This is a genomic window from Candidatus Paracaedibacter symbiosus (assembly GCF_000757605.1).
Classification (GTDB): Bacteria; Pseudomonadota; Alphaproteobacteria; order Paracaedibacterales; family Paracaedibacteraceae; genus Paracaedibacter_A; species Paracaedibacter_A symbiosus.
Genome location: NZ_JQAK01000001.1, coordinates 1,139,317 through 1,236,702, shown reverse-complemented (window position 1 = coordinate 1,236,702; position 97,386 = coordinate 1,139,317). Strand labels below are relative to the sequence as shown.

Below are 97,386 nucleotides of genomic sequence, written 5' to 3'. Positions count from 1 at the left end.
TAAAGACTTTTAAATCTTTGACATAACTATCAAAATTATCAATGTATAACAGCGTACGTTGATCTGTAAATCGCCCAGAATCGCCTTGACCACGCCAATCAAGAGTTAACACATCATACCCACGATCAGATAAATGATGCATCGTAATAACTTCGTATAGCATACATTATACGAAGTTATACGAGATCATGTAAGGCTCAAAAAACTTCTTCAAACGTTTCCGGCTTGTGTAAAAAACCTAGACTTAAGTTTCGTTGACCTTGATAGGTTAAGAGAGAATTTCTACCTTTCTCATTTGCCCCCTTCCCTGACAGAGCTTCATCTGGGTAATACGTATGGGTGTGAGGAGGACGTAAGTGATTCTGATATAGTACACGTCGTTGCCAGCTGCCCCTACCTTCAAGTCCTTCATCTTGCCTCTTTAAACAAAGTAACGAAAGAAGGCTTATGTGCTCTACGTTCCCTCACAAGTCTGGAAAAGTTAGAGCTTTATTTTATGCCTCATATTAAGTCAGAAGACGTGGCGGCGTGCCTTCCGAGTTTACAAGAGTGGAATATTAATGGAATAACATTTCTGCGTTCTGAACAAGGAACCCATAAGAAGTGACAGAATAACTAGGTTCTTGTACTTATCTAAGCCATAGGATGGTAGAAGCAAAAGCGAGGAATCCCATAAAAGAAGAAGCCTTTTTGTCAAAGCGAGAGAAGACTCTTCTGAAGTGTTTGATCTTATTAAAGAAACACTCGACAAGTTGTCTTTCTTTATAAAGATGCTCATCATACTCTCTTGGCTCTTTTCTGGAAGAACGTGGAGGAATAACAGGTGTACAACTCTGTCGTTCAATCTGTTCAATAAAGGCATCTGAATCATATGCTTTGTCGGCGATAATGTTGGAATTCTTCATCCCCTCAACAAGATAGGGGGCTTGGGTGATATCATGTCTGTGTCCACCTGTCAGGGAAAATCTCAGAGCTTGCCCTAAAGCATCGACAATAACATGAATTTTTGTTGTAAAACCACCCTTACTGCGACCTAAAGCTTGTTCTTCTTGAGAACCCTTTTTATATCCTGCAGCACAAGGATGAGCTCTGACAATACTGGCATCAAGCATATGACTTTCTCCATTTTTATCTGGGGTAAGGTATTGTAAGATAAAATTCAAAAAATCTTTACGACACCAAGCTTCATAACGCTTGTGAACACTGCGCCATTTTCCATAGTAGGTAGGAAGCTCCCGCCATTGGGCTCCGGTCCTCATTATATAGTAAATACCTTCGAAAAAACGTCTCGTTTTAGCTTCATTCTTGACGCGAATCTGCCTCATCTCCTTGAGAATTTCATAAATCTTTGACCAAGCTTCTGGCTTGATGTAATACTTATCCATGGTAATGCTCCTTTAAATTGCAATGGAACATTACCACTTTTTTGACTTAATTATTAGATAAGTGCACAGAACCTAGAAAGTTGAAAATTTTTTAAAATATAGATTTTTACTCTCTCAAGGAGCATTCTGGCGATAGACATATTGTTGTTGTGGTTCACCAAAATTTTTGCCCTTTTCGAAGTTAACGAAGAACGTATCAACGTCTTTGATCAATCTTGAGATAACATTCCTTGAGTCCTTTAAAATATTGTGATGCGAGTCCTGATACGTTAATAGCTCGCAGTTTGGTAACACTTTACATAATTTAGTTTGAGCATCAACATTCACAAGGTAATCGTTTTCAGAGGACACCATTAAAAAAGGCACTTTAATTTCTTTTAAATAATCATCATTGTTAAAGTCTGCACTTGCCTTAAAAGCCTCATCCAACCACTGGAAGCTCGGACCGCCAACAGCCAAATGCGGCTCCTCTTTTAACAATCTACAATCTTGCAGATAGATCTTTTTATCGCCATTTTTTACCGGATTATAGTTTTTCACACACATTTCATAGGAAAAAGGCTCATAACCAAAAACAAAACGTTCGCCCAGACCAATAGAAACAATAAATTTCACCAATCCTTCAGCAAAGGAATAAGGGTAAGGACTTGTATTGATCTTAATCATCGGTGCAAGGGCGATGATGGCATCCATATCTTCTGGATGGTCATGGGCATAATGCAAAGCAATGTTCCCCCCCATCGAACTTGCCATAAAAATTACTGGCCGAGTCATATGGGGATTAAGCGACATAAAGACTTTTAAATCTTTGACATAACTATCAAAATTATCAATGTATAACAGCGTACGTTGATCTGTAAATCGCCCAGAATCGCCTTGACCACGCCAATCAAGAGTTAACACATCATACCCACGATCAGATAAATGATGCATAATATCTAAATAATATTCAACAAATCCCCCCATCCCTTGTAATAATAAAATTGTTCCTTTGGTTGGCTTTACTTTTGAGGGAACTTTGGCACTGCGAATAAGCAGATGATCATAGGTGGTAAAAAAACCGTATTGTACTTTTGCTGCTGCTGGCGCTTCTCCCATCGCAACAATGAAAGCACTCATCAGTATCAAGTGAAAAAACTTTTTAAAGTTAACCATTTCTACAAAAATTCACTAATACAATATTTAGTATAATGATACTTAAAATTTTAGACAAAGTATACTCCTGATCACAACAAAGAGTAGACGAATTAGAGGTTCTGTGCAGCTCATTCCTTCCTCCAGGGTTTTGTGAGAGTTTTAACTGAAAATTAAACTAAATTTCGGTGGAATTACCTGTTCGTGAAATTTGAGGAAATGAGAGAGCACAAAGATTAAAGGATGGTTCGGATGAAAACAAAACGATACTGGCGAAATTCTGTGGACCAATGGGGATTGATCTCACGTCTTTTGCATTGGCTAATGGCAATTATCATTATTCGTATGTTAGCTGTTGGCCTTTATATGTCTGGCTTAACGAATTCACCACTCAAACTGTCATTAATTAATTTACACAAAGCAACCGGTGTTGTCGCCTTAGGGCTCCTTGTCTTTCGTCTACTTTGGCGATTATTTCAAACAGTCCCCTCCGTGCTGAGATTACCACAACCGCATCAGTTTTTAGCAAAAATGAGCGTTCCTATCTTGTATATCGTCCTGTTTATCATGCTGCTTAGCGGCATTGCGATGTCACAAACCTCCGGGTATCCCGTTTCTATTTACGGATGGTTTACGCTGCCCCAATTCTTTCCCAAAAATCCTGAAATTGCCAAGCTGGCTTTTCTAACCCATAAAACCACTGGATGGATATTAATTGGGCTTATTTGTTTGCATATTTTAGCGGCCCTTTATCATGAATTTTGTCGCAAAGATTATCTTTTAACGCGCATGTGGAAAGTTAAACGATGAATCTGTTTTTCTGGCACAAGAAACCCAAAATGAAAGCGTCCACCTTGCAAGAACCATGGATCTTAGAAGGGTTTCAAGAATGTGTCGATGGTTTTTGGGTCTGGGAAAGCAATCAGTTTTATATTTCCTCTCGCATTAAAACAAGACTTGGCTACGATCAATTCGCTGATAAGAAATTTACCGATCCCAATTGGTGGCGTGAATTCGTCCATCCAGATGACATTAATAAGCTCAAGAAATTTTTAAAGGATATTGTCAACAATGAAGTTAAAATACGTCAAATCGAATTTAGAATCCGTCATTATCATGGCTATTGGGTATGGTTTCTCGTTCATTGTCATGTCAATCCTTACCACCATGACCAACCACAGGTTCTAGGAACATTTTCAGATGTTTCATCCTATAGACTCTTACATGATCAACTGGAAAAAACCATTGGCGATTTAGAGGTTGTGTCACACGAAAAATCGCATTTTATTTCGCATCTCAACCACGAAATTCGCACGCCCCTTAATGGCATAATCGGGGGCTTAACTCTACTTCAAGATACCAATCTAACAGATAAACAAAAAGATTATATCCGTAACATTCACGCCAGTGCTGATTTACTTTTAAGTTTAGTCAATGAGGTCCTTGATGTATCAAAAATCGCCGCAGGGAAACTTGAAATTGACACTATGGACTTTGATCTTAAAAAAGTCATCCAACAAACTATCAGCATGCTGACCCCAGCAGCTCAGCAAAAAAACTTTCCCTTATCCTCGACATGGATAAAAATCTGCCTGAAACTATGAAAGGGGATAGCCTAAGACTCCAGCAAATCATCCTTAATCTCCTCAATAATGCCATCAAATTTACTGATAACGGTAAAGTGACTCTAGAGGTACGACGGCACCATTCCATGGCAAGCGGTGACCATCTCCTCTTTCGCGTTATCGACACCGGGCATGGCCTTGCTAAAGACGTTTTACCGCGGCTCTTTCAAGATTTTACGCAGGCAACAAAGTCAGTTGCCAGGACCTATGGTGGGACCGGACTTGGGTTGTCCATTTGCCGAAAATTGATAGCTCTCATGGGAGGTGAAATCGGGGCTCAAAGCGCTATTGGTAAAGGCAGTACCTTTTGGTTTATTATTCCTATCGAAAGGAGCGGCAGCGATAAACTCAAATCGCCCCCCATCAACCAAGAAAATGAGCTTAAAAGTTTTAATGTGTTAATCACTGAAGACAATCCTATTAATCAACAAGTCCTCACTGAATTGTTAAGCTCACTTCATCAAAAATTTACCATTGCGAATGATGGTGTTGAAGCCATTAATGTGATCAAAGAGAATGAGTTTGATCTCGTATTTATGGACATGAATATGCCAATATTGGATGGGTTTTCAGCCACACAAGAAATCCGTAAATTAGAAAAAGGCAAAGAGATCCCCATTATTATTCTAACCGCTGATACCTATTCCATTGACAAGAAAGAATTTTTAGCAAATGGGGTCACTCAGATCATTCACAAACCATTAACTCGGGACAAACTCTCTGACATTATAAAATTCTATCAAGAAGATAAATCTGCAAAAGAAAATTATATAGATCTCCCGCAAATCACCCTACTGTGCGATGATATTGGTGTTGAAATAGTCCTCCGGTTGCTAGATGCTTACGTCACGGATGGTAGACGCATTATAAATCAACTCAAAACTGAAAAATCGGGTGATTTCTATAATCTTGCCCATACACTTGCGGGAATGTCAGAGAACTTAGGCATGAAAGTTGTCGCCGAACTTGCCCAAAATCTTATGATAATTCTCCAAAGCAAAAAGGGAAACCCCTCCCCTATTATCAATCAACTCATTAAAAATTTTAATAAAACCGTCAGTGAGATTGATAACGTTAAAAAGAAAATTATGCTTTAAGTTCTGGTCTTCTCAAAATCATCACTTTAAATCATTCTATTGTTTTATATGTAAAATTATGTTAGATTGTAGATCAAAAATAATTATAAGTAAAATTTCAGAAAAGGCCTGCTCATGACATACACCATTACAGAAGCATGTATTAAATGCAAATATATGGATTGTGTAGAAGTGTGTCCGGTCGATTGTTTCTATGAAGGAGAAAACATGCTGGCAATCAATCCCGATGAGTGTATTGATTGCGGCGTTTGTGAGCCTGAATGTCCAGCAGAGGCTATTATTCCAGATACGAAAGATGGGTCTGAACGCTGGGTTGAAGTCAATCGCCAATACGCTGTCATTTGGCCTAATATTTCTAGAAAAGGAGTTGCCCCAGCCGATTCCGATAAATGGCTCGAGGTTAAGGACAAATTTAACCTTCATTTTAGCGAAAAGCCTGGGCCGGGAAACTCTTGAAATTCAAGGCCTTGAAAGTATTGTTTGAATCCCCACCTAATAGATAACAAAGATTAAAAGAGAGTCAAAAATGTCCCCAAAACCATTTGTCGTTGGCGAGTATGTCGTCTATCCAAGTCACGGTGTTGGACAGATTGCTGGTTATGAATTACAAGAAATTGCTGATCAAAAAATTGAATTAATGGTTATTTCTTTTGACAAAGATCGGATGATTTTGCGCATTCCTATTGGCAAAGCAAAAGCTTCTGGCCTGCGTGCATTAAGCGCCCCAAAAGATATGCAAAAGGCCCTTGAATCGCTTAAAATAAAAACAAAATCACGTCGCACTATGTGGAGCCGTCGCGCCCAGGAATATGAAAACAAGATCAATTCTGGGGATCCTGCCTCTATAGCCGAGGTCATTCGTGATTTGTATCGCAGTGCCACGCAACCAGATCAGTCTTATAGCGAACGCCAAATTTATCAGGCTGCTATTGATCGTTTTGCCCGTGAGTTGGCCGCCATTGAACAAACTGACGAACCTGCCGCTATCAGCAAAGTTGAGGAGTTTTTAAAAGTCGCTTAGCTTCTCTTTTTTCTAACTACGAGCCACCTTTTCATAGGTGGCTTTTTCATACCTAAATAACTTGAAAATCCCGAATTATGGCGCCTTCATATGTGGTCATTTTTTGCCTAAAATTGAGTCTGCGGTTGTTTTGATCTTATTGGCGAGAAATATTTTGGAACATCTTTGCCTCGACTCTGAGCAAGAGAACCTAGTCGCCCATGGCCTTACGGCTTCATATTTTTATTCATTTTTGCACCTCCTGAGGACTTATTTGACGCTATCTCCCTCCACTTTAACCTCTTCTTTACCCCTTTGCTGATACTCTTAAACGATGGGAAACGCCAGCTTTCAAGCCCCCGAGAGAAGAAACCAATGACAGCATTTACTAATGACGAGACTCACAAGGCAGATCTAACTTATGTGCGTGAAGTCATGCGCGAACCTATTTTAAGCCGTGAAGATGAATTGACGCTTGCTTCTGCCTGGCATGATCAGCACGATGAAAAAGCTTTACACCTCATGATTCGGGCTTATTCACGGCTTGTTGTCTCTGCTGCAGTCCGATTTCGTCATTATGGATTACCTATGGGGGATTTGATTCAAGAGGGAAACTTGGGATTGATGCAGGCTGCAACCCGCTTCGAACCAGAACGGGGTGTTCGTTTTTCTACCTATGCGAAATGGTGGATTCGCTCTAGCATTCAAGATTATGTCTTGCGCAACTGGTCGATCGTTCGGACAGGCTCCACTGCCGCCCAAAAGCAATTGTTTTTCAACTTACGGCGATTACGCGCGCAATTAGCAAATGTCACGGCAGAAACCATGCAGCCAGAAGATCGGGAGAAAATCGCTGAAAATCTTAATGTTTCGATCCGCGAAGTAGAAGATATGGAAAACCGCCTTGCGGCTCACGATTTATCCTTAAGTAGTCCCATGAGCGAAGGTGGCGCTGAAGAGTGGCTTGACTCCATCCCTGATATCCGACCAAACCCAGAAAATGTAGCTTCTGATCTCTTCGATGCTACCGTTCGCAACCACTGGATTAAATCAGCTTTGCGCAACTTAACGCCCCGCGAACGTCAGATTATTCTGTCGCGTCACCTCTCTGAAAATCCGATGACTCTGGAGGCTATTGGCACGATCATGCGCATTAGCAAAGAGCGAGTCCGCCAATTAGAAGCGCGATCCTTGCGTAAAATGCGCTTTTATCTGCTCAAAAATATCCATGATGTGAAAGAAATTTTGTAGGTAGAGCAATTTATCGGCTCATATTATTAGAGCTCGCCTCTAAATCAAGCAGTTGTTGTTTAACCTTTGCGCCCCAATAGTATTGACCTATCCCGCCTGATTTAGGCACCACACGGTGACAAGGGATAAGGATTGACAGTGGATTAGCGCCAATTGATGTCCCCACAGCACGTATAGCTTTAGGATGACCGATTCGGGCTGCTATATCTGAATAGGTTTGAAGTGCCCCAAGAGGAATCTCAAGCAATGCCTGCCACACGGTCGCCTGAAATGGGGTGCCAAGAGTTACAATCTTTTGAAATGACATAACCTCATCCCATAACAATTGACGTTTCATCCAATTGATTTTTTCAGAGTCAAGATACCGCTGGATACGTTTCATCTGTTGCTTAAGGCCAATACCGACGAGCGCATCTCCTATACCAACCACATGAAGAAGCCCAATTGGATGCGAGATTTCACTTTCCCACCACTGGGAAGAATCAGATATTATAATTTTTTTTCAAAAATAGATAGAGAAATCATTAATAAAAATTTACCTAAATTTTATTTCGTGTTACGTTCCAAACTAAAGAAGGTTTACAAACGAAAGCTTTGGCAAGGCAAGATCAGAGTAATTGCGGAAAATTGACCGCTTTAATGGGATAAATATATGTCAGATAACAAAGAAAAACAAGGCCCCACAAAAAATTATCACCTTGCTTATCGTGTTGGCATTGAATTTGTCTCCGGCATTTTTGTGGGTGTGCTGCTTGGGTATGTTATTGATCATTATTTCAGCACAAAACCGTGGGGTCTCATTATTTTTATTCTTTTAGGCGCAGGCGCTGGATTTCGTAATATTTTTAGACTTGCCCGCCACGACCAGTCTAAGGTAAACTCAGATAGCGTTAAGAAAGATAGGTCGTCAGATGATTGATCCACTACACCAATTTATGATTCACCCTTTAGTCCACTTTGAAGTGGGAGGGTATGATCTCTCCTTTACCAACTCTGCCTTGTTTATGCTGTTGGCAACGGTGCTGCCCATTCTATTTCTTGGTGCCGCTAGCAGAAATTCACAGCTCGTCCCAGGCCGTCTACAATATATTGGTGAGAGTATTTTCAGCTTTGTTCAAAATCTGATTCGTGAAAATGTCGGTGAGAAAGGCTTGAGCTATACCCCTTATATATTAAGCATCTTCATGTTTGTCTTGATGGGCAATTGCTTGGGAATGATTCCTTATGGCTTTACCTTTACCAGTCACATTGTCGTCACCTTCGCTATGGCGATGATTGTTTTTATTGGCGTAACAATTATTGGCCTTGTTAAACATGGGGTTCATTTCTTTAGACTATTTTTTCCTGAAGGCACACCACTTTACATCGCGCCTTTATTGATTCCCGTTGAAATTATGTCCTATTTTACCAGACCTGTAAGCCTTTCCGTGCGCCTTTTTGCCAACATGGTCGCCGGCCATGTGATGTTAAAGATCTTTGCCGGATTTGTGATCTTACTTGCAGGAACAAGCTTGTTTCCTCTCGCCATTTTGCCATTTGTGATTAACTTTGCTGTAATCGCATTTGAATTTTTGGTCGCTCTTTTACAAGCTTATGTATTTACAGTATTGACGTGCATATATTTAAATGATGCTATAAATTTACATTAATTTTTAAAAAGGATACGAAAATGGATTTAGCAGCTGCAAAAATGATTGGCGCTGGAATGGCGGTTATCGCTCTATTCGGTGTTGGTATTGGTCTTGGAAACATTTTTTCAAACTTAATTACTTCCATTGCCCGCAACCCATCTGCTAAAGGTGAGCTAATGCCGGTTGGTTTGTTAGGCTTTGCGTTGACAGAATCCATCGCTTTAATGGCATTTGTCACTGCAATGCTTATTTTGTTTAGCTAGTTTAAGGAGAAGCCAGAATGCCACAATTAGACATTTCCACCTATGCCTCGCAAATTTTTTGGTTAGTCGTCTGTTTTGGTATTCTGTGCGTCTTTATGGCGACCTTTATAGCACCTCGCATTGGTCTTAGTTTACACCACCGGACGAAGGTTCTTGAAGAGCACACAATGGCCGCAAAAAAGCTTTTGGCCGAAGCAGAAGAGCTCCATCAAAATAGTATTCAGCATTTAAGCCAAGCGCGTCATGATGCCTCGCAGCACCTCCACCAGGCTATTTATGATCTAACATGTCATCGCCACGAGAAGCTCCGCGAATTTGATCATAAATTGCAGTTAGAATTACAAGAACTTTCAAAGAAGTTGTTTCAACAGAAACAAGAAATATTAAACAGCTCGCAAGAGCTTATCAGCCATTTAGTTGAAACTATATTTTTTAAAGTTACTAATACATCTGTCCCTACCACCGCTGTTAACAAAGCCTTTAAAACCATAAAAACAGGTGATACCCATGTTTGATGCCAGCTTTATTCTCTTTATTTGCTTTATTGGTTTTACGGGAATTGCATTTAAATTTGGCTATAAAAAATCCTTGAAAATGCTGGATGACCAAATAATTACTGTTTCTAAAACAGTTGAAAATGCGCTTAACTCTCTCAAGGCAGCGCAAGAAAAACATGCTTATGAGAAGAAATACGGGGCATTGATTGAACAGGAAGTTCAGGAAATATTTAAACGGACTCAGCACCAAATTGAAGAAATACAACATCAAGCTGAAATTGAATTTAATAAAATGATGCAAAATCGAGCCATTAATGCAGATTCACAAATTGATCGGGTACGTACCGAAGTCATGCATGAATTAACTCAACACGTCACAGACCAAGTTGCTAAAACCCTTGAATCGCTATTTAGTACTCACTTATCTCAACAAACTCAGATAACGATTAATGATCATTTCTTAAGTAAGTTAGATCAGTTATTTCATAGCAAAACAGCACTGAATGATGACGAAATGGCTCAAAAAAAAATTTCTAATTTAGGGTGAATCGCTTAAATTCACCCTTTTATAGCCGTTTTTAAAATGCATAAAATTTTTTTTCATTTTAGCAATTTAACTAAAAATAAACGGCATCATCAACTTAACTAATTAATGTCCAAACAAAGGTGTAAACAAACCCTTTCTTTCAAATTTTAGGCACAATGGTTCTGTTGGGTCACAGAATGCCAATTTGCTCATAGCATTCTTAAAAGCTTGTCTGTAGTTATTGACAGATTGCTTATAACGCCCAACTTTAAATAGATTGTTGATTGCCCCATGGCACGATAAGAATCGTTGGGTTAAGGGTGGCGATTTGAAACGGTACATCTTACGTTTCTGCTGTCGTATGGATGGGGTGCAGTTCCGTATAAACCGTCAACTAATAAGCCCCCTCAGGTTTAAAAACTGAAGGTTACTCTTCTTGATAACGAAATTTCTCCCAGGAAACAATAGCATTGGTGGAGTTTTTAAATGGCATTAAAAACCAGTAGCAGCCCGGGACTCCCTCTAGACCATGCACTTCGTGAGCATTGGCAAGCAAAATCTCTGGGTCTGTAAAAATCATTTGTTCTTCAAAGCAATTTTCCACGACCATTTTCTTGCGATTTTTTAGATCCTTTAATAATCTATCAAACTGTGCATTCTCGCCTTGGAATCGTTGTGCTTGTGTAATCAATTCGTGGTTAATAATATCAACAACCTCAGCTTGATAGACAAACAATGCTCCCATTTCACCCTTTTCATTGAGGAAAATAAATTGACCGGTGTGATCTTTCAGATAATATTCCGTAACCTTATTTTCGCGGACCAATCGCTCAAATAATTTGACAAATTCAGGCTGGAGTAAAAATGTATTCTCGCGATCCATGGTGACGGCCGTCATATATGTTTTTGTGAGCGATTGGAAGAATTGTTGTTGACCTTTTTTGATAAATTCCTCCAACAATTGAATAACATTTGGATCGTGCTTACGAATAAAGCCGTGGATCAACCCTTTATTAAAGGCATGAATCGCCAAATTATCATCAGCTGCCCCTGTTAACAAGATTTTCTGAATATGAGGTGAAGTAATCTTTTCACATAGCTCCAGCCCGTTCATTAATGGCATGTCGTAGTCCACGACCACCGTAGAAACTTGAGAAAACCTTTGCAAGCTATAAATCTGTTTATACAGATCATAAACTTGGGCCACAATAGACCCCATCTCCCCTTCTTTGAGCCATTGATTGATGTAGGTTCCTTCTCCCTGTTGAGCACCTATATGCTCTAATACGACTTGTGGATCTGGGAAAATATTGTACGTGGCAACAGAAGGATCAAGCGTCCATTTCATTTCTTTTAAGAATTCGTATTCATCATCAACCAAATGAACTGTTGTGGGAAAATAAAACGCTGGAATAAATTTCATTACAATCACCTACAAAGTTTTGGGGAAAGAGAGGATAAAATGGGTGTACTCACCCTTAATGGAGTTACACCTAATTGACCCATTCAAATCTTCCATGACTTGACGACAAAATGCAAGTCCGATTCCAACCCCATACTTACGTCTTGTAAAAAATTGGTCAAAAATATGGGGGAGCATTTCGGCAGAAATTCCTTTACCCGTATCCTTGAAATGGAGAGTATTATATTTTTCTCCTGTCTCAAGCCAAACTGTAATTGTTCCCTTCCCTGCTGCCTTGACATAATATAAGGCGTTTTTCAATAAGTTAAAAAGCACATGCTTAATCATTAAAGAGTGACCTTTAAACTTAAAATCATTGCCTCGCTGCCATTTAACGAGATTTTTTTCATTCCCTTGAAATGGGTATTCTTTTAATGCCTCTTCTATACAAAGACTAAGAGAACTTTCATATGCAATCTCTGTACTTTGAGTTCCTTTAAGATTCATTAGCAACATATCAATGATAACAAAGGTGCGCCGTGTCGTATTCTGGATGCTATCAGGGGCATCTTGAACTAACATAATATTGCGCTTGGTACGCTCTGAGGCAATTTTAGTTTCAATTGCTTTTTGACAACCTTCTATAATAGGAGGAAGATGTTTCCTCAAACGATGGGCAACTGTGCTTAAAATCAATAAAGGAGTGCGCATTTCATGGGCAATGGCCGCGCTTAAGGCACGTACAGTTTTTAGTTGTTGATCGTGAAGTTTATCATTCTGGCGTCTGAAAATAATAAAATAAATTATTGGAGCTGAATAGCTTCCAAATGCAGATATAATATTTTCGGGAAGAGCAGGAGCTGGTGTTAATATGACATAAAAAATACCGGCGCAAGTAATTGTTGAAATAACAATTATCCCATAGGTTATCCAGTCTGTAAAAAAGGTTAATACCACTAAAGCTACCAGTTCATTGACTTGCCAGAGTGACCCACCATTATTTTTAAAATACATGAAACTAAAGAAAAAGGGAAAAGCAAAACCTATAATTATGTTTAGAATAACTGGAGAATAACATCTCAAAGACAACGGTAATTTTTTCCATATAATAAGCAATAATCCCATAAAGGCAATGGTTAGACGCAAGATAAAGCTTTCATAAGGGGAAGGATTTACAAAATAGACATTAAAAAAATAAAAAAAGGAAAGCTAATTAATAATATAAACCCTAAGGCAACTGAATGTTCTGTTATTTTTTCCGCATTTTGAATAAATTTTTTACTTAAAGTCTCCATCTGAAATCTCTATCTTTTTATCATAAAGTACTTTTGTAATAATTTTATCTCATAAGTATTAGTATTTTCTTTATAAAAAGATTCCAAGTATTTTTTTAAATTTTGGGCATTTGCAACAACATTAGCATCATCTAAGAAAATGCTAACGGCAGATGTCAAATTCTCTATATTTGCCATTCTAAGAAACTCTGTAGAATGATATGTTTGGATATTATTTGTAAAATCGCAACACTCAAGAATTAGGGATTCCAACCCCCAATCATGACCTCCAAAATCCTCAATAATTTGTTTTTTCTCAAGTCCTTCTGAAATTACTATCAAAAGACAACCGCCTTTGTTAAGCCTCTCGTATAATTGCTGCAACAAAGGAGCGAATTTATTTTCAGGTATATAATATAAAACATGGGATAAAAGAATAAAATCAAATGAAAGAGGACTTAAATCAACATCAAGAATAGATTTATTTATCTTTATCAGATTTTTTAATGGCAATGAAATTTTTTTCAGAGATTCAGCCACCGGATCCACCAGAGTTACACTAGAGAAATGATTCGCAATACTATGGGTAATTTGGCCATTTCCTACCCCGACATCTAGAAAAGAAAATTTATTTTTAATAGCTGGGAAAATAGCTTTTATAATAAATTCTTTAATGTGGCGGGTCTCTGTGCTGCATTTATTTAAGAGATCTAAAGAAGCTAAATAATCCACTCTTGAATCAAAAACATTAGATGGTTTTATATTTTTTGGATGTTGAGGATCAGTACAATTTTTTTCAGCTAATATTTTAAAATCCGGAGGGGGCAAAAAGTTTTCTTCAAGGATGCACGGGGTGTATTTATCAAATAAAAAAAGTCTTTAATGAGTTTGTTCATTTTATTAAGCTCTCTCTATTAAAAGTTGAGCAGGATAAATATAGCCTTCTCAATCTTTTAATTTACAAATAATTTATTATTATTTTTTGTTTATTGTGAGGCCGAATATAAAGGGCATCCAAAGCAACAATCAGGTTATTATATCCACAAACTGAAATATCTATATATCATAACTGCCCTTTTCAGTTATGATATAATCTAAATGAATATCAGTTACAAGGGTTGGTATTAAATTAATTTCCTGCGTTGCATAACCAGCACCCACTGTGTGGATTGGTTGTTTCTGGCGTAAACCGGTAATGGTGACATCATAAAAACCACCACCCTGCCCTAAACGTGCTCCCGTTTTATCAAAGGCCAATAATGGCACCAAAAGAATAGTTGGAAGAAGAATTGGCTGTCCCGCATCTGGGCAAGGAATCCCCAAAAGATCTTGTTTTAAGGGAAGATCTGGGTCCCATTTTCTAAATTCTAAAGGGGATTGAAATGCGGCGACTGCCGGCAGCACAACGGGATAACCCCGTGCCTGTAATTCCCGCATGAGCGGCAACACTGAGATCTCCGACCCATAGGCCCAATAGCCGGCAATCACACTCTCTTCCCGCAGTAAATCAAGAGAGAGAAAATGCGTTACAAGTTGCTGCTCAACTACACTATGGTTAACGGTCTGGTGCCATTGATCACGAAGTTTACGCATCTTTTGGCGTAAGAGCTCCTTTTGCTCGAAAATTGTCATTGGAAGGCCCCCCTCAGACTAGTTAAACAGAGACCTTTCCTGAGGTATATGTGGAGTTGCAGTTATAGTAGGTCTTGACCTATTTGAAGTTGCTGCTTCACTCTGACTTTCGCCCTGCGTTAAGGAGAGTTCATTACTTGTATTACTTGGAACACCTTGATTCGCGTGCGGATCTGGCGCCCTAGGTGAAGTTGGCGCTCCATTCTGATTTTCGCCCGGTAAGTAAAAGGGCCCTCGCGGCACTTCTGGATATGCAGTGGTTGTTGCTGATACCCTTGGGTTTCCCCTATAATCTGGTGTCTGCGCAGAATTACCCGGTTTCGCCTGACACGGAGTTTGAGCATAAATTGCCATTAAATTATTGCGTGTGACCCAATAGACTTGATGGGTAAAATCGGAAGTTTTATCACTGCCGATAGAGGCCTTGAACTCCAGATTAGCATCAGCGTTTTTTTTCTCTGCCTCGTGTTCCACAGGGAGGCGTTCATCCTTGGTCCGATGGAAAGCGCCGGTGCCTTTGGGACCATGACTAATCAGAATAACAGCAATATAATCATTTTCTGTTGGCTGAAAAATCGGGGTATTTTTGAGGGAATCAAGTTTAATGTTTCCCTTAACTGGGATTTGGCAAAAATAGTTCCATCCTCCATTCGGGCCTTGTAACGAGCTCTGTTTAACTCCAAAAATTTCAGGCAATTTATTAATTCCATCCATTTGAGATGTCAACACCGATTCGACCACATAAGTAAACCAATTCCCATGGCCATCTCGGGCCACCGATTCAGGCAATCCCAGCTCTTGATAAGGAATAATCCCAACACAAGCGGAAGTTGTCCGTCCATGGCATTTTAGTCCCTTTTCACCTTCTAATTCTGGCCTGGAGGGGAGAGGCAGTTGATTATATTTCAGCACATAACCGGCCAATGCCTGAAACAATTGCATCTGATTGGTCTCAGTTATTTTATGGCGTTCAAGCTGTCGAGAAGTAGAGAGAAGGGGCAGAGTTAAGCTGGCAACAATACCAGCAATCAGCAAAACGAAGGCCGCCTCAATTAAGGAAAACCCTGGAATTTTTCTTTGGATTTTTTTGCCCATTATTGCCTGCTCCCTTACCGCGCCCCAAACAAGGCTGTTCCCACTCTAATCCAGGAAGTGCCATAGGCGATGGCGGTCTGATAATCATGACTCATTCCCATACTTAAGTAGCTTAAACTATGCGCTTTTGCGAGAGTTTGAAGCATGGCAAAATGAGGCGATGGATCGGCATCTATTGGCGGAACACACATCAGCCCAACTACAGGTAAGTTTAACCCACGGGCGAGAGCCAACAATGATTCAAACTCTTTTGGCAGAACACCTGCTTTTTGCGGTTCACTACCTGTATTCACCTGAATCAATAGGGTGCGGCGAATGTTAAACTTGGCAAAGGTTTTGGCCAAGGCGTGCGCTAAAGTCGGACGATCAAGCGTCTCAATTACATCAAACAATTGAACCGCTTGCTTAACCTTATTGGTTTGCAAAGGGCCAATTAAATGAAGCTGGCAATCTGGATAACGTTGCTTTAAAAGGGGCCATTTAGCAGCTGCTTCCTGCACTCGGTTTTCCCCAAACAAGCGGTGGCCATAGGCTAGCAATGTTTCTAAATTTTCAGAAGACTGAGCTTTAGAAGCAGCCAAAACCTCAGGAATTGATTGACGCGCCGTCTGTGCATTGTGGGAAACGGTGGCCACCAGGCTGGTATAATTATCGAGTAAGGGAATCACTTTTTACGGAAAGCATCAAGCGCGACAACATTATCTGTTGGCGCAGTCTGTCCTTGTCCATCTGATTTGGAAACTTTACGAGATGTTTTTTTCTCATCGACCAACAATGATTTAATAGGTTCTGGATCAACCTCAACAGGCGTAAACTGTAAGCCAAACTTAACGGAAGGATCAACAAAACTAACAATCGCATCGAAGGGAATGGTTAACCGTTCATGGATATCATTAAAACATAAAGTCACACAAAAATTGTTATCGGCTACTTCTAGATCCCAAAATTCATACTGCAAGACAATAGTGATTTCATCGGGATATTCTTCACGCAAGAAGTCAGGTAAATCAACACCTGGATAATTTGTCTTAAAGGACAAGTAAAAATGATGCGAAGCTGGTAAGCCATTTTTGGCTACAAGTTTTAAAGTATCTTTAATAACGTTACGAAGCGACTCTTGAACCATCAGTTCATAATCGATTTTTGTTATTTTACTCAAGGGAGCAATCCTTTCACCAAATATCAGTGGGGGCTTTCTGTTGCCCGGTGCCCCCGAACCGCAGGCTATAGCCGCTTTATTTCCGCATTAGCTAAGAAATTAAGCAGCAGCAGCAACTGCACCGAAGTGACGGTTACTGTTAATCGCCTTGCCTTTATTACTATTGGCATTTATCAAATTTAGCCCGATAACGGCGGAACAATGCCGAACGAAAGTCTTACCTTTATTACGCGTGTCGATCCTATTTCGTCCCCATAACCATGGTGGAGACGCCGGGTACCGCCCCCGGGTCCACAACGCTTATTCCATAAGCAGTTTATCGTCATAGTCAGTTACCTGACAAAATATAAGATAGTGCTTTTTAGCAAAAAATGAAAGAGCTTACTTTAGATTTGCTTGGAGATTTTTTTTGTTCTAGGCTAGGATTGGAAACAAAAAGAGCAATAGAGACTAAGAGCTATGACCGTTAGTACCTTAAAAAACCAGGAAATTAGAGACCTTCAGGCAACTACTTGTCAAACCCGCCGTGCCACTGCGCCCAAGCTCGAAGAAATACTTTATGAGCCAATTCCGGTCCTCGACCATGGATTTATCCGTGTTGTTGACTATATGGGGGACGATAATGCTGTCGTCCAGGCAGCTCGGGTTTCTTATGGCAAAGGCACGAAGAAGGTCAGTGAAGACCAAGGATTAATTAACTATCTGTTACGTCATCGTCACTCTACACCTTTTGAAATGTGCGAAATTAAATTGCATATTAAGCTGCCAATTTTTATTGCCCGTCAGTGGATCCGTCATCGCACCGCTAATGTTAATGAATACTCTGCCCGTTATTCGATTATGGACAAGGAATTCTACATTCCCACTCCAGAAAACCTGGCATTGCAGTCGACTGTTAATCATCAAGGGCGTGGCGAAACTATTGATTCTCAAAAGGCCCAACGGATTTTAGATTTACTCAAAACCGATGCTCTTCGCGCCTATGACCATTATCAGGAGTTGCTAAACCATGACGAGGAAGGGAATGTTCTCGATCCCACACACGAGGGAATTGCACGTGAATTAGCCCGGATGAATTTACCTGTGAACTACTATACCCAGTGGTATTGGAAGATTGATTTGCATAATTTAATGCATTTTTTAAGTTTAAGAGCTGATTCCCATGCTCAATATGAAATCCGGGTTTATGCTGAGGCGATGTTAGATATTTTGCAAAAATGGGTCCCCATGACCTATGATGCGTTTATCAATTATCGCCGCGGTGCAGTCACTCTGTCGGCAAAAGCCATGGAAGTAGTAAAAGCCCTCATCGCCGGTCAAAAAATCAGTCGTGAAGAAGTCGGTATGGGCATCCGCGAATGGAAAGAACTCGAACAAACCTTACAACAAACGTTATCTTAAATTGACTATGCTCAATCTTTATCGCTGGCTAATACAAACATTAGCCCCTCTGTTGAAATATCACTTAAAACGTCGCCTAAAACGCGGCAAAGAAGATCCTGTACGTCTTTGCGAGCGTTTTGGCGGGGCCTCTTTTTCACGTCCACAAGGTCAATTAGTTTGGTTTCATGGTGCCAGCGTTGGTGAGTCAATCTCCATGTTAAAATTGATTGATCAATTGCTTGAGATACAACCAGAGCTTCATGTACTGGTGACAACGGGCACAGTGACTTCCGCCAAACTATTGGCAAAACATCTTCCCAAGCGCTGTATACATCAGTTCATTCCCCTTGATGTCCCCCGGTGGACAAGTCGTTTTTTGAACCACTGGAAACCAGATTTGGCAGTTTTTATTGAATCTGAATTTTGGCCAAACTTGTTGCGCGGCATCAAAAAAAGGCAAATCCCATTGATTTTGCTTAATGCTCGCATGTCAAAGCGTAGTTTTGACTGGTGGCGGCGATTCCCAAACATTAGTCGCCAACTTTTACAATTATTCGATGCCTGCTTTACGCCGAGTGAGCAAGCATTTTCATATTTAAAAGAGCTGGGCGCTAAAAATGTGTCATTGAGTTGCAACCTGAAATTTGCAGCAGATACTCTTGGGTATGCTCCTGAAGAGCTTGATCGCTTGCGTAATATCTGCGAAAAACGGCTCGTTTGGGCGGCAACCAGTACTCATAAAGGTGAAGAAGAAATTGTGATTGCTCGCCACCTCGCTCTGAAACAACGCTTTCCAAATCTCTTGACAATCCTTGCCCCCCGTCACCCTGAAAGAGCGGCAGAGATCCTCCAAATGGTTGAAAAGGCAGACCTGAGAGTAGTGCGTCGCAGTGAAGGTAATTTTCCACGACAAAAAACCGATATTTGGCTAGTGGATACGATCGGTGACTTAGGCCTTGTCTATAGCATAGCTAAGGTTTGTTTTATTGGTGGCTCGTTTGTAACAATTGGAGGTCATAATCCGATAGAAGCATTCAAACTTGGCTCAGCTGTTATTGTCGGCCCCCATACAGAAAACTTCCTGGATGTGAATGAAAATTTAAAGGAAGCGTTGATTCAAGTGCAAACGACAGCAGAACTAGAAGCCGTCTTACAAGATCTTCTCACCAACGAGGAAGAAACGAGGAGACGAAGCTTGACGGGGCAAACCATTATCATTGAGCAACAACAAGGATTACCCATACTTGCCGAAGAAGTTTTGCAGCATTTAAGTTCTGCTCATAAAGCATGAAATATTGTTTTAACCCCCCTCCTTTTTGGTTTAAAAAACAGTCGTTAATGGCAACACTGTTGGCGCCGCTTAGCTTAGTGGTAATCGCTATGGGACGTCGGCGTCGCCACCGCACAAAAGCACACCATGTTTGTGTACCAGTCATTTGTGTTGGCAATGTGACAGTGGGTGGATCTGGTAAAACCCCCCTCGTGCTTACACTTGCCCAAGGGTTGCAGCAACAAGGATTCACACCTCATATTTTGAGCCGAGGGTATGGCGTCAAACTTGAAAAACCCACTCAAGTACTTGCCAATCATCTTGCAACCGAGGTCGGTGATGAGCCGTTGTTACTGGCAAAAACAGCCCCTACTTGGGTCTACCCAGATCGTTGCCAGACGGCAAATCTAGCCGTTGAGGCTGGAGCCACCATTTTGTTGCTAGACGATGGTTTTCAAAACCCGACGCTTTATCAAGATATAAAGCTTTTGGTGGTTGATGGAGCTACTCACTTTGGTAATGGTCATGTCCTCCCTGCAGGTCCTTTGCGTGAGCCGTTAGAAGATGCCGTTAACCGCGCCGATGCTATTTTACTTTATGGTGAGATGGCTGATCTTTCATGGACGCAGGATAAGCCCATATTTCGAGTTAAGTTTGTTTCTAATCAAAAACCAAGAGCGCCAGCTTATCTTGCTTTTGCAGGAATAGGAAGGCCACAAAAATTTTTTGAATCATTGACAAAAAATGGTTTTTACTTGCAAGAGACCCATTCATTTCCCGATCATCATGTTTATTGTGAAAAAGAGATAAACCAACTTCTTAATCAGGCACATCAACAACAGCTGACGTTAATTACTACCACAAAAGATGCCGTTAAAATTCCCCTTTCATTACAGCCCCTCATCGAGGTTTTTAATGTGAGTTGTGTGTTTGAGGACCCACAGTCTTTTCAGAATTGGTTGTTGAAAAAACTAGAAAAAATTAAGTAGGCAAGCTCCTCAAATTGAATCCAAGAGGCCAATGCAAGACTGTTTAGAATTCACGGCCACCTCATGAAAGTTTGAATAAAAGGTATCAGCACGCCTTCGTCCCCGGGGACCCTTGGGCAAGAGGGAGTTGGTGCGAAATACGCGGCTTTAGAAAAGCTTGGTCCGAGGGCCAGGCTGTTTTTATGACGAAAAATAAAAAAACACCTGGATTCTTGCATCAAGATGTCGTAGGGCTTTTTTGAAAGCCAACTCCATTCTACATAAGTGCGATAGGGGTTGGAAGTTGGAAGGCTAACTTTTATAGGGAGCAGTCCTGTTTTAGAGCTGACTGGCACACTATTTTATTAAAATTAACTTGTTATTAAGATTTATAGAAAAAAACTGAGGAGTAACGTATCTGTTTTACTCTTAAAATAAGATCCGTAAAATTATAAAGATAACCATGATCGTTTGAGGTATTGTAATGAATCTATTAGAAAGAGATATGCTCCAACTGCTCCGCCGTGGCCGTGACCTTTATGGCTACACTCATATTCGGGCAGAATTCGAGGCAGAAGGGTCTCGTTTAGAGGAATTGCCGCGTTTGGTGGAAATTGGATATAAAGCTGGTCTTGATCTCATCATCAAAATTGGTGGCTGTGAGGGGTTAACAGGACTCTATCATGCTCGCTCGCTTGGCGCATCAACAATCATTGCCCCTATGATTGAATCCACCTATGCCTTAAAAAAATATGCTGAAGCTTGTGCAAAAACTTTTCCTGCTGCCGAAAAGCATGATACTCAATTTTATTTCAACATTGAAACTGCACAAGCCTATGCCATCCATGAAGATTTAATTGCAGAATCCAGCAAGCTTGGCCTCACCGGGGCTGTTTTTGGTCGAGTAGATTTTTCAGCATCGATGAACCTCCCGAGGCATGCTATCGAAACACCGATCATCACCTCAAAAATTCTAAATGTTGCGAGAGCATGTCAAATTCATAACCAAGAATTGATTGTTGGAGGTGGCATCTCTTTTGATTCTATTCCTGTTTTACAAAAGATTGAAAATATTCACTTAAATCGATTTGAAACACGAAAAATTGCCTTTAATAAATCGCAACTCCTGCAACCAACATTGATTCATGGCCTGACCGAGGCGGCGCGCTTTGAACTGCTCTGGTTAAAAAACAAACAAAATTACTACGCCCATATTAAAAATGAGGATGTGGCCCGGATTAATCTCTTAGAACGACGCATTTTGAGCTTGGTAGCCTAGGCTTTCCTTCAAGAAACTTGGGGAGATTTGCAAGCAAAATTGAGCACAATGGATATGAGGAAATGCAAGGGAGAGAGAGAATTGTTGTTTTTGTAGACTTTTTCTTGAAATTTCGCTTAGATACAAGAAATTAGACAAGAGCTCTTAGGACCTAAAAATAATGACATTCAAAAAATTTATGAATACAAGCTTGCTGTGCATGGCATTGGTAATAACCTCAGCCAATGCTGATGATGTAACAATCGGGGATCTGAGTGCCCGTCTCGACGATCTTGAAAAGCGCACCAAAGGTGAAAACCCTGCCGGCGATGAATTAGCCACCAAAAACGATGTGGAGAGCCTTGCAAACCTCGTCAAAAGCTTAACTGGTCGCATTGAAATACTAGAACACCAATTAGGTAAAACATCTCAAGTTAAACACGGTGTGGATGCAGATGATAGCACCGCTGCTGACCCTCTGGCAAAACCAGCCGCTCAGATGGAGGATTCAGAATTAATGGAGCCAAGTAGTGCCCTGGAGGCTGAGGACGCCGATGTGGATGCCATCTTAGAAAGCCTTGGTTCCAAAGCCAAACCCCAGGCACCATCTCCTAAAGAAAAAGTGACAGAAAATCGCGAGAAAGCAACCCAAACAGCGGAGAAAAATGCCACCTCAACGCTCGATGCCGGCAGTTCAGCGGCTGGATTTGACCAAGCAAAAGGATTGATGAACAAAGCACAATATGCCGAAGCTGAAGCTTCCTTTAAGCATTATTTGACAGAACATCCTTCCGGTAAAGAAGCTGCTGCTGCGCGCGTTCAGCTTGGCGAAGCCCAATTAAAGCAAGGCAAAAAATCAGAAGCAAAAGCTAGCTTTGCCAAGGCTTACAAGGCAAACTCTAAAGGAACAGAAGGGGCAAAGGCACTTCTTGGTTTAGGTGAGACGTTAGGTGCAACAGATAAAGACAAAAAAAGTGCCTGCACAGTGTTGAAAAAACTCAAAAGTGATTTTCCTAACAATAAAGAAACAAATGCTAAAGCGGATGGTTTGATAACAAAATATAAGTGTTCTTAATTAACCAGAAGAAAAAGGTATTTGCCTGATGCTTGATCTACCCGATTTTTTGCCTGTAGTGACGCCTGGGCTGTATATTGTTGCAACTCCAATTGGCAACCGCGGTGATATTACACTGCGGGCGCTTTCTGTCCTCTCTAAGGCTGATATTATTGCCTGTGAAGATACCCGAACGAGCCTTAAGCTTCTGCAAACTTTTGCTATTAACAAACCGTTATGGGCTTATCACGATCATAATGGCGATAAAATGCGCCCTAAAATCATCGAGGCGTTGCAAGACGGTAAAATCATTGCCCTGATTTCCGACGCTGGCATGCCGCTCATTTCTGACCCTGGCTATAAACTCGTGAGAGCTTGCTATAAGTCCCATCTGCCAGTGACAACCGTTCCTGGAGCCTCTGCGGTGCTAGCCGGCCTGGTTCTTTCAGCCATGCCAAGCGACCGATTTATGTTTTGTGGTTTTGCCCATCCGAAAGACTTTAGTGAGCTTAAATCAATTCCCGCAACATTAGTCTTTTTTGAGGCACCCCAGCGGGTAATTGACTGTTTGAGAGCTATGCAAACAAGCTTTCCTGATCGTGAAATCGCGGTAGTGCGCGAAATCACCAAACGCTTTGAACAAGTAGTATTTGGCTCTTATGCTGATGTGATCACTCATTATACATCTCTAGACAGCATTAAAGGTGAATTTGTTATTGTCCTCTCTCCACCTCAAAAACGGGGGATTGAGGTAGCTGAAATTGATGCCGCCTTAACTAAACTTCTCCCCGAATATTCTGTCAAAGAGGCAAGTCATATGATTGCTGAAACACTGGGTCTTCCTAGAAAGCAAGTGTATCAACGCGCGCTCGCCCTTAAAGATGATTAACTCTCCCGTGCATAAGCAAAATGATGTTTAAAACAGGTTATCAACGTGGCCTTCTAGCTGAAGCCGTGGCTCGGTTATACCTACGCTTAAAAGGCTATTCAATTATAGAACAACGGTATCGGAATTCTTACGGTGAGATTGATCTCATTATCCGTAAAGGACGCCGATTAGTCGCTGTTGAAATTAAGTTTCGTCAATCACAAAGAACAGCCGCTGAATCCATTACCAGACGCCAATGCCAACGAATTGAGCGAACTTTAAGAGCCTATCTCGGGCAGCTTGCCTGGCAACCAGAGGAAATTCGTTTTGATGTGATCCTCCTCTCGCCTAAAAGTTTACCACAACATTTGAAAAATGCTTGGCAAAGCAATCATTAAGCGGTATCCCTAGGGTCTGAGAAGGAAATTTAAGGAGGAGGATTTTGAGATGTTTTTAACCGAAAATGAAGCCAAATTTCGAGAGAGTTGTATGTCTACTTCCAGAAGATTTGAAGAATTTTGCAAACAAAAACAGCCAAAATGGGCTTCTTTCAGTTTTCTTTCCCAGAGCCTAAATACCATAAAACCTGAATATTGGGGTCATCAATGAAAAAAACTCAACTTATTGCCAGCCTTGCTGGTCTCTCTTTAATACTATCTGGTTGTGCCCCAGCAATTATTGGTGGTGCTGCTGCTGTTGGGGGTTCAATTGTCCAGGAAAAAGGGGTTTCTGGCAATATCACCGACTCCCAAATCGCAACAAAAATCAAAGTTGCCCTTTATCAAAATGATCCAGATCTTTACCACCATGTCAATGTTACTGTCCAAAATGGTGAAGTATTACTGACGGGGAATGTGGCGACAAATGAAATGCATATCCAAGCAGTAAAGATTTCGTGGGATACTAAAGGCGTTAAACGGGTTATCGACAATATGACTGTCGCAAAACAGGTCAGTGCCAGCCTTTATGCCAAAGATACATGGATCACTACTCAAATCAAAACTCAACTTTTGTTTGAACAAAACATTCAATCGATGAATTATAGTATTAAAACGGTAAGCGGGAATGTTTACTTGATGGGGATTGCGCAAAACCAAGCCGAACTAGAGGAGGCCCTAGATATCATACGTCATGTGGATGGGGTAAAAAAAGTCATTAGTTATGTGCGACTGAAAGACTCCCGAGAGTAAAAAATGGCCCTTTTGGGCCTTTCCTTTGGTCCTTACTATTTGAACGTCAATTCCACAAAACCTACTAAACTTAATGGCGAATGCCTTGGCGGTTCAACACGAGTAAAATCGTCATAACAATAATCTTAAGATCCAGAATGATTGATTTTTTGGATCGATATTCTGCATCGAAATGTACTTTTTGTTCAATGGATAAGCTATCGCGCCCATTAATCTGAGCCCATCCCGTAATCCCAGGAAGTAATTCATGCACTTTGTGTTCATAGCGTAGCTGATTTAAAAGGTCTTCATTAGGCAAAGAGGGCCGTGGACCTACCAAGCTCATATCTCCCTTGAGAACAGAAAATAATTGGGGAAGTTCATCCAGGCTTGTGCGCCGCAAAAATGAACCAATAGGCGTAATATACTGGGTTGCATTTTTAAATTCATGAGTCCCCTTAATAGGAGTACCAACATACATTGTACGAAACTTAGGCATTGAAAATGGCTTATGGTTAAGACCAAGGCGTTGCGTTGTAAAAAAAACAGAGCCTTTAGATGTAAGCTTAACAGCTAAAGCAATTAATAAAATGGGGACAAGGGAGAGTAATAAGGCAATTGAAGCTAGTATAATATCAATTATTCTTTTTAACATCATGATTGTGGCAAGTTTTTTGAGATCAATTTATTTCACCTGGTATAGTAGATAGTAAAGAAAAATATTTTTATCAAGTGTTTATTTTTTTGATGGTGGGATGAATTTTTCAAGAATTCACCTTTTTATACAGCTTTTTTTGAAGGGAACCCGATTTATACAATAAAATCCAAGCGACAAAAGATAAGCTGAACCACAAAATAGGATAATCGTTGGACCTGAGGGCCAATTTAGCTGGTAAGAGGTGACCAATCCTAAATAACCTGAGATAGAAGCAATCAAAACGGCCGCTAAAACCGCTGTCCAAACCTGTTTAGTTAAAAGGCGTGCTGCAATCGCCGGCAACATAATAATGCCAAGCGCCATTAAAGTTCCCAAAGCCTGACATGCGCCAACAAGATTAATCACCACCAACCCCAAAAAAATCAGTTGATAGCGTCCTGCATTAATCCCCATAAGTTGAACATACTGTGGGTCAAAGCATTCATAAATCAATGGCCGATAAATCAAAGCCAAAATGACAAGCGTCATTGTAGTGATAATAGCAATCAACAACAAAATTTCTTGGTCAACGGCAAGTACACTTCCAAATAAGAAATGTGTTAGATTCATATTCCCGCCCTTAACCGACAAAATTAATACTCCAAGAGCTAGGGAGATAATATAAAACCCAGTAAAGCTAGCGTCTTCCGCTAAAACTGTTTTTCTGGCTGTTTTACCGCTCGCAAAGGCGACAATAAGACCTGCTGCAAGCCCACCTAAAGACAAGCCAGGCAACCACAGTCCCGTGACAAGGTAACCAATAGCAATTCCAGGCAAAATTGCATGGGAGAGGGCGTCTCCCATTAAGCTCATGCGGCGCAACACCAATAAAACACCAAGTGGGCCACAGCTGAGGGCGATCGCGATGCAGGCCACAAGAGCGCGACGCATAAAGATAAACTCAACGAAAGGGGCAATAAATACGTCATACATTGAAGGCCGCCTTCGCGAGGTTTTCTATTGTTAAGACATCATCACTCGCGCCTGCGGCCACTAATTTACGAGATATCAGTAAGCATGTAGGAAAAAATTGTTGAATGATCGTCATGTCATGCAGGACAGCAATAATTGTCTTGCCTTGTTGATGCCATCGTTGAATTAGTCCTAACAAGTCTTTAGTTGTGTTGGCATCAATCCCTGTAAACGGCTCATCAAGTAAGATAAAATTGGCTTGCTGGGCAATTAGCCGTGCAAAAAATAAACGCTGCAGTTGGCCGCCACTAAGTTCTGTTAGGCAACGCTTGTTAAAACCGACGAGCCCTACTTGGGCTAAAGCATCGTCAACCAGGGGCAGATCATCTCGGCCCAAGCCGCGAAATACACCAATTTTTGGCCACAATCCCATCGCCACAACATCTTCTACATGAATAGGGAAAGTACGGTCAATGTCTTTGCCTTGAGCTAAATAAGCCAAATCTGATATGTATTTGATATGGGATCGGATAGTTCCAGAGGTGGGTTTCAAAATACCTGCAATGATTTTGAGAAGAGTGCTTTTACCGCCGCCATTAGGACCAAACACCGCTGTAAGTGATCCTGTGGCAAATTGGTAAGAAATTTGATCTAGGGAGAGAATCCCCCCATAGCAATGCGAAATATTTTCCAGAGTAATAGTGAGTTTTGCTGCTGACACGATACATTAATTTGTTAAAAGCACACAGGCCCACACAATGCCCAGTGGCAATGTCATAATCAACAAACGTGTAAAGCTGCTGAGCAACAATGGATTGAAATTCATAATCTTACCCTCTTTAGTCTAGGATTATTCCTATGTAGCACAAAAGTCAAGTAAACCTAGAAGATATATGGAAATTGCCTCTACTTTTTACAAGGGAAGAATAAAGGAACATTCCAGAAAGTGAATGTCCCCATAAGTAATCGACTATTTTTTAAACTGAGTGCATAAATCTATTTTAATTTCCGATAACTGCAGACAACCCCTCCCCCTTTCTTAGAATTAAGGAAAATAAGATAATCGTCGTCTACATCTAAATTACTGCATCTATCTGATAAAGCATAAAGCGTCACTTTTCCGATGACCGAAAACTTTTTAGTATAAGATAATTCTGGTTTGGTTATTTCGTAGGTTTTTTCTTGTCCAGGCTTAATAACATCCTTTAGCTCTGGGCTATCTAGGGGGGTTTCGCGAGCAACTAATGCGTCTTCACTATCATGCTGAATAATCATTTCTACTGGAGCATCGAGATTATTTTTCACAACAAGTTTGGATGCTTGTGCCTCACACAGAAAATTACTACTACCGTAGGCTAAGCAAAGCCAGACAGCACTCTTAAAGCTTATTACCTTTAACATGTTACATTTCCTCCCTCTAAAAATTGGCTAGAAAGATATGAATGGAATCATAGTTAATATAAATGATATAATGCCTACTCAATAGATGAATTATAGGTGAGGATTAACGATTCCTCATTTTCTTAGGTTCTCTCGCCCTTCATCCACGCAAGGATGATTTTGAGACATTTTAGCTGCTCACCTTAATATTATCTGAGGCCATTAATCCTTATACCATAACTTGACCGGCCTTCTCAGTATGCAAGCAGACTCATCTACATCTCCCCCTACACTAGGAGCGCCCAATTTAATTCCGTCGGTAAAGTTATTAAAACTTCAGTTTTGGAGCAATATACGTGGGTTCAATTTGAAAATATTCGAGGGAATAATCGCGAATAGCCTCATATGGTTCGTTTTGGAATTTATTATGGATGCCACTTAGAACTAAAAGCGTGTCAATTTGTAACTGATATGCGCCTTTAATATCAGTGCGAAGTGAATCACCAATCGCCAAAATCCGATTACGCTTAATCGGCAATAGTTTATCTAATACAACCCTGTAGATTCCGGGATGAGGTTTGCCGTGATAACGAACGTCGCCGCCAATCCCTTCATAATATTGAGCAATGGCACCCGCACAGATCACAGTCTCTTCGCCATAAATAACCGTTAAATCTGGGTTAGCGCAGACCATTGGTAGATGACGTAAACGGGCTTTTTCTAAGATCGACACATAATTGGTCACATCAACTTCCCAGCCATTTGTCCCTGTTACGAGCATAAAATCAGCCTCTTCCACTGTCGAAACTTTTGTCCTGGATAAGCCAGCACTCAGGCTATGATTTTTATCCGGCCCAATATGATAAAATTTTTGCCCCAATTTTTGATACCAAGGATCTTGTGAATGTTGCAATGCTTGGAAACAATCTTCCCCAGAAGTATAAACTTCATCATAAAAATTACGCGGCACTCCGAGTTCTGCTAGACGCGCTTGGCTTGCATAAACAAGTCGGGGAGAATTGGAAAGTAAAAAAATCTTTTTTTGCAGGGTTTTCAACTCAGCTAGCGCCAAAACAGCTTGGGGAAAGGCCTGTTGACCATTATGCAGTACCCCCCATAAATCGATGATATAGGCATCATAGTCGGATGCGATCTGTGCCAAATGGCTTATTTTCATCTACCCTCTCCCCGGAAATTGATGCTAGCAAGAAACCAATTAACACACCTTACTTTATTTGAGATACACCTTCAAGTTTAGGTTAAAAACCTCCTAAAATTGATCACTTCATTCAAATATTGACCATGGACCAAAAGGTTCCTCTCGCCTCTTTCACTCAAAAATGATTCTAAAGCATTTTAGCTGAAAAAGAGGTTGAATTTCGATGGTATAGTTTATCTCTTTTAAGAAATGAGGTGCTCAAAATCTAAAACGAGCGAGCTGGTTTGCTTGAAACAGCATTGCGCGCCAACACAATCCAATTGCCAATCAATACCATCGTCACGCCTAAAAGTGAATAGATATCCCAGTGAAACACTTCAAACATGCTGGAAACAATCAACGCCATTAAGGGGATCACAACAAAAGCATAGCTTGCCCGCCCCGAACCAATATTACCAACCAACTTTAAATAACTTCCAAAAGCCAATACCGTGCCAAAAAAAGATAAATAAAGGAGAGAACCAACGTAAGTAGTAGAAAAATCGAAACTTGGGTAGATCCCTGCAGTGAGTGCTGCAATGGCGGTAAACGCTGCGCCGTAAGCCATTCCTAAGGCATTGGTCTGCATCACCGGCAAAGAGCGACGCATATTTGCTGTTGCAACCGTTTGTCCTAAAGAGGCACATAATGTACCCCCAAGGCAAAAAGCGAGCCCTTCAGCGATATAGGTTAGATTTTCTTGCGATAGACGAATAACTTCTGCACTAAAAATGAAAATGAGTCCGAGTCCACCCAGAATAGCGCCTGCTAAAGTAGAAACAGTGATTGGTGTCCCAAGAAATAGACGGCTATTGACAATGTTCATGAGTGTCACAGAGGCAAATAATACCGCAACAACACCACTTATAAAATAGTCAGTGCCAAAATAGTACATCAAATAGTTTGTAGAAAAAAGTAGCAGAGCCTGAAGCGCAATCCAGCCATGATCTTTCCTTGAAAACCTTAAAGATTGGCGACTTACTATACAAGCACCGACCAAAATTAAAGAAGCAAGTCCAAAGCGGTAAGTAACGGACCAGAGGGGATGAACGTCACCTAGCTGATACTTAATAGCCAGCCAAGTTGTTCCCCAGATAAATGTGGTGATGAAGAAGAGAATGATATTCATAACTAAAATAACGCTTCTTGCTTTATTGTTCTTACTAAATCGAGATGATCATAGGCTAAATCCGTCAATTGACGACCGCGAGGAGTACGTTGAATTAAACCTTGTTGAATAAGATAAGGTTCAATCACTTCTTCCAGTGTATCCTTTTGCTCAGATAAAGCAGCAGCGAGTGTTTCAACCCCAACCGGGCCCCCCCGGTAAAACTCCGCCATATAAGTTAAATAACGGCGATCTTGAGTATCTAACCCTAAAGGGTCAACGCCAAGACGATCAAGAGCCAGTTTAGCGATTTCAATCGTTATTTCTCGAGTCTGCGCTACAATGGTGAAGTCCCGTACCCGACGAATCAAGCGTCCAGCAATTCGAGGAGTCCCGCGGGATCGGCGGGCAATTTCAAAAGCAGCCTCTTCAGAAATATCATGTGTTAACAAGCGGGCACTCCGCTTAATAATATGAGTAAGCTCCTCTAAAGTATAAAACTGCAATCGTAAGGGAATACCAAATCGTTCACGCAACGGCTGAGTCAATAACCCCGATCGAGTCGTTGCCCCAATAAGCGTAAACTTGGGCAAATCAATCTGTATACTGCGAGCTGCTGGCCCCTCCCCGATCATCAAATCAAGCTTAAAATCCTCCATAGCGGGATAAAGGATTTCTTCCACCGCCGGATTTAAGCGATGAATTTCATCGATAAATAAGACGTCATGAGCCTGCAAATTTGTGAGTATGGCCGCCAAATCGCCAGCTCTGGCAATGACAGGGCCCGATGTTGCTTTAAAATTAACACCAAGCTCCCGAGCGACAATTTGTGCTAAAGTCGTTTTCCCCAAACCTGGAGGGCCATAGAAAAGCGTGTGGTCAAGGACTTCACCCCGCGCTTTAGCTGACTCAATAAAGACCTTCAAATTTTGCCGTACTTCTTTTTGCCCAGTAAAATCATCTAAGACTTCGGGGCGCAGGGAATGATTGAGCTGATCCTCAGTGTTTTCAGTCTTAACAAAGAATTCTGAATCTGCCATAGTTTTAACCTGTTCTACTCGTCATGTTTGGAAATGCGAATTGTGAGCTCTCTTTAAAAAATTTGTGCCTAAAATTGAGCTCGTAAAGCCATAGGGAGAAATTCATAGTTTCAATCATGATGAGTATATACGATTGCTAAAGGTTGATAACGCAATCCGGATGATGTCGGCTGTACTTGCATCACTCCCCAGTTTCTGCATGGCTTGTTGAATCGCTGCGGCTGCCTCATGACGGCGATATCCCAGGGATTCAAGGGCCGCAAAAGCATCACTCACCTGGGATGAACCACCGCCTTGAGTCGCTGGTAACTCTTGGGTAATCCCGCCTCCTAGAGAAACACTTGAGACCTTGTCCTTCAATTCACTGATAATTCGAAGCGCCAATTTCGGCCCCACGCCGTCGGCTCTCGTAATTTGGGCTTTATCTTGATTATAGATTGCTAATGTCAATTCATCCGGCGTTAAAACCGATAAAATCGCCAATGCGACTCGAGCGCCTACACCTTGAACCGTCGTCAACAGCCGAAAACAATCCTGCTCAACGGTATTATAAAAGCCAATCAGTTGCGGCAACTCATTGCGCAGCAGCATCTCTGTATAAAGGACGACACGGTCCCCTACAGCACCTATATGAGCCAATGTTTTAGTCGAGGTTGATACCTGATAGCAAATCCCATTGACATCAATAAGCAGGTGGTCAAGAGCAATCGTATCGACGATCCCTTTTAGTTTTGCAATCATGAAACACCTTTCTGGTCCAAATGGTGTGGAAAAAGGAGATTTCCTCAAAAACACCGTCATTACAAAGGGCATTAAGTGAGATGGCACTCTCAGTATTAATTCCCGAGAAAATTGCCACCCGCCTTATTGAAAGCTCTCAAGGACGAGAAAAAACAGTCCTTGCCTTATAGCTTTGGTTGATGCTCTACATCTTGCTTAATAGCTCGCACGATTTCCAAAGCCACATCCTTTGCCAAATCAATCATTAATCTCGTCCTAGCAGCAGTATCAGCGTTTTTAGAGATAAATTCGTCCGTGGGAATCACAGGATACGACGTTGTTGATGTTGTATTCTGCTCCACAGAGTGACCATCCGGCGTTGAGATTTTATAATTTGCAATATAATTCAAGCTCACCCGACTAATGGTTGCATCTTGCGCAACAGTGGCGGCTGCTTCAGCCCCTACCAAACTAATATCAACACGGTATGCATTTTCTTTCAATCGCGGCACAAGTGATAATTGCTTTTCCATTTCCCGTCTAAAGATATAGACGGGGTATCCCTCTCCTTTAACACTTAGAACAAATAACTGCTTACCTGCAGCATCACCTTTCAGCATAGGTTGAAAACCGCAGCCACTCAAAATCGCTGAGCATGCCAGAATAATTATAAATTTTTTAAACAACAAGATTCACAATCCTATTAGGAATAACAATACTGCGGCGAATAGGACGACCGTTCATATCTTTTTGAACGGTTGGCAGTTTCAGCGCTTCTTCTAAAACACTTGCCTCATCACTATCGCTGGAAATAATAAAAGCCCCCCGCATCTTACCATTCACCTGGACAGCAATCGTGACTTCATCTGTTGTGGCAAGCTTGACATCAATTTCAGGCCACGTAGCCTCAATCACCAATGCCGTTTCTCCCATTTGCTGCCATAATTCAGAAGTAATATGGGGCACAAGTGGGAAGAGCACCTGAATTAATACTTTGCCAGAATGGGTCAGTTGTTGATGAGAGACCGCTTGATCCGTGACAGCATTTTCCAAATCACGGGTCAATTCCCGCGCAAAAGCAATAATCTTGTTAAACCCATTTCGTTCATAATTTTGCGTGATTTTTTTCAGCATCTGATGGGTTTTCTTAGCCACCATCAAAGACGCTTCTGCCTCACCAACACGCCCAGCAGTTGCTTTAATATTTTCAATCAAGCGCCACAAACGGTTCAAATAACGCCACGCCCCTTCAACCCCTTCATCGCTCCAGTCAAAATCCCGATCAGGTGGCGTATCTGATAGCGTAAACAAACGCGCTGCATCAGCCCCATATGTATCAATAATTGACTGTGGATCAACCAAGTTTTTTTTCGATTTGCTCATTTTTTCTGAGCGACCAACTGTAACTGGCTTTTCCCCGTCAACGGTCACATATTGCCCCCCCGTCAGGCGCATGACTTCTTCAGGATATAACCATTTGCCATTTTCGTCTTTATAAGTTTGGTGACACACCATTCCTTGAGTCAGCAAATTTTTAAAGGGCTCTGAAATGGTGATATACCCGCAATCACGTAATGCCTTGGTAAAGAAACGAGCATACAACAAGTGTAAAACCGCATGCTCAATACCACCAATATACCAATCAACAGGCATCCATTTATCGACAGCTTCTTTATTGAGGGGGGCAATGGCCTTGGTATCGCAAAACCGTAAAAAATACCAAGAAGATTCAAAAAAGGTGTCAAAAGTGTCTGTTTCGCGAATCGCATCGTTCTCACATTTTGGGCACTTCACTTGCTTCCAGGTAGGATGGTGATCTAACGGATTACCGGTTTTATTAAACTCAACATCCTCAGGAAGACGCACGGGTAAATCTGCATCAGGCACAGGTACCGTTCCACAATGGTCACAATGAATCACCGGAATAGGACAGCCCCAATAGCGTTGACGGGAGACACACCAATCGCGCAAACGATAGGTAATTTGTTTTTTGCCTTGGTCTTGAGCCTCAAGTTTTTGAATTGCCACAGAACGTGCTTCTTCAATAGACAACCCATCCAAAAAACCTGAATTAATCATCTTCCCCGGGCCAGTATAAGCTTTTTGAGTAATGTCGACACTTACATCTGTTGATTCTGGTGCCACAACTTGAATGATCGGCAAATTATACTTTTTAGCAAAATCATGATCACGCTCATCATGAGCAGGACAGGCAAAAAGCGCCCCAGTACCATAATCCATCAACACAAAATTAGCGACAAATAAAGGTAAGGTTTTACCCGGCACAAAGGGATGCACCACTTTCAAATGAGTATCAAACCCTTTTTTATCCCCCGTGCTTAAAGCTTCTTCAGTTGTGGGAGCATGCTGACACTCTTCGATAAATGCCGCTAACTTTGCGTTTGTGTTTGCCAATTTTTCCGCAATCGGATGGGTGGGCGCAATAGCGCAAAATGAGGCGCCAAACAAGGTTTCTGGCCTTGTCGTAAAGACATTTAATTTTTCATCAAAATCATTAATTTCAAACTGAATAAAAGCGCCTTCAGAACGGCCAATCCAGTTTTCCTGCATTTTGACAACTTTTTCTGGCCAGCCGGTAAGCGCTGACAGCTCCTCAAGCAATTCTTCAGAATAGTTAGTGATCTTAAGCGACCATTGCATTAATTTGCGCTTTTCAACCAAGGCCCCTGAGCGCCAGCCACGTCCATTGATCACCTGTTCATTAGCCAAGACACAATGATCTACCGGGTCCCAGTTAACCCAAGATTCCGTCCGATAGGCTAACCCTTTTTTATAAAAGTCTAGAAAGATCTTTTGTTCTAAGCCGTAATATTCTGGCATACAAGAAGCCAATTCACGTTCCCAATCAAAACCGAACCCAAGGGATTTGAATTCGGCCTTCATCGCTGCAATATTTTGCACCGTCCAGGCAGCAGGGCTAGTACTGTTTTGCACGGCCGCATTTTCCGCGGGCAACCCAAAAGCATCCCATCCCATGGGGTGCAATACTTCGCAACCTTGGGCACGTTTAAAGCGAGCAATAGTATCCCCGATCGAATAATTGCGGACATGTCCCATATGAAGTTTCCCAGACGGGTAGGGGAACATCTCCAAAATATAAGCTTTTGGCTTATTGGTTTTCGTATTCTCAGTCCGGTAAGAATTTTCTTCTTGCCAAATTTGTTGCCATTTTTCTTCTATATCGCGAAACGGGTATGCCATTTTATTCCTTAATCCTTGGCTTATTTTTGCTCGCCTAGATGGTTATAGGCCTCAGCATCAGAGCGCTTATTACTTTTGTCCGGCTCGAACCTTTAACTGGCGCGCCTTGGTCAAAATAATATCTTCCATATCTGTTACTACGCTTGGCTCAACAGCAGCATTGACCCATTCACCATTCTTACTACGAATTTGCTTATGAATGATAATAGTGATGGCATCCGCCCGTAACTGCCTATCATTCACACGGGCAATTACTTTGACACGTTCGGCTAACTTTTGAGGGGCACTATACCATTCAGTAATAATGATTCCACCGTTAGCATCCGCTGAGGCTAACGGAATAAACGAAAGAACATCGAGAGAAGCTTGCCATAAATAGGGATTGACCCGCATTCCTGTCGTTGCATTGCTATCAAACTTTTTAGATTCACCAAAAAACAAAAAGTCATCGCCAAAAAGCTTACCAAAGTTTGTTTTGCGCGTTTCTTCACGGCCTAAAGGTGCTTGTTGTCCTTCTTGCGGGGTAAGATCAGTCCCACAACCAACAAGTAATAATGGCATCCCCCCAATAAGGGTTGCAGCCAAAAATATATTTCCCTTACGCATGCACGCTCTCCATCTTTTTTTATTCATTTGTAAAATTCTTTACTCTTAAAAAAATCAGCTTGTCTAATAAATTTATTTTTTATTCATCAAAAACGGGACTTTAGTTATCCATATTCCAACGTCGATCCAAACGGCTGGTAGGGGCATCACTATGCGGCAAGCCATGACAGCATTCAACATTAATGCCACTGCACCCTGTTAGCAAAACACTACCGTGAAGCACCAATACAATGCTTATGAAAGTTTTCATTGCCGTCGCCTTCAATTTTCTAAAAAAACAACAAAATCTTAAAACGAATGAGTTTTTTTAAGACATCTCTCAATCTTAACGTTATTTACTTTTACCGTAGTCAAGCAATAGCATCAAGCGTTCGTTAATGAATAATCAAAGAAACCTAAAAATGTGAGTTCTAACTCTATCCCCCAATAATATGAAGTCGCGGAATTCTGCCAAACAGATAGCCCCCAGCTTTTATTTGGGCGCCCTCTCATAGGGGGGGTTTTCGAAATACCAACATAAAACTGAGCGTCAGGATGTCTTGATCTTATTGGAGGAAAGGATAGGCTGAAGCATTTTTAGTCGAAAATAATCCCAAGTCAGGTTGATTGGGTACAAAAAAAGCAGGAAATCTTTTAGATCCCTGCTTTTTTTAGGCTCTGGGGCCCTAGAGATTTGCGCGTTACTGCGGCCCTTCTTTGACTCGTGATCCGATCAAGTAAAGATAATAACAAAACGCTGCAAACGCCAGAGTTCCCAAAACTGTTGCCGTCTGCTCAAAGCTCGACCCAACGATTGCCAGAACATTGGTATCTTGATAGGCGGCAAACGGAATTGCCAGCAGAATACCGATCAAAGCATCCCCAGCAATCATCCCCGCTGCAAATAACAGACCATGGCGCTCAGTTTTTTCTTTAAGGGCAGTGTAGCTAGCTTCGGAAAGAACCGGTTTCTGCTTTTCAACAACGCACTTAGCAAAATGACTTAATAACCCGCCAAGAACCAATGGCAAGACCACATCCATTGGCAGATAGATACCCAATGACACCGCCAAAACCGAGAGGCGGTAAGAAGGCTGATATTTAGCTAAAATAAACTGATCAACAATCAGAATCACAATACTGATACCAATCCCAATTAAAACGAGATTCCAGTCGAGTGTTTGTTCGAATATCCCTTGAGCAACAGAGGCCATCAGTGTTGCCTGGGGCGCAGCTAATGCGTGCGCCGGGTCCATTCCAGGCCGGGGGAAAACCCCTCCCATACCATAAGCATCATAAAGTAGTTCCATAATGGGCGCCACAACCATACCGCCCGCAATCGCCCCAACAATCAACGTTGCTTGCTGCTTCCACGGCGTTGCTCCAAGTATTTGACCCGATTTCAAGTCTTGCAAATTATCGCACCCAAAGGAGGCACAAACAGCAACAACAGCACCAACCAGGATAACCATGGCAGATAAACTAAGGGTTTCTTTGGTAGCAACGCCAAATTCAACATCTGTTCCAAGAACCACCACAAGCAAAAAGCTCATGATTAAAATCGCGCCAATGGTAATACCAGATATGGGATTAGCAGAAGACCCAACAATTCCAGCCATATAACCACCAATGGAAGCGCAAACAAAACCGATAATTAAAACAACTATTGATAGAAATCCAAGCACAATCCAATATTTTGTGGTAGTTAAGGATAAATCCGCCGTACCTAAAATTTTATTAAAAACCATCGTCATAGGCACAGCCAAAACAATAATTCCTACCAATACTAGAGTCATTGGAATATCGTGATCCGTACGTAATGGCTTTACTGCAATCCCTTGGCGAGAATGGCTTAGAGCTTCAAAAGAAGAGGTCACAGCTAGTTTAATCGGCTTAATAAGTGAAAATAAAGCCCACAGACCTCCCATAACCAAACCCCCAACACCAATAAAACGAATCTTCTCAGCCCGGATTGCCATGGCATATTCAAAGGCACCAGCATTTGCGTCAAGCCCCATTTCCTGAGGCGTTGCGCCAAACAGAGAATACAACGGCACTGCAATAAACCAAGCAATGACCATCCCAACAAACAAGTTGAACGCCACATTCAAGCCAACGATATAACCTGCTCCCATCATGGAGAGAGATAGTCCATTGCTAACACCAAAAACAGCGCCACCAGTGCGGAACCAGACGGATAAAGTTTCACCAAAAATATGAAGGCCGCTTTGGCCGAATTTCACTAAACTAGCCCCAACTGCACCAAACACCAAGAATTTTACACCTTGGCCTTTAGTTTTGCTTTCTCCTGCTTTAAGGACTTCTGCTGTGGCCAATCCTTCGGGATATTTTAATTCGCTCTCCACAATCAATGCGCGTCGTAATGGAATGGAGTACAAAATACCAAGAATACTACCAATTAAACCCACAATTGTAATTTGCCAGTAATTAAAGCGATCCCAATACCCCATAACAACTAAGGCTGGAATCGTAAAGATAATCCCAGCGGCCACAACTTCCCCAGCTGAAGCAATGGTTTGAACGATATTGTTTTCTAAAATATTTGAATTGCGAAACATCCGCAAAATTGACATAGAAATCACCGCGGCAGGAATAGAGGCTGAAATTGTTTGCCCCATTTTTAATCCCAAATACGCATTTGAACCTGCAAGGGCAATAGCCAGAAATATTCCTAGTATTAAGGATTTGATAGTTATCTCAGGTATATTTTTTGCCGCAGGAATAAATGGTTTAATTTTCTGGTCTGCCTCGCTTATACTAGCTTGCTTTTCCACTTCAAGGTTACTCCTTAAAATTTTTCTCTAGTCTCTAGATTATTCGACTATTTTACTTATTTCTATATTTTTTATCTTCTTTTTTAGATTTTTTGAAGGCTTTATGTGGATTTAGGCTATAAAAAGGGTAATTGGAGTCCTCAATATCTTGTGAGAGGGTGGCGGTATGATCAAAAAGCTGTTAAGCCATTTTTTTCATCTTTTCAAACGCATTTGTCATTTGATGTTAATTAAATATACTGGATACTGTCATTGTCTTACTCAGCAACACCTTTATTTGTCAGGCGCAAAAAAACTATTTTGAGTTCTTTGGTCCCTTCCCTTAAATCATGAGGAGTAGGCTTTTTCAAGGGGCCCTATACTTGATTTACCGTGCCTTCCACGTACTGGGGGGTTATCTATTGAAGGTAATGCCCCAGGAAACCTTCGCACTATATATTATTTTTTGCTGTGTGCCATTGGCTCAAGTTATTTTTGTGGCAAATACCACACGTTTGATAAAATGAGAGCCAGATTTTTTTCTTTATTTATTCTCCTGGCTTTTAATACTCTGCTCTTATCTGTATAGTTCCACCAAGCTATAAAATTCACTGGCATTTAAAAGTGGAGCCTTACCATGGATCAACTATGTGGTTTCTTTTTGCTGTTCAGCAAAGAGATCGTTCTTATCCCTATTTTTCTTATCGGTTATTTCTTTTATAATCGAAACGTCTTTTTCCAGGCGCTTGTCTTGTTGTTATTTAGTCTTGTCGCAGCTGCCTTTTTGAAATCGCTCTTTAAAATCCCTTTACTTCCGCATTTAGGAGAGGGCTGGGCATTCCCCAGTGGTCATATGTTTACGGCTACTGTATTTTGGGGATTCTTAGCTCTAAAGTTACGCAACAAATTTATCACAGCACTCGTTATTATTTTGCTCGCGGGAATTGGTTATTCGCTTATGCACTTTCATTACCATAATCTTATTGATATTGTTGGCGCTGTTGGGTTTGCTATTCTACTCATTATCTTTTACAGAATCTTATTAGATCAGACATCTCTAGGTCAGCACACAGCAGCATTAAGCCTATCCATGTTAACATTAAGCGTTCTATTAATTTACCTTACACCACCCTTTAAACCCATCTTCTACATTCCATTAGGTACCTTAACTGGCCTTACTCTCGGTAGTTTTTTGGCTGAGTTCCATCCTTTTAAAAAAAGAATCCCGCTTCTTGTGGAAGTGATCTTGTGTTTTGCTGGTCTCGTGCTTATATATTTATTAAGCCCATTTTTGGCAAATACAATTCTGTCTTGTCAATTTGTGCTCTATTTCTTGATCGGTATTTGGCTTACGTTTGGTCCCAAATTACTTAATACAGTTGTAAGGTTGTGAAAAACATTATGGTTAGATTAGCAAACATCACTCGTCACAAAACTCATCGTGTTGAAATTGGCTCTGTTGTGTTGGGAGGAGGCGCACCTGTAGTTGTTCAATCTATGACAAACACAGATACCGCCAATATTCATGAAACTGTACAACAAACTAAACAACTTGCAGATGCTGGCTCTGAACTTGTTCGTCTCACTGTCAATAACGAAGCTGCCGCAGGTGCTGTCCCCCATATTAAAGAGCAATTATTGCAGGATGGCTATACTGTCCCACTCGTAGGTTGCTTTCATTATAATGGACATCGACTCTTAACTGAGTTTCCTGACTGTGCAACTGCTCTTGATAAATACCGCATTAATCCAGGTAATGTTGGCTTTGGCGAGAAACGTCAATCTCAATTCGACATGATGATTGAACAAGCTATCATTCACAAAAAAGCCGTTCGAATAGGTGTAAACTGGGGTAGTTTGGATCAAGATCTCTCTGCAAAGCTTATGGATGAAAATTCAAGATTGGAGCACCCATTCTCTGCAGATGCTATTCTTCGTCAAGCGCTTATTGAATCAGCACTCCAAAATGCTGCCCGAGCTACAGAACTGGGTCTGCCAGAAAATAAAATCGTCCTTTCCTGTAAAGTCAGTCGCGTCCAGGATCTTATTGCTGTTTACAAGGAACTAGCGAACAGGTCTCATTATGCTTTACATGTTGGCCTAACAGAGGCGGGAATTGGTGATAAAGGGGTCATTTCTACAACTGCGGGCTTGGCAATTTTGTTACAGCATGGGATTGGTGATACTATTCGTGCCTCTCTTACCCCCCGCCCAGGTGAATCTCGCGTGAAGGAAGTTCTTGCTTGCCAGGAAATCCTCCAATCGCTCTCTTTGCGTGACTTTAGCCCTCAAGTAACTGCTTGCCCTGGTTGTGGCCGTACTACGAGCACTTATTTTCAGCATCTCGCCGATACAATTCAAACCTTTTTGCAGGAACAAATGCCTATCTGGAAACAGCGCTACCCTGGAGTTGAATCAATGAAAGTTGCTGTCATGGGTTGTATTGTTAATGGCCCGGGCGAAAGTAAACATGCCGATATTGGCATCAGTTTGCCAGGCTCAGGGGAATCTCCTGTAGCACCAGTCTTTATTGATGGGGTAAAAAAATACACATTAAGAGGAGATGTAATTGCTGACGAATTTAAAAGTCTCGTTATCAATTATGTTGATAATCGTTATGGAAACCCTTAACTTCTCTCTTAAAATGTAAGAAGCAAGACTTTAAATCTTATTTTTTCTTTTATTGTTTCACGTGAAACATATTTTTTATTCAATTAACCAATTCAATTTTTAAATTCAGAATTTACTTATTGTCTGTTTTTTTCTATGATCAACAATAGGTAGATATTTACTTTAAAAACCATGAATAATTTAATTTTTAACTATGTTTCACATGAAACAATTTCTTCATTTGAAGCCTTCATTACACTTATCAAAAAGTGGAACCGAAAAACTGGGTTAGTTCAAGTGGATACACTTGATGCAATTTGGGATCGACATATCCTTGATTCTTTGCAAATCATCCCTTTTATTGGGTCTAAAGATAATCAAATTCTTGACATTGGGACAGGAGGAGGATTCCCCGGCATTCTGCTAGCAATAGCGGGATTTACAAAAATCGAACTATGCGAAAGTAATATTCGAAAAACAGTTTTTTTAACTGAAGCTGTTCGAGAATTAAAATTACCTACAAAAGTTATACACGATCGAGTCGAAAACATCTCCACTCAATATGATGTTATTGTTTCACGTGCCTGTGCTAGCCTTGAGCTCCTTCTTCAATATATGAAAAATGTTTCACGTGAAACAGGAACAACTGGTGTTTTCCTCAAAGGAAAAACAGCATCAGAAGAAATCGACACCGCACTTGAAAAATGGGATTTTGATTATGACTTATTCCCAAGCATTACCGCTAAAGATAGTAAAATCATCGTTGTCCGCAACCTCAAAGGAAAAGGTAACAAATGAGCCATACCATTACGATAGCCAATCAAAAAGGTGGAGTTGGAAAAACAACAACAACGATTAATTTAGCAACAGGCCTAGCCGCTGCTGATAAACGTGTCTTGATTATTGACTTTGATCCGCAAGCAAACGCATCCACAGGACTCGGCCTTACAAAACAAAAGCGCGTTATGAATATTTACGGTATTCTTGTTGGTCATTATACAGTTAGCCAAGCACTCGTTAAAACGTTGATCCCCGGACTCTCAATTATCCCTTCGGCCATAGATTTATTAGGCGCGGAAATTGAATTAGTGGATATGAAAGAACGTGAATCGTGCCTTAAAGAGATTATTGCCCCCTATAAATCAATGTTTGACTATATTTTGATCGATTGCCCCCCATCGATGGGGTTACTAACACTGAACGCAATGGTTGCCTCGGATAGCGTTTTAATTCCACTTCAATGTGAATATTATGCCTTGGAAGGATTAAGTTATTTACTCGGCTCAATTCAGAAAATAAAGAAAAATTTCAACCAAAAACTCGATTTATTTGGGGTTATTTTAACAATGTTTGATCGCCGCAGTAGTCTTTGTCAGATGGTTGCTGAAGATGTCAAAAAATTTCTGGGAGATAAAGTATTTCAAACGGCGGTGCCACGGAATACAAAAGTCTCTGAAGCCCCCTCCCACGGCAAACCTGTCTTGATTTATGATCTCAAGTGCCCGGGGTCAAAAGCGTATATGGCTATAGCCAGAGAACTTTTGACTCGAGATGCCAACAGAATTCAAGCAGCATAATATGAAAAATAAGGAAAACAGTAAATGTTAGACGAAATGAAACAGCGAAAACACCAAAGTTTGGGTCGTGGCCTGTCAGCCCTACTCGGGGAATCTCTTCAAGATGAATCCCCGGCAACAGCTAATGGCGAAAGTTGGCAAGTCGACATTAATTTGATTCGGCCTGGGAAATATCAACCAAGACAGCGTTTTAATGAAGAGCAGCTTGACTCACTTATTGACTCTATTCGTCAAAAAGGAATCATTCAACCACTCGTAATTCGTCCACTAAATGATAACAAGAATGGTCCATATGAAATTATTGCTGGTGAACGACGCTGGCGAGCCGCGAAAACATTAAATCTTGATACAGTGCCAGCAATTATCCGCATCTGCAGCGATGAAGAAGCGTTGGAAACAGCGCTCATTGAGAACATTCAGCGGGATGATTTAAGCCCCATCGAAGAAGCAGAAGGTTATCAGCGATTACTACACGAGTTCAACTACACTCAAGAACAATTGGCTAAAAGTGTCGGAAAAAGTCGAAGTCATGTTGCAAATACATTACGGCTTAACAATCTACCAGCTCATGTTAAAGGATTAATTAATGATGGTAAAATTAGCGCTGGTCATGCCCGTGCTTTAATGACATCTGAAAATATGGACGGTTTAGTAGAGAAAATCGTTAATGAAAAATTAAATGTTCGGGATGCCGAACGCCTTGCAAAAAAACAAAGCTGGAAATTATGCCGAGCGAATTTGATGTGCAAGCGAAACAATTAGAGCAAGAAATCGCTCAAATTCTAGAGATGACAGTGACTCTCAAAATTGCCAAAAGTGGCGGATCTGTGATGATTCATTTCAATTCCTATGAAGAAATGGACGACCTACTTGATAAACTCAGATTATTAAAATAGAATCAAAAAATGCGAAAAACCATCTGGGTTTTAAATGGCCCTAACTTAAATAAACTGGGCGGCCGTGAGCCTGAGCTTTACGGTAGTCAAACACTCGCTGAGATTGAGCAGAACTGTCAGCACATTTGCACCGAGGCTGATATACACTTAGAGTTCCGCCAAACGAATCACGAAGGCATGCTCATTGATTGGATTCAAGAGGCTTCAACAAAGGCCGCTGGGCTGATTATCAATGCTGCTGCCTACACCCACAGCTCCATTGCTATATGCGATGCCCTAAAGCTGGTAAAAGTTCCCAGCGTTGAGGTTCATCTCACGAATATATATCAACGAGAACCCTTCCGTCACCACTCTTATATTAGTCCATGTGTTAACGCAGTTATTGCAGGTTTTGCCGGAAAAGGGTATACCATGGCAATAAGAGCAATCATAGAATTAATACGTTAACAATAAGGTAAAAAAATGGCCGGTAAATTTAACATTGATGGCGATGCGATTCGCCAACTCGCCGAAATACTCGTCGAAACAGATTTATCCGAAATCGAATATGAATCTGATGGTAGTCGCGTGCGCGTCGCCCGCAACGTTCAAATGGTCGCAACACTGCCAACAGCAGCATCTCTCACGCCCCAAGTACAATCTCCCACTTCCGGAAAGCCGGCACCTAGTGAAACCCCGCAAGATTTTGCTAGCCACCCAGGCGCTATTAAATCACCAATGGTCGGAACAGTTTATTCAAGTCCAGAGCCGGGAGCAGCCTCTTTTGTGAAAGTTGGGGATAGCATATCCGTTGGGCAGACCCTCTTGATCATTGAAGCAATGAAAGTGATGAATCCCATTAAAGCGCAAAAGGCAGGAAAAGTAACTCACGTTCTGTTCTCTGACGCCCAACCAGTCGAATACGGTGAACCACTCTTGATAATTGAGTAAGCTGATGACAGAAAAAAAATTATTTAAAAAAGTACTCATTGCTAATCGTGGCGAAGTCGCTCTGAGAATTTTACGGGCTTGCCGTGAGATGGGAATTAAAACGGTTGCTATCCATTCAACGGCTGATGCTGATTCTATGCATGTACGCTTGGCAGATGAAAGTGTCTGTATCGGACCCGCTCCGTCACGCGATAGTTATTTAAATATGCCAGCAATTTTAAGCGCTGCTGATATTACCGGCGCTGATGCAATTCACCCCGGCGTTGGCTTTCTTTCAGAAAATGCGACGTTTGCGCGGATGATTGAAGAACATGGCATTACCTTTATCGGCCCTACCCCTGAACACATTGAAATGATGGGCGACAAGATCACCGCAAAAAAAACAATGATAGATTTAGGTGTCCCAGTAGTTCCTGGCTCTGATGGTGGGGTGGATACGGATGAAGAAGCTTTAGAAATCTCCACCAGTATTGGTTATCCTATGATCATCAAAGCCACCAGCGGTGGTGGCGGGAAGGGGATGAAAGTCGCCAATAATGCTGAGGAACTCCCCCAGGCATTACGTCTTGCCCGCGCTGAGGCTAAAGCTAACTTTGGCAATGACCAGGTCTATATGGAACGCTATTTGCGCAAACCACGCCATATTGAAGTACAAGTATTAGCTGACATGTATGGTAATGCTGTCCATTTGGGTGAACGCGATTGTTCGATACAAAGACGACACCAAAAAATATGGGAAGAAGCGCCGTCACCAGGATTGAAGCAAGAAGAACGGGAAAAGCTTGGAAAAATTGTTACAAAAGCCATTGCTAAACTGGGGTATCGTGGCGTTGGAACGTTAGAATTCCTTTATGAGGGTGGTGAGTTTTTCTTCATGGAGATGAATACACGACTACAAGTAGAACACCCGATTACCGAAATGGTCACTGGCATTGATTTGGTCAAAGAACAAATTAAGATAGCCGCCGGAATCCCGCTCGACTTTAAACAAGAAGATATTGAGATTAAGGGGCATGCCATTGAATGCCGTATCAATGCTGAAAATGCGACAACCTTTATTCCTTCACCCGGTTTAGTAACTCGTTATCACACCCCCGGTGGCTGGGGAGTACGCATTGATAGCCACTTATATCAAGGGTATAAAGTACCACCCTACTATGATAGTCTTATCGCCAAATTGGTTGTTTACGGTCATACTCGGGCTGAATGTATTAAGCGTGTGGAGCGAGCCCTGCATGAATTTGTTATTGAAGGAGTGGAAACAATTATTCCCTTACATCAAAAACTTGCCCTCGAACCAGACATTCAATCTGGTAATTATGATATTCACTGGCTTGAAAAGAAATTGAAAGGATAAAAAATGACAGATATTGGTGGAATTTCAGGCAATCAACTGCGTTTATTTATTGAAAAAGCAGAGCGCCTAGAAGAAGAAAAAAATGAACTTATGGAGAATATCCGGGAAGTTTTTGCTGAAGCAAAATCCGTTGGCTTTGATGTAAAAATCATGAAGCAAATCATGAAACTCAGAAAGATGAAAAACGAAGATCGCGCCGAACAAGAAGAGTTACTGGATATTTATAAAGCAGCTCTTGGCATGTTGCCGACCTTTGAACATGCAGAAGATGAGAATGCAGCATAGGTAGACACCCTTTGTGAGCATTTCAGGCATATCCCTTTAACTGCGATCATTATCCCCGCATCAAGGCGGGGATTTTTCCTTAAATGGGAAAGACTCTAAATATGGGACGTCGTTTCCCCCCCTCTCCTAGGGGAATAAATAAAATAGTTTTCAGCCAACAATAAGCTAGGATAACATCCGACTAACCAGTTTAGCCGTATAATCCACCAAGGGGATAATTTTACCATAATTCATTCGCGACGGCCCGACAACACCAATGGCACCGATCACTTTTTCATCGGCATTATGATAGGGGGCAATCACCAGGGAACAGCCAGAAGTGGCAAACAGGGGGTTTTCCGCCCCAATAAAAATCTGGACGCCCTCTGCCTTGATGGAGGCATCAAGCAACCCTTTAACCGCTTGCTTAGTATCAAGAATGGTGAAGAGACTACGAATCTGCTCCAAATCTTCCATCACATTAACGTCAGAGAGAAGATTCGCCTGACCTTTAATAATGAGCGATCCTTTATCATGAGAATCATTCCATACACCAATGCCTTGGGAAACGATTTTGGAGGAAAGAGTATCTAAATCAACCTTATGTTCCGTCAGCTCCATTTCAATCACACGTTTGGCCTCACTCAGCGTCCGACCAACGAGGCGGGAGTTCATGTAGTTGGTGGCCTCCACCAATACTGACGCCGGCACGGCATCGCCCAACTCTAACACTCGATTTTCAACAAAGCCATCTTGGGTGATCATGACCAACAAGGCTCGATGGGAGGAAAGGGGCACAAACTCGATATGTTTTAAAGGCGTTTCGTCTTTAGGCGACATCACAATCCCTGCACACTTGGCCAAGCCGGAGAGTGCAGTGGTTGCTTCTTCTAAAACATCGGTTAAGCTTTTGCCAGAAGCCTGACAACGACGGGCCATCTCTTCCTTCTCAAAATCGCTCAGTGCGCCGACCTGTAATAGGCCATGGACAAAAAAACGTAACCCTTCGTCCGTAGGCAATCGTCCTGCAGAAGTATGGGGCGCATAAAGCAACCCAGCCTCTTCCAGATCCGCCATGATATTGCGGATAGTGGCCGGCGAAAGATTCATGCTGGAACGGCGCGAAATTGTGCGTGAACCAACAGGCTCACCGGTTTCCACATAGGTGTCAACAATTTCTTTAAAAATCTCGAGAGAGCGATTATTTAAATCTAAGAAGGAAGAAGACATCGACTAAAAACCTTCCTTAAAATTATACGATGTAGTAAAAGTACAAGTAACAGCTAACTTATAACGTTAACAACTGGATTATAGCATGCGCATTGATAAAAGACAGCCAAATAAACTACGTCCTATTTTTTTGGGCCCCGGATTTGCCAAATACGCCGAAGGCTCTTGTTTTGTCAAATTTGGCGATACTCACATTATTTGTACAGCAACGGTTGAGGAAAGAGTTCCTCCTTTCCTAAGAAATACTGGGTCAGGTTGGATCACCGCGGAATATGGCATGCTCCCACGCTCAACTCACCAACGCGTCGATCGGGAGGCCTCCAAGGGCAAACAATCCGGCAGAACCCAGGAAATTCAGCGCTTAATCGGGCGCGCACTCCGCTCCGTTATCGACTTAAAAGCCTTGGGTGAACGTCAAATTAAAATTGACTGCGACGTGCTCCAGGCTGATGGAGGCACTCGCACCGCCAGTATTACTGGTGCTTATGTTGCCTTGCACCAAGCGCTGCAAAAAATGGTGGATAGAAAGACATTGCCTAAACTGCCGATCATTGATCAAATTGCTGCTGTTTCATGTGGCATTATCGGAGAAGATGTCTTGCTTGATCTTAATTATCATGAAGATTCTAACGCCGAAGTTGACGCTAACTTTGTTATCACTGGCAGTGGTAAGATAGTTGAAATTCAGGCAACGGCCGAAAAATCAGCTTTTGCAGAAAAAGAATTTACCGCCATGTTAACCTATGCCCGTGAAGGAATTAACGAGTTGATCTCCTTACAAAAACAGGTCCTTAAAATCGATTAATGTTAAAATTTCCCACAAAAAAACTGGTCATTGCCAGCCACAATGAAGGCAAAGTCAAAGAAATAAGAGAACTTGTTCTTCCCCTAGGCTTTGCCGTCGCTACGGCACGCGAATTAAAATTACCTGAACCTGAGGAAACGGGGACAACTTTTGTAGCCAATTCGCAAGTAAAAGCCAAAGAAATTGCCGCCGCCAGTAATCTTCCTTCCCTTGCTGATGATTCAGGCCTTGTGGTGCCAGCACTAAATGGTGATCCGGGAATCTTTTCAGCCCGCTGGGCAGAAGTGGCTCCCGGCAAACGTGATTTTGACTTTGCCATCAACAAAGTAGGGGAGTTGCTTCATTTTCGCAATACTCCAGCCTCCATGGTGTGTGTTTTGAGCATTGCTTGGCCAGACGGCACTTGCCATAGTTTTGAAGGGATAATCCAGGGGACTCTTCAATTCCCCCCTCGGGGAACAAAGGGGTTTGGGTATGACCCCATCTTTATGCCGGAGGGTTTTGATCAAACCTTTGGTGAAATGGACCCAGCTTTCAAGCACTCGATTTCTCATAGGGCCCAAGCATTTGCCTTATTTTTGGAGTATTTAAAGGGTGAATGAAGAAATGCGCTCCCTCGCCCTTTACATCCACTGGCCATTTTGCAAATCAAAGTGCCCTTATTGTGACTTCAATAGCCACGTCCGTAACCACATTGATGAACAAGTATGGGATGAAGCTTTTGCAGTTGAGCTGACTCGGATGCGCTCCCTTACTGGACCAAGACGCTTGACCAGCCTCTTTTTTGGTGGCGGTACACCCTCCTTAATGTCGCCTCATCTGGCTGGCAAGATCATTGATACCGCCACAAAATTATGGCAACCCGAACCAGATATTGAGATTACGCTGGAGGCCAATCCCACCTCCATTGAAGTGGGCAAATTTAAGGCACTCAGCGCAGCGGGAGTTAACCGGGTTTCCATCGGTGTCCAATCGTTTAATCAAGAGGATTTGCATTTTTTGGGTCGAGAACATTCAAGTGATGAGGCTAAACAAGCTATTCGCATTGCTCAGCAAAATTTCACTCGAGTTTCATTTGATTTGATTTATGCTAGACCCAACCAAACGATAGAGGCTTGGAACTTAGAATTAGAGCAAGCGCTTGCCTTTGGCACCGATCATTTATCGTTGTATCAGCTCACCATTGAGCAAGGAACCGCCTTTGCTCATAAATATGCTCGTCAAGAATTTATGTTGCCAGAAGAAAATCTAGCAACGGACCTCTATCAACAAACAATTGATACTCTTGGGGCTAAAGGATTGAAGATCTACGAGATTTCAAATTTTGCCCACCCTGGCCAAGAATCTAAGCACAACCTTGCCTATTGGACCTATGAAGACTATGCTGGCGTAGGCCCAGGCGCCCATGGACGCCTCACATTGGCTGATGGGTCAAAGATTGCCACTAAACAGTTTAAAGCCCCTGAAACCTGGCTAAAACAAGTCAGAGATGGATCGGGTACACAAGAATCTCTTTCTCTGTCGGTTGCTGAGCAGGCCACAGAACACGTAATGATGGGATTACGCTTATTTCAACCGTTTGACTTGGCTAAACTGCCTCTCCCTTGGTATCACGCCATTGACGCGGAAAGACTCGAGGTTCTGATGCATCAGGGGTTAGTCCAACAACAAGGGTCATCGATTAACCTTACCGTTGCTGCGAGACTTTGCCTCAATGAAGTTTTGCGTTATCTTAGTGTCGTAAAGTAGGGATCTCTTGACTGTTTTTTAAAGGAGAGAATACCATCCCCCATTAGTTGAGAAAATGCCAACCTATCAGCTTAATTTATCACAAACCTCCGGGAGAATAGAAATGCCTTTTACTCAAAAACTCAAAGAACTTGGTCTGAATTTAACAATAGTACCTCCTGCTGTCGCTAACTACGTGGGTTTTCAAGTGGTAGGGAATCTTGTGATTATTTCTGGACAGCTCCCCATTAAAGATGGCCAGGTGGCGATCAAAGGGAAAGTTGGGGCAGAGATAAATCTTGAGCAAGCCATAGAGGCAGCACGGCTCTGCGCGATCAATATTTTGACACAGCTTAATACTGCCTGTGGGGGTGATTTAAGCAAAGTTGAGAGGTGCGTTCGTCTGGGTGGTTTTGTCAACTGCACAGCTGATTATACAGATCAGCCAAAAGTGATTAACGGCGCTTCTGACCTGATGGTTGCTGTCTTTGGTGACGCTGGTCGTCATGCTCGCGCAGCAGTGGGCGTCAATGCTTTGCCCCTTGGCGCTGCTGTTGAAGTGGAAGCGATATTTAGCTTAAAAGCCTAGGTTCTGTGCACCTAATCTTCATCATTGTCTTCAGATGGGGAAGGGACACTCTCTTCTTCATCCACATCTTGGGTTGGCACGCGGTAATCTTCCTTCAACCATTTTAACAGATCTATATTCTGGCAGTGTTTTGAGCAAAATGGTGCAAACTCCGCCACCATTGGTTTTCCACAAATCGGACACTTTGACATTCTTTATTTCCTGTAGAGTTTCATAATTGTTTCAAGAGGAATTCGCCGTTTAGCCCGCTGTAACTCAAGCCAGCCCAAAGGTGACCAACCAAGAATTCGCCACGAAGGACGATCAGTAAGTAATCGTTGCTTGAGCGCAGACACCATCTTTTTTCTATTTACCTCAGAATCAGGGGCAAAATCAATAATTACATTCCCAGACAATCGCCGCCAAATGAGTTGCTCGGCAATGATCTTTACCGCCTGCCAATTTGCTTCAGCGGCATTTCCAAGCGTTGTATTCACGTCGATTGATGTCACACACGCTGTTGATTCCATAACAATCCGCCCACTCGCAAAAGAGACAACAGAATCAAGGCAAATCTGCCAAATTTCATCCAAACCTTCTTCAGCAAATAAATTTCCTTGCCTTAAAACCAGCTTTTCCAATAAATCTGGTCGGAAATTACGGCAAAAGAGCTTCACCAACAGCATTAATTCAGGCGTTGCCACATGGATGGGCGTTGCCTCTGGCAGTTCCTTTAAAAATCGCTCTATCACGCTAGGACCCGCTGACAACACGGCAGGGGCACTGCTTGTAATAAACTGCTGTTCAATCTTTTCAAAAAGAGTCTGAAGATACTGTTGTTGGTGAGAGAGGGGTAGGATAGGAGAGGCACTGCGCAGCTTAAATAACTTTTGTAAGGGGAAGTAAAGACAAGCTTGGTGACCTAAAACAATTTGCCGCGTCACCTCCACTGGCTTTTGTTGTCCATGAATGAGAGACTCCCCACTGTCAGCAAATGCTTCACGACTAATCTGGACAAGCGCTTTTTCCCCTTCTTGAAGAGGAGGTAAGCCTTTTTCATGGGTTAATAATCCAGGTCGTGACAAACCCAGCTCACACCAATAAAAATGGGTTTCTTTACGCAAAATCTTGGCGGCATAAATAGTATCCAGTGTACCAGGTCTGTCTAACACATCAGCATCAAACAAGACCGGTGTTCCCTGATTCACCAAAGCAACCTTAACCAAGTTTGACTCAGGTGCGAGAAAGGCAACCATAGGGAGAAATTATTTTTGACGGAAAGTAATACGACCTTTTGTCAAATCGTAAGGTGTCATTTCAACAGTGACACGGTCGCCAGCCAAAACGCGAATACGGTTTTTGCGCATACGACCTGAAGTATGGGCGAGGACAATATGGTCATTATCTAGCTTTACACGAAACATAGCATTTGGTAGCAATTCAACAACTGTACCAGTAAACTCAATTAAATCTTCTTTTGACATTCATAATCCGTTATTTATGTATTCTATACTCTTGGCTCAAAGAACCCAGTTATCCTGAAAATGACGGCAATTAGTTCTTCCGTCAAGAAGTTTTACACGATTCATCATATATAGGATTGATTTTATTGATATTTTGTAAATTTTGGTAATGTTATGCCCCACAATCTTTATAAAAAAGCTCTTTTAGAGAAAAAAACGAGTGCTACTTATCGTACTCTTGGGGTCCGTCCCCCAAGTCGATTATGTTTTGCCAGCAATGATTATTTAGGCTTGAGCAATCATCCTGCCATTAAACAAGAACTCCTTAATGCTCTGGAGTTAGATCGCGTAGGAGCCACTGGGTCACGTTTATTATCAGGAAATGCGGCGTTTATTAATGCCTTTGAAAATCAAATAGCTCTCGATAAAAATCAAGAAGCAGCTCTTATTTTTAACAGTGGTTTTCAGGCAAATCTCACAATCTTAGCAACTTTACTCAACAAACAAATCCTCGGCCAAGAACCCTTGGTTTTTGCCGATCGCCTCAACCATGCGAGCATGCATGCAGGATGTCAGCTGGCAGGTATACGGCAACAACGCTATCAGCACCTTGATTTAAACCATCTAGAAACCTTGCTGAAAAAGCACCAGCACCTCCCCCGTCCAAAATTTATCCTGACAGAATCAATTTTTGGTATGGATGGCGATCAGATTGACCTTGAGTCGTTGAGCCAGTTGGCCGACAAGCATGGAGCTTTCCTTTATGTGGATGAAGCCCATGCGACAGGGGTTGCAGGCAACCATGGTTATGGTTTAACAAGCAGCTGTAAAGGCCGCGTTCATGGGGCTATGGGGACATTTAGCAAAGCTTTGGGCTTAGCAGGGGCCTATTTTGCCGGGGATACACTGATCAAAGATTATCTGGTTAATTTCGCCCCTGGCTTTATCTATTCAACTGCCCAGCCATTTCCTATTCTTTATGCCGCCAACAAAGCCTGGAATATGGTGCGAGACATGGAAGCGGAAAGATCTCATCTTCAATTGTTGCGCAGCATTTTGCAACAAGAGTTGGATCAGCTAGGACTTGCCACAACACCATCCACCAGCCATATTTTTGCGATCGTTTTTAGATGTGCCGATCGAACTCTAGCAGTTGCCGAAAAGCTTAAAAATCAAGGGATTGCTGTTTCGGTAATACGGCCACCGACGGTTCCTATGGGTAGCAGCCGTCTTCGAATAGCGCTCAAAGCAACTCATCGCATCGAGGATATTCAGCAGCTGGTTGAGGCGTTGAAAAACAACACTTAAACATCATACTTTTCCTCAGCCATTAACAACTCAATCAACAACTCCTTTGCGCCTAGGAAGTTGACCTTTCCAGTAGGCAACAATGGGATCGCCCCAACAGTAAAGACACGGCGGGGAATCACGATTTCAGCCGCCCCTTGTGCTTTAAAACAATCAACCACATTGTCCCGCTTGATAGCGGCAGTTGTCAGTAAAATAAGCTGTTCACCACGCCGGGGATCAGGCTCGGATAACACTACATGATGGTGTTCTGGATAGGCATGCTGCATGAGCTCCTCCACTGCAGCTAAAGAAACCATTTCGCCCGCAATTTTGGCAAAACGCTTAGCCCGGCCGAGAATTGTCACAAACCCTTGTGAGTCAACATTCACAATGTCGCCCGTATCATACCAGCCAGGCATGGGAGCTTCTCCCACTTGTAAAACCGCCGCTGTGGGGTTAATTTTCCCTGTTTCTGGTAACAAATACCCAAGCATCACATTGGGGCCCTTAATCAGCAAACGGCCTCCATTTGCTACGCCTTCTATCGGATGTATGAAATAGTCCATTCCGGGCATAAAGCGACCCACAGTACCAACCTTATTTTGCATACGCGTATTAATCGCAACCGCCGGTGAGGCTTCCGTTGTGCCATAACCTTCGTGGACGTAAATACCAAATTTCTCCATCCATTGGCGTCGAGTTTCCGGGCGTAATTTCTCTGCTCCTGCCACCACATAGCGCATGGAATAAAAGTCATAAGGATGCGCGGAGACAGCATAGCGGCTTAAAAATGTATCCGTCGCAAAGAAAATGGTGGCATTAATATCATAGGACGTCACTGGAATAGTGCGATAATGAAGGGGGGAGGGATACATAAATACTTTAATCCCCGATAAAATCGGCGCGAGCAAGCCTCCCGTCAAGCCAAAAGAATGGAAAGTGGGTAAGACATTGAGAACCACGTCCTGGCTGTTTAAGTCAATAGAAGTAGTGATTTGATAACGATTGGCATTCAAGTTTTCATGGCTCAAGGCAACGCCTTTGGGCATTCCTTCTGATCCTGAAGTAAATAAAATCACCGCTGGATCCTTAACAGAAATTTGGCGTTGAAGTTTACGACTGGCCAATTCTGGAAAATAAGAGCTCAACAAACCTTTCAGCTTTGCTTTAAGGCCGATAACACTTTTCAGATCCTCTAAATAAAATACCGTGAAAGTTTTCTCAAGCTCGGCGATCGTGGTCTCGAGGCGGGCGAGCTCAACAAATTTGCGGGAGGTTAAGATCAGACGCACTCTGGCCAACTTTCCTGTTTGCAACAATGTTTGCGCCCCCAACGAAAAGTTCAGCATCGCCGGCACTCTCCCGACAAGTAATAAACCAAAAAAACACAGCGCTGAGGCGACACTCGTAGGGAGCATCACACCGACATATTCACTTTGCGTCGTTTTGGTTTTCAACCAATTTCCTAAGATAAAACAACGCATTATTAGTTTGCGGTAGGTCAATGGTTGACGCTGAATATCTTCAATAATGACCCTGTTCATCCCATGTTGCTTGGCAACTTCCAACAGAGAGGTAATGGTTGTTTCTTGATAGGCAGAAGTATCGAACATCATTCCCACCATGATGTCATAGAGGTGATTGGTGATGACGCGGCGGCGTTCCCGACCCTTTAACTCCTCAGGGGCTCGTACCTTTTCAGGGGGCAAAATAGTGACGGAAATTTTAGGAAATGCTTGGCGGCGAAGCTTACCTTTCAATCGGGAGAAATAGCTAAATTGCGCCCCTTCAATCCGAATAGGCACAATGTTGGCTTCGGAGCGATCGGCAATCATCCCAGGACCATCAAATACCTTCATTAAAGATCCTGTTTCAGTGATGCGTCCCTCTGGGAAAATAACACATTTTTTACCCTGACGAATAAGTTCAATCAGCTTTTTTGTCGCCATAGGATTGGTAGGATCAACGGGCAAGAGGTTAATTCCCGGCTTAATCATCCGAATCCACCATTTATCAATATAAAAAGTGTAAATAGCATAGCTTAGTTTTTCAGGAATAAAGGCAAACAACAAAGCGGCATCTAAAAAAGAAATGTGGTTAGAAATAATTAAAACCCTGTCGCCAGCTTTATAAAAATTATCAAGACCTTTAACTTCTACTCGGAAAAACAACTTAAAAATAGCTTGTAAAATCAGCTGCAGGATGGATTCTGGCACCAGAACAGAAAGACGATGAATCACAAATAAGTTCAAAACCCCAACGATCAAAAAAATGTTGAGGATTGTCACATTCAGCGCGATTAACAGCATTGTTGCCACAGACGAAATCACCATAAAAAAGGCATTAATGACATTGTTGGCTGCAATCACCCTTGAACAATGACGCGGATCCGATTGAGTTTGCACCAATGCATAAAGTGGCACCATGCTGATTCCCGAACCCACAGCAATAAACAACAAATCAACACAAATGCGCCACCCACTCGCCGTCTTTAAAAACTGCTTAATCCCCATATAATCAGGCGTGGAAAACCCCACATAATGGCTAGTATAAACAAGGTCGATAATAAAAATGGTTGTTCCAATAGCGCCCCAGGGCACAACTCGAGCATCAATCTCTCCATGCATCCAACGATTACAAAGGTAAGACCCGATCCCAATACCGATTGCAAATAAAAACATAAACAAAAGGGCAACAGATTCGTTTGCTCCAATTACATCTTTACCGTAAGCACCAATCTGAGTCAGCATCACACTGCCAATAACCCAAAACCATGAAATACCAATGATTGCCAGAAAAACAACACGATCTTTGGATGCATAGCGAATAATACTCAAGGTTTCTTTATAGAGATTCCAATTAATTTTAAGGGTTCGATCCCCTCCCTGGATATCTGGTAATTTTAGGCTAATCATCCAACTGCTAATAACGGAGGCCAGCATCACCAGATTTAAGAAAATCCCCCCTAAGCCCTCTATCCGAATCAAAACCCCCCCCAAAATACTCCCCAACAAAATGGAAAGAAAAGTACTGCTTTCAATCAAAGCATTGCCATGAATAACTTTTTCAGGGGAGAGGTAGCTTGGGATCAAACTATATTTTAAAGGACCAAAAAAAGTTGACTGAATCATATTCAAAAATAAAGTCAAGAGCATTAAGGGGAGTGATTTTTGGTGAAACCCATAGATCGCAAAGAGGACAACAGCGATCTCGCAACCCTTAATAATCTTAACAAGGGTTGCTTTATTGTATTTGTCGGCAAATTGCCCGGCCAGGCTGGAAAATAAAAAAAACGGCAAAATAACGATGCCACCTATAAACGGTGTTAAAATCGCCGCATCCTGTCCCTGATAAATCCCCATCCCATAGGTGGCAATAATCAAAAGAGCACTACGAAACAAATTATCCTGAAAAGCACTAAGGCATTGAATCCAAAATAAAGAACCAAAGCCTTTATGATTGACCAGCGAAAAGAAGTTCTTTGGCATTATTTTTTTTCCGTTCAATCGAGGTTCTATGAACATTTCTGAATTTACGATATTTTGAGACATTTTTAGCTGAAAATAAAGCCAAATTTCGCCTCGATTCGTCTAGCTACTTCAAAAGATGTGGAGAAATTGAAAGGCGAAAAGGGCCAAAGGACCCCTTTATAAAAGGTTCATAAAGCCTCGCAAATAGTCAAGCCCGTTCATCCTAAAAGATCTTCGCCCATACTTACTCCCTGGCTGATACAAGGAGAATATATATCGACACCACATGAAGAATCCGGTTTCTCGCCTCACCTTTGAGGCTGATTTGCCCCTCTCTGAACAAGTCGATTGGGGGTATAAATTTTAAGAATATCCCTATTTTTATCCATCTGTCCGAAGAACTGACATTATTTAGGGATTTTTATTGGAAAAGCATCCAAAATTTTATAAACAGGAGAGGAAACATAAAAAACACTGGATATCTAACTGTTAAATGAGGAATGGTGGGCCCGGCAGGACTCGAACCTGCGACAACTCCGTTATGAGCGGAGGGTTCTGACCAACTGAACTACAGGCCCACGCCACTAAGTTGTAAATCATATTTTATAAAATTGCGAGAAAAAAACATCACCTACAACTTTTGGTTTTATTTTAGCTTATTTTTTAAATTAATGGTTGAAAAATATATTTAATTGGGGTTATACTGTCGCTGATAGAGGTTAAAAACTCTATCAGCTTTAATGTTACCGCTCAAGTTGTGGTGGGGATCTAAATTCTAGTTTGAGCAATTGAACAGAGATTATCCCCCCCACCATGACTAAAAATGCATACATCCCTACGCCTAAGCTCGTCGTTGTCTTTTAGGTTATTAAAAAAACATTTTTTGTCTAACCTATCTTTTTTTCAAAATCATAGTTGCTATAAGGTTTTTAAGATGGTGGAATAGCGCTAAAATAAGCTTTGGTTCTCTTGTCCTACCTTTTCCCAACTCCATTTTGACCCTTTTTGCTTGCAGATTACCTCAATTGCCGGAAGGAAAGAGACTATGCCGTCAATACCGGAAGAAGCTGGTTTCTCGCTACGCATCCTTGGTCGTCTTGGCACTCCTTAAAGAGGAGCCACCATGAGCATCGCGCAAAAATACAAGTCACCTCAACTCTTCTGGCCATAATTCCATTATTGGACACACTCCAGCGAAATGGGGCTTCATTGTCAGCTCAAAAGGGTCCAAATCATTTTTGGATGAAGGGGGCGAGAGAACCTCGAAAATTCCACTATTTTGGCAAAACTTATATAGAACTTCTCCAAGTTTTATAAATTGGTTGGGAAGATTTTATGGGGGAGCCGAGACAGAAAAAATGAAAGCTGGAACTCAAGCAACATACTTATATCGCTGAGCCCCAGAAAAAGGAGAAACAAACTTATTAAGAATTCATGGATTGGAAAAAGTCTCTATTTGTTTTGCTATATTTTAACTTATCAACTAAGAATTCCATGGCTTCTGTGGTGCCCATTGGGTTCAAAATACGCCGTAAGACCCACATCTTAGAAAGTTCAGCCTTATCAGGTACCAACAATTCTTCCTTACGCGTCCCAGACTTATTGATATCAATGGCAGGAAAAAGACGCTTATCAGACAATTTACGATCAAGAACGATTTCAGCGTTACCTGTCCCTTTAAATTCTTCAAAAATCACTTCATCCATGCGTGAACCTGTATCGACAAGGGCTGTCGCAATGATTGTCAGTGAACCACCCTCTTCAATGTTACGTGCAGCTCCAAAGAAGCGCTTTGGACGTTGAAGGGCATTTGCATCTACACCCCCGGTCAAAACCTTCCCAGAGGACGGTACCACAGTGTTGTAGGCACGTGCCAGACGGGTAATGGAGTCAAGCAAGATAACAACGTCTCGTTTTTGTTCAGTTAAGCGCTTGGCTTTTTCAATCACCATCTCAGCAACTTGAACGTGGCGTGATGCCGGTTCATCAAAGGTGGACGAAATAACTTCTCCCTTTACCGAGCGTGCCATGTCGGTGACTTCTTCTGGACGTTCATCGATCAATAAAACAATCAAGTAAATTTCAGGATTATTGGCTGTAATAGCATGGGCGATGTTTTGCAACATCACAGTTTTACCCGTACGAGGTGGCGCAACGATAAGGGCACGCTGACCTTTACCCAATGGGGCAACCATATCAATAACGCGTTGGGTTAAATCTTTGCCATTGGGAACTTCATGTTCGATTTCGAGGTGGATTTTTTCTTCAGGATAAAGGGGAGTCAAGTTATCAAAGTTGATACGATATTTTATGCTATCAGGTTCTTCAAAGTTAATTTTGTTCACTTTGAGCAACGCAAAGTACCGTTCACCATCTTTAGGCGAACGAATTTGGCCTTCAACGGAATCCCCAGTGCGTAAACCAAAACGACGAACCTGGCTTGGAGAAACATAAATATCATCTGGCCCAGGCAGATAGTTTGCCTCTGGAGCCCGCAAAAAACCAAAACCGTCCTGTAAAATTTCGATTACCCCATCACCAAAAATGGCAATGTCTTTTTCAGCCAGCTTTTTCAAAATCGCAAACAATAAATCTTGTTTACGCATTGCACTCGCGTTTTCGATTTCGAGTTCTTCGGCATAAGTAAGGAGATCAGCAGGGCTTTTTCGTTTCAGTTCTTGAAGATGCATTCTAGTTCCCAGAATTAATTTTAAAAAGGTTTAAGGATAACACTAACAACAATAATGATGAGCAAAAGTGTAGGAATTTCATTGATTAACCGAAAGAATTTTTCACTATGATGGTAATTATTTGTTGCTAAACTTTGACGCCAGTGATCCAGTAATAACTGAAAAATCACGAGGCAAATAACGGCTAAAAGCTTAAGATGCATCCAGCCAGATGACCATGTACTACGCATCACAGTAGCAAGTATTCCACCCGACAGCAATGAAAAAATCATCGCTGGTAACATAATAATTTTGTAAAGCCGGCTTTCCATCACTTTAAACACAGCTACAATTTCAGGATTATTTTGATGCTGAACGTGATAAACGAGTAAACGGGGGAAATAAAACAAACCAGCCATCCAAGCAATAATGCAAATGACATGGAAGGCCTTAAGCTCTAAGAGATAGTTTAGAAAAAAATCATTCATCTACACCAACATTTTTCATAATTTCCATTGCAAATCGGTTTTAAATCGCTGACCGTTTCAGTTAAATATTTGAGCGTTAAGTGGGCTAATCCGTTAATAAAATCAGGATGCGTCGACACGGCGGGTACTCGACCATAATAGGGAATACCCAAGGACTTTGCACGTTCTTTAAAGTCAATATCCAACTCAACCAACGTTTCTGAATGTTCAGAGACAAAAGAAACCGGCACGACTATGATAGCTTTTTTGTCTTTGGCGGCCTCTTCTATCGATTGTTCCAAACTTGGTCCTAACCATTGAAGGGGACCAACCTTGCTTTGATAACAAATCTGATGCTCATAGGTACTAAGCGTCCGCCCCATAATCGACGCCACTGATTGTTCCACCTGAAAGGCATAAGGATCCCCTTGATCAACGATTTTTTGTGGTAACCCATGGGCTGAAAATAACAATCGTAACGGAAGGTTTTCGGGTACTTTGGCAATTTCTTGGACGATTAAATCTTGATAAGCCTTGATAAACCCTGGTTCAACAGGGTAGCAACAAACAGTTTTTTGAGATATTTTTTCTTTAAATAATTTTTGCCAAAGTTTAAGGCTTGAAGCCGAGGTTGTCGTGGAAAACTGAGGGTATAAGGGGAGTACCACCACTTTCTCTGGTTTAAATTCTTTAACTTTTTGCACCGTTTCGTGTGTGAAAGGATGCCAATAACGCATCGCCAAAAACACCTCCACAATAGACTCAGGTAGCAGTTTTTCTAAACTTATTTTGAGAGCTTGGGCCTGCAAGTTGGTGTTTTCCAGAAGGGGTGACTTGCCACCAATTTTCTCATAAATTTTCTTAGCTTTTTGGTATCTGAGGCTAGAGATTAACCAAGCTAATAGTTGGCGAAAAGGGGATGTATAAGTCAAAATTGCTGGATCAGCAAAGAGATTATACAAAAAAGGTCGGACCGCTTCTGGCGAATCAGGTCCCCCTAAATTTTGTAAAATAATTGCAATTTTTTGTTTCATTATACTTCCTTTACCATACGGATAACTTGCTCAACATGCGCAATGGGTGTTTGTGGTAAAATTCCATGGCCAAGGTTGAAAATGTAAGGGCCGTCTCGTAAAATTTTTATCAATTCTCGTGTTGCACGCTCTAGTTTTTCCCCGCCTTGAAGCAAAATCTCTGGATCAAGATTTCCTTGAACAGCAATGTGTGATTGAAACTTATCGCGAATCTCTTCGGGCTTTACATACTGATCAAAAGCAAGGGTAAGGTCAGGAATTTTTTTTATGATTTCGGGATAGAAATCAGATATTTCCCGACCAAAATAGATAATTGGTGCGTTAGGATAAGTGTTTCTGACTTTTGAAACAATCTCAGCCAGAGGTTTTAAAATCAGTTCTTGTCGATCAATCTGAGGCACAACGCCGGCCCAAGAATCAAAAATCTTTACGACGTCAGCGCCACTTTTTAGTTGTAAAATCAAATAGTCAGCAACCACATCGCTTAAAAGAGTGATGAGCCGACTCACTTCTTCTTTTTGAGTCAGTAGCAACTTTAAAATTGGCTCAAATTGATGGGCTTTTCGCGCATTAAGCATATAAGTTGCCAAAGTCCAAGGGGCCCCTGAAAAGCCAATCAATGCTTTCTCTGGAGCAAGCTGTTGTTTGACGAGTTTCAATGCTTCGAGAGTGGGCCTGAATTTGTCAAGGTAGCTCTTTGCTTGCCAGGATTGCTGTACCAAAGCAGAATCTATCACCTCAAGCTTGGGACCATGATCCGGCAAAAAGTCAACTTTTTGTCCCAAAGCATGGGGAACAATTAAAATATCACTAAAAATAATGGCTGCATCAAACGCAAAGCGCCGAAGAGGTTGTAAAGTTACTTCACAGGCAAGTTCAGGTGTAAAGCATAAATTCCAGAATGATCCTGCTTGCTCGCGAACTTCTCGATATTCTGGAAGATATCGCCCTGCTTGACGCATGAACCAAATAGGGGGTTGGACCATTTTTTGTCCGGAAATAACACTCAGAAGCTTCTTCTCATCTAACATCTATAATTCTTTAATTAAAAAGTAGTGGTTGTTGTTTATCCCTGTGAAAGGTGTGGATACATTTTTATTCATAATTCTTTCACATACCAGAGTTTTCCACACTATTTGAGGATTAATCTTGGGGATATCTTTTAAAACATCTAAAATTCAGTATGTTAAAGCTTATTTTTTTGTGGATAATTCCTTGGACTATACTTGTTATCAATGAACTTATCCACATCTGTGATTAATAATTTGTCTTGTGGGTAAAACAATACCCAACTTCATGACAAGAAGGGTTTTACTAACAGTTTCGAAAAAGATAAACTTTATAAACAATCTATTCACACTAATTTTGCACTGTTAGACTGAAACTACACACAAAGTTATCCACAAGCTACAGGACGAAATGACGCATCAATTTTTACTCGGATTACTCGGACATAATATTGACTATTCGCTGTCGCCAAAAACTCATCATTACTGGATGGAATTATACGGCATAAAGGGTAAATACCAACTTTATGATATTGATCCAGCTAATAAACACACAGGTTTGGAAAGCTTATTGCACCGTGGACTTCATGGTTTCAATGTCACTATTCCTTATAAAGAGTTTGTTTTTAAGACAATTTGTCCGTCAGCCGCTAGATTAATGGCGGTTAATACAATTTATCGTCGAGAAAATGGAAATTATGCAGCCATAAATACAGATGTGTTGGGGGGACTGGACATCTTTCAAAACCTGCAGCTGGGTAATAAAATCGTTATTTTAGGGAATGGGGGAACGACTAGAGGTTTGGTCGAAATTTTTTATCAATTAAAAGTGCCTCAGATCCATATTGTTGAGCGCCAGACAAAAATATGGCACTCAGATTATAAAAATATGCTGATGTTTCATGGATGGGAGGCAGTCACAGATTTAATGACTGAGGCCACACTTTTAATCAATACAGTGCCAAATCTGGAATTCCAACCTAAAAATCTCAACCGAGATACGCTTGTTTGTGACTATGTTTATGGTGGTTCTGAGTCATTATTCATGACCCATGTTAAAAAATCTCGCCAGGCTATAATACCAGGGATTGAATTTTTGATAAGACAGGCTCAACATAGTTTCCAATATTGGTTTAATATTTTTCCAGAAATCACACCTGATTTAAGGAGAAGTCTCTATAGATGATTATTGTTGGCATTACAGGCTCCATGGCTATGGGTAAAAGTACCCTCGTGACCTTGCTTAAAAGAACACGCAAATATCCTATATTTGATGCCGATGCCGAGATCAAAAAACTCTATTTAATGTCTGAAGTTCTTAAAAAAATAGCGACTTTAACTCCTGAATTGGTTCAAGATGGACAGATTCAGCGTGCCGCGCTTAGTAAATTTATACTGGCCTCGCCACGAAATATTTTAGCTTTAGAGGCCATCTTATATCCTGAACTGGCGAAAGCAAGGCAAGACTTTTTAGCCAAAAATAAAAGGCTTGGGATCAAGCTTGTCTTTTTAGATATTCCCTTATTAATTGAAAAACAAATGCAAGCGCTTTGCGATTATATAGTTGTTGTACAATGCCCTGAATGGTTACAACAAAAACGCCTGGATTGGCGCCATGGCCAATCATCTGAATTAAAAAAATTATTGTTGCAGCAGCAACTTCCACCGTCAGATAAAGTAAAACATGCTGATTTTGTTGTGCAAACAGGTTTGAATCGTTATTATGCAAAGCGACAACTAGACACTCTACTAAAGATGATCTTATTCCATGGCTGAAAAAATGATTCGTGAAATTGTTCTCGATACCGAAACAACTGGTTTAACACCGCGCGATGGCGATCGGATTGTTGAAATTGGGGGCATAGAACTTATCAATCATCTGCCCACAGGTAAAATATTTCACAAACATATTAATCCTCAGCGCGATATTCCTGAAGAATCAACGCGTGTTCATGGGATCACCAATGAGATGGTCAAGGATGCTCCTTTATTTGTCCATATCGTTGAAGAGTTTTTGGAGTTTATTGACGAAGCGCCTCTTATAATACATAATGCGAGCTTTGACATGGGGTTTTTAAACGCTGAGTTAGATCGGTTATGTCGCCCGATGTTAGAGATGTCCCGCGCAATTGATACCTTAAAAATGGCGCGACAAAAATTTCCAGGTTCCCCCGCTAGCCTTGACGCGTTATGCCGTCGTTTCAATATTGATCTAAGTGTTCGTACTACGCACGGTGCCTGGATCGACGCTGAATTGCTCGCCAAAGTGTATCTTGAGCTTATCGGTGGCCGTCAGGTAAGTTTTCAATTTCAAGCTGATGGACAAAAAGAGGCGGCGACTATTGAGTTCAAAGATATCTTGAACTTGCAAAAGGCTTTTCGCCCCTCTCGCCAGTATAAACTCTCTGATGCTGAAAAACAGGCCCATGAAGAATTTTTAAAAGGTATAAAAAACTCTCTTTGGGAAGAATTTTATACCTAAATTTCTATCCAGACGCCCTAACTGTTGATGATTTTTTCTTCAACAGCTTCCATTAAAGCATGCCCCGCGGTGATATGCACCTCTTGAACCCGTCCCGTATCGCTGGAAGGAACCACGAAGGCATAATCACAATGCTGTAAAGCTGGATCACCATGAGCAGCACCGCCTAAGAAACCAATTGTGATGATTCCTTTTTTTCTGGCTACTTCAAAGGCTTTGATGACATTGGGTGATTTGCCAGATGTTGTGATTCCAACAACAACATCTCCCTTAACACCTAAACCTGAAAGCGGGCGAGAGAAAATTTCTTCGAAAGAATAATCGTTGGCGCAGGCAGTAATGGTTGACGTGTCTGTTGCTAAAGTCAGGGCTGGAATCGCGTCACGATTGACGTGGGAGCGTAAGCGCACCAAAAGTTCAGCTGCTAAATGTTGAGCATCCGCCGCAGAACCACCATTTCCACAAAAGAAAATTTTTCCGCCCTGCTGAATGGAAGCCACCATGACATCGGCGATTTCCAACAGTTTTTCTAGTAAATCAGTTTCAAGAATTCGTTGTTTAAGTTTGATTGAATCTTCAAAAATTTCAAAAGTGCGTTTTAATAAATCCATGGGAATTCCTAGTATGTCATTGCAAAGAGCAAAGTAGCGCGGCAATCTTCTTATGATTATATCCAAAGAGATTGCCATGCCTTCTAACTGAGGCCCGCAATATATATTATATTAATTAATTGTAGCTTGGCTTTGCTGAGGCTGAGCTTGTTGGTGGAATAGAGCTGCAAAATCAACTGGTGACAACATTAAGGGTGGATAACCGCCGTCTCGTGTCATGTCAGAGATAATATTGCGAGCATATGGGAACAATAAATGGGGCGCTTCAACCATTACAAAACGATTCAGATTGATTTCCTCTACTTCATTGGCAACCGTGACGACGCCAGCATAGCTTAACTCAGCAACAAACATCGTGTCTTCTTCACGTTTTGCTTCAACTTTAATATCCAGGACAACTTCAAAGTTGCGTTCGCCCAAATTTTGTGCTTTGGCTTGAACACTTACACCAATATTCGGTTGAATTTCTGAATCACTTGTGAAAATTGTGAGAGGATTTGGGTTTTCAAAGGATAAATCACGAATGTATTGGGCTCGGACAATAATAGGTAAGCTCATTTCTGCAGGGTTTTGAGACGCAGAATTTTGAGAATTTGACATTTTTTTTCTCCAACTATTGAATAACTAGTCTAGTTGTAGCAAGTTGGAAGAGAGCTCGTCTAGAAGAGATTCGTCCATTCTTGATGAAAAGTTTTAGTTTATAGCTTATGGGTTGATTTATGGAAATTATTTTTTTGGCATTAATTACAGCGTATCTTATCTATCGTTTGTGGATGGTTTTAGGCCAGGAAACAGATGAGGACCAACAACGCCGTGACAATAAACTTCAAGAATTTCAAGCTGAGAATAACGTGGTGCATTTGCCAATTAAGCAATCAATCATCGAATTATCAGTGCTTGAAGAAGCCTTAAAGCCAGGCGCGCGCGCTGGTCTAGAAGCCCTTAAAAGGGCAGATCCTAGTTTTAATCTCGATCAATTTATTGCGGGCGCTCAGTCTGCTTATGAAATGATAGTAATTGCTTTTGCCAATGGGGATCTGGACACTCTAAAAAACCTTTTAACAAGAAAAGTATTTGGTCAATTTGAAGCTGCCATTGCCACTCGCACTGAAAATAACCTAAAGCTTGAAACATCTATCGAGAAAATGGAACGGTTGGATATTGATTCCATCGAGCTCATCGATTCTCAAGTCAATATTGCTATGCGTTTTAAAACCACTCAAATTCGAGTTACTTACGATGAAGCCGGAACTATTATAGACAATCCCGCGAAAATTGCAACTTCTATCACCGATGTTTGGACTTTTACCCATAACATTAATGCTAAGGATCCAACCTGGTATCTTGCCGCGACAAAAACAGAAACTAACCCCTATTAAAAATAAGTCTAAACAAATAACTAATGAAAAAATTTTTTATTCCCTCTTTCTCTTTTGCCTCTCTTCTATTTTTGGTTGCGGGTTGTCAGGGCCCTCAATCTGAGTTAACTCTCACCCCCGTTAATTATGAAGACCTTTCTGGTTGGCAGGATGACAAGATGATTGAGGCATTACCAGCGATGCGTAAATCATGTCAGGTTCTTTTAAAGAAAAATTCCACCACAAAAATGATCACCAAAAGTGATGGCTCAGGGGCAGCCCATGATTGGCGGGGATTTTGTGTCCAATTGACGAATGACAAGTTCCATAACAGCGCCCATTTGCGCAAATTTTTGGAATTCCATTTAAAGCCATATTTAATTTCAGCAGGAGATGAGACTGCTGGGACTTTTACAGGTTATTATGAACCAATTTTACGGGGATCCCGCAAGAAACATGGCCCCTATCATACACCGCTTTACCGTTTGCCGCCAAAATCAGTCAACTATAAAATACCGCGATCTCGTATAGTTGCTGGTGCTTTAAAAGGCAAAGGCTTGGAACTGGTTTGGGTTGATGACCCAGTGGCTGCTTTTTTCATTCAAGTGCAAGGATCTGGTCGAGTTAGGCTTGAGAATGGTCAGGAAATTCGCCTAGGTTATGATGGCCAAAATGGTTATCCTTATTTTGCTATTGGCAAAGAATTAATTGATCGTGGAGCGTTAAAATCAAACCAAGTCAATATGCACACTATTCGTAAATGGCTGAAAGATCACCCCCGTCAAGCTGAATCAGTGATGTCAAAAAATCAATCTTATGTATTCTTCAAAGAAATGTCAGGACCTGGCCCGATTGGCAGCCATGGTGTTCCCTTAACGCCAAAACGGAGTATGGCGGTAGATAGACAATTTATCTCCCTAGGATCCCCATTATGGTTAGATACAACACATCCTCAAGGCAGTTACCCTCGATTGCAACGCTTGATGATGGCGCAAGATACGGGTGGGGCAATTAAAGGAGTCGTCCGAGGTGATTTTTTCTGGGGGCATGGGAATGAAGCAGCAAATCATGCGGGTTTGATGAATTCAAAAGGTCAGCTGTATCTTTTGTTACCCCGTTAAAGTTGATGAGAGCCGATGGCAAAGAAACCCTTAGATGAGAGTGAAATGGCTGCATGGCAGGCATTTATTGATAACGTCAAGCCCTTGGATAACCAAGACACGCCCCATTTTTTTGTAAAACGCCCAGTGTCTGTGGATCGGGATCGTATTCATCAACAACGGCGACGTGAATATTATGAAGGTCAGCGGCAAATTCTTTTGACAGATCATGCTGTGTCGGGCTCCACCCATAAAACGACCCGCGTCACCAAAGTTGTCATTGAGGCGCGGATCGACTTGCATGGGTTTACAAAAGATCAAGCACAACAACAATTACAGTTTTTTTTGATGAATGCTCAACTCCAGTATAAAAACTGGGTGCTGGTAATTACAGGAAAAGGTAAGCCAGACCGAGGGGTTACGTTGCGAAGTTTAGTTCCTGGCTGGTTAGATAATTTACCTTACGTTTCTGCTTATGCGCCAGCCAAACCCCACGACGGCGGTACGGGTGCTCTGTATGTTCGACTAAAGAAACTGCGGGATTAATAATTTCATAGCCTTCGGTTTACATATTTATTTTATAATAAAAAAATAAATCTTGAGTTCTCTAACTTACACCCGCGACCATACGCTCGTTTTGCCCCTACTTATGCATTTGTGGTGTTAAGAGATAAAGAGAAAGGAGGGCTCTTTCCTCCTTTACTTATTTTCCTTTTGTAGATAGATACTCTAGTAGTAGGTTGATTTTTTTGGACTTTTCTCTTCCTTTAGGAAATATATAATAAATAGATGTTTCCAGGCCGACTGTGTCTGGTAAAACTTTTTCAAGCCCACTGTCTAATATAGTTGAGTAATTGGGAAGCTCAGCAATCCCTAAACCTTCTTGAGCACTTCGCCACATTCCATGGATGGAGTTTATCTCAAAATATGATTTTCTAAACTGATCTATCGAGGTTCTTCCCAAACTTATTAGCCAGTTTGGACTGCCATAGGGTGAAGAATAATTTTCCCCATAGGTAATCAGCTGATGATGATCCAACTCTTCAAGTGTTTGCGGCCTGCCAAATTCTTCTAAGTAAGCTGGACTCGCAAATAATTGCCCTTGAACAGTAAATAAATGGTGCTGAATAAGGTCTGGTTGATGGGGAATAAGGGGAAGAATAGCGATATCTGTTTTGGTAAAATCAATATTCTCACTTCTACGAAAAATCTTGGGATTTATTTTGGGATATTTTTCCAAGAATTCGGCCAAATGAGGAATAAGCCACCCTGAACCCAGAAAAGGCAGTGTGGCAATCTTTATTTCCCCTGCAATTTCCTCCCCTTTTTCATGAAAGGATTTCTCAAAACTTTCAGTCTGTTGCATTATATTTTCAGCAAAAACAAACAATCTCTCTCCTTGAACGGTAAGGCTCATGCCTCGGGAGAGGCGATGAAAAAGTTTGGATTTGAGATTATATTCCAAATCTGCAAGGGCTTGACTCAAGGCAGGTTGACTGACATTGAGTTTTTCGGCAGCCCTCGTCATATTTCTTTGCCGAGCGATCTCATAAAACAATCTTAATTTTGATAAATCTAGGGGTCTCATTTGACATCATCCCTTAGTAGATAGGAACATCCCACTTTATTAAAGATAACCCTCTATTCTTAAATTTTCGTTTATTTTTTTAAATGAAATGTCCATTTTCCTTCCGGGAAAGAAGGACTATGGGGAAATGATAAGTCGTATATACTAAGCGCCTCTTAACCTTATTCGCATTGCGCTAAAATAAAAATCGTTTCAATACTCTCGCTTCTTCAGATGTTTTGAGTATAGAGGAAGGTTAAATTTGATTCACAGCAATAGATTTGGGTTTAGCTAACATTCTTAAGTATCCTTCAACATGCTGACAAAGTTCAGGCAATTTGCCATTATAAAAATGATCTGCCTCGGCAATCAAACGATAATCAATCTTAATACCGCGCTGTTGTTGTAGTTTTTCTGCCAGTTTACCCACGTAAGTATGGGGAACAATGTCGTCTTTTGATCCTTGTATAATCATTCCCGGGACAGGACAAGGAGCTAAGAAGCTAAAGTCATAGCGATCAGCTGAGGGGCTAACGGCAATAAAGCTGTCAAGTTCTGGCCGGCGCATTAACAGCTGCATGGCAATCCACGCCCCAAAAGAAAAACCTGCTACACAGCATCTGGACGCATGGGGGTTAACCGATTGAAGCCAATCGAGAGCCGAAGCAGCGTCGTTTAATTCCCCTTCACCATGGTCATAACTGCCTTCAGATCGGCCTACACCTCGAAAGTTAAATCGCAAGGTGTTATAACCAAGCTCAGAAAAAGTTCGGTAAAGGGCGTAAACAACTTTGTTGTTCATGGTGCCGCCAAATTGAGGATGTGGGTGTAAAATGAGAGCAATAGGTGCTTGATCGTTCGTTGTTTGATGGTAACGACCTTCAAGACGACCAGCAGCGCCGTTGAAAATAACTTCGGCCATGGGTTCCCCCTCTAAAGCTGACAAAAAAAGTCAGAATGAAAAGATCTAACTACAAGTTAGGTTGAATCTATACTTGACCAAACTAGTCAGAATAGTTATTTATAACTAAAGACAAACTAGAATTAGGTATAATATCACCTTGCTAAGACAGAGTCTAACACGGCTTTTTGAATCTGTGAACTAGAGATTTTAAGCCAGGAAGATACGTTAGGGTGAGGCTGCGTTAGAAGACATGGTAATCCTCTTAGGAATAGAGGAGAAAGATTGTCACGGAATAATAGATCTTGAGTAGGAATGCACCTAAATATCGAGACGTTTGGCGAGGAATAGGATGAAAGTAAGTACAAAAGCGCGTTATGCAGTAATGGCAATGGTTGACCTTGCCACACATGGCAAAGACCACCCTGTATCTTTGCCAGAAATAGCATTGCGCCAGGAATTACCTCTTCCCTATTTAGAACAATTATTTAACAAACTTAAAAAAACTAGTCTGGTTAAAAGTAGTCGGGGGTCCGCTGGCGGTTATTTATTGAATCATCCCGCCCAGGAAATTCGAATTTTAGATGTGATTCACGCCGTGGATAGACCGGTGAAAACGACACGCTGTGAAAATCATTCCCCCAAAGGCTGCCAAAATAGTGGTATGCGCTGTTTAACCCATGATTTGTGGGAAGAGTTAGGGGCGGTGATCCATCTATTTTTGGCAAAAGTCACTCTGGCTGATATTTGTGATCGCCGCGTATTGGGATTGGGGCGGTTTAGCTTTCAAGCTTTTGAGGAGGCTCGTAAATAATGTCGCCGATTTATCTTGATCATAACGCAACAACTCCCCTTTGTTGGCAAGCAAAACAGGCAATGCTTGAGATATTGGACGTGTGTGGGAATGCGTCTTCTACTCATAACGATGGCCGAAGGGTTCGCCAATATGTGGAAAAAGCTCGCGCTAAGGTTGCTGATTATTTTGCTGTAACTCCGGCTCAGGTGGTCTTTACGAGTGGGGCTACTGAGGCGAATAATCTGGTATTAAAAGGATTCAATGGACCAGTCATTACATCGGCAATTGAGCATGATTCTGTGTTAAAGGCGCGCAATGATTTGACAATCTGCCCGGTGACCGCGGAGGGGATTATTGATCTGGAAGCCTTGGAGACTGAGTTGCAGCAGGTAACGCGGCCGTGCTTAGTGTCGGTGATGGCAGCCAATAACGAAACAGGTGTCATGCAGCCGTTGCAAGAAATTGTTGGTCTGTGTCGAAAGTATCAAGCATTGATGCATAGCGATGCAGTTCAGGTGGTGGGTAAAATTGATTTTGACTGGCAACAGTTAGGATTGGATTACATTTCGCTCTCAGCTCACAAAATTGGCGGTCCACAAGGAGTTGGAGCCTTAGTGGTTAATCCCAACCGGGCTTTACGTCCTCAAATTACTGGCGGTGGGCAAGAACGTTATTTCCGGGCGGGTACCGAGAATGTGCTTGGCATTGTAGGCTTAGGGGCAGCGATTGAGGCTTGTCGTCACAATGATTGGATTGAGGTGGCAAGCTTAAGGCAAGATCTTGAAGCATCCCTGCGGGCCAATTTTAAGGATATTGCGATTTTTGGCGCCCAGGTGCCGCGCCTCCCCAATACAGTGAATCTAACAATGCCGGGGGTGGTGAATACTGTGCAAGTGATGCATTTTGATTTAAATAGCATTTCATTGTCTGCCGGGTCTGCCTGTTCGTCTGGCAAGGTGAAACCATCCCATGTGTTGCAGGCGATGGGTGTAGATGGAAAAGATATTGATAATAGTATTCGGATTAGCTTGGGATTGCAGACAACGCAAGTAGAGATCCAGCATTTTATTGAGACATGGGAAAACCTTTATTATCGAACCCATGGCGGCGAACAAACGAGGAGGATCAAGCAATGACAGCTTGTAGTATGACAAAACAACCAGCTTCTCAGCAGATTTATTTAGATTATCAATCAACCACTCCGTGTGATCCTCGGGTGTTGGAAAAAATGTTGCCGTTTTTCACGACACATTTCGGCAATCCCCACTCTAGAAGTCATCCTGAAGGTTGGTATGCTGAAAATGCTGTTGAAGCAGCACGGGACCAAGTAGCGGCCATTATTAAAGCCGATGCCAGGGAAATTGTCTTTACCAGTGGCGCGACTGAGTCAAACAATTTGGCAATCAAAGGAGTGGCTCAGTTCTATAAAGATAGAAAAAATCACATTATTACGTGTACGACCGAACACAAGTGTGTGCTTGATACCTGTCGCCATCTGGAGCAAGAAGGCTTTGAGGTGACTTATCTGCCGGTCCAGCAAAATGGCTTGATTGATTTGGACCTTCTTAAAGCAGCCATTAAAGACTCAACTGTTCTTGTCTCCATCATGGCGGTGAATAACGAAATTGGTGTCATCCAGCCTTTGGCGGAAATTGGTAAAATTTGTCGTGAACAGGGTGTTTTCTTTCACACAGATGCAGCGCAAGCAGTTGGTAAAATTGAGCTGGATGTGGAGGCAATGAACATCGATCTGATGAGCATTTCTGGACATAAAATTTATGGTCCAAAGGGGATAGGCGCCTTATTTGTTCGTCGTAAACCGCGGGTACGCTTGCAAGCAATGATTAATGGGGGTGGTCAAGAACGAGGTATGCGCTCTGGGACGCTGGCGCCGCCGCTTTGCGTTGGTTTGGGTGAAGCTTGCGCCATTATGGTCAAAGAAATGGACGCAGATACCGTTCATGCCAAAAAGTTATCAGATCGTTTTTATGAGGCGATTATGCAGCGGTTACCAGAAGTATACTTGAACGGCGATCGTTACCAACGAGTGCCAGGTAACTTGAACTTAAGCTTTGCCTATGTTGAAGGAGAAGGACTAATGATGGGGATTAAGGATCTGTCCGTTTCCTCTGGCTCTGCTTGTACCTCTTCTTCCCTTGAGCCGTCTTATGTCTTGCGGGCGATTGGTGTAGGTGAAGAATTAGCGCACACGTCGATCCGTTTTGGTTTTGGTCGGTTTAGTACTGAGGCTGAAGTTGATTTGGCCATAGAGAAGGTGATTACAGCGGTTGAAAAGCTGAGAGAAATGAGCCCGCTTTGGGAAATGGCACAAGAGGGAATTGATATTGCCTCAATTCAATGGGCTGCTCATTAATTATTGATGTTAAGAAAAGAAAACCAATTTTTAGAGTGGAGAGATAAACATGGCTTATAATGATAAAGTTATTGATCACTACGAAAATCCACGTAACGTGGGGTCCTTTGACAAGTCTGATGCCTCCGTTGGCACGGGCTTAGTGGGGGCGCCTGCTTGTGGCGATGTGATGAAATTGCAAATTAAAGTCAATGAAGCTGGGATTATTGAAGATGCCAAATTCAAGACATTTGGTTGTGGCGCGGCGATTGCCTCCAGTTCTCTGGTGACTGAATGGGTTCGTGGCAAGTCAATCGACGAAGCGCATGCCATTAAGAACTCTGACATTGCTCAGCATTTGGCATTACCGCCGGTGAAGATTCACTGCTCCATTTTGGCAGAAGATGCAATTAAAGCAGCGATTGATGACTATAAGCAAAAAAATCAAATCACGAAGATTGCTTAAAAAAGGATTTGAGGGGATTTAGACATGCGAACAGTACCCATACAAGTGACAGAGGCAGCACTTCTCAGGCTTAGAGCTCTCCTCGATCAACGAGGTAAAGAGTCAGCCGGGATTCGGATTAGCATCCGCACTAAAGGATGCTCTGGCTTGTCTTATACCTTGGAATACGCTGATGAAAAAACAGCTTTTGATGAGATGGTCGAAGTAGAGGGGATTACTCTGTTGATTGACCCCAAGGCGATTATGTTTATCCTGGGTACTGAAATGGACTTTGTTGAGGAAAAAATGCAATCGGGATTTGTCTTTAAAAACCCCAATGAAAAAGGTCGTTGCGGGTGTGGTAAATCGTTCCATGTTTAAACTCCCGAGGGTTAGTGCACAGCATGAAACCATGGGACAATTAAAAATACCTGGATCATTCCACTTTCTTCAAAGGCGTGGGATGATAGCACGGATAGGAACAGTGACAAGAGAAGAGGCTATAAGATGACAGGAATTAAATCTAATATGTTCGCCCTCTTTGGCTTACCGGTTCAGTTTGATTTAGACGTAGTTGCTTTGGACCAACGCTATTTAGCGGCGCAAGCAACAGTGCATCCGGATTTATTTGTTGGGCGTAGTGATCTTGAAAAGCGGCTTGCGGCGCAACAAGCGATTACTTTGAATGAGGCCTATCAGCGTCTGAAAAATGTCCCCACCCGCGCAGAAGAATTTTTAAAGGCAAAAAATATCCCTGTGCCGGGGACGAGTGGTGCGACAATTCCAGCGTCTGATTTGTTGGGACAAGTTCTTGAATGGCGTGAGCAGATTCAAGAAGGCACCGGGTTGCATGCCCTAAAAGACGAGCTCACGCTCCGTCTGCAGGATTGTCTTCAATGTTTTGATACCGCGCCAGATGATCAGCTGGCTCACTGTTACCTAAATCTGATTTATACACAAAAAACGTTGAGTGAACTGGAATACTCATCATGACTGAAGCTAAGAATTTCTCCCCATCGATGTATAGGCTCAATTTTATCTTGACGCTCCTTAAAGAGGGACAACTATTCGCGTCACACCACAATAAAAGTCGCCGCCTATCTCGATAGTATAAATCCGCAATTCCAACCCTGATGAGTATAGTAGTTTTAAAAAATAATGTTTATCCAACTTGTCGAACCGGGAATGACACCCGACCTTCACGAAGCTGAAAAAGAAATCGCCATCGGTATTGACCTTGGCACAACCCATTCTGTTGTCGCTTATGCAACAAACCAAACGCCAACAGTCCTTGCTTTTGACACAGGAAAAAAGTTGTTGCCGTCGATTGTCAGTTATGGTGATGAAGTTGTCGTTGGGGAAAAAAGGGCCTTCGCAATTCAATCGATTAAGCGCCTCATTGGCCGACAAACAGTTCCTGAAGACTTAATGTCGCATTACCCAGATGCGGTTGTTTCCCATAAAGCACTTAAATTGAAAATTAAGGATCGAGAGCTAACCCCTTCTGAGATTTCTGCTGAGATCTTAAAAGTGATTCGCCAAAATGCCGAAAATGTTCTGGGGCAAACCGTCCATAAAGCGGTGATTACAGTACCAGCTTATTTTGATGAAGCCGCACGTCAGGAAACAAAACAAGCCGCAAAACTCGCCGGGTTAGAGGTTTTGCGCCTCATCAATGAACCAACCGCTGCTGCTTTGGCGTACGGTCTTGACAAACAAGTGGAAGGTGTTTATGCCGTCTATGACTTTGGGGGTGGTACATTTGATGTCTCATTATTGAAGTTCACTCGCGGTGTCTTTCAGGTGTTGGCCACGGGCGGGGATACCCTTCTGGGCGGCGATGATGTGGACTATCTTGTGCAGCATTATTTACAAGAAACCTATCCAACCGTTGCCGATAGCATTACGCCAACGATAGCCCGTGAACTCAAAGAAATGTTGGCAAACCACCAGATGACGTCGCTTGCGATTAAAGGGCATACAATCACTCTAACCCAACAAAAATTAACTGAGTTATGTCAGCTGCTTGTGGCAAAAACGCTTCAGATTTGTGGCCAGGTACTAAGGGATGCAGGGCTTGATCCGCGTAATATCGATGGCGTTATTCTGGTGGGTGGTTCGACACGCCTGCAGGTCGTCCGCCAGGAAGTGGCTTCCTTTTTTGGTAAAATTCCTTTAACCGATATCAATCCCGATGAAGTGGTGGCCTTAGGAGCAGCGTTGCAAGCAGAAGCCTTAACGCGGGGCTCGGATACATTGCTATTAGATATCACGCCGTTATCGTTAGGTCTTGAAACCATGGGTGGTATTGTGGAAAAGATTATTGAGCGTAATACGCCAATTCCTGTTGCCATTGCCCAAGAATTTACCACCTATCAAGATGGTCAGGCCGCCATGCAAATTCATGTGCTTCAAGGGGAGCGAGAGCTAGTGAAAGACTGTCGATCCTTAGGTCAGTTTACGCTGACTGGCATCCCGCCGATGGCAGCAGGTGCAGCGAAGGTACGCGTCACTTTTCAATTAGATGCGGATGGATTGTTGACTGTGATGGCCAAGGAAATGGCGACGGGACAAAGTCAACAGATTGAAATTAATCCAGCTTATGGCTTAAGCGATGCCGAGATGATTCAGCATTTGCGCGATAATTTTGAACATGGAGCCGCTGATATGGAACAGCGATTGTTGATTGAAGCAAGAGTGGACGCTCGTCAAATGTTAGTCCAGCTCAAAGGGGCGATTGTCCAGGATGGGGACTTGCTAACTATAGAAGAGCAGGAAGCTTTACAGCAAGCGATTGAGTCCCTTGAAAAAATAGTGGTATTTGAGGATCGGAATGCGATAAAACAGGGCATGCAAGAATTAGAAACTTTAAGTTTTTCATTTGCCGAACGCCGCATTAACCGCAGTATTCAGCGGGCGCTTGCCGGTCAAAAAATAGGAGAATTATAAAATGGCAAAAATGACATTTATTGTGCGGGATGGCCACTCTGTGGAAGTTGATGCTCCCTTGGGCTTGTCAGTGTTAGAAATTGCTCACCGTAATAAAATTGATTTAGAAGGGGCCTGTGAAGGTTCACTTGCTTGTTCAACCTGTCATGTGATTGTTGAGTCAGAATGGTATGATTTGCTCAGCACAGCCTCGGAGGATGAAGAGGATATGTTGGATTTGGCTTTTGGCTTAACCCATACATCTCGCTTGGGTTGTCAAATTATTATGACAGAAGAATTGGATGGTTTGGTTGTGCGCCTGCCTGCTGCAACACGGAATATGATGGTCTAAGTATGCGTTGGACAGATATCCACGAGATTGCCATTGAGTTGGAAGAGATGCATCCAGACGTGGACATCTTGCAAGTACGCTTTACAACGCTTTGGCAATGGGTGCAACAACTGCCGGGTTTTACAGATGAGCCAAATCGCTCTAATGAGAAGATTTTGGAAGCGATTCAAATGGCCTGGCTGGATGAGCGAGGCTAGATATGCTTGATCAGTGGTTAGAAGAACTGCTTGCCGGATATTCGGATGATCAGCTTCTCAAAGCTTACCAGGGGCTTAGCCACCGCTATCGTCAGGAAAACTATATCCCTGGATTTCAAAGCGATGGGGAAGTAAAAGCCTATGCAGCTGCGCGGATGCCCGCAACCGTTGCTGCTATTTCTCAGATCTTTCGAGAACTCCCCGCCGACTTTTCCCCCACCTCAATTCTTGACTTAGGAGCAGGGACTGGAGCAGCAAGTCTAACTGCTTTGACGTATTTTCCAAATGTGACCCACTTCAAATTGGTGGAACAGGATGGACGAGCTCTTGCTGCCGCCAGGCAACTGCTTGAGCCTTTAAGTAAGGCGGGTAGCTACTTACGCGCAAATCTAAAAGAATATGTCATCGATCAACCCACAGATTTTGTCATTTTATCCTATGTTTTGAATGAGTTGAAGGGGGAGGAGCAGAGCCAAGTCCTTGAGAGAGTTCTGCTAAGTCAGAGTCGCTATGTATTGATTGTAATGCCAGGGACTCCATTATGCTTTAAGCAGTTGTTGGGCTTGCGTGGTCTGGCGCTGGCCTCTGGATATCGGATTGCTGCTCCTTGTTCTCATCACCAAACTTGCCCGATGGCGAAAGACCCTTGGTGTCATTTTAAGGTAAGATTGCCGCGCACCAGATTGCATCGCGCATTTAAAAAAGCGGCTTTGAACTTTGAAGATGAGAAATTTTGTTATCTCTTACTGTCTAAAGATCCAACTGAGTTCCCCGGTTTGCGTATTGTTAAAAATCCGATTCACCGATCTGGTCATTCTATTTTTGATGTGTGCGAACCCCATCATCTGAAACGTTTTATTATCGCTCGTAAACATAAAGATCTTTATAAAAAAATAAGCAAACGAGAGTGGGGCGATATTTTGTAATAAATTTGACTAAAAAATGCCAAATTTTCCTCTCCAATTCCTCTCCCAACTATTATTTGAATTAAAGATTGTGTTGCGAAAAAAAATTACCAACCCCATATAATTTATTGACAGATTATTATCAATTTATTAAAAATGGCTATCATGAGCTACGAACTGTCTAAAAATAAATCGATCATTTTCCCGAACATCGCGATTAGCAGCAATGCGGTGACCATAATTGTCCCGTGGAGGACATAATATTTTATATTGATATCACAATAAACTGAAATTTTTTTTAATTTTATGATATTTTTGGAGTGACTAATGTCTCACAAAAAAATGGTTTTGACCGCTGGTTTTGCCATGTTTTCGATGTTTTTTGGTTCTGGAAACCTGGTTTTTCCTTTGCTCCTTGGTCAACAAACCATAAGTGCTTATCCTTTTTCAATTGTTGGTTTAATTGTCACGGCTGTAATCGTTCCTTTTCTTGGGCTTTTAGGAATGATTCTTTATGATGGCAGTACTAAGAAGTATTTTGAAAAATTAGGGAAGGTTCCGTCATTTCTTCTCATTGCGATGATGCTCAGCTTAATGGGTCCGTTTGGTGTTGTGCCACGATGTATTACAGTTGCTTATGGTAGCGTTAGTGTTCTCTTTCCTTGGCTTCCATACTATGTTTTTAGCTTTTTCTTCTGTGTGTCAATTGCTGCGCTTATTTGGCAGGCTAATAAAGTTATTGATTTAATTGGCTTATTATTGACACCTTTTAAACTTGGTGGGTTGATGTTATTGTTGCTGGTCGGTCTTTGGTTTGGTGAACCAACTGCTGCAACGGATTTATCTGCCAAAGCTGCCTTTACCAGCGGATTAACCCTTGGCTATCAAACCATGGATTTAATGGCGGCGTTCTTCTTTTCATCAACAACTGTTATTTATCTACGCAATAATCTGGGGCCAGATGTTGGGCGTATGACGTTGTTAAAGTTGAGTATTGCCGCAAGCCTCATCGGTGCTTCGATCTTGTCTTTCGCCTATATTGGATTTGTCACTTTAGGGGCCAAGTATTCAGCATTCCTCACCACGGCACAACCCGAGGCGATGTTAGCAGTTGTTGCTCAACATACTCTTGGTGATTATGCGTTGCCAATCATCAGTTTAACCATGGCAGTCGCTTGTCTTGCAACTGCTGTAATCTTGTCAACCTTATTTGTTGATTTTCTGCGCGATGATGTGCTGCGACAAAAAATTACCCGCCCTCAATCGATTTTCGTCTCTCTTGGAACAACTTTTGGTGTTTCCTTGCTTGGTTTCGCCAAAATTTGTGAATTGCTTGGCACTGTTTTAGAAGTAGCCTACCCAGCGCTTATTGCCTTAGCGATCACAAACATTTGCAACAAATTGTTTGATATGCGACAAGGTAAATTCCCTTTTTGGATTACGTTGGGAATTAGTGGATTAATGAAGGTTTGTAGAGTTTTTGTTCTATAAAAGAGTTTTTTAAAATGATCAACCAACTTATAAGCCTTATATTAGCCTGTGGAGTGATTGCTTCGTCGGCTGAGGCTAAACTCAAAGTTGTGGCTAGCTTTTCTGTTCTGGGCGATCTTGCGCGTCAAATTGGTGGGGATGATGTAGAGGTTGACATCATCGTTCCCGAAAATGCCGACCCTCATGTTTATCAGCCTAAACCGCTCGATGTCAAAAAACTAAATCAGGCTGACCTTGTAATCGTCAATGGTCTTGGGTTTGAAGGATGGTTTGACCGTTTAATTTCTAATTCTGGTTATAAAAGCGAAGTTATCATTGCTGCAAAACAGGTTAAATCTCGCGTGTTACATGATTCCAACGGTGTGGCGGCTGAAGATCCCCATGCCTGGCATAATGTGAAAAACGTTATTTTGTACGTTGGTGAAATTAAAACAGCATTGCAGCAAAAATTACCTCAGCAAACAGACATCCTCGAAAAAAGAGCGCTTAACTATATAAAAGAACTTGAGGCCTTGGATGCTTGGGTACAAGCTGAGTTTAATGCCATCCCATCTGACAAACGTAAGGTGATTACCACCCATGATGCCTTTGCTTATTTTGGAGTTGCCTATGGGATTGAATTCCTATCTCCTGTGGGGGTGAGTACTGATGCAGAACCATCAGCAGCCAAAATTGCCGAGCTTATTAAAACGATTAAAAAGCAAGATATTCACGCTGTCTTTATTGAAAATCTGTCATCTCGTAAATTGATTGAGCAAATCGCTATGGAAGCCAATGTTGTCATTGGAGGGGTTTTGTACGCCGATTCCTTGTCGGATTCCAAGGCCTCAGAGTCACCCGCTAAAACTTACATGGAGATGATTCGTCATAACGCATTGACTATCCATAAAGCATTAATCTCTTAAGTTTTTTTCATTAACCTTTTATTAACCTTGGAATTCTATACTTGGGGAGAGAAGTACCCTATTATCGAGGTTATTATGACACCCCATGCACAAAATTTTAGAGAAAAGTTAGGGGCATTTTTCGAAAGCCACTCTTATCATGTGGCTCTGACGGCTTTACTGATCCTCAGTATTTTCAGTATTGGCTATGAACTGTCAACAACACAAACAGAAGGTTTGGCCCACGCAGTTTTTCTATTTAACCGCCTAGTAGTGGTTGTTTTTACTATTGAAATAGTTGCTCGAATTATTGCTCATGGTCCAGCGTTCTTTAAGGATCCTTGGCATGTTTTCGATTTTGTCGTCATTATCGTATCTTTAATTTCTTTCGGTGGTTATTTCCAATTATTCCGAGCTTTTAGGCTGTTTTGGTTATTGCGTCTTGTGTCCATATTTCCGCAGTTCCAACATATTGTGGATGCTATTGGTAAAGCGATTCCCCACCTGGTTTCAACAGCTGTGCTGATGTTTGTTGCTGTGTATATTTTTGCCCTTCTTGGTATGGCTTGTTTTGGCGCAGATCACCCTGAAATGTATGGTACTATTTGGGGAGCAATGATCACTATCTTCAAATCAGTGATGATGGAGCATACTTGGTCGGATCAATTAGCAGAACTTTCCAAAACAACGCCCTATGCTTGGGTTTTTGTTGTACCGATGATTATCGTTTTAAACTTCCTATTGCTGCAATTGGTTTTTGGAATTGTGATTGGAGCACTTATGCGCCAACATGCTGAGGAAGAACACGTTGCCAAGCATCATTTCTTCGCCAAATGGTTGAAGGGCGACCATACTTCAGAAGAAGAGCAACATCATATTTCTGCAGAAACAAAAATATTGCTGCACGAGATTCAAAAGCTCAAACAAGAAGTAAAAGATTTGAAGAAATAGTAAGTTCTATCAAAAAAGGTTAAAAAATATTGGGGGGAAATAGAGGCTTAAAAACCTAGAGAAATATTTCTCCCCTCTCTTGCGTTCCAATAATTTATGGACCATTACAGCATCAAATCTCCCAACTCTTTTTTAAAAAACACTTGCAAAGTGGGCGATTACGTATTATTTGTGGACATAGACGTGGGGTCATAGCTCAGCTGGGAGAGCGCTACGATGGCATTGTAGAGGTCAGGAGTTCGATCCTCCTTGGCTCCACCATTCAACCAAAGCATATGCAATGATGTCTTTCGATAGTTTTGATTCAATCGCTCAACAAACTCTTCACCATCTTGCTGATCATTTAGAAGCTCAGACTGATCTCGATATAGAGCTTACCGGCCTTCAATTGACCATCTGCGACGATAGGCGTCAAACTTTTTTACTAAATTTTCATGGCCCAACCAATCAAATGTGGTTATCATCACCTGCAACGGGGGCACACCATTTTCAATGGAATGGCACCGCGTGGGTATCGACTCGTACTGAATTGTCATTGTTTGAAATTTTGAGTGCGGATATGCAGCAACTATTTAAGGAAACAGTCGAGTTCTAATGCGTGAAAGAAGTTTTGTTGAAATGTCTGAGATCGCAGAGCGCGAGAAAAGCAAAAATCTGTCGATTTTAAAGCAATTGGCTCCTTTTTTGAAACCCTACAGACTGCAATTTTGGCTGGCAAGCTTATTCCTTGTTCTCGCCACCGCGTCCCTCTTGGGGCTTGGTTGTTGCTTGCGTCAATTAATTGATAGTGGATTTGCCACAGAAAATATGCAAGCTCTGACCTCAACGGTCATCCTCATGTTAGGCTGTGTGGTGTTGATGGCATTTGCGAGTTTTGGCCGGACATATTATGTCTCCTGGTTAGGAGAACGAATCATGACGGATCTTCGCCAGAAACTTTATCGCCATTTATTGCAATTAGATGTTGCCTATTATGAGATGATTCGTCCGGGTGAATTGACCGCCCGCTTGACAACCGACACAACCTTAATTCAGATTTTGATTGGGACTTCGGGCGCTTTGGCCATTCGAAATGCGCTTATGTTTGTTGGGGGGATGGCTTTGATGCTGACTACTTCAGCAAAACTATCCCTTCTTACTTGTTTGATTGTCCCAGTGGTGTTGGTACCGATTTTGATTTTTGGTAAACGCGTCAAACAGCTCTCGACCCAAACGCAAGAACAGTTGGCTAACCTTTCTGGCTATTTAGAGGAAACGTTAAGTAATATTCGCGCCTGTTATGCCTTTAACCGCGAACTCAGTGATATCCACAATTTTGCAAAGCTTAGTGAATCAAATTTTTATTGTGCCGTCACTCGGATGCGGATGAAATCGTGGCTCACCTTTATTGTGATGATATTAGTGTTTTCTGGTGTTTGTTTTGTGTTATGGATCGGTGGTTATGATGTGTTGACAGAAGGCTTAACCGCAGGTGAATTATCCTCTTTTATTTTTTATGCTGTGATGACGGCTGGATCGCTGGCCTCCTTTAGCGAGATTTATGCCGACATGCAACGCGCAGCAGGGGCTTTTGAACGGCTTTCCGATATTCTCCAGGCTAAGTCCTCTGTTTTGGTGCTCGAGGCACCCCGCAAGTTGCCGGCACCTTCTCGCGGCATTGTGGCCTTCCATAACATCACCTTCGCCTATTCCAATAATCCCACAGTCCAAGTGTTGAAGAATTTGTCGTTGTCGATTGCGCCGGGAGAAAAGCTGGCGATTGTCGGCCCATCTGGATCAGGGAAAAGCACTATCTTATCGCTATTATTGCGCTTTTTTGACCCCTTATCGGGGAGTATTTATGTAGATGGGGTGGATACAAAAGAGGTGCGGGTTGAAGATTTGCGGGAACGCTTTGGCATTGTTCCCCAAGACCCGATGATTTATTCAGCTTCGCTCTATGACAATATTTTGTTTGGCCGACCCAATGCCAGTGAATCTGAAGTCTGGAAAGCAGCCGAAGCGGCTAATATGGTCGATTTTATCCAAACTTTACCGCAAGGAATCCATACTCCCCTCGGGACACGGGGCGTGCGGTTGTCAGGTGGGCAAAAGCAACGCTTGGCCATCGCTCGGGTGTTTTTACGAGACGCACCGATTTTATTGCTTGATGAGGCAACCAGTGCACTTGACGCGGAAAGTGAATTTTTGGTTCAGGAAAGCTTTAAAAAATTAATGTCAAATCGTACCACGTTAGTAGTGGCGCATCGTCTCGCCACCGTGTTGAAGGCAGATCGCATCGTTGTTTTGAACGAAGGGCGGATTGAGGCAATGGGGACCCACGCGGAGCTGATTAGTGAAGACGGTTTGTATCGTCGGCTCGCAACTTTGCAATTTACGGATTCCCTAGATGTCAAAAACATCAGGCAAAAGGGACATGCAAATAGTGGCTTCTAAGTCCTGGTCGAGCGTTGAAGGTCAAGCACGTGAAGAACTGGCCTTTTGCTATCGCTTGGCCGCTAAATTAGGGTGGACCGACTTAATTTATACCCACATTTCCTTGCAAATTCCAGGAACAGAGTATTTTTTGATTAATCAGTTTGGCTTGCTATTTGAAGAAATCACTCCCGAAAATCTCGTCAAAATTGATTTAGCTGGGAATGTCATTGCCCCCGTGAATGCTCGGATTAATCTTGCGGGTTATATGATTCATGGAGCGATTCATGGCGCCAGGCCGGAAATCACATGTGTGATTCACACCCATTCTGAGGCAGGAATGGCATTGTCCGCGCTTGAGTGTGGATTGCTCCCCTTAACTCAACATGCGTGTCGATTTTACAATCGGATCGCTTTCCATGAGTATGAAGGGATTGTTCTGTCGGAAGACGAGAGGCCGCGGTTGCTAGAAGATCTGGGTAACAAGCGGGTGATGATTTTGAAAAATCACGGATTCTTAACGGCTGGCCGCACGATTGGCGAAGCCTTTACCTTGATGTTTTTTTTAGAAAAAGCAGCCGCAGCGCAGTTGGTGGCGCAAAGCACTTACCAGCCGTTAAAAATTTTGTCAGCTGAGGTTGCTGAACATACAGCTCAGCAATTTGGTGATGATTTTCGTCCCGCGGGCCAATTAGAATGGGAAGCTTTAAAGCGTAATTATCACAATATTTAAGCGGATAATGATCTTTGGTCGTCCAGAGAGCGGCAAATCGACCTTTGCCAAACAGTTGTGTCATCAAACTGGAATTCCCCTCTATCATCTTGATCGTTATTTTTTCATCGAAAACTGGGTTGAACGTGACGAAGCTGAGTTTTTAGAAATTCAGCGAAAGTTGGTCGCTCAAGATTGCTGGATTAATTATTGATGAGAACTGTACAAGGTCGTTGGCGATGCGTTATGCAAAGGCTGACCTTGCACTTTATTTTGACTTTCCAAAAACCTTATGTTTCTACCGTGTTTTGAAGCGACGCTTTTTCAAAGATCACAGTATTCAAGATCGGGCAGATAATTGCCCTGAAGTTATTTCCTGGAAATTGCTCACCTATACGTGGAGATTTGAACCTCGGGTACATAACCAGCTACAAACTATAAAAGCGCAATATCCCCATGTTCTCTTTGTTGAAGTCCATAATGATAGGGAATTGGAGCTTATCAAATTGATATACTATCATCCCTTCAGGTTATTTAGGTATCGATTTCCAAGCAATAACGAATCCATTCTTTCGTGAGTTTTTCTTGAACGCTATTTTGGCGCAACCGTATATTCAGATTATCCCAGTCAACCCAGTCAAGTTTTTGGTCTTGTTGCGAACAAGAATAGATAATCTTTTCTTCGCCGGTGAGAGGTTCAACGTGACGTTGGAGGCACTGAGCGCATATTTCTTTCATCATACATTGCATCGGAGAGTTGATGCTCCCAATGCCAATGTGATCCGGATCTAAGTAAGGCTTGAGAATGGTTTTACGGGCTTTGGCAATGGCGGCCATCATGCGGTCAGATCCAATAGCAACGAGACGTTGCACATCATGCAGCGGTACTAACCTTTGACCTAAATCACCTTTGGCATAAGCTTCCATGGCTGCAACGATATTCCCCACAAAGGTTAAGTCCTGGGGACGGGAAGGAATAAACCCTGGGGCTTCATCGCAGGTCCAAACAATCTGATCAGCTGCCATTTCGATCTCCGCTATTTTATAACGATCTTCCATTTTTTTATAGCCAGCAAAATAAATGACCCGGCAACCGTTAGCGCGAAGCGCTTGGCCGATAGAAAAAAGCACGGCATTGCCCAGGCCACCGCCTGCCAGCAACACTGTCTCATTGTGGGGGATTTCCGTAGGTGCGCCAGTGGGACCCATTAACACCACAGGATCCCCTGGGTGTAGAAGGGTGCACAGATTAGAAGAACCACCCATCTCAAGTACAATCGTTGATAGCAAGCCTTTCTCAAGATCAACACTGGCGCCAGTGAGGGCTAAACCTTCCATTACAAATCGTGTGCCCTTGCGAACGGGGGCAAAAGTTTCAAAATTTTGGAGGCGGTAGAATTGTCCTGGTTGGAAATTCCGGGCTGCCAAGGGAGCGTGAATAGTAACCTCAACAATTGTTGGGGTTAGTCTTGTGATGGCATAAACTGTGGCGCGCAATTGCTGGTTGAGGGAGTCAATCAATAGAGGAGCTGGCACCTCCTTATCTACAGGACGACGGTGCAACATGCGCGAAATAACAGGGTAGCCTTGTTTTGCACTTCCCATCGCTTTCACCACGTTGCCGGCAAAAGAGGGATGCATATCTCCAAAAAAGCTGATGGATTTTTGATTATCCAGAATCGACATCAATACATGCGGTGTATCTGGCTTGGCAAGTTTTTGGGGCGTGACCGGATGCCCTGCCTCATCATAAGCTTGGAAACTATTTCCCGCAAAGGAAAGGTAGTTGAGCTCATCATACTTCAAGTTAATGTTGGGTTTGGTCCCAGCAGCCACCAAAATCGTCCGTGCTGGTAAAATCTGCTCTTGATCCAGGTGCTGGATGGTAAGGGATTCAGCTTGGCCTGCCGCATCAATATTAACCGATATCGGTATCGCGTGGTCGAGGATTTGGATACCTTCTTCCAAGGCTATTGCCACTTCTTCGTGGTTGAGCGTATAGCTTGGCGCCTGAGTCACATCGCGGCGATAAGCGACGGTGACTCCCCCCCATTCGTTGATCAAACGCTGGAAGTTGGGTTGGCGACCCTCAATGGCAGCGGCTTGACTTTCAGCGACAATCGCGGCGCCGTGGGTTAAATACTCATCGACGATGACAAGCTCGCTCTCTAACCATTGACTGCGTAACTGAGTTTCGTTTTGTGTTTGGCAAAGCTGTTGGTAGCGTTTATAGAACTTTTCCACCTGCAGGGGATAATAGGCCATGGTTTCAGTAGCGGTGTCGATGGCGGTCAAGCCACCACCAATGACAACGGCGGGCAGACGAACTTGAAGGTTCGCAATAGATTCTTCTTTAGCTGCCCCCGTTAGCTGCAATGCCATCAAGAAATCGCTGGCCTGACGCACACCGATCGCTAAGCTATTTTTCATGGGAATTAACGTCGGGCTACCAGCGCCCATGCACAAGGCAATATGATCAAACCCCATCGCAAAAGCTTGATCAATGGAAAGGGTACCGCCAAACCGAATGCCACCAAACAGAGCAAAGTTTTCCCGACGCTCCAGCAAGAGGCGAATCATCTTGAGATAATTTTTATCCCAGCGTACGGTGATGCCATATTCAGCCACACCACCAAAGCCACCTGTGATACGGGCTCCTAGCTTTTCTTGCAATTCTTTAACGGAGTAAATCGGAGCAAAGGGATGTCGCTGCCCTTGAATGTCCACCCCACTTTGATTCACTGGTAAAGGTTCAATTTTAAGGCCGTCAATGGCCACAACCGCATGACCATCATTGAGAAGGTGATGCGCCAGCGTAAAGCCCGCAGGGCCAGTTCCAACCACCAACACTTTATACCCAGATTCAGCCATTGGCAGCGGTCGCTTTAGGTTTAATGGATTCCAGCGCGTAAGCAGACTATAAATTTCAAAACCCCACGGAAGCTCAAGAACGTCTTTAAGAATTTGTGTTTCCAGCCCAGGGATATTGACTGGTTCTTGTTTTTGATAAATGCATGCCTTCATACAGTCATTACAAATTCTGTGGCCCGTGGCGGCAACCATTGGATTATCAATGGTCGCAATCGCAAGAGCAGCAAGAGTAAATCCTTTGGCTTTTGATTCATTCATTTCTGAAATCTTCTCCTCCAAAGGGCAACCGGTGAGATTAATGCCAGCCCAATTTTTAATAAACTTGTCAGTGGCCTCTGTTTTTGGTTTTAATCCCTTAGAGCAAGAATCCTTGGACTGATGGTGACACCAAATACAATAGTTCGCTTGATCAAGGGCTTTGAGACGACTAAACCCAGCATCTGTCAAATCAAAGCCGACACGGTTGCGCCGATGATCCAACAAACCTTGTTTAAAGTCATCCATGAGATGGAAAGGGATCAAATTCTGGAAGTCTAGCTTTTCTGGTTGCTGGAATAAGATATCCTGACGATGAAAGTAGCGCCCTGCGGGTGTTAAGGTGGCCCAGGCGGCGTATTGTGCAGCAAGGTTGAGTTGTTCTTGGTGAGCGGATTCATTTTTCAGCCATTCATCCACAATTCTGGCAAAGGTTATCTCAGTGAAAGGATGGATGGATTTTTCAAGTTGCTCACGAATTTGAGAGCCATCAAGCGTTGCCGCTATGTCTTTAGAATATTTGCGTAAAGCCTGACGTTGGACAAACTGGCGCTTGATCTGCGGCACCACGGCTAATGTTTGATGTTGTTGCTGCAACGCATTAATTTCGTGGCGAATCTGAAATAATTCGCCAATAAAATCTTCGACATAAGGCGCAAGGGTCAAAAAAAGCTCAGACGCACTTTTATCATCGGTGGGGTTTTGACGGTGAAATTGATAAGCCACACCTAACTCAGGATCTTGACCACTTAAAAAGTCTTGAAAACAGGTATCCAGTTTCTTCAAACCGCTATTGTGGTAGAGGTCAGTAAATGATAAACCAAAGGAAAGTGATAAAAAGTTTGTTGATGCAGACATTTTTAAGCCAAAACTCATGTAATTGAATGTTGTGGACGGCTCGCTTTTCAAAAACCAGATACTGTCATTGTGCGGAGCATAAGCCAAGTGGCAATCTCCTTACTTTATTTTTGAGGAGATCAGCACGCTTTGTTTCGAAGGCTCGTAATGACGAGTTGAGTATTTATGGGGCGGGTAAACCGTACACGGAAAATTTAGGAGAATTCCTGCATTATGGCAACTGTTTATTTAGGTCTTGGGAGTAATTTAGGCGATTGTCGCCGTAATTTAGCCTGTGCTATCACCGAACTTGAAACAAAAGTGAGGGTGGTTGCTTTGTCCTCAGTCTTGTGTACCAAGCCAATGTATGTGACTGAACAACCAGATTTTTATAATCAAGTTATTGAAATTGAAACGACTATTTCTGTTTTAGATTTGCTGGAAGTGACTAAAAATATAGAAGTAAAAATGGGCCGTACCCCCACCTATCGCTATGGACCACGGGTGATTGATATTGATATGCTTTATTATGATCAGTTGATTTTCAAGAATTCTATCCTTCAAATTCCCCACCCTCATAATGATGAACGGGAATTTATCTTGGCATTAATGTCAGAACTAGCCCCCACCTTTATCTGTCCAGTCACAAAGACAACAATAATGGAAAAATTAACCTTATTGAAACAAAAGACCGCGGCTTAAATTGGTTTTTGACGTGGCTGGCAAGATTGCTTACCATCAAAGAAAGATGTTTTTTCTAAGAGGGGTAAGAATGAGGCACTCAACGTTTGTGGCTAACGGCCAAGATCACGCAGAACTTGAAAATCCAATGGCAACAGATGGATTTGAATTTGTCGAATATACTAGCCCCAATGAAGGGGATTTGGAAGATCTTTTTAGCCGCATGGGGTTTGTCCCTATCGCCAAACATCGCAGCAAGCAAGTCACTCTCTATCGTCAGGGTGATATCAATTTTTTGATTAACCGGGAACCTGGGACTTATGCATCCTATTATGCAGCCGAACATGGGCCTTCTGCTTGCGCCATGGCATTCCGTGTGGCTGATGCGAAGTTTGCCCATATGCGTGCTTTATCCCTTGGAGCCAAGTCTGCTGAAACGCCAGTGAACGAAGGAGAGCTCCATATTCCGGCCCTTTCCGGCATTGGTGAAAGCTTTTTATTTCTTGTCGACCAATATAGAGGTCGCACAATTTATGATACAGATTTTGATTATTTTCCGGGTGTTGATTTGAATCCAAAGGGATTCGGCCTGACCTATATTGACCACCTGACGCACAATGTCTATCAGGGGCGGATGGATATCTGGGCTGACTTTTATGAGAAATTATTTAACTTCCGCCAGCAACGCTATTTTAATATTACAGGACAAAAGACCGGGTTGTTCAGTCGAGCAATGATTAGTCCCTGTGGGAAAATCCGTATCCCGATTAATGAATCAGCTGATGATAAATCTCAAATTGCTGAATATTTAAATGAATATAAGGGCGAGGGGATTCAGCATATTGCGTTGGGGAGTGACACGATTGCTGACTCAGTTGAGCAATTGTCCCTGCATAAGATTCCATTTATGACAGTACCGGCTTCGTACTATCAGGTGGTTGAAGAACGCCTACCCCATCATGGTCAAGATATGGCGCGGCTGGCGAAAAATCAGATTTTGATGGACGGCGAAGTGATTGATAAAAAAGTTGATTTACTCTTGCAAATCTTCACCAATACGGTCATTGGCCCAATTTTCTTTGAGATTATCCAACGCCTTGGCCATCAGGGATTTGGGGAAGGAAACTTTTCTGCTTTGTTTGAAGCAATGGAACGGGATCAAGAAACACGTGGTGTCATTTAAAGGAGAAGCTTCCGATGAAGTCTTGGATTCAATTTCCTCTCTCTGAAGGTTTGTCGTCGAAACAGGCTCATGCTGATTTGCCCGCAGGCACTTATGAACGCGAAATCAGTAAAGAAGGATTTTTTGGCCCCGCAACGCACATGTATCACACACATGCGCCCACGGCCTGGTCGTCTATTGAAGGGACTCTCAAACCCCATGCGTTTGATCTGCTGAAGATTGATGCAACACCGGTAAGCCCCTGGCAGGCAGCACCTATTTTAAGCAACTCTCACTGCCAGATTCGGTGGTGACGGGTTTGTAAAAGCATGGATCATTTGGTGCGTAACAGCGATGGAGACGAGCTATTGTTCCTCCATGAGGGTGCAGCTGATCTCTTTTGCGACTATGGCCATTTAGAGTTTAGTGAGGGTGATTATGTGATGTTGCCACGCGGCACTCAGTGGTGGCTTAAAGTCCATAAACCTTTAAAAATTTTGATGATTGAGGCCACGGACGGCCATTATCAACTGCCCGAAAAAGGTATTGTGGGGGGACATGCGATTTTTGATCCAGCCACGCTCCTCACCCCTCAGATTAATGAGGCTTTTAAGGCTCAGCAACAGCAGACACAGCAACACTGGCAAGTAAAAGTCAAGCGTCGCCAGGAAATCTCCACCATTACTTTCAAGTTTAATCCTTTGGATGCTGTTGGTTGGCATGGCAATTTAGCTCCAGTTAAGATTAATTGGCGCGACATTCGCCCTTTAATGAGTCACCGCGCCCATTTGCCGCCCTCGGCGCATACAACTTTTACGAGTGATCGGTTTGTGGTTTGCACCTTTTGTCCTCGACCCATTGAGTCCGACCCAGGTGCCTTAAAAGTTCCCTTTTATCACAGTAATGATGATTATGATGAGGTGATTTTTTATCATAAGGGGCAATTTTTTAGCCGCGATAATATCCACCCCGGCATGATGACCTTTCATCCCAGTGGTTTTATCCATGGTCCTCACCCAGGCGCTTTTAAGGCTGGAAAAAATAATATTCGCAAAGAAACTGATGAGGTTGCGGTAATGATTGACACACGGGATGGACTTGATCTATCAAAGGTGGCTGAGTCCGTTGAGGATCTCAACTATGTCAATTCTTGGAAAGGGGAGCAGTATCCATGAAGGTAGCAACTATCAACAATGGGACCCGTGATGGCTGTCTTTTTGTTGTTGATAAAGGTCTTAACTTTGCTGTTGAGGCGAGAGACATTGCCGCAACTCTCCAGCAAGCCTTAGATAATTGGGAGGATGTTGAGGTTAGTTTGTTAAAACTCTCTGAGACCCTCAATCAAGGGCAGGCGAAAGGTGCTGTACCATTTAATGAATTATCTGTGGCAGCACCCTTGCCACGCGCCTATCAGTGGGTCGATGGCAGCGCGTATGTTACCCATGTGGAGTTAGTGCGTAAAGCCAGAGGCGCTGAGATGCCAGCCAGTTTTTGGACGGATCCGCTGATGTACCAAGGAGGCTCAGATATTCTTTTAGGGGCCAGGGATCCTATTATCGTTGCTGATGAGTCCTGGGGGATTGATTTTGAAGCAGAAATCGTGGTGATCACTGATGATGTGGCCATGGGGGTTTCGGCGTCTGAGGCGTTATCTCACATCAAGCTATTGGCGCTTGTCAATGATGTGTCTTTACGCAATTTAATTCCAGGGGAACTGGCTAAAGGGTTTGGATTTTATCAAAGTAAACCAGCATCGAGTTTCTCTCCTGTGGCGATTACTCCGGATGAATTGGGTCAAGCCTGGCAAGGTGGGCGTGTTCATTTACCGCTGTGCTCCACTTTAAATGGGACAGCGTTTGGCGCGCCAGAGGCAGGAACTGATATGATTTTTTCCTTTCCTGATCTGATTGCTCATGCCGCAAAAACCAGGTTTTTAGGGGCAGGCACGATTGTGGGCTCAGGCACTGTCGCCAATGCTGATTCAACCAAGGGATCTTCTTGTATTGCCGAACGACGCATGCGCGAAATCATAGAAACTGGTCAGGCGAAAACGGACTTTATGAAGTTTGGTGATCAGATTCGCATCGAAATGCTGACGCGACAAGGGGAATCTGTGTTTGGCGCTATTGATCAAAAAGTTAATCAATACCACCCAGAAAAATAGGGAAAAAAACTCGGGCTAAGCAATTACACCGAGCGCGTTATGGTGAAAAAGCAAACCTTGATCCGACTTTATTTATTGAAATGAAAGGCGGTAACCATCGCAGTACTTTCGAGCAATATGAAGAAGCTGAAACCCTTGTTATGAAGTTCATAGAGCAGCATATCAATGCTGCTAACTTATGTGAGAAAAAGTAAGATGAAATAATTGTTGATTTAATCTATAATTTTAGTCAAAATCATTCCATGTTGGCACAACAAAGGCCACTTTACAGTGGCCTTTGTTATCTTTCGCAAAAAAAGACTACATGACGGGCTGACTAGGCCTTTCACGAGTTGCAACCTATCGCCGTTAATCTTAGAGGTAATTATCCCTTATGATCACGGGGTTGTTGCTTGCTTTGTTTTTAACACCATTAATTAAAACCCTGGTGAAGCGTTGAGACTGACGCCAAGGTCTTCTCCCGAATTAAAGATGCTTAAAAACACTATCATATCGAAAATTCAATATGATAGGGCGCGTAGTAATCTTTTAAACAGAACTCATCGTAGTGAGCCTGGTTAAACTAACTACTACGTTGCCCCTACAAAGTAGCTTATTATAAAAGAATTTCAATCTTTAGTTAATTCAGAAATGTTTTTATAAGCTTCTAAGCTTTCTGGATTAGCTAAAGCTTCGCTATTATTTATCTTTTGACCATGGATTGTATCACGCACTGCAACTTCAGCAATTTTTCCACTTTTAGTACGAGGAATGTCGGTGATCTGGATGATTTTAGCTGGAACATGGCGGGGGGTAGTATTGATTTTAATTTGTTGTTTGATCTTTGTGACCAATAATTCATCTAATTCAATGCCATTTTTCAGCTTAACAAATAAAACCACACGGACATCATTATTCCAATTTTGCCCCACCGCAATACATTCCAAAACCTCATTAATTTGTTCCACCTGGCGGTAAATTTCAGCTGTGCCAATGCGCACACCTCCAGGATTTAGCACGGCATCAGAACGTCCATGGATAATTAAGCCATTGTGAGGAGTCAACTCAACAAAATCACCATGATGCCAGATGCCGGGGAATTTGGCAAAATAGGCATGGTGATATTTTTCACCGGCAGGATCGTTCCAGAAACCAAGGGGCTGTGACGGGAAAGGAGTTAAACAGATCAACTCTCCCTTCTTACCTTGAGGCAAGATTTTGCCTGTTTCATCAGTCACAGCAATATTCATTGCGAGTCCGGGTGTTTGCAGCTCCCCTTGCCACACAGGGGCAATCGGGTTGCCTAAAGCGAAACACGAAACAATATCGGTGCCGCCAGAAATGGAAGCAAGACAAACACTTTTTTTGATATGCTGATAGACATAATCAAAGCTTTCCGGTGCGAGGGGAGAGCCGGTTGACATAATCATCCGCAACGATGAGAGATCATGGGACGTCGTGATGTCGACAGCTTGCTTAGCTAGACTGTCAATAAACTTAGCAGAAGTGCCAAAATGAGTGAATTTCATTTCTACAGCGATATCAAAAAGTGATTCTGGCTGGGGGTAAGCAGGGGAGCCATCGTAAAGGATGAGAGTGGCACCACTAGCAAGGCCATTGACAAGCCAATTCCACATCATCCAACCACAGGTAGTAAAATAAAATAATCGGTCACCTGGCTTCACATCGCAATGCAGTTGATGTTCTTTCAAAAGCTGTAATAATGCCCCGCCCGCGCGGTGAATAATACATTTGGGGATCCCAGTAGTGCCTGAGGAAAAAAGAATATAGAGGGGGTGATTAAAATCGAGTTGGGCAAAGCTTATTTTATGCGCTGGCGATTTTTCAATAATCTCATTCCAGATAAAAATACGCTCATCGGTGGCTGTAAAATCAATGTTAACATAAGGAATCACCACAACTTTTTCGATACTGGGAATACCCTTTATAATCTCGGGTAGTTTATCAACTGTTGAGTATTTTTTTCCATGATAATAATAACCATCTGCACAAAACAGTACTTTAGGTTCAATTTGTCCAAACCGATCAACGACACCGGTGATCCCAAAATCTGGTGAGCAAGACGACCAAATTGCGCCAATGCTGGCAGCGGCTAACATGGCAATCACTGTATGTGGTAAGTTGGGCAAATATCCAGCAATACGATCACCTGATTGGATGCCCCAACTGCGCAGTGTGTCAGCAACTTTGGCTATTTGCAGGTAAAGATCATCATGGGTCAGTGTCTGTCTGACTTTATCTTCGCCATAAAATTCAATAGCAATACTGGATCCCTGAAATCGCAATAAATTTTCCGCAAAATTAAGTTTTGCTTCAGGAAAAAATTGCGCTTTTTCAATATTTTCTTTATTTTCGATGAGCGTTTTGCCTTTAGTTGAGGCTATGACATCGCAAAAATCCCATAAGAGAGACCAAAACTCAGGACTATTTTCCACAGAAAATTTATAAAGCTCTTCATAGCTAACAAAACCGGTTTGATGCATAAAACGGGTTAAGTTAGCGTGTTTGATATCAAGCTCTGACGGGTGCCATAAGGGTTGTTCTTTAAGAGCAGCACGCATTGGTTTCCTCGAAACTTCAAAAAAGTTATCTATTGATAAAACTATTTACAACAATAGTAATGCCGTTAAGCATATTTTGCACCGCCAGTGCTGCGAGGATAATCCCAAACACCCGCGTCAGCACATTTGTGCCAGTGACTCCTAAAATTTTTAAGATTCTGTCACCAATCAATAGGCTTAAATAAGTAATTAACAGGACAACAATTAAAATAATGATAACACCAAGCTGGGCAAGAAAATTAATTTCTTCGGCTTGACGCATTAACACAACAATAGATGTTAAGGCGCCAGGGCCAGCAATAAGAGGAATTGCCAGGGGAAATACGGAAATATCATCTCGGTGAGCTGCTTCTGCAGCTTCGTCGCCCGTGGTAGATCGAATACCAGACGATTTGGCAACAACCATTTCTATTGCGGCGAGCAACAATAAAAAGCCGCCAGCAATTCGGAATGCTGGTTCGCTAATTCCCATCGCATCTAACAGTTTATCACCACTAAAAGCGAAGATGAGGAGTAAAATGGTTGCAATTACTGATGCTTTTAAGGCAGTGCGGCGCTTGTGAGCAATGGATTCATTCCGCGTGAGAGCAATAAACATCGGTAAGACCGCAAAAGGGTCAATAATGACAAAAAGTGTTACAAAGGCTTGCCATAAGAACCCTTCCATTAGATTGCTCCCCACCCGTAAAAAAACACTATACTAATTTTATTATGCCTAAAATTTTCTTCCGTGTTAACTAAGTTCTATAGAAATCTCAGTTTTCGGTTAAATTTTATATGTTTAAAAGGCATGGTTCCTCACACCTTTTAAAGAAAGTGAGTGGGGACAGCCAGAGGAGCAGCCAAAATCAATTCCTTCTTATATTGAGTTCCTCAGGCTTTATTGCTTGTTAAGATGGAATCGCTGTTCCGCAATCTGATCGCAGGCAATGTTGGTGGCGAGATTTTGTTTATTAGCAGTCTCAAAAATCTCGAGCATCGTAGTATAAATTTTATCAACATGATTGATGACTTTATCCCGACTATAGCTGGGCCCTTCATAGGTTACGTTGATCAAACCACCGGCGTTAATCACATAATCAGGTGCATATAAAATTCCAAGTTGCCGCAATGCTTCACCATGATCTGGATGGGCTAATTGGTTATTGGCGGCACCGGCGACAATCTTGCAGCGCAATTTCTCAATTGTCTGATCATGCAGACCACCTCCCAAGGCGCAAGGTGCTAATAAATCGCAGTCGGTAGCTAAAATTGAGTCAGGTGAAGCGGCTTTTGCGTTAAACTTAGAGCTGGCATAGGCAACTGAGTCCTGATTAATATCGGTGACAACGAGTTCTGCTCCCTCAGCGCTCAAGCGTTCCACAAGATTCATACCCACATGACCCAACCCTTGAACAGCAATGCGTAATCCTTTGACAGAGTCTTCACCAAATTTGTGTTTAACACTGGCTTTAATGCCTAAATAAACACCATAGCCTGTGAAAATAGAAGGATCCCCACTACCACCTGGCGTGTCGGCTAGGCCAACAACATGATGAGTTGATTGGCGAATGAACCCCATATCTTGCGTTGTCGTCCCAACATCTTCGGCGGTGATATAAAGGCCGTTGAGGTGTTCGATGTACTTGCCAAAAGCTATCATCATTTCAGGCGTTTTATCTTTTTTAGCATCACCAATGATGACAGATTTACCCCCACCCAAATTAAGTTGTGCCATGGCTGCTTTATAGGTCATGCCGCGGGATAAACGCAAAACATCCTTCAAAGCTTCGTCTTCATTAGGATAAGCCCAAAACCGACAACCACCAAGAGCTGGTCCCCGATGAGTATTATGAATTGCAATGATGGCTTTGAGCCCAGTTTTCGCATCGTTACAGAAAACGACTTGTTCATGATTGTCAAAATCAGTAGCGGAAAAAGTTGCCATTGGATACGCCCAGTTTCTATATGTTAATATCAGGAGATTATATAAACTACTCCCTAGCATCAAATAAATTTAGAAAAAATTTAAATGAAATGAGTCTTTTTTTGACTCAAATCATTAAATTACAGTCTTTTAATGACTGAAGATGCTGCTAGCCGCTATTGCTTGTGTTCGGGCGAGATTTTGAGGGAGTGTTATGGCTTTTTGTTGGCGAACTGCTTTTGCCCATTATTGGTTTTTTGCTGTTGGAGTTAGGTTTGATATTCATCATTGGTTTTTTAGTATTATTTGACTTGTTAGCATTAATGTTGTGACTGTTGTTCATTATTTTGTTGTTTGAACCACCACGATTGTTGTTGCGGTTGCCTTGTTGATTACCGGCTTGTGACTGGTGCATGTTTTTGTACTGGAGTTGTTTGCCTGTTGACCGCCACGATTGTTGTTGCGGTTGCCTTGTTGATTACCGGCTTGTGACTGGTGCATGTTTTGTTACTGGAGTTGTTTGCCTGTTGGCCGCCACGATTGTTGTTGCGGTAGCCTT

Annotated in this window: 103 protein-coding genes, 2 tRNA genes, 1 other RNA gene and 1 pseudogene; 63 read left to right on the top strand and 44 right to left on the bottom strand. The window is 42.3% G+C overall.

The window, feature by feature from the left end; all coding sequences use genetic code 11:
- Positions 1-142 (bottom strand): serine aminopeptidase domain-containing protein (locus tag IG80_RS16745; RefSeq protein WP_420887381.1); only part of this gene is annotated, 142 nt, incomplete at its 3' end.
- A gap of 153 nt (positions 143-295) precedes the next feature.
- Here IG80_RS16745 and IG80_RS15615 point away from each other — a divergent pair.
- Entirely contained in the window at positions 296-607 is a 312-nt protein-coding gene (locus IG80_RS15615) for a hypothetical protein (protein WP_032112911.1), read from the top strand.
- A gap of 22 nt (positions 608-629) precedes the next feature.
- Here IG80_RS15615 and IG80_RS0105665 read toward each other — a convergent pair whose 3' ends face one another.
- Together IG80_RS0105665 and IG80_RS0105660 are read right to left on the bottom strand one after the other, a co-directional pair.
- Complete coding sequence (locus IG80_RS0105665) at positions 630-1,385, bottom strand: IS5 family transposase (RefSeq protein ID WP_032112910.1); 756 nt, start codon at positions 1,383-1,385, stop codon at positions 630-632.
- A gap of 114 nt (positions 1,386-1,499) precedes the next feature.
- Positions 1,500-2,504, bottom strand: a complete 1,005-nt coding sequence (locus IG80_RS0105660; RefSeq protein ID WP_198027197.1) for an alpha/beta fold hydrolase — start codon at positions 2,502-2,504, stop codon at positions 1,500-1,502.
- A 267-nt stretch (positions 2,505-2,771) separates the two neighbouring features.
- Between IG80_RS0105660 and IG80_RS0105655 the strand changes: the two genes are divergently transcribed.
- From IG80_RS0105655 to IG80_RS0105630, 6 genes are all read left to right on the top strand, one after another.
- Positions 2,772-3,329, top strand: coding sequence for a cytochrome b (locus tag IG80_RS0105655; RefSeq protein ID WP_032112908.1), 558 nt, complete (start codon positions 2,772-2,774; stop codon positions 3,327-3,329).
- 29 nt (positions 3,330-3,358) lie between these two features.
- Positions 3,359-4,123 carry a sensor histidine kinase gene (locus IG80_RS0105650; RefSeq protein ID WP_198027196.1) on the top strand — a complete coding sequence of 255 codons (765 nt, stop codon included), beginning with the start codon at positions 3,359-3,361 and terminating at the stop codon, positions 4,121-4,123.
- Entirely contained in the window at positions 4,096-5,241 is a 1,146-nt protein-coding gene (locus IG80_RS0105645) for an ATP-binding protein (protein ID WP_032112906.1), read from the top strand. The genes IG80_RS0105650 and IG80_RS0105645 overlap by 28 nt, the downstream gene beginning before the upstream one ends.
- A 114-nt stretch (positions 5,242-5,355) precedes the next feature.
- Positions 5,356-5,697 carry a ferredoxin FdxA gene (fdxA, locus tag IG80_RS0105640; protein ID WP_032112905.1) on the top strand — a complete coding sequence of 114 codons (342 nt, stop codon included), beginning with the start codon at positions 5,356-5,358 and terminating at the stop codon, positions 5,695-5,697.
- A 70-nt stretch (positions 5,698-5,767) separates the two neighbouring features.
- Positions 5,768-6,262: a CarD family transcriptional regulator gene (locus IG80_RS0105635; RefSeq protein ID WP_032112904.1), complete on the top strand. Its 495-nt coding sequence runs from the start codon at positions 5,768-5,770 to the stop codon at positions 6,260-6,262.
- A 354-nt stretch (positions 6,263-6,616) separates the two neighbouring features.
- The gene (locus IG80_RS0105630) at positions 6,617-7,492 is read left to right on the top strand and encodes an RNA polymerase factor sigma-32 (RefSeq protein ID WP_032112903.1); all 876 of its coding nucleotides are present in this window, start codon (positions 6,617-6,619) and stop codon (positions 7,490-7,492) included.
- Positions 7,493-7,502: 10 nt separating this feature from the next.
- On the opposite strand, the gene IG80_RS0105625 is transcribed toward IG80_RS0105630, so the two are convergent.
- Positions 7,503-7,922, bottom strand: a complete 420-nt coding sequence (locus tag IG80_RS0105625) for a methylated-DNA--[protein]-cysteine S-methyltransferase (protein WP_052046098.1) — start codon at positions 7,920-7,922, stop codon at positions 7,503-7,505.
- A 222-nt stretch (positions 7,923-8,144) separates the two neighbouring features.
- Between IG80_RS0105625 and IG80_RS0105615 the strand changes: the two genes are divergently transcribed.
- Genes IG80_RS0105615 through IG80_RS0105595 form a run of 5 tightly spaced genes read left to right on the top strand, consistent with a single transcriptional unit; the run spans position 8,145 to position 10,430 of the window.
- On the top strand, positions 8,145-8,411 hold the full coding sequence (locus tag IG80_RS0105615) for an AtpZ/AtpI family protein (protein WP_052046096.1): 267 nt from the start codon (positions 8,145-8,147) through the stop codon (positions 8,409-8,411).
- A complete protein-coding gene (locus IG80_RS0105610; RefSeq protein WP_032112901.1) occupies positions 8,404-9,141 on the top strand; it encodes a F0F1 ATP synthase subunit A in 738 nt (245 codons plus the stop codon). Before IG80_RS0105615 ends, IG80_RS0105610 begins: the two co-directional genes overlap by 8 nt.
- Before the next feature lie 20 nt (positions 9,142-9,161).
- On the top strand, positions 9,162-9,386 hold the full coding sequence (locus tag IG80_RS0105605; RefSeq protein ID WP_032112900.1) for an ATP synthase subunit C family protein: 225 nt from the start codon (positions 9,162-9,164) through the stop codon (positions 9,384-9,386).
- A 17-nt stretch (positions 9,387-9,403) separates the two neighbouring features.
- Entirely contained in the window at positions 9,404-9,901 is a 498-nt protein-coding gene (locus IG80_RS13175; protein ID WP_052046095.1) for a F0F1 ATP synthase subunit B family protein, read from the top strand.
- The gene (locus IG80_RS0105595; RefSeq protein ID WP_032112899.1) at positions 9,894-10,430 is read left to right on the top strand and encodes a F0F1 ATP synthase subunit B family protein; all 537 of its coding nucleotides are present in this window, start codon (positions 9,894-9,896) and stop codon (positions 10,428-10,430) included. The genes IG80_RS13175 and IG80_RS0105595 overlap by 8 nt, the downstream gene beginning before the upstream one ends.
- 406 nt (positions 10,431-10,836) lie before the next feature.
- Here the strand turns inward: IG80_RS0105595 and IG80_RS0105590 are convergent, their stop codons facing one another.
- The 8 genes from IG80_RS0105590 to ssrA form a co-directional block, all read right to left on the bottom strand.
- Positions 10,837-11,832, bottom strand: coding sequence for a response regulator (locus tag IG80_RS0105590; protein ID WP_032112898.1), 996 nt, complete (start codon positions 11,830-11,832; stop codon positions 10,837-10,839).
- Positions 11,833-11,841: 9 nt separating this feature from the next.
- Entirely contained in the window at positions 11,842-12,957 is a 1,116-nt protein-coding gene (locus IG80_RS0105585; RefSeq protein ID WP_032112897.1) for a sensor histidine kinase, read from the bottom strand.
- Between the two features lie 158 nt (positions 12,958-13,115).
- Entirely contained in the window at positions 13,116-13,913 is a 798-nt protein-coding gene (locus IG80_RS0105580) for a class I SAM-dependent methyltransferase (protein WP_032112896.1), read from the bottom strand.
- A gap of 228 nt (positions 13,914-14,141) precedes the next feature.
- On the bottom strand, positions 14,142-14,717 hold the full coding sequence (locus tag IG80_RS0105575; RefSeq protein ID WP_052046093.1) for a 5-formyltetrahydrofolate cyclo-ligase: 576 nt from the start codon (positions 14,715-14,717) through the stop codon (positions 14,142-14,144).
- A gap of 18 nt (positions 14,718-14,735) precedes the next feature.
- Positions 14,736-15,812: a type II secretion system protein gene (locus IG80_RS0105570; RefSeq protein ID WP_032112895.1), complete on the bottom strand. Its 1,077-nt coding sequence runs from the start codon at positions 15,810-15,812 to the stop codon at positions 14,736-14,738.
- Between the two features lie 14 nt (positions 15,813-15,826).
- Positions 15,827-16,480 (bottom strand): YggS family pyridoxal phosphate-dependent enzyme, encoded by a 654-nt coding sequence (locus IG80_RS0105565; protein WP_156962053.1) that lies wholly within the window; start codon positions 16,478-16,480, stop codon positions 15,827-15,829.
- Positions 16,477-16,971: an SspB family protein gene (locus IG80_RS0105560; RefSeq protein WP_052046091.1), complete on the bottom strand. Its 495-nt coding sequence runs from the start codon at positions 16,969-16,971 to the stop codon at positions 16,477-16,479. The genes IG80_RS0105565 and IG80_RS0105560 overlap by 4 nt, the downstream gene beginning before the upstream one ends.
- Before the next feature lie 25 nt (positions 16,972-16,996).
- Positions 16,997-17,352: a transfer-messenger RNA gene (gene ssrA, locus IG80_RS13895) on the bottom strand.
- A gap of 78 nt (positions 17,353-17,430) precedes the next feature.
- Here ssrA and thyX point away from each other — a divergent pair.
- The 8 genes from thyX (at position 17,431) to IG80_RS0105520 (ending at position 24,962) form a co-directional block, all read left to right on the top strand.
- The gene (thyX, locus tag IG80_RS0105555; protein ID WP_032112894.1) at positions 17,431-18,372 is read left to right on the top strand and encodes an FAD-dependent thymidylate synthase; all 942 of its coding nucleotides are present in this window, start codon (positions 17,431-17,433) and stop codon (positions 18,370-18,372) included.
- A gap of 7 nt (positions 18,373-18,379) precedes the next feature.
- Positions 18,380-19,645, top strand: a complete 1,266-nt coding sequence (locus IG80_RS0105550) for a 3-deoxy-D-manno-octulosonic acid transferase (RefSeq protein ID WP_198027195.1) — start codon at positions 18,380-18,382, stop codon at positions 19,643-19,645.
- Between the two features lie 47 nt (positions 19,646-19,692).
- The gene (lpxK, locus tag IG80_RS0105545; RefSeq protein WP_198027194.1) at positions 19,693-20,613 is read left to right on the top strand and encodes a tetraacyldisaccharide 4'-kinase; all 921 of its coding nucleotides are present in this window, start codon (positions 19,693-19,695) and stop codon (positions 20,611-20,613) included.
- Between the two features lie 463 nt (positions 20,614-21,076).
- Positions 21,077-21,871, top strand: coding sequence for an aldolase/citrate lyase family protein (locus IG80_RS0105540; RefSeq protein ID WP_032112892.1), 795 nt, complete (start codon positions 21,077-21,079; stop codon positions 21,869-21,871).
- A gap of 160 nt (positions 21,872-22,031) precedes the next feature.
- A complete protein-coding gene (locus IG80_RS0105535) occupies positions 22,032-22,925 on the top strand; it encodes a tetratricopeptide repeat protein (protein WP_032112891.1) in 894 nt (297 codons plus the stop codon).
- Positions 22,926-22,953: 28 nt separating this feature from the next.
- Positions 22,954-23,793, top strand: coding sequence for a 16S rRNA (cytidine(1402)-2'-O)-methyltransferase (rsmI, locus tag IG80_RS0105530; RefSeq protein WP_032112890.1), 840 nt, complete (start codon positions 22,954-22,956; stop codon positions 23,791-23,793).
- A gap of 20 nt (positions 23,794-23,813) precedes the next feature.
- On the top strand, positions 23,814-24,170 hold the full coding sequence (locus IG80_RS0105525; protein WP_084756172.1) for a YraN family protein: 357 nt from the start codon (positions 23,814-23,816) through the stop codon (positions 24,168-24,170).
- A gap of 207 nt (positions 24,171-24,377) precedes the next feature.
- Positions 24,378-24,962 (top strand): BON domain-containing protein, encoded by a 585-nt coding sequence (locus IG80_RS0105520; protein WP_032112888.1) that lies wholly within the window; start codon positions 24,378-24,380, stop codon positions 24,960-24,962.
- A gap of 70 nt (positions 24,963-25,032) precedes the next feature.
- On the opposite strand, the gene IG80_RS0105515 is transcribed toward IG80_RS0105520, so the two are convergent.
- The 13 genes from IG80_RS0105515 to IG80_RS0105460 form a co-directional block, all read right to left on the bottom strand.
- A complete protein-coding gene (locus IG80_RS0105515; RefSeq protein ID WP_232224334.1) occupies positions 25,033-25,599 on the bottom strand; it encodes a sugar transferase in 567 nt (188 codons plus the stop codon).
- 114 nt (positions 25,600-25,713) lie between these two features.
- Complete coding sequence (locus tag IG80_RS0105510; protein ID WP_032112887.1) at positions 25,714-26,571, bottom strand: metal ABC transporter permease; 858 nt, start codon at positions 26,569-26,571, stop codon at positions 25,714-25,716.
- Complete coding sequence (locus IG80_RS0105505; RefSeq protein ID WP_052046087.1) at positions 26,564-27,271, bottom strand: metal ABC transporter ATP-binding protein; 708 nt, start codon at positions 27,269-27,271, stop codon at positions 26,564-26,566. The genes IG80_RS0105510 and IG80_RS0105505 overlap by 8 nt, the downstream gene beginning before the upstream one ends.
- 275 nt (positions 27,272-27,546) lie before the next feature.
- On the bottom strand, positions 27,547-27,951 hold the full coding sequence (locus tag IG80_RS0105500; protein WP_032112886.1) for a hypothetical protein: 405 nt from the start codon (positions 27,949-27,951) through the stop codon (positions 27,547-27,549).
- 307 nt (positions 27,952-28,258) lie between these two features.
- Positions 28,259-29,107, bottom strand: coding sequence for a TIGR01459 family HAD-type hydrolase (locus tag IG80_RS0105495; RefSeq protein WP_052046086.1), 849 nt, complete (start codon positions 29,105-29,107; stop codon positions 28,259-28,261).
- Between the two features lie 247 nt (positions 29,108-29,354).
- Entirely contained in the window at positions 29,355-30,257 is a 903-nt protein-coding gene (locus tag IG80_RS0105490) for a DMT family transporter (RefSeq protein ID WP_032112885.1), read from the bottom strand.
- Between the two features lie 2 nt (positions 30,258-30,259).
- Positions 30,260-31,276 (bottom strand): Holliday junction branch migration DNA helicase RuvB, encoded by a 1,017-nt coding sequence (gene ruvB, locus IG80_RS0105485; protein ID WP_032112884.1) that lies wholly within the window; start codon positions 31,274-31,276, stop codon positions 30,260-30,262.
- 114 nt (positions 31,277-31,390) lie between these two features.
- Positions 31,391-32,017, bottom strand: a complete 627-nt coding sequence (ruvA, locus tag IG80_RS0105480) for a Holliday junction branch migration protein RuvA (protein WP_032112883.1) — start codon at positions 32,015-32,017, stop codon at positions 31,391-31,393.
- A gap of 164 nt (positions 32,018-32,181) precedes the next feature.
- Positions 32,182-32,682, bottom strand: coding sequence for an LPS assembly lipoprotein LptE (gene lptE, locus IG80_RS0105475; RefSeq protein ID WP_156962051.1), 501 nt, complete (start codon positions 32,680-32,682; stop codon positions 32,182-32,184).
- Positions 32,675-35,218 carry a leucine--tRNA ligase gene (gene leuS / locus IG80_RS0105470; RefSeq protein WP_032112881.1) on the bottom strand — a complete coding sequence of 848 codons (2,544 nt, stop codon included), beginning with the start codon at positions 35,216-35,218 and terminating at the stop codon, positions 32,675-32,677. Before leuS ends, lptE begins: the two co-directional genes overlap by 8 nt.
- 69 nt (positions 35,219-35,287) lie before the next feature.
- On the bottom strand, positions 35,288-35,824 hold the full coding sequence (locus IG80_RS0105465; RefSeq protein ID WP_032112880.1) for a DUF3576 domain-containing protein: 537 nt from the start codon (positions 35,822-35,824) through the stop codon (positions 35,288-35,290).
- A gap of 100 nt (positions 35,825-35,924) precedes the next feature.
- Positions 35,925-36,074 carry a hypothetical protein gene (locus IG80_RS15010; RefSeq protein WP_156962050.1) on the bottom strand — a complete coding sequence of 50 codons (150 nt, stop codon included), beginning with the start codon at positions 36,072-36,074 and terminating at the stop codon, positions 35,925-35,927.
- Positions 36,075-36,504: 430 nt separating this feature from the next.
- Positions 36,505-38,598 (bottom strand): OPT family oligopeptide transporter, encoded by a 2,094-nt coding sequence (locus IG80_RS0105460; protein ID WP_032112879.1) that lies wholly within the window; start codon positions 38,596-38,598, stop codon positions 36,505-36,507.
- 616 nt (positions 38,599-39,214) lie between these two features.
- On the opposite strand from IG80_RS0105460, the gene IG80_RS0105455 reads away from it, so the two are divergent.
- From IG80_RS0105455 to IG80_RS0105415, 10 genes are all read left to right on the top strand, one after another.
- On the top strand, positions 39,215-39,970 hold the full coding sequence (locus IG80_RS0105455) for a phosphatase PAP2 family protein (protein WP_032112878.1): 756 nt from the start codon (positions 39,215-39,217) through the stop codon (positions 39,968-39,970).
- A gap of 8 nt (positions 39,971-39,978) precedes the next feature.
- The gene (gene ispG, locus IG80_RS0105450; RefSeq protein WP_032112877.1) at positions 39,979-41,208 is read left to right on the top strand and encodes a flavodoxin-dependent (E)-4-hydroxy-3-methylbut-2-enyl-diphosphate synthase; all 1,230 of its coding nucleotides are present in this window, start codon (positions 39,979-39,981) and stop codon (positions 41,206-41,208) included.
- 171 nt (positions 41,209-41,379) lie between these two features.
- Entirely contained in the window at positions 41,380-41,985 is a 606-nt protein-coding gene (gene rsmG, locus IG80_RS0105445; RefSeq protein ID WP_052046084.1) for a 16S rRNA (guanine(527)-N(7))-methyltransferase RsmG, read from the top strand.
- Complete coding sequence (locus tag IG80_RS0105440; RefSeq protein ID WP_032112876.1) at positions 41,982-42,764, top strand: ParA family protein; 783 nt, start codon at positions 41,982-41,984, stop codon at positions 42,762-42,764. Before rsmG ends, IG80_RS0105440 begins: the two co-directional genes overlap by 4 nt.
- Before the next feature lie 24 nt (positions 42,765-42,788).
- Positions 42,789-43,526 carry a ParB/RepB/Spo0J family partition protein gene (locus IG80_RS12430; protein WP_156962049.1) on the top strand — a complete coding sequence of 246 codons (738 nt, stop codon included), beginning with the start codon at positions 42,789-42,791 and terminating at the stop codon, positions 43,524-43,526.
- A complete protein-coding gene (locus tag IG80_RS15005; RefSeq protein WP_198027192.1) occupies positions 43,508-43,660 on the top strand; it encodes a hypothetical protein in 153 nt (50 codons plus the stop codon). Before IG80_RS12430 ends, IG80_RS15005 begins: the two co-directional genes overlap by 19 nt.
- A gap of 9 nt (positions 43,661-43,669) precedes the next feature.
- The gene (gene aroQ, locus IG80_RS0105430) at positions 43,670-44,107 is read left to right on the top strand and encodes a type II 3-dehydroquinate dehydratase (RefSeq protein WP_032112875.1); all 438 of its coding nucleotides are present in this window, start codon (positions 43,670-43,672) and stop codon (positions 44,105-44,107) included.
- A 15-nt stretch (positions 44,108-44,122) separates the two neighbouring features.
- Positions 44,123-44,590, top strand: coding sequence for an acetyl-CoA carboxylase biotin carboxyl carrier protein (gene accB, locus IG80_RS0105425; protein WP_032112874.1), 468 nt, complete (start codon positions 44,123-44,125; stop codon positions 44,588-44,590).
- 4 nt (positions 44,591-44,594) lie between these two features.
- Positions 44,595-45,947, top strand: coding sequence for an acetyl-CoA carboxylase biotin carboxylase subunit (gene accC / locus IG80_RS0105420; RefSeq protein WP_032112873.1), 1,353 nt, complete (start codon positions 44,595-44,597; stop codon positions 45,945-45,947).
- A 3-nt stretch (positions 45,948-45,950) separates the two neighbouring features.
- Positions 45,951-46,232, top strand: a complete 282-nt coding sequence (locus IG80_RS0105415) for a DUF2312 domain-containing protein (RefSeq protein WP_032112872.1) — start codon at positions 45,951-45,953, stop codon at positions 46,230-46,232.
- A 165-nt stretch (positions 46,233-46,397) separates the two neighbouring features.
- Here IG80_RS0105415 and hrcA read toward each other — a convergent pair whose 3' ends face one another.
- Complete coding sequence (gene hrcA, locus IG80_RS0105410; protein WP_032112871.1) at positions 46,398-47,441, bottom strand: heat-inducible transcriptional repressor HrcA; 1,044 nt, start codon at positions 47,439-47,441, stop codon at positions 46,398-46,400.
- Positions 47,442-47,526: 85 nt separating this feature from the next.
- On the opposite strand from hrcA, the gene rph reads away from it, so the two are divergent.
- The 4 genes from rph (at position 47,527) to IG80_RS0105390 (ending at position 50,563) form a co-directional block, all read left to right on the top strand.
- On the top strand, positions 47,527-48,246 hold the full coding sequence (rph, locus tag IG80_RS0105405; RefSeq protein ID WP_032112870.1) for a ribonuclease PH: 720 nt from the start codon (positions 47,527-47,529) through the stop codon (positions 48,244-48,246).
- Entirely contained in the window at positions 48,246-48,848 is a 603-nt protein-coding gene (gene rdgB / locus IG80_RS0105400) for an RdgB/HAM1 family non-canonical purine NTP pyrophosphatase (RefSeq protein WP_032112869.1), read from the top strand. The genes rph and rdgB overlap by 1 nt, the downstream gene beginning before the upstream one ends.
- A 4-nt stretch (positions 48,849-48,852) precedes the next feature.
- The gene (gene hemW, locus IG80_RS0105395; RefSeq protein ID WP_032113408.1) at positions 48,853-49,995 is read left to right on the top strand and encodes a radical SAM family heme chaperone HemW; all 1,143 of its coding nucleotides are present in this window, start codon (positions 48,853-48,855) and stop codon (positions 49,993-49,995) included.
- A 103-nt stretch (positions 49,996-50,098) separates the two neighbouring features.
- A complete protein-coding gene (locus tag IG80_RS0105390) occupies positions 50,099-50,563 on the top strand; it encodes a RidA family protein (protein WP_032113407.1) in 465 nt (154 codons plus the stop codon).
- An 11-nt stretch (positions 50,564-50,574) separates the two neighbouring features.
- Here the strand turns inward: IG80_RS0105390 and IG80_RS0105385 are convergent, their stop codons facing one another.
- Genes IG80_RS0105385 through infA form a run of 3 tightly spaced genes read right to left on the bottom strand, consistent with a single transcriptional unit; the run spans position 50,575 to position 52,026 of the window.
- The gene (locus tag IG80_RS0105385) at positions 50,575-50,754 is read right to left on the bottom strand and encodes a DNA gyrase inhibitor YacG (RefSeq protein WP_032112868.1); all 180 of its coding nucleotides are present in this window, start codon (positions 50,752-50,754) and stop codon (positions 50,575-50,577) included.
- A 3-nt stretch (positions 50,755-50,757) separates the two neighbouring features.
- Positions 50,758-51,798: a ribonuclease E/G gene (locus tag IG80_RS0105380; protein ID WP_032112867.1), complete on the bottom strand. Its 1,041-nt coding sequence runs from the start codon at positions 51,796-51,798 to the stop codon at positions 50,758-50,760.
- A gap of 9 nt (positions 51,799-51,807) precedes the next feature.
- Complete coding sequence (gene infA / locus IG80_RS0105375) at positions 51,808-52,026, bottom strand: translation initiation factor IF-1 (RefSeq protein WP_032112866.1); 219 nt, start codon at positions 52,024-52,026, stop codon at positions 51,808-51,810.
- A gap of 153 nt (positions 52,027-52,179) precedes the next feature.
- Between infA and IG80_RS0105370 the strand changes: the two genes are divergently transcribed.
- Entirely contained in the window at positions 52,180-53,313 is a 1,134-nt protein-coding gene (locus IG80_RS0105370) for an aminotransferase class I/II-fold pyridoxal phosphate-dependent enzyme (RefSeq protein ID WP_032112865.1), read from the top strand.
- Here IG80_RS0105370 and IG80_RS0105365 read toward each other — a convergent pair.
- From IG80_RS0105365 to hemE, 6 genes are all read right to left on the bottom strand, one after another.
- Positions 53,310-56,783, bottom strand: a complete 3,474-nt coding sequence (locus IG80_RS0105365) for an acyl-[ACP]--phospholipid O-acyltransferase (protein WP_032113406.1) — start codon at positions 56,781-56,783, stop codon at positions 53,310-53,312. The genes IG80_RS0105370 and IG80_RS0105365 overlap by 4 nt on opposite strands.
- Before the next feature lie 483 nt (positions 56,784-57,266).
- Positions 57,267-57,343: transfer RNA gene (locus tag IG80_RS0105360), tRNA-Ile, on the bottom strand.
- An 846-nt stretch (positions 57,344-58,189) separates the two neighbouring features.
- Positions 58,190-59,455: a transcription termination factor Rho gene (gene rho, locus IG80_RS0105355; RefSeq protein ID WP_032112864.1), complete on the bottom strand. Its 1,266-nt coding sequence runs from the start codon at positions 59,453-59,455 to the stop codon at positions 58,190-58,192.
- A 20-nt stretch (positions 59,456-59,475) separates the two neighbouring features.
- Positions 59,476-59,922 (bottom strand): protoporphyrinogen oxidase HemJ, encoded by a 447-nt coding sequence (gene hemJ, locus IG80_RS0105350; protein ID WP_032112863.1) that lies wholly within the window; start codon positions 59,920-59,922, stop codon positions 59,476-59,478.
- Complete coding sequence (gene hemH / locus IG80_RS0105345; RefSeq protein WP_032112862.1) at positions 59,919-60,935, bottom strand: ferrochelatase; 1,017 nt, start codon at positions 60,933-60,935, stop codon at positions 59,919-59,921. Before hemH ends, hemJ begins: the two co-directional genes overlap by 4 nt.
- Entirely contained in the window at positions 60,935-61,966 is a 1,032-nt protein-coding gene (gene hemE / locus IG80_RS0105340; RefSeq protein ID WP_032112861.1) for a uroporphyrinogen decarboxylase, read from the bottom strand. Before hemE ends, hemH begins: the two co-directional genes overlap by 1 nt.
- A gap of 388 nt (positions 61,967-62,354) precedes the next feature.
- Here hemE and IG80_RS0105335 point away from each other — a divergent pair, with 388 nt between their 5' ends.
- The 3 genes from IG80_RS0105335 to dnaQ are packed head-to-tail and all read left to right on the top strand — an operon-like array spanning position 62,355 to position 64,424.
- Positions 62,355-63,128, top strand: a complete 774-nt coding sequence (locus IG80_RS0105335) for a shikimate dehydrogenase family protein (protein ID WP_032112860.1) — start codon at positions 62,355-62,357, stop codon at positions 63,126-63,128.
- Positions 63,125-63,718, top strand: coding sequence for a dephospho-CoA kinase (gene coaE / locus IG80_RS0105330; protein WP_052046081.1), 594 nt, complete (start codon positions 63,125-63,127; stop codon positions 63,716-63,718). The genes IG80_RS0105335 and coaE overlap by 4 nt, the downstream gene beginning before the upstream one ends.
- Positions 63,711-64,424, top strand: a complete 714-nt coding sequence (gene dnaQ / locus IG80_RS0105325) for a DNA polymerase III subunit epsilon (RefSeq protein WP_232224333.1) — start codon at positions 63,711-63,713, stop codon at positions 64,422-64,424. Before coaE ends, dnaQ begins: the two co-directional genes overlap by 8 nt.
- Positions 64,425-64,441: 17 nt before the next feature.
- On the opposite strand, the gene IG80_RS0105320 is transcribed toward dnaQ, so the two are convergent.
- Entirely contained in the window at positions 64,442-65,035 is a 594-nt protein-coding gene (locus IG80_RS0105320) for a D-sedoheptulose-7-phosphate isomerase (protein ID WP_032112859.1), read from the bottom strand.
- A 111-nt stretch (positions 65,036-65,146) separates the two neighbouring features.
- Positions 65,147-65,635 carry a protein-export chaperone SecB gene (gene secB / locus IG80_RS0105315; RefSeq protein ID WP_052046079.1) on the bottom strand — a complete coding sequence of 163 codons (489 nt, stop codon included), beginning with the start codon at positions 65,633-65,635 and terminating at the stop codon, positions 65,147-65,149.
- 119 nt (positions 65,636-65,754) lie between these two features.
- Between secB and IG80_RS0105310 the strand changes: the two genes are divergently transcribed.
- Genes IG80_RS0105310 through IG80_RS0105300 form a run of 3 tightly spaced genes read left to right on the top strand, consistent with a single transcriptional unit; the run spans position 65,755 to position 68,039 of the window.
- Complete coding sequence (locus tag IG80_RS0105310) at positions 65,755-66,414, top strand: Tim44/TimA family putative adaptor protein (RefSeq protein ID WP_052046077.1); 660 nt, start codon at positions 65,755-65,757, stop codon at positions 66,412-66,414.
- 23 nt (positions 66,415-66,437) lie between these two features.
- Positions 66,438-67,514 carry a murein transglycosylase A gene (mltA, locus tag IG80_RS0105305; RefSeq protein WP_032112858.1) on the top strand — a complete coding sequence of 359 codons (1,077 nt, stop codon included), beginning with the start codon at positions 66,438-66,440 and terminating at the stop codon, positions 67,512-67,514.
- A gap of 15 nt (positions 67,515-67,529) precedes the next feature.
- Positions 67,530-68,039, top strand: coding sequence for a Smr/MutS family protein (locus IG80_RS0105300; RefSeq protein ID WP_052046075.1), 510 nt, complete (start codon positions 67,530-67,532; stop codon positions 68,037-68,039).
- Positions 68,040-68,196: 157 nt separating this feature from the next.
- Here the strand turns inward: IG80_RS0105300 and IG80_RS0105295 are convergent, their stop codons facing one another.
- Together IG80_RS0105295 and IG80_RS0105290 are read right to left on the bottom strand one after the other, a co-directional pair.
- Positions 68,197-69,081, bottom strand: coding sequence for a LysR family transcriptional regulator (locus tag IG80_RS0105295; protein ID WP_032112857.1), 885 nt, complete (start codon positions 69,079-69,081; stop codon positions 68,197-68,199).
- Between the two features lie 235 nt (positions 69,082-69,316).
- Positions 69,317-69,982, bottom strand: coding sequence for an alpha/beta hydrolase (locus IG80_RS0105290; RefSeq protein WP_032112856.1), 666 nt, complete (start codon positions 69,980-69,982; stop codon positions 69,317-69,319).
- A gap of 331 nt (positions 69,983-70,313) precedes the next feature.
- Between IG80_RS0105290 and IG80_RS0105285 the strand changes: the two genes are divergently transcribed.
- The 18 genes from IG80_RS0105285 (at position 70,314) to IG80_RS15000 (ending at position 84,604) form a co-directional block, all read left to right on the top strand.
- Positions 70,314-70,775 (top strand): Rrf2 family transcriptional regulator, encoded by a 462-nt coding sequence (locus IG80_RS0105285; RefSeq protein ID WP_032112855.1) that lies wholly within the window; start codon positions 70,314-70,316, stop codon positions 70,773-70,775.
- Complete coding sequence (locus IG80_RS0105280; RefSeq protein ID WP_052046073.1) at positions 70,775-71,893, top strand: cysteine desulfurase family protein; 1,119 nt, start codon at positions 70,775-70,777, stop codon at positions 71,891-71,893. Before IG80_RS0105285 ends, IG80_RS0105280 begins: the two co-directional genes overlap by 1 nt.
- 11 nt (positions 71,894-71,904) lie before the next feature.
- Positions 71,905-73,131 carry an IscS subfamily cysteine desulfurase gene (locus tag IG80_RS0105275; RefSeq protein ID WP_032113399.1) on the top strand — a complete coding sequence of 409 codons (1,227 nt, stop codon included), beginning with the start codon at positions 71,905-71,907 and terminating at the stop codon, positions 73,129-73,131.
- A gap of 49 nt (positions 73,132-73,180) precedes the next feature.
- Positions 73,181-73,576 carry a Fe-S cluster assembly scaffold IscU gene (iscU, locus tag IG80_RS0105270; RefSeq protein ID WP_032112854.1) on the top strand — a complete coding sequence of 132 codons (396 nt, stop codon included), beginning with the start codon at positions 73,181-73,183 and terminating at the stop codon, positions 73,574-73,576.
- Positions 73,577-73,600: 24 nt separating this feature from the next.
- Positions 73,601-73,936, top strand: a complete 336-nt coding sequence (locus IG80_RS0105265) for a HesB/IscA family protein (protein ID WP_032112853.1) — start codon at positions 73,601-73,603, stop codon at positions 73,934-73,936.
- Positions 73,937-74,062: 126 nt separating this feature from the next.
- Complete coding sequence (hscB, locus tag IG80_RS13170) at positions 74,063-74,548, top strand: Fe-S protein assembly co-chaperone HscB (protein ID WP_052046072.1); 486 nt, start codon at positions 74,063-74,065, stop codon at positions 74,546-74,548.
- Positions 74,549-74,713: 165 nt separating this feature from the next.
- Positions 74,714-76,504 (top strand): Fe-S protein assembly chaperone HscA, encoded by a 1,791-nt coding sequence (gene hscA / locus IG80_RS0105255; protein ID WP_032112852.1) that lies wholly within the window; start codon positions 74,714-74,716, stop codon positions 76,502-76,504.
- A 1-nt stretch (position 76,505) separates the two neighbouring features.
- Complete coding sequence (locus IG80_RS0105250; RefSeq protein ID WP_032112851.1) at positions 76,506-76,835, top strand: ferredoxin family 2Fe-2S iron-sulfur cluster binding protein; 330 nt, start codon at positions 76,506-76,508, stop codon at positions 76,833-76,835.
- Between the two features lie 2 nt (positions 76,836-76,837).
- The gene (iscX, locus tag IG80_RS0105245) at positions 76,838-77,032 is read left to right on the top strand and encodes a Fe-S cluster assembly protein IscX (protein WP_032112850.1); all 195 of its coding nucleotides are present in this window, start codon (positions 76,838-76,840) and stop codon (positions 77,030-77,032) included.
- Positions 77,033-77,034: 2 nt separating this feature from the next.
- Positions 77,035-77,958 (top strand): small ribosomal subunit Rsm22 family protein, encoded by a 924-nt coding sequence (locus IG80_RS0105240; RefSeq protein ID WP_052046070.1) that lies wholly within the window; start codon positions 77,035-77,037, stop codon positions 77,956-77,958.
- Between the two features lie 306 nt (positions 77,959-78,264).
- Positions 78,265-79,428 carry a branched-chain amino acid transport system II carrier protein gene (locus IG80_RS0105235; RefSeq protein ID WP_052046068.1) on the top strand — a complete coding sequence of 388 codons (1,164 nt, stop codon included), beginning with the start codon at positions 78,265-78,267 and terminating at the stop codon, positions 79,426-79,428.
- 14 nt (positions 79,429-79,442) lie between these two features.
- Complete coding sequence (locus IG80_RS0105230; RefSeq protein WP_032112849.1) at positions 79,443-80,333, top strand: metal ABC transporter solute-binding protein, Zn/Mn family; 891 nt, start codon at positions 79,443-79,445, stop codon at positions 80,331-80,333.
- A 75-nt stretch (positions 80,334-80,408) separates the two neighbouring features.
- The gene (locus IG80_RS0105225) at positions 80,409-81,263 is read left to right on the top strand and encodes an ion transporter (protein ID WP_032112848.1); all 855 of its coding nucleotides are present in this window, start codon (positions 80,409-80,411) and stop codon (positions 81,261-81,263) included.
- Positions 81,264-81,448: 185 nt separating this feature from the next.
- A tRNA-Ala gene (locus IG80_RS0105220) sits at positions 81,449-81,524 on the top strand.
- Positions 81,525-81,543: 19 nt separating this feature from the next.
- On the top strand, positions 81,544-81,858 hold the full coding sequence (gene cyaY, locus IG80_RS13890; protein WP_084756166.1) for an iron donor protein CyaY: 315 nt from the start codon (positions 81,544-81,546) through the stop codon (positions 81,856-81,858).
- Complete coding sequence (locus IG80_RS0105210; protein WP_052046066.1) at positions 81,858-83,699, top strand: ABC transporter transmembrane domain-containing protein; 1,842 nt, start codon at positions 81,858-81,860, stop codon at positions 83,697-83,699. The genes cyaY and IG80_RS0105210 overlap by 1 nt, the downstream gene beginning before the upstream one ends.
- Positions 83,653-84,411, top strand: a complete 759-nt coding sequence (locus tag IG80_RS0105205) for a class II aldolase/adducin family protein (protein ID WP_052046065.1) — start codon at positions 83,653-83,655, stop codon at positions 84,409-84,411. Before IG80_RS0105210 ends, IG80_RS0105205 begins: the two co-directional genes overlap by 47 nt.
- Before the next feature lie 7 nt (positions 84,412-84,418).
- Positions 84,419-84,604, top strand: coding sequence for an AAA family ATPase (locus tag IG80_RS15000; protein ID WP_052046063.1), 186 nt, complete (start codon positions 84,419-84,421; stop codon positions 84,602-84,604).
- Positions 84,605-84,924: 320 nt separating this feature from the next.
- Here IG80_RS15000 and IG80_RS0105195 read toward each other — a convergent pair whose 3' ends face one another.
- Positions 84,925-88,461: an FAD-dependent oxidoreductase gene (locus IG80_RS0105195; RefSeq protein ID WP_232224332.1), complete on the bottom strand. Its 3,537-nt coding sequence runs from the start codon at positions 88,459-88,461 to the stop codon at positions 84,925-84,927.
- Positions 88,462-88,587: 126 nt separating this feature from the next.
- Between IG80_RS0105195 and folK the strand changes: the two genes are divergently transcribed.
- The 4 genes and pseudogenes from folK to IG80_RS0105175 all read left to right on the top strand — a co-directional run bounded on the left by folK (position 88,588) and on the right by IG80_RS0105175 (position 92,360).
- Complete coding sequence (gene folK / locus IG80_RS0105190; RefSeq protein ID WP_032112846.1) at positions 88,588-89,055, top strand: 2-amino-4-hydroxy-6-hydroxymethyldihydropteridine diphosphokinase; 468 nt, start codon at positions 88,588-88,590, stop codon at positions 89,053-89,055.
- Between the two features lie 70 nt (positions 89,056-89,125).
- The gene (hppD, locus tag IG80_RS0105185; protein WP_052046238.1) at positions 89,126-90,217 is read left to right on the top strand and encodes a 4-hydroxyphenylpyruvate dioxygenase; all 1,092 of its coding nucleotides are present in this window, start codon (positions 89,126-89,128) and stop codon (positions 90,215-90,217) included.
- A 14-nt stretch (positions 90,218-90,231) separates the two neighbouring features.
- A pseudogene (locus IG80_RS12420) lies at positions 90,232-91,371 on the top strand (homogentisate 1,2-dioxygenase).
- Positions 91,368-92,360, top strand: coding sequence for a fumarylacetoacetate hydrolase family protein (locus tag IG80_RS0105175; protein WP_032112845.1), 993 nt, complete (start codon positions 91,368-91,370; stop codon positions 92,358-92,360). The pseudogene IG80_RS12420 and the gene IG80_RS0105175 overlap by 4 nt, the downstream one beginning before the upstream one ends.
- Before the next feature lie 608 nt (positions 92,361-92,968).
- Here the strand turns inward: IG80_RS0105175 and IG80_RS0105170 are convergent.
- From IG80_RS0105170 to IG80_RS14995, 4 genes are all read right to left on the bottom strand, one after another.
- Positions 92,969-94,921, bottom strand: a complete 1,953-nt coding sequence (locus IG80_RS0105170; RefSeq protein WP_032112844.1) for an acetoacetate--CoA ligase — start codon at positions 94,919-94,921, stop codon at positions 92,969-92,971.
- 25 nt (positions 94,922-94,946) lie between these two features.
- Positions 94,947-95,588, bottom strand: coding sequence for a MarC family protein (locus tag IG80_RS0105165; protein ID WP_032112843.1), 642 nt, complete (start codon positions 95,586-95,588; stop codon positions 94,947-94,949).
- Positions 95,589-95,801: 213 nt separating this feature from the next.
- Complete coding sequence (locus IG80_RS0105160; RefSeq protein ID WP_032112842.1) at positions 95,802-96,848, bottom strand: Glu/Leu/Phe/Val family dehydrogenase; 1,047 nt, start codon at positions 96,846-96,848, stop codon at positions 95,802-95,804.
- Positions 96,849-96,996: 148 nt separating this feature from the next.
- Positions 96,997-97,242: a hypothetical protein gene (locus IG80_RS14995; protein ID WP_156962046.1), complete on the bottom strand. Its 246-nt coding sequence runs from the start codon at positions 97,240-97,242 to the stop codon at positions 96,997-96,999.
- Positions 97,243-97,386: the final 144 nt, after the last annotated feature.

Coding starts and splice junctions, on each gene's coding strand:
- IG80_RS0105665 (WP_032112910.1), bottom strand. CDS start 1,385: ATGGATAAGTATTACATCAAGCCAGAAGCTTGGTCAAAGATTTATGAA.
- IG80_RS0105660 (WP_198027197.1), bottom strand. CDS start 2,504: ATGAGTGCTTTCATTGTTGCGATGGGAGAAGCGCCAGCAGCAGCAAAA.
- IG80_RS0105655 (WP_032112908.1), top strand. CDS start 2,772: ATGAAAACAAAACGATACTGGCGAAATTCTGTGGACCAATGGGGATTG.
- IG80_RS0105650 (WP_198027196.1), top strand. CDS start 3,359: ATGAAAGCGTCCACCTTGCAAGAACCATGGATCTTAGAAGGGTTTCAA.
- IG80_RS0105645 (WP_032112906.1), top strand. CDS start 4,096: ATGGATAAAAATCTGCCTGAAACTATGAAAGGGGATAGCCTAAGACTC.
- fdxA (WP_032112905.1), top strand. CDS start 5,356: ATGACATACACCATTACAGAAGCATGTATTAAATGCAAATATATGGAT.
- IG80_RS0105635 (WP_032112904.1), top strand. CDS start 5,768: ATGTCCCCAAAACCATTTGTCGTTGGCGAGTATGTCGTCTATCCAAGT.
- IG80_RS0105630 (WP_032112903.1), top strand. CDS start 6,617: ATGACAGCATTTACTAATGACGAGACTCACAAGGCAGATCTAACTTAT.
- IG80_RS0105615 (WP_052046096.1), top strand. CDS start 8,145: ATGTCAGATAACAAAGAAAAACAAGGCCCCACAAAAAATTATCACCTT.
- IG80_RS0105610 (WP_032112901.1), top strand. CDS start 8,404: ATGATTGATCCACTACACCAATTTATGATTCACCCTTTAGTCCACTTT.
- IG80_RS0105605 (WP_032112900.1), top strand. CDS start 9,162: ATGGATTTAGCAGCTGCAAAAATGATTGGCGCTGGAATGGCGGTTATC.
- IG80_RS13175 (WP_052046095.1), top strand. CDS start 9,404: ATGCCACAATTAGACATTTCCACCTATGCCTCGCAAATTTTTTGGTTA.
- IG80_RS0105595 (WP_032112899.1), top strand. CDS start 9,894: ATGTTTGATGCCAGCTTTATTCTCTTTATTTGCTTTATTGGTTTTACG.
- IG80_RS0105590 (WP_032112898.1), bottom strand. CDS start 11,832: ATGAAATTTATTCCAGCGTTTTATTTTCCCACAACAGTTCATTTGGTT.
- IG80_RS0105575 (WP_052046093.1), bottom strand. CDS start 14,717: ATGACAATTTTCGAGCAAAAGGAGCTCTTACGCCAAAAGATGCGTAAA.
- IG80_RS0105570 (WP_032112895.1), bottom strand. CDS start 15,812: ATGGGCAAAAAAATCCAAAGAAAAATTCCAGGGTTTTCCTTAATTGAG.
- thyX (WP_032112894.1), top strand. CDS start 17,431: ATGACCGTTAGTACCTTAAAAAACCAGGAAATTAGAGACCTTCAGGCA.
- IG80_RS0105550 (WP_198027195.1), top strand. CDS start 18,380: ATGCTCAATCTTTATCGCTGGCTAATACAAACATTAGCCCCTCTGTTG.
- lpxK (WP_198027194.1), top strand. CDS start 19,693: ATGGCAACACTGTTGGCGCCGCTTAGCTTAGTGGTAATCGCTATGGGA.
- IG80_RS0105540 (WP_032112892.1), top strand. CDS start 21,077: ATGAATCTATTAGAAAGAGATATGCTCCAACTGCTCCGCCGTGGCCGT.
- IG80_RS0105535 (WP_032112891.1), top strand. CDS start 22,032: ATGACATTCAAAAAATTTATGAATACAAGCTTGCTGTGCATGGCATTG.
- rsmI (WP_032112890.1), top strand. CDS start 22,954: ATGCTTGATCTACCCGATTTTTTGCCTGTAGTGACGCCTGGGCTGTAT.
- IG80_RS0105525 (WP_084756172.1), top strand. CDS start 23,814: ATGATGTTTAAAACAGGTTATCAACGTGGCCTTCTAGCTGAAGCCGTG.
- IG80_RS0105520 (WP_032112888.1), top strand. CDS start 24,378: ATGAAAAAAACTCAACTTATTGCCAGCCTTGCTGGTCTCTCTTTAATA.
- IG80_RS0105515 (WP_232224334.1), bottom strand. CDS start 25,599: ATGATGTTAAAAAGAATAATTGATATTATACTAGCTTCAATTGCCTTA.
- IG80_RS0105510 (WP_032112887.1), bottom strand. CDS start 26,571: ATGTATGACGTATTTATTGCCCCTTTCGTTGAGTTTATCTTTATGCGT.
- IG80_RS0105500 (WP_032112886.1), bottom strand. CDS start 27,951: ATGTTAAAGGTAATAAGCTTTAAGAGTGCTGTCTGGCTTTGCTTAGCC.
- IG80_RS0105495 (WP_052046086.1), bottom strand. CDS start 29,107: ATGAAAATAAGCCATTTGGCACAGATCGCATCCGACTATGATGCCTAT.
- IG80_RS0105490 (WP_032112885.1), bottom strand. CDS start 30,257: ATGAATATCATTCTCTTCTTCATCACCACATTTATCTGGGGAACAACT.
- ruvB (WP_032112884.1), bottom strand. CDS start 31,276: ATGGCAGATTCAGAATTCTTTGTTAAGACTGAAAACACTGAGGATCAG.
- ruvA (WP_032112883.1), bottom strand. CDS start 32,017: ATGATTGCAAAACTAAAAGGGATCGTCGATACGATTGCTCTTGACCAC.
- leuS (WP_032112881.1), bottom strand. CDS start 35,218: ATGGCATACCCGTTTCGCGATATAGAAGAAAAATGGCAACAAATTTGG.
- IG80_RS0105465 (WP_032112880.1), bottom strand. CDS start 35,824: ATGCGTAAGGGAAATATATTTTTGGCTGCAACCCTTATTGGGGGGATG.
- IG80_RS15010 (WP_156962050.1), bottom strand. CDS start 36,074: ATGAAAACTTTCATAAGCATTGTATTGGTGCTTCACGGTAGTGTTTTG.
- IG80_RS0105455 (WP_032112878.1), top strand. CDS start 39,215: ATGGATCAACTATGTGGTTTCTTTTTGCTGTTCAGCAAAGAGATCGTT.
- ispG (WP_032112877.1), top strand. CDS start 39,979: ATGGTTAGATTAGCAAACATCACTCGTCACAAAACTCATCGTGTTGAA.
- rsmG (WP_052046084.1), top strand. CDS start 41,380: ATGAATAATTTAATTTTTAACTATGTTTCACATGAAACAATTTCTTCA.
- IG80_RS0105440 (WP_032112876.1), top strand. CDS start 41,982: ATGAGCCATACCATTACGATAGCCAATCAAAAAGGTGGAGTTGGAAAA.
- IG80_RS12430 (WP_156962049.1), top strand. CDS start 42,789: ATGTTAGACGAAATGAAACAGCGAAAACACCAAAGTTTGGGTCGTGGC.
- aroQ (WP_032112875.1), top strand. CDS start 43,670: ATGCGAAAAACCATCTGGGTTTTAAATGGCCCTAACTTAAATAAACTG.
- accB (WP_032112874.1), top strand. CDS start 44,123: ATGGCCGGTAAATTTAACATTGATGGCGATGCGATTCGCCAACTCGCC.
- accC (WP_032112873.1), top strand. CDS start 44,595: ATGACAGAAAAAAAATTATTTAAAAAAGTACTCATTGCTAATCGTGGC.
- IG80_RS0105415 (WP_032112872.1), top strand. CDS start 45,951: ATGACAGATATTGGTGGAATTTCAGGCAATCAACTGCGTTTATTTATT.
- hrcA (WP_032112871.1), bottom strand. CDS start 47,441: ATGTCTTCTTCCTTCTTAGATTTAAATAATCGCTCTCTCGAGATTTTT.
- rph (WP_032112870.1), top strand. CDS start 47,527: ATGCGCATTGATAAAAGACAGCCAAATAAACTACGTCCTATTTTTTTG.
- rdgB (WP_032112869.1), top strand. CDS start 48,246: ATGTTAAAATTTCCCACAAAAAAACTGGTCATTGCCAGCCACAATGAA.
- hemW (WP_032113408.1), top strand. CDS start 48,853: ATGCGCTCCCTCGCCCTTTACATCCACTGGCCATTTTGCAAATCAAAG.
- IG80_RS0105390 (WP_032113407.1), top strand. CDS start 50,099: ATGCCTTTTACTCAAAAACTCAAAGAACTTGGTCTGAATTTAACAATA.
- IG80_RS0105385 (WP_032112868.1), bottom strand. CDS start 50,754: ATGTCAAAGTGTCCGATTTGTGGAAAACCAATGGTGGCGGAGTTTGCA.
- IG80_RS0105380 (WP_032112867.1), bottom strand. CDS start 51,798: ATGGTTGCCTTTCTCGCACCTGAGTCAAACTTGGTTAAGGTTGCTTTG.
- infA (WP_032112866.1), bottom strand. CDS start 52,026: ATGTCAAAAGAAGATTTAATTGAGTTTACTGGTACAGTTGTTGAATTG.
- IG80_RS0105370 (WP_032112865.1), top strand. CDS start 52,180: ATGCCCCACAATCTTTATAAAAAAGCTCTTTTAGAGAAAAAAACGAGT.
- IG80_RS0105365 (WP_032113406.1), bottom strand. CDS start 56,783: ATGCCAAAGAACTTCTTTTCGCTGGTCAATCATAAAGGCTTTGGTTCT.
- rho (WP_032112864.1), bottom strand. CDS start 59,455: ATGCATCTTCAAGAACTGAAACGAAAAAGCCCTGCTGATCTCCTTACT.
- hemJ (WP_032112863.1), bottom strand. CDS start 59,922: ATGAATGATTTTTTTCTAAACTATCTCTTAGAGCTTAAGGCCTTCCAT.
- hemH (WP_032112862.1), bottom strand. CDS start 60,935: ATGAAACAAAAAATTGCAATTATTTTACAAAATTTAGGGGGACCTGAT.
- hemE (WP_032112861.1), bottom strand. CDS start 61,966: ATGTTAGATGAGAAGAAGCTTCTGAGTGTTATTTCCGGACAAAAAATG.
- IG80_RS0105335 (WP_032112860.1), top strand. CDS start 62,355: ATGACGCATCAATTTTTACTCGGATTACTCGGACATAATATTGACTAT.
- coaE (WP_052046081.1), top strand. CDS start 63,125: ATGATTATTGTTGGCATTACAGGCTCCATGGCTATGGGTAAAAGTACC.
- dnaQ (WP_232224333.1), top strand. CDS start 63,711: ATGGCTGAAAAAATGATTCGTGAAATTGTTCTCGATACCGAAACAACT.
- IG80_RS0105320 (WP_032112859.1), bottom strand. CDS start 65,035: ATGGATTTATTAAAACGCACTTTTGAAATTTTTGAAGATTCAATCAAA.
- secB (WP_052046079.1), bottom strand. CDS start 65,635: ATGTCAAATTCTCAAAATTCTGCGTCTCAAAACCCTGCAGAAATGAGC.
- IG80_RS0105310 (WP_052046077.1), top strand. CDS start 65,755: ATGGAAATTATTTTTTTGGCATTAATTACAGCGTATCTTATCTATCGT.
- mltA (WP_032112858.1), top strand. CDS start 66,438: ATGAAAAAATTTTTTATTCCCTCTTTCTCTTTTGCCTCTCTTCTATTT.
- IG80_RS0105300 (WP_052046075.1), top strand. CDS start 67,530: ATGGCAAAGAAACCCTTAGATGAGAGTGAAATGGCTGCATGGCAGGCA.
- IG80_RS0105295 (WP_032112857.1), bottom strand. CDS start 69,081: ATGAGACCCCTAGATTTATCAAAATTAAGATTGTTTTATGAGATCGCT.
- IG80_RS0105290 (WP_032112856.1), bottom strand. CDS start 69,982: ATGGCCGAAGTTATTTTCAACGGCGCTGCTGGTCGTCTTGAAGGTCGT.
- IG80_RS0105285 (WP_032112855.1), top strand. CDS start 70,314: ATGAAAGTAAGTACAAAAGCGCGTTATGCAGTAATGGCAATGGTTGAC.
- IG80_RS0105280 (WP_052046073.1), top strand. CDS start 70,775: ATGTCGCCGATTTATCTTGATCATAACGCAACAACTCCCCTTTGTTGG.
- IG80_RS0105275 (WP_032113399.1), top strand. CDS start 71,905: ATGACAAAACAACCAGCTTCTCAGCAGATTTATTTAGATTATCAATCA.
- iscU (WP_032112854.1), top strand. CDS start 73,181: ATGGCTTATAATGATAAAGTTATTGATCACTACGAAAATCCACGTAAC.
- IG80_RS0105265 (WP_032112853.1), top strand. CDS start 73,601: ATGCGAACAGTACCCATACAAGTGACAGAGGCAGCACTTCTCAGGCTT.
- hscB (WP_052046072.1), top strand. CDS start 74,063: ATGACAGGAATTAAATCTAATATGTTCGCCCTCTTTGGCTTACCGGTT.
- hscA (WP_032112852.1), top strand. CDS start 74,714: ATGTTTATCCAACTTGTCGAACCGGGAATGACACCCGACCTTCACGAA.
- IG80_RS0105250 (WP_032112851.1), top strand. CDS start 76,506: ATGGCAAAAATGACATTTATTGTGCGGGATGGCCACTCTGTGGAAGTT.
- iscX (WP_032112850.1), top strand. CDS start 76,838: ATGCGTTGGACAGATATCCACGAGATTGCCATTGAGTTGGAAGAGATG.
- IG80_RS0105240 (WP_052046070.1), top strand. CDS start 77,035: ATGCTTGATCAGTGGTTAGAAGAACTGCTTGCCGGATATTCGGATGAT.
- IG80_RS0105235 (WP_052046068.1), top strand. CDS start 78,265: ATGTCTCACAAAAAAATGGTTTTGACCGCTGGTTTTGCCATGTTTTCG.
- IG80_RS0105230 (WP_032112849.1), top strand. CDS start 79,443: ATGATCAACCAACTTATAAGCCTTATATTAGCCTGTGGAGTGATTGCT.
- IG80_RS0105225 (WP_032112848.1), top strand. CDS start 80,409: ATGACACCCCATGCACAAAATTTTAGAGAAAAGTTAGGGGCATTTTTC.
- cyaY (WP_084756166.1), top strand. CDS start 81,544: ATGATGTCTTTCGATAGTTTTGATTCAATCGCTCAACAAACTCTTCAC.
- IG80_RS0105210 (WP_052046066.1), top strand. CDS start 81,858: ATGCGTGAAAGAAGTTTTGTTGAAATGTCTGAGATCGCAGAGCGCGAG.
- IG80_RS0105205 (WP_052046065.1), top strand. CDS start 83,653: ATGTCAAAAACATCAGGCAAAAGGGACATGCAAATAGTGGCTTCTAAG.
- IG80_RS15000 (WP_052046063.1), top strand. CDS start 84,419: ATGATCTTTGGTCGTCCAGAGAGCGGCAAATCGACCTTTGCCAAACAG.
- folK (WP_032112846.1), top strand. CDS start 88,588: ATGGCAACTGTTTATTTAGGTCTTGGGAGTAATTTAGGCGATTGTCGC.
- hppD (WP_052046238.1), top strand. CDS start 89,126: ATGAGGCACTCAACGTTTGTGGCTAACGGCCAAGATCACGCAGAACTT.
- IG80_RS0105175 (WP_032112845.1), top strand. CDS start 91,368: ATGAAGGTAGCAACTATCAACAATGGGACCCGTGATGGCTGTCTTTTT.
- IG80_RS0105170 (WP_032112844.1), bottom strand. CDS start 94,921: ATGCGTGCTGCTCTTAAAGAACAACCCTTATGGCACCCGTCAGAGCTT.
- IG80_RS0105165 (WP_032112843.1), bottom strand. CDS start 95,588: ATGGAAGGGTTCTTATGGCAAGCCTTTGTAACACTTTTTGTCATTATT.
- IG80_RS0105160 (WP_032112842.1), bottom strand. CDS start 96,848: ATGGCAACTTTTTCCGCTACTGATTTTGACAATCATGAACAAGTCGTT.
- IG80_RS14995 (WP_156962046.1), bottom strand. CDS start 97,242: ATGCACCAGTCACAAGCCGGTAATCAACAAGGCAACCGCAACAACAAT.